At 52.7% G+C, this 115343-nt stretch carries 93 protein-coding genes and 3 tRNA genes (2 of these 96 cut by a window edge); 35 read left to right on the top strand and 61 right to left on the bottom strand.

Features of this window, described 5'->3' with window-relative positions:
- Positions 1-1157: the 5' portion of an ABC transporter permease gene (locus A3841_RS03220; protein WP_073850873.1), read on the bottom strand. 88 nt of this gene lie to the left of the window's left edge; 1157 of the gene's 1245 nt are visible here — the first part of the coding sequence; it begins with the start codon at positions 1155-1157; the stop codon falls past the left edge of the window.
- A 133-nt stretch (positions 1158-1290) separates the two neighbouring features.
- Here A3841_RS03220 and A3841_RS03215 point away from each other — a divergent pair, with 133 nt between their 5' ends.
- Positions 1291-2556, top strand: coding sequence for an asparagine synthetase B (locus tag A3841_RS03215; RefSeq protein WP_073850872.1), 1266 nt, complete (start codon positions 1291-1293; stop codon positions 2554-2556).
- Positions 2557-2629: 73 nt separating this feature from the next.
- On the opposite strand, the gene miaE is transcribed toward A3841_RS03215, so the two are convergent.
- From miaE to lpxK, 3 genes are all read right to left on the bottom strand, one after another.
- Complete coding sequence (gene miaE / locus A3841_RS03210) at positions 2630-3238, bottom strand: tRNA-(ms[2]io[6]A)-hydroxylase (RefSeq protein WP_073850871.1); 609 nt, start codon at positions 3236-3238, stop codon at positions 2630-2632.
- Between the two features lie 207 nt (positions 3239-3445).
- On the bottom strand, positions 3446-5425 hold the full coding sequence (locus tag A3841_RS03205) for a putative porin (protein WP_083610180.1): 1980 nt from the start codon (positions 5423-5425) through the stop codon (positions 3446-3448).
- Between the two features lie 45 nt (positions 5426-5470).
- Positions 5471-6517, bottom strand: a complete 1047-nt coding sequence (gene lpxK, locus A3841_RS03200; RefSeq protein WP_073850869.1) for a tetraacyldisaccharide 4'-kinase — start codon at positions 6515-6517, stop codon at positions 5471-5473.
- A 72-nt stretch (positions 6518-6589) separates the two neighbouring features.
- Between lpxK and A3841_RS03195 the strand changes: the two genes are divergently transcribed.
- The 11 genes from A3841_RS03195 (at position 6590) to groL (ending at position 18763) form a co-directional block, all read left to right on the top strand.
- The gene (locus tag A3841_RS03195) at positions 6590-7690 is read left to right on the top strand and encodes a Nif3-like dinuclear metal center hexameric protein (protein ID WP_073850868.1); all 1101 of its coding nucleotides are present in this window, start codon (positions 6590-6592) and stop codon (positions 7688-7690) included.
- Between the two features lie 3 nt (positions 7691-7693).
- The gene (locus A3841_RS03190) at positions 7694-8425 is read left to right on the top strand and encodes a zinc ribbon domain-containing protein (protein WP_073850867.1); all 732 of its coding nucleotides are present in this window, start codon (positions 7694-7696) and stop codon (positions 8423-8425) included.
- 72 nt (positions 8426-8497) lie between these two features.
- A complete protein-coding gene (locus A3841_RS03185; RefSeq protein WP_235861276.1) occupies positions 8498-9937 on the top strand; it encodes a tetratricopeptide repeat protein in 1440 nt (479 codons plus the stop codon).
- 7 nt (positions 9938-9944) lie between these two features.
- Positions 9945-11234, top strand: coding sequence for an anthranilate synthase component I family protein (locus A3841_RS03180; RefSeq protein WP_235861274.1), 1290 nt, complete (start codon positions 9945-9947; stop codon positions 11232-11234).
- A gap of 203 nt (positions 11235-11437) precedes the next feature.
- The gene (miaB, locus tag A3841_RS03175) at positions 11438-12868 is read left to right on the top strand and encodes a tRNA (N6-isopentenyl adenosine(37)-C2)-methylthiotransferase MiaB (protein ID WP_073850865.1); all 1431 of its coding nucleotides are present in this window, start codon (positions 11438-11440) and stop codon (positions 12866-12868) included.
- Positions 12869-12969: 101 nt separating this feature from the next.
- The gene (locus A3841_RS03170; protein ID WP_073850864.1) at positions 12970-14247 is read left to right on the top strand and encodes a sigma-54 interaction domain-containing protein; all 1278 of its coding nucleotides are present in this window, start codon (positions 12970-12972) and stop codon (positions 14245-14247) included.
- On the top strand, positions 14231-14758 hold the full coding sequence (gene lptE / locus A3841_RS03165) for an LPS assembly lipoprotein LptE (protein WP_073850863.1): 528 nt from the start codon (positions 14231-14233) through the stop codon (positions 14756-14758). Before A3841_RS03170 ends, lptE begins: the two co-directional genes overlap by 17 nt.
- A gap of 27 nt (positions 14759-14785) precedes the next feature.
- Complete coding sequence (locus A3841_RS03160) at positions 14786-16144, top strand: hypothetical protein (protein WP_073850862.1); 1359 nt, start codon at positions 14786-14788, stop codon at positions 16142-16144.
- Between the two features lies 1 nt (position 16145).
- Positions 16146-16526, top strand: a complete 381-nt coding sequence (gene secG / locus A3841_RS03155; protein ID WP_073850861.1) for a preprotein translocase subunit SecG — start codon at positions 16146-16148, stop codon at positions 16524-16526.
- A 264-nt stretch (positions 16527-16790) separates the two neighbouring features.
- Entirely contained in the window at positions 16791-17081 is a 291-nt protein-coding gene (gene groES, locus A3841_RS03150) for a co-chaperone GroES (RefSeq protein WP_139307869.1), read from the top strand.
- A gap of 47 nt (positions 17082-17128) precedes the next feature.
- Positions 17129-18763: a chaperonin GroEL gene (gene groL / locus A3841_RS03145; protein WP_073850860.1), complete on the top strand. Its 1635-nt coding sequence runs from the start codon at positions 17129-17131 to the stop codon at positions 18761-18763.
- A gap of 103 nt (positions 18764-18866) precedes the next feature.
- Here groL and A3841_RS03140 read toward each other — a convergent pair whose 3' ends face one another.
- Together A3841_RS03140 and A3841_RS03135 are read right to left on the bottom strand one after the other, a co-directional pair.
- Positions 18867-19463 carry a hypothetical protein gene (locus A3841_RS03140; RefSeq protein WP_073850859.1) on the bottom strand — a complete coding sequence of 199 codons (597 nt, stop codon included), beginning with the start codon at positions 19461-19463 and terminating at the stop codon, positions 18867-18869.
- A 160-nt stretch (positions 19464-19623) separates the two neighbouring features.
- A complete protein-coding gene (locus tag A3841_RS03135) occupies positions 19624-21027 on the bottom strand; it encodes a peptide MFS transporter (protein WP_073851191.1) in 1404 nt (467 codons plus the stop codon).
- 667 nt (positions 21028-21694) lie between these two features.
- Here A3841_RS03135 and pckA point away from each other — a divergent pair.
- The 3 genes from pckA (at position 21695) to A3841_RS03120 (ending at position 24857) form a co-directional block, all read left to right on the top strand.
- Positions 21695-23311, top strand: a complete 1617-nt coding sequence (gene pckA / locus A3841_RS03130) for a phosphoenolpyruvate carboxykinase (ATP) (RefSeq protein ID WP_073850858.1) — start codon at positions 21695-21697, stop codon at positions 23309-23311.
- Positions 23312-23473: 162 nt separating this feature from the next.
- The gene (locus A3841_RS03125; protein WP_073850857.1) at positions 23474-24190 is read left to right on the top strand and encodes a 16S rRNA (uracil(1498)-N(3))-methyltransferase; all 717 of its coding nucleotides are present in this window, start codon (positions 23474-23476) and stop codon (positions 24188-24190) included.
- Between the two features lie 4 nt (positions 24191-24194).
- A complete protein-coding gene (locus A3841_RS03120; RefSeq protein WP_073850856.1) occupies positions 24195-24857 on the top strand; it encodes a DUF4159 domain-containing protein in 663 nt (220 codons plus the stop codon).
- 98 nt (positions 24858-24955) lie between these two features.
- Here the strand turns inward: A3841_RS03120 and A3841_RS03115 are convergent, their stop codons facing one another.
- Complete coding sequence (locus A3841_RS03115) at positions 24956-25480, bottom strand: hypothetical protein (RefSeq protein WP_073850855.1); 525 nt, start codon at positions 25478-25480, stop codon at positions 24956-24958.
- A 646-nt stretch (positions 25481-26126) separates the two neighbouring features.
- On the opposite strand from A3841_RS03115, the gene smc reads away from it, so the two are divergent.
- Positions 26127-29663, top strand: a complete 3537-nt coding sequence (gene smc / locus A3841_RS03105) for a chromosome segregation protein SMC (protein ID WP_073850853.1) — start codon at positions 26127-26129, stop codon at positions 29661-29663.
- 106 nt (positions 29664-29769) lie between these two features.
- On the opposite strand, the gene A3841_RS03100 is transcribed toward smc, so the two are convergent.
- From A3841_RS03100 to A3841_RS03080, 5 genes are all read right to left on the bottom strand, one after another.
- Positions 29770-30321: a 1-acyl-sn-glycerol-3-phosphate acyltransferase gene (locus tag A3841_RS03100; protein WP_083610176.1), complete on the bottom strand. Its 552-nt coding sequence runs from the start codon at positions 30319-30321 to the stop codon at positions 29770-29772.
- A 96-nt stretch (positions 30322-30417) separates the two neighbouring features.
- Complete coding sequence (locus A3841_RS03095; RefSeq protein WP_139307868.1) at positions 30418-31047, bottom strand: hypothetical protein; 630 nt, start codon at positions 31045-31047, stop codon at positions 30418-30420.
- 84 nt (positions 31048-31131) lie between these two features.
- Complete coding sequence (locus A3841_RS03090) at positions 31132-31899, bottom strand: patatin-like phospholipase family protein (RefSeq protein WP_073850851.1); 768 nt, start codon at positions 31897-31899, stop codon at positions 31132-31134.
- 1 nt (position 31900) lies between these two features.
- On the bottom strand, positions 31901-32743 hold the full coding sequence (locus A3841_RS03085) for an MBL fold metallo-hydrolase (protein ID WP_073850850.1): 843 nt from the start codon (positions 32741-32743) through the stop codon (positions 31901-31903).
- Positions 32744-32867: 124 nt separating this feature from the next.
- Complete coding sequence (locus A3841_RS03080; protein WP_073851189.1) at positions 32868-33818, bottom strand: acetyl-CoA carboxylase carboxyltransferase subunit alpha; 951 nt, start codon at positions 33816-33818, stop codon at positions 32868-32870.
- A 226-nt stretch (positions 33819-34044) separates the two neighbouring features.
- On the opposite strand from A3841_RS03080, the gene A3841_RS03075 reads away from it, so the two are divergent.
- From A3841_RS03075 to A3841_RS03065, 3 genes are all read left to right on the top strand, one after another.
- A tRNA-Asp gene (locus tag A3841_RS03075) sits at positions 34045-34118 on the top strand.
- A 58-nt stretch (positions 34119-34176) separates the two neighbouring features.
- Positions 34177-34250, top strand: a tRNA-Asp gene (locus tag A3841_RS03070).
- A 59-nt stretch (positions 34251-34309) separates the two neighbouring features.
- A tRNA-Asp gene (locus A3841_RS03065) sits at positions 34310-34383 on the top strand.
- A gap of 130 nt (positions 34384-34513) precedes the next feature.
- On the opposite strand, the gene gmd is transcribed toward A3841_RS03065, so the two are convergent.
- The 5 genes from gmd to A3841_RS03040 all read right to left on the bottom strand — a co-directional run bounded on the left by gmd (position 34514) and on the right by A3841_RS03040 (position 40818).
- Positions 34514-35632, bottom strand: coding sequence for a GDP-mannose 4,6-dehydratase (gene gmd / locus A3841_RS03060; protein ID WP_073850849.1), 1119 nt, complete (start codon positions 35630-35632; stop codon positions 34514-34516).
- A gap of 56 nt (positions 35633-35688) precedes the next feature.
- Entirely contained in the window at positions 35689-36624 is a 936-nt protein-coding gene (fcl, locus tag A3841_RS03055) for a GDP-L-fucose synthase (RefSeq protein WP_073850848.1), read from the bottom strand.
- A gap of 39 nt (positions 36625-36663) precedes the next feature.
- The gene (locus A3841_RS03050) at positions 36664-39036 is read right to left on the bottom strand and encodes a GumC family protein (protein WP_073850847.1); all 2373 of its coding nucleotides are present in this window, start codon (positions 39034-39036) and stop codon (positions 36664-36666) included.
- Between the two features lie 9 nt (positions 39037-39045).
- Positions 39046-39828 (bottom strand): polysaccharide biosynthesis/export family protein, encoded by a 783-nt coding sequence (locus A3841_RS03045; protein WP_073850846.1) that lies wholly within the window; start codon positions 39826-39828, stop codon positions 39046-39048.
- A 138-nt stretch (positions 39829-39966) separates the two neighbouring features.
- Positions 39967-40818: a DUF481 domain-containing protein gene (locus A3841_RS03040; RefSeq protein ID WP_073850845.1), complete on the bottom strand. Its 852-nt coding sequence runs from the start codon at positions 40816-40818 to the stop codon at positions 39967-39969.
- A gap of 152 nt (positions 40819-40970) precedes the next feature.
- Here A3841_RS03040 and A3841_RS03035 point away from each other — a divergent pair, with 152 nt between their 5' ends.
- The 3 genes from A3841_RS03035 to A3841_RS03025 all read left to right on the top strand — a co-directional run bounded on the left by A3841_RS03035 (position 40971) and on the right by A3841_RS03025 (position 44252).
- Positions 40971-41432, top strand: coding sequence for a hypothetical protein (locus A3841_RS03035; protein ID WP_073850844.1), 462 nt, complete (start codon positions 40971-40973; stop codon positions 41430-41432).
- A gap of 72 nt (positions 41433-41504) precedes the next feature.
- Positions 41505-42158 (top strand): HD domain-containing protein, encoded by a 654-nt coding sequence (locus tag A3841_RS03030; RefSeq protein ID WP_073850843.1) that lies wholly within the window; start codon positions 41505-41507, stop codon positions 42156-42158.
- A 96-nt stretch (positions 42159-42254) separates the two neighbouring features.
- On the top strand, positions 42255-44252 hold the full coding sequence (locus A3841_RS03025) for a cation:proton antiporter domain-containing protein (protein ID WP_073850842.1): 1998 nt from the start codon (positions 42255-42257) through the stop codon (positions 44250-44252).
- A 31-nt stretch (positions 44253-44283) separates the two neighbouring features.
- On the opposite strand, the gene A3841_RS03020 is transcribed toward A3841_RS03025, so the two are convergent.
- Entirely contained in the window at positions 44284-44859 is a 576-nt protein-coding gene (locus A3841_RS03020; protein WP_073850841.1) for a DUF4136 domain-containing protein, read from the bottom strand.
- Positions 44860-45153: 294 nt separating this feature from the next.
- On the opposite strand from A3841_RS03020, the gene A3841_RS03015 reads away from it, so the two are divergent.
- From A3841_RS03015 to alr, 5 genes are all read left to right on the top strand, one after another.
- A complete protein-coding gene (locus A3841_RS03015) occupies positions 45154-45984 on the top strand; it encodes a DUF1206 domain-containing protein (RefSeq protein WP_073850840.1) in 831 nt (276 codons plus the stop codon).
- A 315-nt stretch (positions 45985-46299) separates the two neighbouring features.
- Entirely contained in the window at positions 46300-47658 is a 1359-nt protein-coding gene (locus tag A3841_RS03010; RefSeq protein WP_073850839.1) for a sigma-54-dependent transcriptional regulator, read from the top strand.
- A 183-nt stretch (positions 47659-47841) separates the two neighbouring features.
- A complete protein-coding gene (locus A3841_RS03005) occupies positions 47842-52170 on the top strand; it encodes a PAS domain S-box protein (RefSeq protein WP_073850838.1) in 4329 nt (1442 codons plus the stop codon).
- Between the two features lie 147 nt (positions 52171-52317).
- Positions 52318-53481: an amidohydrolase gene (locus tag A3841_RS03000; RefSeq protein ID WP_073850837.1), complete on the top strand. Its 1164-nt coding sequence runs from the start codon at positions 52318-52320 to the stop codon at positions 53479-53481.
- 6 nt (positions 53482-53487) lie between these two features.
- Positions 53488-54639 (top strand): alanine racemase, encoded by a 1152-nt coding sequence (alr, locus tag A3841_RS02995; protein ID WP_073850836.1) that lies wholly within the window; start codon positions 53488-53490, stop codon positions 54637-54639.
- 19 nt (positions 54640-54658) lie between these two features.
- Here the strand turns inward: alr and A3841_RS02990 are convergent, their stop codons facing one another.
- Positions 54659-56332, bottom strand: a complete 1674-nt coding sequence (locus tag A3841_RS02990) for a hypothetical protein (RefSeq protein WP_139307867.1) — start codon at positions 56330-56332, stop codon at positions 54659-54661.
- A 199-nt stretch (positions 56333-56531) separates the two neighbouring features.
- On the opposite strand from A3841_RS02990, the gene A3841_RS02985 reads away from it, so the two are divergent.
- On the top strand, positions 56532-57398 hold the full coding sequence (locus A3841_RS02985; RefSeq protein ID WP_073850834.1) for an alpha/beta fold hydrolase: 867 nt from the start codon (positions 56532-56534) through the stop codon (positions 57396-57398).
- Between the two features lie 61 nt (positions 57399-57459).
- Here the strand turns inward: A3841_RS02985 and hisIE are convergent, their stop codons facing one another.
- The 4 genes from hisIE to hisH form a co-directional block, all read right to left on the bottom strand.
- Positions 57460-58068 carry a bifunctional phosphoribosyl-AMP cyclohydrolase/phosphoribosyl-ATP diphosphatase HisIE gene (gene hisIE / locus A3841_RS02980; RefSeq protein ID WP_073850833.1) on the bottom strand — a complete coding sequence of 203 codons (609 nt, stop codon included), beginning with the start codon at positions 58066-58068 and terminating at the stop codon, positions 57460-57462.
- A gap of 71 nt (positions 58069-58139) precedes the next feature.
- Entirely contained in the window at positions 58140-58898 is a 759-nt protein-coding gene (hisF, locus tag A3841_RS02975) for an imidazole glycerol phosphate synthase subunit HisF (protein ID WP_073850832.1), read from the bottom strand.
- A complete protein-coding gene (gene hisA / locus A3841_RS02970) occupies positions 58892-59614 on the bottom strand; it encodes a 1-(5-phosphoribosyl)-5-[(5-phosphoribosylamino)methylideneamino]imidazole-4-carboxamide isomerase (protein WP_083610172.1) in 723 nt (240 codons plus the stop codon). Before hisA ends, hisF begins: the two co-directional genes overlap by 7 nt.
- Positions 59611-60192 carry an imidazole glycerol phosphate synthase subunit HisH gene (gene hisH / locus A3841_RS02965; protein WP_073850831.1) on the bottom strand — a complete coding sequence of 194 codons (582 nt, stop codon included), beginning with the start codon at positions 60190-60192 and terminating at the stop codon, positions 59611-59613. Before hisH ends, hisA begins: the two co-directional genes overlap by 4 nt.
- A 346-nt stretch (positions 60193-60538) precedes the next feature.
- On the opposite strand from hisH, the gene A3841_RS02960 reads away from it, so the two are divergent.
- Positions 60539-62587: a S9 family peptidase gene (locus A3841_RS02960; protein WP_073850830.1), complete on the top strand. Its 2049-nt coding sequence runs from the start codon at positions 60539-60541 to the stop codon at positions 62585-62587.
- A 559-nt stretch (positions 62588-63146) separates the two neighbouring features.
- On the opposite strand, the gene aroF is transcribed toward A3841_RS02960, so the two are convergent.
- From aroF to A3841_RS02915, 9 genes are all read right to left on the bottom strand, one after another.
- Positions 63147-64157, bottom strand: a complete 1011-nt coding sequence (aroF, locus tag A3841_RS02955; protein ID WP_073850829.1) for a 3-deoxy-7-phosphoheptulonate synthase — start codon at positions 64155-64157, stop codon at positions 63147-63149.
- Position 64158: 1 nt separating this feature from the next.
- Positions 64159-64935 carry a tryptophan synthase subunit alpha gene (gene trpA / locus A3841_RS02950; protein ID WP_073850828.1) on the bottom strand — a complete coding sequence of 259 codons (777 nt, stop codon included), beginning with the start codon at positions 64933-64935 and terminating at the stop codon, positions 64159-64161.
- On the bottom strand, positions 64925-66115 hold the full coding sequence (gene trpB / locus A3841_RS02945) for a tryptophan synthase subunit beta (protein ID WP_073850827.1): 1191 nt from the start codon (positions 66113-66115) through the stop codon (positions 64925-64927). The genes trpA and trpB overlap by 11 nt, the downstream gene beginning before the upstream one ends.
- Before the next feature lie 96 nt (positions 66116-66211).
- A complete protein-coding gene (locus A3841_RS02940; protein WP_073851187.1) occupies positions 66212-66832 on the bottom strand; it encodes a phosphoribosylanthranilate isomerase in 621 nt (206 codons plus the stop codon).
- Positions 66833-66857: 25 nt separating this feature from the next.
- Positions 66858-67670, bottom strand: a complete 813-nt coding sequence (gene trpC, locus A3841_RS02935; protein WP_073850826.1) for an indole-3-glycerol phosphate synthase TrpC — start codon at positions 67668-67670, stop codon at positions 66858-66860.
- 175 nt (positions 67671-67845) lie between these two features.
- Positions 67846-68853, bottom strand: a complete 1008-nt coding sequence (gene trpD, locus A3841_RS02930) for an anthranilate phosphoribosyltransferase (RefSeq protein WP_073850825.1) — start codon at positions 68851-68853, stop codon at positions 67846-67848.
- Positions 68854-68917: 64 nt separating this feature from the next.
- Positions 68918-69481, bottom strand: coding sequence for an anthranilate synthase component II (locus A3841_RS02925; RefSeq protein WP_073850824.1), 564 nt, complete (start codon positions 69479-69481; stop codon positions 68918-68920).
- Between the two features lies 1 nt (position 69482).
- On the bottom strand, positions 69483-70895 hold the full coding sequence (locus tag A3841_RS02920; protein ID WP_073850823.1) for an anthranilate synthase component I family protein: 1413 nt from the start codon (positions 70893-70895) through the stop codon (positions 69483-69485).
- 270 nt (positions 70896-71165) lie between these two features.
- Positions 71166-72563, bottom strand: coding sequence for a M20/M25/M40 family metallo-hydrolase (locus tag A3841_RS02915; protein WP_170866137.1), 1398 nt, complete (start codon positions 72561-72563; stop codon positions 71166-71168).
- A 363-nt stretch (positions 72564-72926) separates the two neighbouring features.
- Here A3841_RS02915 and A3841_RS02910 point away from each other — a divergent pair, with 363 nt between their 5' ends.
- Complete coding sequence (locus tag A3841_RS02910) at positions 72927-73337, top strand: hypothetical protein (protein WP_073850821.1); 411 nt, start codon at positions 72927-72929, stop codon at positions 73335-73337.
- Between the two features lie 95 nt (positions 73338-73432).
- On the opposite strand, the gene hisB is transcribed toward A3841_RS02910, so the two are convergent.
- The 6 genes from hisB to A3841_RS02880 form a co-directional block, all read right to left on the bottom strand.
- Positions 73433-74536: a bifunctional histidinol-phosphatase/imidazoleglycerol-phosphate dehydratase HisB gene (hisB, locus tag A3841_RS02905; protein WP_073850820.1), complete on the bottom strand. Its 1104-nt coding sequence runs from the start codon at positions 74534-74536 to the stop codon at positions 73433-73435.
- Between the two features lie 96 nt (positions 74537-74632).
- On the bottom strand, positions 74633-75679 hold the full coding sequence (hisC, locus tag A3841_RS02900) for a histidinol-phosphate transaminase (RefSeq protein ID WP_073850819.1): 1047 nt from the start codon (positions 75677-75679) through the stop codon (positions 74633-74635).
- A complete protein-coding gene (hisD, locus tag A3841_RS02895; RefSeq protein WP_073850818.1) occupies positions 75672-76961 on the bottom strand; it encodes a histidinol dehydrogenase in 1290 nt (429 codons plus the stop codon). Before hisD ends, hisC begins: the two co-directional genes overlap by 8 nt.
- 4 nt (positions 76962-76965) lie before the next feature.
- The gene (gene hisG, locus A3841_RS02890; protein WP_073850817.1) at positions 76966-77817 is read right to left on the bottom strand and encodes an ATP phosphoribosyltransferase; all 852 of its coding nucleotides are present in this window, start codon (positions 77815-77817) and stop codon (positions 76966-76968) included.
- A gap of 765 nt (positions 77818-78582) precedes the next feature.
- Entirely contained in the window at positions 78583-83007 is a 4425-nt protein-coding gene (locus A3841_RS02885; RefSeq protein WP_394332882.1) for an HYR domain-containing protein, read from the bottom strand.
- A gap of 173 nt (positions 83008-83180) precedes the next feature.
- Entirely contained in the window at positions 83181-83546 is a 366-nt protein-coding gene (locus A3841_RS02880) for a hypothetical protein (RefSeq protein WP_073850815.1), read from the bottom strand.
- A 56-nt stretch (positions 83547-83602) separates the two neighbouring features.
- On the opposite strand from A3841_RS02880, the gene A3841_RS02875 reads away from it, so the two are divergent.
- On the top strand, positions 83603-84475 hold the full coding sequence (locus tag A3841_RS02875; protein ID WP_073850814.1) for a DUF2911 domain-containing protein: 873 nt from the start codon (positions 83603-83605) through the stop codon (positions 84473-84475).
- Between the two features lie 94 nt (positions 84476-84569).
- Here the strand turns inward: A3841_RS02875 and A3841_RS02870 are convergent, their stop codons facing one another.
- From A3841_RS02870 to mnmA, 5 genes are read right to left on the bottom strand one after another with little or no spacing between them, the layout of a single operon-like run.
- Positions 84570-87002 (bottom strand): TonB-dependent receptor, encoded by a 2433-nt coding sequence (locus A3841_RS02870; RefSeq protein ID WP_083610170.1) that lies wholly within the window; start codon positions 87000-87002, stop codon positions 84570-84572.
- Positions 87003-87017: 15 nt separating this feature from the next.
- The gene (gene rpe, locus A3841_RS02865; RefSeq protein WP_073850813.1) at positions 87018-87671 is read right to left on the bottom strand and encodes a ribulose-phosphate 3-epimerase; all 654 of its coding nucleotides are present in this window, start codon (positions 87669-87671) and stop codon (positions 87018-87020) included.
- Positions 87672-87730: 59 nt separating this feature from the next.
- Positions 87731-89395: a S8 family serine peptidase gene (locus A3841_RS02860; RefSeq protein ID WP_073850812.1), complete on the bottom strand. Its 1665-nt coding sequence runs from the start codon at positions 89393-89395 to the stop codon at positions 87731-87733.
- 2 nt (positions 89396-89397) lie between these two features.
- The gene (locus A3841_RS02855) at positions 89398-90156 is read right to left on the bottom strand and encodes a hypothetical protein (RefSeq protein WP_073850811.1); all 759 of its coding nucleotides are present in this window, start codon (positions 90154-90156) and stop codon (positions 89398-89400) included.
- A complete protein-coding gene (mnmA, locus tag A3841_RS02850) occupies positions 90156-91283 on the bottom strand; it encodes a tRNA 2-thiouridine(34) synthase MnmA (protein WP_073850810.1) in 1128 nt (375 codons plus the stop codon). Before mnmA ends, A3841_RS02855 begins: the two co-directional genes overlap by 1 nt.
- Positions 91284-91513: 230 nt before the next feature.
- Between mnmA and trpF the strand changes: the two genes are divergently transcribed.
- On the top strand, positions 91514-92137 hold the full coding sequence (trpF, locus tag A3841_RS02845; protein ID WP_073850809.1) for a phosphoribosylanthranilate isomerase: 624 nt from the start codon (positions 91514-91516) through the stop codon (positions 92135-92137).
- A 244-nt stretch (positions 92138-92381) separates the two neighbouring features.
- Here trpF and trmB read toward each other — a convergent pair whose 3' ends face one another.
- The 9 genes from trmB to holA form a co-directional block, all read right to left on the bottom strand.
- Positions 92382-93038 (bottom strand): tRNA (guanosine(46)-N7)-methyltransferase TrmB, encoded by a 657-nt coding sequence (gene trmB, locus A3841_RS02840; protein ID WP_073850808.1) that lies wholly within the window; start codon positions 93036-93038, stop codon positions 92382-92384.
- A gap of 2 nt (positions 93039-93040) precedes the next feature.
- Positions 93041-94336 (bottom strand): bifunctional folylpolyglutamate synthase/dihydrofolate synthase, encoded by a 1296-nt coding sequence (locus A3841_RS02835; protein ID WP_073850807.1) that lies wholly within the window; start codon positions 94334-94336, stop codon positions 93041-93043.
- 16 nt (positions 94337-94352) lie between these two features.
- Positions 94353-95279: a hypothetical protein gene (locus A3841_RS20685; RefSeq protein ID WP_139307866.1), complete on the bottom strand. Its 927-nt coding sequence runs from the start codon at positions 95277-95279 to the stop codon at positions 94353-94355.
- A 10-nt stretch (positions 95280-95289) separates the two neighbouring features.
- Positions 95290-95691 (bottom strand): ExbD/TolR family protein, encoded by a 402-nt coding sequence (locus tag A3841_RS02825; protein WP_073850805.1) that lies wholly within the window; start codon positions 95689-95691, stop codon positions 95290-95292.
- A 2-nt stretch (positions 95692-95693) separates the two neighbouring features.
- The gene (locus tag A3841_RS02820; RefSeq protein WP_073850804.1) at positions 95694-96404 is read right to left on the bottom strand and encodes a MotA/TolQ/ExbB proton channel family protein; all 711 of its coding nucleotides are present in this window, start codon (positions 96402-96404) and stop codon (positions 95694-95696) included.
- Position 96405: 1 nt separating this feature from the next.
- Entirely contained in the window at positions 96406-97536 is a 1131-nt protein-coding gene (locus tag A3841_RS02815; RefSeq protein ID WP_073850803.1) for an HU domain-containing protein, read from the bottom strand.
- 9 nt (positions 97537-97545) lie between these two features.
- On the bottom strand, positions 97546-99234 hold the full coding sequence (locus A3841_RS02810; RefSeq protein WP_073850802.1) for a TonB-dependent receptor: 1689 nt from the start codon (positions 99232-99234) through the stop codon (positions 97546-97548).
- Between the two features lie 33 nt (positions 99235-99267).
- Positions 99268-102369, bottom strand: a complete 3102-nt coding sequence (locus A3841_RS02805) for a tetratricopeptide repeat protein (RefSeq protein ID WP_073851185.1) — start codon at positions 102367-102369, stop codon at positions 99268-99270.
- Between the two features lie 227 nt (positions 102370-102596).
- The gene (gene holA / locus A3841_RS02800) at positions 102597-103643 is read right to left on the bottom strand and encodes a DNA polymerase III subunit delta (RefSeq protein WP_073850801.1); all 1047 of its coding nucleotides are present in this window, start codon (positions 103641-103643) and stop codon (positions 102597-102599) included.
- A gap of 215 nt (positions 103644-103858) precedes the next feature.
- Between holA and A3841_RS02795 the strand changes: the two genes are divergently transcribed.
- Positions 103859-105007 carry a hypothetical protein gene (locus tag A3841_RS02795; protein WP_073850800.1) on the top strand — a complete coding sequence of 383 codons (1149 nt, stop codon included), beginning with the start codon at positions 103859-103861 and terminating at the stop codon, positions 105005-105007.
- Between the two features lie 74 nt (positions 105008-105081).
- On the opposite strand, the gene A3841_RS02790 is transcribed toward A3841_RS02795, so the two are convergent.
- The 3 genes from A3841_RS02790 to A3841_RS02780 form a co-directional block, all read right to left on the bottom strand.
- A complete protein-coding gene (locus A3841_RS02790; protein WP_073850799.1) occupies positions 105082-105600 on the bottom strand; it encodes a hypothetical protein in 519 nt (172 codons plus the stop codon).
- 43 nt (positions 105601-105643) lie between these two features.
- Positions 105644-106309, bottom strand: a complete 666-nt coding sequence (locus tag A3841_RS02785; protein WP_073850798.1) for a DUF6624 domain-containing protein — start codon at positions 106307-106309, stop codon at positions 105644-105646.
- Between the two features lie 70 nt (positions 106310-106379).
- On the bottom strand, positions 106380-106775 hold the full coding sequence (locus A3841_RS02780) for a hypothetical protein (protein WP_073850797.1): 396 nt from the start codon (positions 106773-106775) through the stop codon (positions 106380-106382).
- A gap of 223 nt (positions 106776-106998) precedes the next feature.
- Here A3841_RS02780 and tyrS point away from each other — a divergent pair, with 223 nt between their 5' ends.
- Positions 106999-108303: a tyrosine--tRNA ligase gene (tyrS, locus tag A3841_RS02775; RefSeq protein ID WP_073851184.1), complete on the top strand. Its 1305-nt coding sequence runs from the start codon at positions 106999-107001 to the stop codon at positions 108301-108303.
- 77 nt (positions 108304-108380) lie between these two features.
- Here tyrS and A3841_RS02770 read toward each other — a convergent pair whose 3' ends face one another.
- Together A3841_RS02770 and A3841_RS02765 are read right to left on the bottom strand one after the other, a co-directional pair.
- Positions 108381-108572: a histone H1 gene (locus tag A3841_RS02770; protein ID WP_073850796.1), complete on the bottom strand. Its 192-nt coding sequence runs from the start codon at positions 108570-108572 to the stop codon at positions 108381-108383.
- Between the two features lie 105 nt (positions 108573-108677).
- Positions 108678-109916: an aminotransferase class I/II-fold pyridoxal phosphate-dependent enzyme gene (locus tag A3841_RS02765; protein ID WP_073851183.1), complete on the bottom strand. Its 1239-nt coding sequence runs from the start codon at positions 109914-109916 to the stop codon at positions 108678-108680.
- Between the two features lie 211 nt (positions 109917-110127).
- On the opposite strand from A3841_RS02765, the gene accC reads away from it, so the two are divergent.
- On the top strand, positions 110128-111630 hold the full coding sequence (gene accC, locus A3841_RS02760; RefSeq protein ID WP_073850795.1) for an acetyl-CoA carboxylase biotin carboxylase subunit: 1503 nt from the start codon (positions 110128-110130) through the stop codon (positions 111628-111630).
- 783 nt (positions 111631-112413) lie between these two features.
- Here accC and rplT read toward each other — a convergent pair.
- From rplT to thrS, 4 genes are all read right to left on the bottom strand, one after another.
- A complete protein-coding gene (rplT, locus tag A3841_RS02750) occupies positions 112414-112758 on the bottom strand; it encodes a 50S ribosomal protein L20 (protein WP_073850793.1) in 345 nt (114 codons plus the stop codon).
- 100 nt (positions 112759-112858) lie between these two features.
- Positions 112859-113053 carry a 50S ribosomal protein L35 gene (gene rpmI, locus A3841_RS02745; protein ID WP_025605954.1) on the bottom strand — a complete coding sequence of 65 codons (195 nt, stop codon included), beginning with the start codon at positions 113051-113053 and terminating at the stop codon, positions 112859-112861.
- A 24-nt stretch (positions 113054-113077) separates the two neighbouring features.
- The gene (infC, locus tag A3841_RS02740) at positions 113078-113638 is read right to left on the bottom strand and encodes a translation initiation factor IF-3 (protein WP_235861296.1); all 561 of its coding nucleotides are present in this window, start codon (positions 113636-113638) and stop codon (positions 113078-113080) included.
- Positions 113639-113717: 79 nt separating this feature from the next.
- A protein-coding gene (gene thrS, locus A3841_RS02735) for a threonine--tRNA ligase (protein WP_073850791.1) crosses the window boundary here: on the bottom strand, positions 113718-115343 show its 3' portion. It continues 312 nt past the right edge of the window; only the last 1626 of its 1938 coding nucleotides appear in the window; its start codon lies beyond the right edge, outside the window — the gene reads right to left on this strand; it ends in the stop codon at positions 113718-113720.

Raw genomic sequence — 115343 nt, 5'->3', positions numbered from 1 at the left:
ATCGTCAGGCCGACAAACACCCATAACCACGGCACAAAGAACCCACTCCCTTCGGCAATGAGCGAGGCAATGCCATTGCCCATCAGGATTCCCAGAAGAATACCTGCCAGGCCACCCAGCAAGCAGATCACGATGGCCTCGATCAGGAATTGCTGGCGGATCTGGAAAGAAGTTGCCCCCATCGCCTTACGCACCCCGATCTCCCGGGTACGCTCGTTCACCGACACCATCATGATGTTCATCAGGCCGACGGAAGCGCCCAGCAAGGTGATAAAGCCTATCACGCCGCCGCCAATCTTCAGGTAGCCCGATATCTCATCCAGGCTCTGCACCAGGGAGTCCGAACGGCGGATCTCAAAGGAGTCCTCCTGCCCGAGCCCGTCCTGGCGAATGTTACGCATGGTGCCCGTGGCCTCCCCCATCACATAGTTCAGTTCATCTGCCCGGAAAATGGCTGTTTTTATATCGTAGTTCAGCTGCGCGTTGCCGGTGCGGGGAATCTGGCGGCCGGTTTCCAGGGGTATGAGGATGCGCCTGTCGCTGCCGCCGCCCATGCTGCTGCCCGCTTTCTCCATCTGGCCCACGATCTTGAACCTGCGGCCCAGGAAGGAGATGTATTCGCCGATGGCGTCTTTGTTCTTGAAGAGCGTTGTGGCCAGTTCGCTGCCGATGATGGCCACATTGGTGCCCTGCTCCTGCTCAAACGTGGAGAAATCGCGCCCCTTTGCCAGGTTCAGGTTGTTGTTGAGCATGTAGTTCTCATCCGCCCCCACCACGCTGATGTTGGGGTTGGTTTTCTCCGTCTCGCTCTTCACCACCGTGGCACCCGATACAAAGGCAGAAAGGCTGACGCGGGCCTCGTCTCGCATGTGGCTTTTATATTGCATGGCCTGCTCATAGCTAATGTTGGGGTATACTTTCTCCACGCGGCCTCCCTGGCTCCCGCGGTTGTTCATCCCTTTCCTGCGGATATCGAAGGAGTTGGCGCCCAGGTTAGAGAAAGTCTGCGTGAGGGAGTGCTTCATGCCATCCACCGCCGTAAGGATGCCTACCAGCGACATGATACCGATAGAGATGATCAGGCCCGTGAGCACGGTGCGGAGCAGGTTGCTTTGAATGGACCGGAGGCCCTCTAAAATATTTTCGACTAGGTTCATCGGCTGAAAAGACGCGCGCTTTTGGTATCTTTTACGTTTAGTATAAAAATGGCCACGCTGCTTCTAAGATAGTGGCATTTTCTGAAAAAAGAACCACTTTTATACAGTTGATTACTTTTTAAAGACAAACCAGATGTTTTTCCGCACCACCGCACTCATACTTTGTTTCCTGGCGTTTTTCGTTCCGGCCCTGGCCAGCACCATCCTGGTGCCGATGGACGAGGCGCAGAAAGACCATTTGAAGTCGTATGGCATCGCTTATTGGGTGCTGGGCCAGAACGTGCCCGTGGACTGGCTGTTGAATTACCGCGGCGGAAGCTTCGCCTTTAACCACATGCCGCAACTGGAGAACGAGCTGATCGTGCGTGGCGTGAGCTACACGGTGATCTCAGACGCACAGTACAACGGCATCCTGACGGAGATCGGCGCCCCGGAGGCGAACATGGACATCATGAAGCTGGAGAAGGTGCCCAAAGTGGCGGTATACTCCCCAAAATCCAAAATGCCCTGGGATGATGCCGTGACGCTGGTACTGACCTACGCGGAAATACCCTATGACGTGATCTACGACAAGGAGATTGTGCAGGAGCAGCTGCCAAAGTATGACTGGCTCCACCTGCACCACGAGGACTTTACCGGCCAGTATGGCAAGTTCTACGCCAGCTACCGCCACTACCCCTGGTATCAGGAGCAGCAGCGCGAGTCAGAAGAATCGGCCAAGGAGCTGGGCTTTGCGAAGGTGTCGCAGCTGAAGATGGCGGTGGTCAACAAGATCAAGGACTTCACGGCGGGCGGCGGCTTCCTGTTTGCCATGTGCTCCGCCACCGACACCTACGACATTGCCCTGGCCGCTGAAGACGTGGACATTGTGGAGGCTATGTTCGATGGGGATGCCACCGACCCGAATGCGCAGAGCAAGCTGGACTACAGCAAAACCTTCGCGTTCCAGGATTTCAGGATATCGCGCAACCCGCTGGAGTATGAGTACTCCGACATCGACATGCAGCCGCAGGAGCGCCCGGTAAGCGAGGCGAACGACTATTTCCAGCTATTTACCTTCTCCGCCAAGTGGGATCCCATTCCTACCATGCTCACTCAGAACCACGTGAAGACCATCAAGGGTTTTATGGGCCAGACCACCGCGTTTCGCAAAAGCCTGGTGAAGCCGGAGGTGGTGGTGATGGGCGAGAACAAGGAACTGGGCGAGATACGCTACATGCACGGCACCTATGCGCGCGGCACCTGGACCTTCTACGGCGGCCACGACCCGGAAGACTACCAGCACCTGGTGGGCGAAGACCCCACTGACTTAGCTCTATTCCCAAATTCCCCCGGCTACCGCCTCATCCTCAACAACATCCTCTTCCCGGCAGCCAAAAAGAAGAAGCAGAAAACGTGATGGTTAGTTAAGAGTTGAGAATTATGAGTTAAAAGTGACCTGATAACTCATAACTCTTAACTTTAAACTATACTTAGTGCATCCTGTCAGGGCGTGGCTCCAGGTTGCGGATGATGTTGGCTTCGATGGCGAGGAGCTCCTTCAGGCGGGCGTCCACCTCCTCGGCGGGCATGTACTCCTTGGCCAGCTTCACGAAGCTGACGTAGTGCCCGGCCTCTGATACCATCAGCTCGTAGTAGAACTTCTGCAGCTCCTCGTCCTGAATGTTCTTCCAAAGCAGTTTAAAGCGCTCGCAGCTGCGCGCCTCGATCAGGGCATTTACCAGCAGGTGGTCCATGAGTTGGCGCTCGCGCTTGTTTCCCTTCCGGATGTGCTTGGTCAGCTCCACCACATACTCATCCGGGCGGTTGCGGCCCAGTCCGAAGCCGCGTTTCTTCAGCTGCTCCAGCACGCGCTCAAAATGGCTCCACTCCTCAGCCACTAATTCCGTCATCTCTTCCACCAGTCGTTCTTTGTCCGGATACTTAACGATGAGCGAAATGCCGGAAGTGGCGGCTTTTTGCTCGCAATAGGCATGGTCCACCAGGATCTCCTCAATGTTCTTCTCGGCAATGTTCACCCAGCGCGGGTCGGTGGGCAGCTCCAGGCGAAGTATGGTTTTGGTAGGTTGAGTGGCAGACATAGGTGTTTAATTTTGAATGAGTGAATGAGTGGATGTGCTAACGTGCGGAAAAAAGGTGTTTCTCCACCTGCGCCGGCACCGCGATACGCTGCACCTTGCCGCAAGTATAAGTCCTCCTCAGGCAGGAAGTATAGGCTCACCTCCAGATATCTAATTTCCGCAGCCATACCGAACAATCAGCAACTAGCAATTAACAATCAGCAATTATCAATCGAAAAACCTCCAGGTGAGGCCGAACACAAAGCTGCGGCGCATGCCCGGGTAGAGAGGCGTCTGGAAGTAATAGGGATCTGACAAGCCCTGGTTGATATGGCTCATTTTCAGGAACACATTCACCGTTTTGATATCGGCGTTCAGGAAAACCTCGGCTACCGGGTAGCCCTGCACCGTATAAGCATCCTGGACAAAGAACTGCTGCGTTACCGGCATGTAGCCATAGCCATAGTAGGCAGACGCATACGTGCCCTGCACCCCAACCTGCAGGAACAAGGCATTGCGGAACAGCGGCCCCTGCAAGTATACCTTCGACTCCACCAGCCAATCCGGAATGCGTATGTAGTTGGCCTCATCGGTGTTGTGGTAGGCGACATAATTATCGAAGTGCAGCGGGCCAAAGTTTATCTTATGCGCTACACTGACACCCCAGAAGTCCTGGTCGCCGGTGGCCTGTGCCGGCAAAGCTTCTTCGTTAAAATATACCCAGCGTTCTACTTTCGTGAAATGCCCATCCAGCTTTATGTGCTGCCGCTTGCCTATTTTCTGATGCAAACCAGCCCCGATACGATTAATCACGATATTGTCACGGTCATGCAGCCAGGTATAATGATTACTCAGCATGAAGCGCTGCACCAGGGACTGCGAAAACGACATGCGCTCCAGCGAGCCATAGGCCCCTCCTATCCTGGCCATACCTTTAATGCGGTAATCACCGGCTAGTTGGTACTCCGCCACACCTGTCAACTCGGCCAGTTCCTTGTAAAACAGCCTGATGTCGCCGCCAATGAATACCTGGTCGTTATTACCGCTAGAACTAACCGTCTTAAAAACGTTTCCTGCTGCCAGCAGCGAGTCAGGAATTTGGGAGGCAGTATCAATCGAATCGATGGCGCTGTAGGTGATACCTGTGTTTCGGAGCTTTATATACGCCTTGTAAGACGAGAGCTTGTTGTTACCCGTCAGGCCAAAGGTATTTTCGAGCTCTTTATACTGCGTGGCATCGCTCGTGCGGCCCGTGCTGTACCTGAATGTGGGGTACAGATAGGTAGTTCCTTTAAAGGTGGAATCCGGTTTTTCTCCCCTAATGGGATTAGGTTGTTTATCCCCAATTAAAGTGGCAGGGATAGCGTCATCCACGAATTCATTGCGCTGGCGGTAGTAGTCCAGGGTATGGTATACTTTCAGGTTTTCCTTGGCCAGGCGGTAGATCTGCGTCAGGTGCAGGTTGTTGCGCGACTCCTCATTGGAGGCCTGTGTCAGGTACACCGGCGCCTCCTCGAAGCGCTCAAACTCGATGGCGCTGGTACTGGTGGTATCGATCCCGCCCGTTTCGATCTGCTCCACCTTCATAAAATTATAGTTGAAGAACAGGTCATACTTTTCGTTTTCGGAGCGGTAGTGCGTAAAAGCCTTTATCGCCTGGTTATCCAGTATGCCTTTGGAGCGGCCCTGCGAGCCCGGCCCTATCTGCTGGTCAGCGGAAAGGATCTGGTAGGCGAGGCCGAAGTTCCAATGGGGGTTGATGTTACGGGTATGCAGCACTTCGAACACCTGCTCGCCGTTGCCGCCTTGTACATACTTCAGGTGCGTGTAGGGAGAGCGCGTGTCGTAGTAGTTTATCTTGTGCGGATCGTAGGCGTAGCGGTCGAAGATGTTTTTACCCAGGCGCACGCCGATCTTGTCGGGCGCGCGAAAAAGCATAGGCGTCGAGGCTGTGCCAATGTTACCCAGGTGCTGGTAAAAAGCCGTGTCGTTATACCAGTAGCGCTCGTTGTGCAGGTTGTCCAGCGTGGTGTCAATGGGCACCGCCGTATAGCGCCCCTCCAGCACGTCCTGCTCGTAAAGCTTTAGAACCGTCTTGGGGCCGTAAATCGCTTTGGTCGTGTCATCTATGATCTGGGCAAAGGCATCCGTGTCTACCAGCAGCAGGCTCAGCACTAAAAGTATAAAGGCGGATAGTTTTCTTTTCACGCTTCAAAAATAGTGAATTATTAACGGAATTACGCAGTCTCAGGTCTATAGCCGGCTTTGCACGTGCTGCAGCACCAATTGGTCGAATTTCTCCCCTTCTGCTATAAACTGTACTTCAATCGGCACAAAAAAGATAGGCAATGCCAGCGTGAGCGGCAGCAGTCCGGCATCGGTCAGTTTAACGGCGTCTTTGCGGGTGGTCAGGACAGTGGCGCCCGCATAACCTGGTTGCTGCAGCAGTTCCTTCAGTTCCTTCAGGTTATCAGAAGTATAAAGGTGATGATCCGGATACGATAAATGCCGCAGCAAGGTATAGCCCTGGCTGCTGAGGTAGTTTTTCAGCGGCTCCGCATTGGCAATGCCCGTCAGCAGGACTGCGTTTTTGGTCGGTGCCGCTGCTTTCCCGATTGATACGGGATCTGCGTAGGCAAAAGTAGAGAAAAAGACAGGCGTGCCGGGAGAAGTATAGCGCTGCACCTGCCCCACCATCTGCTCCCGTTCCTTTGTACTTATACTTTGCAGACATTTACTCACGATCACGGCATCAGCCCGCTTTGCCCCACTTCTCGGCTCCCGGAGCCTTCCGGCCGGTAGCACGTAGTCTTTGTAAAACGGGCGGTTATAGTCGGTGATCAGCAGGTTGAGCGATGGCTGCACCGGGCGGTGCTGCATGGCGTCGTCCAGTACCACCACCTCCAGCTCCGGCACCAGCTGTTGCAGCTGCTCCAAGCCCTTCACCCGATCCTCGCACACAGCCACATTAACGTCTTTAAAATCAGCATGATATTGAAACGGTTCGTCCCCAAGTATGGCCGCGGTGGAAGAAGCATCAGCAAGTATAAATCCCTTACTTTGGCGCTTGTAACCGCGGCTGAGGGTGGCTACCTTGTAGGACTGCAGCAGGCGCATCAGGTACTCCACGTGGGGCGTTTTCCCCGTTCCCCCAACTGTCAGATTGCCCACGGCGATAACGGGCAGGTCAAATTGCCGCGAGGGGAGCAGCCCCTTGTCGTAACCCAGGTTGCGCAGCCGCATAATGCCCCCGTAAAGCTGCGAGAATGGCCAGAGCGGTATGTGCAGATAGTTGTGCATGGTTTTGTAACGCGTGCAAATTACGTTAATTTTAACGTGCCTTCGCAAACGACAGAACGAAAGAGAGAAACTATGGCAAAAATACACGAAGTAACCAGCCTGCTGGAGCAACTGGCCCCGCTCCGCTACCAGGAAAGCTATGATAACGCCGGCCTGCAAACCGGCGACGCCAACGCGGAAGTCACTGGCGTGCTGGTAACGCTCGACTGCACCGAGGCAGTTTTGGAAGAGGCCATTGCCAAAGGATGCAACTTAGTAGTAGCCCATCACCCGGTGATCTTTAAAGGGCTCAAGCAGCTGACCGGACGCAGCTACGTGGAGCGTACCATCATCAAAGCCATCCAAAACAACATTGCCATCTACGCAAGCCATACCAACCTGGATAACGTGCTGCATGGCGTGAACACCAAAATCGCCAATAAGTTAGGACTGCAGCAGCAGCGCATCCTGGTCAATAAGCCTTCCACCTTGATGCAGTTGGTAACCTTTGTACCGGTGGAGCACACGGAGAAGGTGCTGGCGGCGCTGCACCAGGCCGGGGCTGGCAACATCGGCGCCTACAGCGGCTGCAGCTTCAGTGTGACCGGTACTGGCCGCTTCACCCCTTCCGAGCAGGCGGCCCCCACCATTGGCAGTGCCAACCAACCGGAGCAGGTGCAGGAAAACCGCCTGGAGTTGCTGTTCCCGGCGGTGTTGCAGGGTAAGATCATGGCAGCACTGCAACAGGCGCATCCATATGAGGAGGTGGCCCATTACCTCTACAACCTCGAGAACCAGAACCAGGAAGTAGGCATTGGCATGATAGGCGAACTGGAGCAGGAACTGGCGGAAGAGCAGTTTCTAACATATTTAAAAGAGAAAATGAGCCTGCAGGGCTTGCGTTATACTTCCATCGGGAGTAAAAAAGTGAAGCGTGTGGCGGTTTGCGGCGGTGCGGGCAGCTTCTTGATCAAGGACGCGCTGCGACAGGGAGCTGACGCCCTGTTAACAGGCGATGTGAAGTACCACGAGTTCTTTGACGCCGAGGGCCGCCTGATGATCGCCGATATAGGCCATTACGAAAGCGAGGTATACACAAAGGAGATATTTTATGACGCTATTTCAAAAACTTTTCCTAATTTTGCAGTCTTAATATCGGAAGTAAACACTAACCCCGTCAGATACACTTTTTAATACATGGAAAGTACTGTAGCCAGCAAACTGGAAGCACTGTCAAAGCTTCAAAGCATCGATTCACAGCTTGATGAAATTAAAAGAGTTAGAGGAGACCTGCCTGAGGAAGTTCAGGATCTGGAAGATGAGATTGAGGGCTATGAGGTAAGGGTTCGTAAGTTTGATGATGAAGTGGCCGGCCTGAACGACTCGATCGCGCAGCGCAAGCAAGCCATCAAAGACTCCGAAAACCTGATCCGCAAGTATGAGGAGCAGCAGCAGAACGTTCGCAACAACCGCGAGTACGACGCCATCACCAAAGAAGTTGAACTGCAGAAACTGGAGATCCAGATCTCTGAGAAAAAAATAAAAGAGGCTCATTTCCAGATCGAGCAGAAGATCTCTGAAATTGAGGACACTAAGCACCGCCTCGAGGAGCGCCGCAAGGACCTGGAGAACAAGCAGAAGGAGTTAGAGCAGATCGTGGCCGAAAGCCAGGAAGAAGAGAAAAAACTGGAGGATGATCGCCAGTCTGCCGCTTCCGGTGTGGAAGATCGCCTGCTGAGCGCCTACAACCGGATCCGCAAGAACGTGCGCAACGGCCTTGCCGTGGTTTCCGTGAAGCGTGATGCCTGCGGTGGTTGCTTTAACACGGTTCCGCCACAGCGCCAGGCTGACATTGCGGCACAGAAGAAGATCATCGTTTGCGAGCACTGCGGCCGTATTCTGGCAGGTGTGGAGCTTCGTGTGTTCTAAGTTGTATCAATCTTGAGCGTATTTCGCTTGCATACAAAACGAAAGAGGATGGCTAAACCCCATCCTCTTTTTTTGTTGCTGCTATGCTGGCTGCTGAGCCATACTTTGGTGGCCGCTCCTGGCTTTTCCCCGCAACAAAAGGCTGTTTACGGGGAACTGCTGAAACTGAAAGTGAACCATGGCCGCACGCTGCTCCCTCATCTGCCCCAAAACAATGCCGGCACCCTGCTGCTCGCCAACTATGCCGACTTCCTGGAGCTATGCGTGCAACAGGACGCGGGCAAGTATGAACAGCTGTTAGCCGCGCAGGAAGAACGGCTGGAGAAGCTAACGGAGTTGCCGCAGCAGGAAGTATGGACGCGCTACGCCCAGGCAGAAGTCAGGCTTCAGGCAGCTATGTCTAAGCTCTTATTTGGCAACCGCTTATCCGCCGCCTGGGACTTCCGGAAGGCCTACCTGCAGTACACCGAAAACGCGGATAAGTATCCCGACTTCCTCCCGAATAAAAAGAATTTGGGGGTGCTACAGGTGCTGGTAGGATCGGTGCCGGACAAGTATAAATGGTTCCTGAACATCATCGGTCTGAAAGGAAGTATACCCCAGGGCATGGCCAACCTACAGCAGTCCACGGACAGGAAGAACCCCTTCTACCAGGAGGCGCGGCTGCTGCACGCCGTTATACTGCACCTGACGGAGCCCGGTAAGGAGAAACAGGCGCTGGGCCAGGTAAAGGCTTTGGCCCGAAGCCAGCAGGACAACCTGCTGTTCCAGTTTGTGGCCATGCACCTGCTCAAGAAAACGCAGGCCAGCGACGAGGCGCTGCAAGTATACCTCCGTCGTCCGCAAGGCAAATCATACCTGTCATTCCCGTACCTGCACCACATGGCCGCTGATCTATACTTGTTCCGGGCGGATTACCCCAGTTCTATACAGGAGAACCGGCAGTTCCTGAGGCTGCACCGGGGGCAGCATTACCTTAAATCGGCCAACTACAAACTATACCTCGCATACGCGCTGAGCAATCATAAATCCCAGGCACAATGGCACTTCCAGCAGATTGCGCAGGTAGGGGTTGAAGAAAGCGAGGAAGACCGTTACGCCGCCAGCTTTGCCCAAGAACAGGAGCCGCTGGTGAAACCGCTGATGCAGGCGCGGCTGCACTCCGACGGCGGCTACTACCAGGAGGCGCTGCAGGAACTGCAGCAGCTACAGGTAAGTGCTGCGACGCCCCAAGCCGTGCAGGCAGAGTACTATTACCGCAAGGCCCGTATCTACCACGGCACCGATTCGCTGCAGCAGGCGCTGCCGCTTTACCAAAAGGCCATCCGCCTGAGCGAGGGCACCGATCTATACTTTGCCCCCAGCGCCTCCCTGCAGGCCGGATATATTTACCAGGAGCTGCAGCAGCCCGCGAAGGCCAGGTCATACTTCAAACAGGCGCTCAGCTACAAGCACCACGCGTATAAAAACAGTATCGACGCCAAGGCCAAACTGGCGCTGTCGGCCATGTAAGTTTACCATGTTCAGAAAAGAGATACCGCTACAAGACTTGCCGCAAAGTATGGCGGAGTTCAGGCTGAAGGCCTTGGCCTGGGCCGACAGCCATCCGCTGGCGGCCTACTATACATCCAACGACATCCCTTACCCGCATAACGGTTTTGAGCACATGCTGGCCGTTTCGGGTGGCGAGGTGCTGCAGTTGCAGGAAGAAAATGCTTATGAGAGCCTGCACCTTCAACTGCAGCAGCACCCGCTGCTCTGCGGCTACCTGGGCTACGACCTCAAGAACCAGACCGAGCGCCTGAGCAGCCAAAACCACGACAACCTGGGCTTCCCACTGTTGACATTTTTTGAGCCGGAAGTATGCTTGTACTTTAACTTCGCAAGTATAAGTATGTATACTTCAGCTGATAACGCCGATACTATACTTGCATCCATACTTGCTATGCCCACTCCTGCCCCAGCTTCTCCGCAAGGTATAAAACTGCAGCAGCGGGTATCTAAGGAAAAACACATCCGGCAGGTGGAGCAAGTGCAGCAGCACATCCTGGAGGGCAATGTGTATGAGTTGAATTATTGCATGGAGTTTTACGCCGAGCAGGTGAAGCTGCAGCCACTGCCCCTGTACCTGGCCCTGAATGAGGCTTCTCCTACTCCCTTTTCCGGCTACCTGAAACTGCACGACAAGTACCTGCTTTGCGCCTCACCGGAGCGTTTCCTGAAAAAGGAAGGCCAAAAACTCATCTCACAGCCGATAAAAGGCACCATCCGCCGGGGACTTACACCGGAGGAGGACCTATTGCTGCTGCAGCAGCTGCGGCACGATGAAAAGGAGCTGGCCGAAAATATGATGATCGTGGACCTGGTGCGTAACGACCTGAGCCGCTCCTGCGCCACCGGAACCGTGCACGTGGAAGAAATGTTCGGGATTTACGGCTTCCGGCAGGTGTCGCAGATGATCTCGACGGTGGTGGGAGAACTGAGGCCGGATAAAGACCTGGTGGACGCGCTGATCGGCGCTTTTCCGATGGGAAGTATGACAGGCGCCCCCAAGATCAGCGCCATGCATTTGATTGAGGAGCTGGAAGACACCCGGCGTGGGCTCTACTCCGGCGCCTTCGGCTACATCAAACCTAACGGCGACGGCGATTTTAACGTCGTGATCCGGAGCATACAGTATAATGCCGGCAACGGCTACCTCAGTTTTATGGTGGGCAGCGCCATCACCTACGATTCAGATCCCAACCAAGAGTATGCCGAGTGCCTGCTGAAGGCACAGGCGATGCTGCAGGTGCTTTCTAATGAATAATCAGCAATGAATAATGTCTTGGGTGGGATTGTTAATAATATAACGGGCAGGCCTATTCAGAAAACTAAAAACAGGATTCTACTTCAAAATCAACTTATTATTCATTATTCACTCTTCATTATTAATTACTAAACACTTCTCTCTGCCATTCTGTCACGCTTTTGAGAACATTATAGTATATTTGCAGCTGTAATTGAGTAACCATGGATCCAATAATAGACTTAGATTTTATAGATAACCGCACGCCGGAGCAAGCCGCTGCCTGCGATACACAGGTAACGAAAGAAACCAACACCGGCAAAACACGGAAGCTGTACATCGAGAGCTACGGCTGCGCGATGAACTTCTCGGACAGTGAGATCGTGTCGTCGATCATGTTTGAGCAGGGATTTGACACCACGGCAGACATTGCGCAGGCTGACCTTGTTTTCCTCAACACCTGCTCCATCCGGGAGAAGGCCGAGCAGACGGTGCGCAACCGCCTGGGCCAGATCAATTACTATAAAAAGAAGAAGCCGGAGATGATGATCGGCATCCTTGGCTGTATGGCTGAGCGCCTGAAAAAATCCTTGCTGGAGGAAGAGAAGATTGTGGACATGGTGGTAGGCCCGGACGCCTACCGCGACCTGCCCAACCTGATCAACGAGGTGGACGGAGGCCAGAAAGCCGTGAACGTGCTGCTATCGCGCGAGGAGACCTATGCCGACATCAACCCGATCCGCCTGAACAGCAACGGCGTGAGTGCCTTTATCTCCATCATGCGCGGATGCGACAACATGTGCTCGTTCTGCGTGGTGCCGTTTACGCGCGGCCGTGAGCGCAGCCGCGATGCCCATTCCATTGTGCGTGAGGCGGAGGCACTGGTAGCGCAGGGCTATAAGGAAGTGACGCTGCTGGGCCAGAACGTGGACTCCTACAAATGGGAGTCAGCCGACGGCACAGAGAAAGTGAATTTCGCGCAGCTGCTGGAAATGGTGGCTTTGCTATCTCCTGATCTGCGCGTGCGCTTCTCCACCTCCCACCCTAAGGATATTACCGACGAGGTGCTGCATACCATGAAGAAGTATGACAACATCTGTAAATACATCCACCTGCCGGCGCAAAGCGGCAACTCCCGCGTGTTGGAACTTATGAACCGCACCTACGACCGGGCCTGGTACATCAACCGCGTGGATGCCATCCGAAGTATACTTGGAGAGGACTGCGGCATTTCTTCGGATATGATCGCCGGATTCTGCACCGAAACTGAGGAAGAGCACCAGGACACGCTTTCGCTGATGGACTACGTGCAATACGATTACTCCTACATGTTTTTTTACTCGGAGCGCCCGGGCACACTGGCCGCCCGAAAACTGGAAGACGATATTCCGCTGGAGGTGAAGAAAAGACGTCTGGCAGAGATCATCGAGAAGCAGCGTGAAACCTCGCTGGCGCGCAACAAGCGCGACGTGGGCAAGGTGCATAAGGTGCTGGTAGAGGGCCCGTCCAAGAAATCAGACGAGCAGCTGAGCGGCCGTAACGACCAGAACAAGGTGGTGATCTTCGACAGGAAGCATTACAGGAAAGGCGACTACGTGAACGTGCTGGTGCATGACTGCTCAGTAGGCACACTTTTCGGGGAGGCGGTGGATTAGATTTGGAGTTTTGGTGATGTGAGGATGTGAGAAATGCAGGTCACATCTTCACATCACCTCATCTTCAAATTTCCAAATCTTCTTATCTTCAAATTTAAATAATGCGCACGATCGATATACAAAGTATAAAACAGCGCTTCGGCATCATTGGTAACTCGCCCTTGCTGAACTATGCCATCCAGGTGGCGGCGCAGGTGGCCCCCACCGAGATGACCGTGCTGATTACCGGGGAGAGCGGCAGCGGAAAGGAGTCTTTTTCCAAGATCATCCACCAGCTCAGTCCGCGCAAGCACGGCCAGTTTATCGCCATCAACTGCGGCGCCATCCCGGAGGGCACGATCGATTCAGAATTATTTGGTCATGAGAAAGGCTCTTTTACAGGCGCTCAGGAAGCCCGCAAGGGATACTTTGAGGTAACGGACGGCGGCACGATCTTCCTGGATGAGATTGGTGAGATGCCCCTGGGAACGCAGGCCCGCCTGTTGCGCGTGCTGGAGAATGGTGAGTTTATCAAGGTAGGCTCCTCTAAAGTACAGAAAACCGATGTGCGTGTGGTGGCGGCCACGAACGTGAACCTGCTAAAGGCCGTGGAGAAGGGAATCTTCCGGGAGGACTTGTATTACCGCCTCAACACCGTGCCGATCTCTGTCCCGGCCCTGCGCGACCGCGGCGACGACATTCACCTGCTGTTTCGAAAATTTGCCGCCGATTTCTCGGAGAAGTATAAAGTGCAGGCCATCTACCTGACGCCCGATGCGGTAAAAGAACTGCTGGCTTACCGCTGGCCGGGTAACATCCGCCAGCTAAAAAATATCGTGGAGCAGATCTCCGTGCTGGAATACGACCGCGAGATTGGCGCCGAGAAGCTGCGCCACTACCTGCCCCGCGAAACTAGCACCTCGCTGCCGGCCGTGCTGGCCCGTGAAAATGCATCAGAGGGACCTATTTCGGAGCGTGACCTGTTGTACAAGGTACTGTTCGATATGCGCCGTGATATGTCGGAGTTGAAGAAACTGGTGTTTAACATGCTGGCGCATCAACCCAAGGACGAGGATTTGCTGCGCGAGCACAGCCAACTGTTCGAGAACATGGAGAAGCCACAGTACAACGGGCGATCCTATAAGCAGGAGCCTGTACAGGCGGAGCCTTATTACCTGCCCATCAAACAGAGCCAGCCGCAGGAGTATGAGGATGATAAAGTAGAGGACATCCCGCACGAAACCGAGGAAGAAAGTTTATCTTTAGAGGATAAAGAGCGGGAAATGATCCTGAAGGCGCTGAAGAAGCACAACAACAAGCGCAAGTATGCCGCCCAGGACCTGGGCATCTCGGAGCGCACCCTGTACCGCAAACTAAAGCAGTATGACATTGAAGACTAAAACCCGTTTGCTCAGCCATCTGCTGCTTTTGCTGCTGTTTGTAAGCGGCGGCTGCGGCATTTACTCTTTTACCGGCACCAACCTGTCGCCGGACATCCGGACCATCTCCATCCAGAACATCGAAAACAGCACCGGCGAGGGCCCTTCTAACCTGACGCAGGTGGTAACCGACAACCTGAAGGACTACTACCGCCGCAACACCAACCTGGCCATTGTGCAGGGCGAGGGCGACTTGCAAATAGCCGGTCAGATCGTTAGCTTTACCTACTCGCCGGCGGCCATTCAGCGCGAGGGGCAGCAGGACATCGCCTCCCTTAACCGACTGACGCTGGGCCTGCAGATTCGCTTTGCCAACGTGAAGCAGCCGGAGAAGGACTTCGAAAGGACATTCACCATTTCGCAGGATTTTCCGCAGAACGTGGATGTGACCCAGCTCTCAACCGCGCAGATCGAGCAGATGTCGGAGCAACTGGTGGTGGATGTGTTCAACAAAACCGTGGCAGACTGGTAATGCCGTTATTAACAGAAACAGGTCCACATGAATAAATCGGCTTTTCTACAACTCATTCAGCAAGCAGCCACCATTTCCGACCAGCAAACCGAAGAGCTGGAGAAGGTGGCGGCCACTTTTCCGTATTGCCAGACAGCACACCTGTTGTTAGCCAAATCAGCCTACGACAAAGGCAGCATGCTCTCAACCCAGCGCCTGCGCCGTGCCTCAGCCTACGCGACCAACCGCCAGCTGCTCAAGCGCATCATTTATACTTCGCCGGTAGCCGAGCCGGTGTTCGACGAAGCGTCTGTTGAAGAAAAAAATGCGACGGCACAGCCCATCGCTCCTGCCCCACTTACAGCATCACCCGAGGTAGAGCAAGATAAGACACCTGTTTTAGAGGAATTTATCGCTGAAGAAGATACTGGCCCTGTAGCAAGTATAGCCACGGCGGATGATCAAATAGAAACAGCTGAGGCAGTATCGGCAGAGCAAAATATAGCTGAGGAGCAGCAAAGTATACCTCCAGCAGATGTAGAAGAAACTACTCTTGACGAAGGAGCTGCTGAGAGGACAGTTTCCGACCTACCGGCCGGCAATATGCTGGAGCAGCCGATGGAGAAACTGAACTCTGAACTGGCCCTGCTCCTGACGATCAAAAGCCTCAGTCCCTCCTTTACCGACCTGCTGGCCCAGAAACCGGACGTTGATCCCCAGGCACCAGAAGCCCCCACTCCCCCTCTGGCCCTACCCGCCAAGCAGGAGCCGGAAGTATACCAGCCTGAGGAAGACCTTGCCAGTATTATAGCGGCAGAGGCGGCCGCAGCGGCCCACCTATACTATAGCACCGAGGAGGCAGAGGAAGCGGCTGCTCATACTTCCATAGAAGAGGCGACTGCCCCTGAGGAGACGGAGGTGAAGTATGCCTTTGATGCAATAGAGGACATGTACCGGCAGGATGTGTTGGGCTACTGGATGGCCTCGAGCCGTATGGGCGAGGCGCTGCAACTGAAAGAGGAGAATGAGCTGACGCGGCCTAAGCCTGCCGGCTTCCATCCGGAGCTGATCCTGGAGTACAGCAAAACCCATGACCTGGTACAGCAGGAAGACACGGCCGGACCTGCGCTGCATGGGCAGCAGGACATTATCGACCAGTTCCTGAAGATTAACCCGCGGCTTAAGACGCTGAACAACATCAGGCTTAAACCGGAGCCGCAGGAGGACCTGTCCCTCAAAAGTTCTAAAATAAAGCGCGGGATGGCCTCCGAGAGCCTGGCAAACATCTTCCTGCAGCAAGGCAAAGTGAAAAAAGCCATTAAAATATATGAGCAACTCATTTTGAAAAGTCCGGAAAAAAAGAGTTACTTTGCCGAACAGATTGAAAAATTACAAAACTTAAGCTAACATGTATATCGCCCTTATTAGTATCATTATCTTTATCTGCGTGCTGCTCGTATTGGTTGTACTTGCTCAGAATCCGAAGGGAGGCGGCCTATCCAGCCAGTTTGGCGGTAGCACCAGCCAGCTAATGGGCGTGAAGCGCACCGGCGACCTGCTCGAGAAACTAACCTGGGGATTTGCCATTGCGCTGGTGGTGCTTACTTTGGGTACGCACATGCTTAGCAGCACAGGTGAAGGCACCGTGCGCAGCGTGAACGAGGAGCGTGCGCGTCAGTCACAGATGCCAGCAGCCCCTGCCGGAGCGCTTCCAGGCGCTGACACGACTGCCGCTATCCCTGGCGCAGGCGAAATACCAACAATGGTAGATACTGCAACGCAAGAATAACAGACAACTCTCCCCCTGTGGGTTAAGCCGGTCCTGCTAAAGGCCGGCTTTTTTATTTTGCGCCTGCCAGCCAAAGTATGACAGATTTACAAAAAAGTTCCGGATGGTGGCAGGAAATGATCAACCTGGCAGACGTTCCAGCGTTAAAATCTGAAAAATTGGCTTAAAATGGCACCTTCTGCTTATTGGCATAGGAAATGATAAAGCTCAGGTGTTATTGTAGAATCTTAAACAATAAACATAACTTATAAATAATCAAGAACTATGTCAATCAACATCAAACCATTAGCAGACAGAGTGATTGTGGCTCCGGCTGCAGCAGAAGAAAAGACCAAATCTGGTATCATTATCCCTGACACTGCTAAAGAGAAACCTCAACGTGGTGAGGTGGTAGCCGTTGGTGAAGGCAAAGTATCGGAGCAAGGTGCCCTGATGAAGCCACAGGTAAGCGTAGGCGACACTGTGTTGTATGGCAAGTATGCCGGTACCGAGATCTCCGTGGATGGTAACGATTACCTGATCATGCGTGAGTCAGACATCCTGGCAGTTCTTTAATCTTATTTTATCCAATCAGTTAACCCAATTAGTAAAAAATTATAACTATGGCTAAAAACATCACATTTGATGCCGATGCACGCGCGAAGATTAAATCTGGCGTTGATAAACTGGCAAATGCTGTTAAAGTAACCCTGGGCCCTAAAGGCCGCAACGTAATCATCGATAAGAAATTTGGAGCACCGACCATCACCAAGGACGGTGTGTCTGTAGCGAAAGAGATCGAACTGAAAGATCCTATCGAAAATATGGGCGCACAGCTGGTAAAAGAGGTTGCCTCCAAGACAGCTGACCAGGCGGGTGACGGAACAACCACTGCCACAGTTCTGGCCCAGGCGATCTACACGGCCGGTATTAAGAACGTGGCGGCAGGCGCCAACCCAATGGACCTGAAGCGCGGTATCGACAAAGCCGTTGACGCGGTGGTGGCGAACCTGAAGTCGCAGTCCAAGACGATCGACAACTCTTCTGAAATCGCGCAGGTAGGTACCATCTCTGCCAACAACGACCCGGAAATCGGTAAAATGATCGCTGACGCGATGGACAAAGTTGGTAAAGACGGTGTGATTACGGTAGAAGAGGCAAAAGGCACGGAAACTGAAGTGAAGACGGTGGAAGGTATGCAGTTCGACCGCGGTTACCTGTCTCCATACTTCGTGACGAACGCGGAGAAAATGGAAGCTGACTTTGACAACCCGTACATCCTGATCTACGACAAGAAAGTTTCTACTATGAAGGAGCTGCTGCCAGTGCTGGAGCAGGTTGTTCAGACTGGTAAAGGCCTGGTGATCGTTGCAGAAGACGTGGACGGTGAGGCGCTTGCCACGCTGGTAGTAAACAAACTGCGCGGTTCCCTGAAAATCGCTGCTGTGAAGGCCCCTGGATTTGGTGACAGAAGAAAAGCCATGCTGGAGGATATTGCTATCCTGACAGGCGGCACGGTGATCTCTGAGGAGCGCGGTTACAAACTGGAGAACGCTACGATCGATTACCTGGGTCAGGCGGAGAAAGTGATCATCGACAAAGACAATACGACGCTGGTGAACGGTGCCGGCACGAAAGATGATATCGTAGCGCGCATCAACCAGATCAAGTCGCAGATGGAGTCCACTACATCTGACTACGACAGAGAGAAGCTGCAGGAGCGCCTGGCTAAGCTGTCTGGCGGTGTAGCTATCCTTTACATCGGTGCTTCTACGGAGGTGGAGATGAAAGAGAAGAAAGACCGCGTGGACGATGCCCTGCACGCTACGCGTGCTGCCGTTGAGGAAGGTATCGTGGCCGGTGGTGGCGTTGCCTTGATCCGTGCGCTGGATGCCCTGAACAACATCGACGTTTACAATGCCGATGAGCAGACAGGTGTAAGCATCATCAAAACTGCCCTGGAGGCTCCGCTGAGAACCATCGTTTCCAACGCTGGCGGCGAGGGCTCTGTAGTGGTACAGGCTGTGCGCGAAGGCAAGACTGATTACGGTTACAACGCCCGCGACAATAAGTATGAGAACATGTTTGCGGCCGGTATCATCGACCCAACCAAAGTTACGCGTCTTGCCCTGGAGAACGCCGCTTCTATCGCTGGCCTGCTGCTGACGACAGAGTGCGTGGTTTCTGAGGAGCCAGAGGAAGATAAGGGTGCCCCAGCTATGCCAGGTGGCATGGGTGGCATGGGCGGCATGATGTAATCAGCCCCCGCACCTAAAGTATAAAAGCCCTGCGCCTATTATGGCGCAGGGCTTTTTGCTTTTAACAGGCGCTACGGAAGTATAAAATGTATAAGGCTATACTTTACTTCAGATCTTTGATACGGATCGTGATGTCGTGGGGAGCAGTTTCGTCGCCGCCGAAGTATGGGTACAGCTGATAACCCTCTGCCGCTCCGTTACAGGCGCGCGGCATGTCCACCTCCTTCCCCAGCATTTCAAAAACATAGTTGCCCTCCTCCATGCGCAGCTCAAGCGCAACTTTCTGTCCGAGAGGAACGGATCCCAGCAGTTTGTATTCCCACTTCTTGTTTAAGTAAGTATAGGCCAGCACCTCCAGGCGGTTGTTGTACCAACGCCAGCCGAAGCGCGCGCTGTTGGTATGGTGGCTGGTGTTGCAGTCCGACAGCCCGTAAAGCTTGTTGATGTCTGCCTGGTTGTTGGGCTTCACGGAAGTATAAATGGCCGTGCTGTCGAAAGTAACCTCAAAGCGGATGCGGCTGGTGGTAAGTTTCCGAACGTTGTTCTTGTCTGAGTAATGGGCTCCCTTCTTAATGGTATAGACCGTGGCGGGCTCCTCGGCTACTTTGGGGGCAACCTCGGTTACGGTTTTGCAGGCCACAGCAGTAAAGCCCAGCAGCAGCGGCAACACGAACTGCCGCGCACGAACATGAAAAAACATTGACTAAAAGTATGAATTGGCTAAAAATATAAATCCTGGGAAGAACACAAGTATAATGTCGAAAGTTTCTCTCCTGCCGGCACAAGTATAAACTTAATCATAAAAAAGCCCCTGACGGTTTCGCGTCAGGGGCTTTTTAAGTATAGTTGTAAAGTATGGATTAGCTTACCTCAGCCTCCAGCAGCTGGCCGGTCTGGGCCTGCTGCTCATCCATCCGCTTATCCTCCATACCATGCGACAGTTTGTTGATGCGCTTGGTCAGCACCATCAGCACGATACCCAGGAAAATAGTGAAGCCGGCGATGTACATAAAAACCTCCAGTTCGCCCAGACGCACAGCCCAGATACCGATCAAGGAGGCCAGTTTATTCGCCAGGCCCGTTACGGCAAAGTATAAACCCATCATGGAAGCCACGATACGCTTGGGCGCCACCTTGGTAATGAACGAAAGCGAAACCGGAGACAGGGCCAACTCACCGATAGTATGGAACATGTAGGCAAATACCAGCCAGTGCAGCGAGGAAAGCCCGTCCGGGGAAGAAGAGCGCTGCAGCGAGGCAAACACCATGAAGATAAAGCCGATACCCAGGATAGAAGTACCCAAGCCCATTTTAAAGATGGAAGGCAGGTTTATGCCGCGCTTCGCCAAGGCCACCCAGACAGCGGCCGCAATGCCACCCAAGGTCAGAATGAAGAAGGAGTTAAGGCCCTGTAGCCAGGCAGTAGGGACTTCCCAGCCAAGTACGACGCGGTCCGTGTATTGTTTGGCAAACAGGTTCATCAAGCCTCCGGCCTGCTCAAACGAGGCCCAGAACACCAGCACAATGATAAAGGAGATCAGGATAACGAAGATTCGGTCCCACTCCTGCTTGTTGAAGCCCATAAAGCCGGTGGCAACCGGGGCGCCGTGCTGATCCTTGGTGAAAATCCGGTCCTCATCCTTTTCATTTTTCTCCAGGTTGCCTACGCCGGTCAGGTACTTGCGGCCCCAGATAAAAACGGCCTGCCCCAGCACCATACCAAAGCCGGCAAGGCTAAAGCCATAGTGCCAGCCATATACCTCGCCCACATAACCCACGATAAGGGAGGCAAGCAGGGCACCCAGGTTAATACCCATGTAGAAGATGGTGAAACCGGAGTCGCGGCGGCTATCGCCTTCCCTGTACAGGCCACCCACCATGGTAGAGATGTTAGGCTTCAGCAGGCCGGTACCCAACACAATGAGCACCAATGCCGTGTAAAAGGCCCACTCCGGCGGGTACGCCATCAGAAAGTGGCCAGCCACCAGCGTGAAACCGCCTAAAATAACGGCCTTTTTCTGCCCTAAGAACTTATCCGCCAGAATACCCCCCGGTATGGACATGAGGTAAACGAACATGGTATAGGTTCCGTAAAGCTCCAATGCCTGCTCGTCTGTCCAGCCATATCCCCCTTTTGTGTTGGACACAAGAAACAGCACCAAAATGCCCCGCATGCCATAATAGCTGAAGCGTTCCCACATTTCGGTAAAAAACAGTACCATCAGGCCTTTAGGGTGACCGAACAGTGTGCCTTGTTTATCCATGAAACTCGGCGCTCTCCCTCCGGAGATATTCTGAGGATTCGACATAAATTGGTTGTTATTTTTTAACGGTTTAGCGCAATCGTAAGATTAAAAATACGACTCAATTATGAGTTATACAAATTTAACCTTCCTCCTGTATTGCAGCAAAAGGCAGCCTAAAGCCCGGGTAGGCGCCTTCTGCGGGCGCCTTGCCCACGAGTTTCGTGAGAACCTGGCGTTACTCCGGCCTCATTATCAGGGCCAAAGCACAAACAAGCACAACAAAATCATAGTATACTATACGAAAAGCACTTAGAAATGCGCTTAAATATAAACTATACTATATACGGATACGGGGCGTTTATTTTCTGACCATCGGCTAAACTCACCTTAAGCTGACGCGTAGTAAACGGTACTATACCTCTTCTCTGCTAAAGAAGCTTACATGAACGGTGAGTATCATATAGTATGCTGATGCACAAGTAATTCCATACTTAAAGGCGTAAGTCAGCAACTGAGAATTACCTATGGCTTCTTCTTTATAGAAGTATACAGAAAAGTTTGTTGGCCGGAGGAGTGTGAGTAAACACTTAAAAAGATACTTACCCCTATTAGAATATACATTTTTTTCTATTTTTGTACCATAATTGCGACAAACCTATCATTTCAATCAAACCCATAATTTTCAATGAAAGAATCTGGAGATAAATCTAACGCAGTAGGTCTCGAGAGTATCGGCATAAAGGAGGCAAAGGAGGTGCTCTGGAACCTTTCTCCTGCTGAGTTGGTGGAGGAAGCTATTCAGAACGGCGAAGGCATGCTCACAGACAAGGGAGCCCTGATGTGCGATACCGGCAAATTCACCGGCCGCTCGCCAAAAGACCGCTTTATTGTAAAGGACGCCAAAACAGAGGACTCCGTTTGGTGGGGGGACATCAACATTCCCTTCGAAGAGGAGAAGTTCGACAGGCTTCACGCCAAGATGACGGACTTTCTCAAGGACAAGAAACTGTATGTGCGCGATGCCTATGCCGGTGCTCACCCGGACTACCGCCTGAACCTGCGCGTTGTAAATACCCAGGCCTGGCACAACCTCTTCTGCAATAACATGTTCCTGCGCTTAACCCGGGAGGAACTTCAAAGCCATACACCGGACTTCACGATCATATGCGCCCCAGAGTTTGAGGCTGACCCAGCTGTGGACGGCACACGCCAGAGCAACTTCGCCATCATCAACTTTAGCAAGAACATCATTCTGCTTGGAGGCACAGGCTATGCCGGCGAGATAAAGAAGGGCATTTTCAGTGTGCTCAACTATACCCTTCCCCACGAGAAGAACATCCTCTCCATGCACTGCTCTGCCAACGTAGGCAAAGATGGCGACACGGCTATTTTCTTCGGTTTGTCCGGAACAGGCAAAACCACGCTCTCCGCTGACCCGAACCGCGGCCTTATCGGAGACGACGAGCATGGCTGGACGGAGGACAGCGTGTTTAACTTCGAGGGCGGCTGCTACGCCAAAGTGATCGACCTGTCGCGCGAGAAGGAACCGCAGATCTGGGACGCCATCAGGTTCGGCTCCATCGTGGAGAATACCCGCTTCGTCCCCGGCACCCGCACCGTAGACTATACCAACAGCTCGGTAACCGAGAACACCCGTACCGCCTACCCTATCAACTTTATAGATAACGCTGTGGAGCCCTCCAGGGCGGGTATCCCCAGGAACATCTTTTTCCTGACGGCAGATGCCTTTGGCGTGCTGCCTCCTATCTCCCGGCTGAACGCCAGCCAGGCGATGTACCACTTCATCTCCGGCTACACGGCAAAGGTAGCGGGCACCGAGGTGGGCATAACGGAGCCGCAAACGACTTTCTCTGCCTGCTTTGGCGCTGCCTTCCTGCCACTGCACCCCACCAAGTATGCCGAGATGCTGGGCAAGAAAATGGAGGAGAACAACGTGAACGTGTGGCTGGTGAACACCGGCTGGACAGGCGGGCCCTACGGCATCGGCCACCGCATGAAGCTGCCTTACACGCGCGCCATGATCACGGCTGCACTGAACGGCGACTTGAACAACGTGCAGTACACCAAGCACCCGATTTTTGGCGTGGAGATACCGAACTCCTGCCCTAACGTGCCCGAGGAGATCCTGACCCCACGCAACACCTGGGCTAGCAAGGAAGCCTACGATGCCAAGGCAACAGAGCTCGCGTCTAAATTTGTAAAGAACTTCCAGAAGTATGCGGACTACGCCAACGACGAGATCCTGGCGGGTGCGCCTCAGGTAGAGGTGTCCATCAACTAAGTAAAAAGTATGAAGTATGAAGAGCCCCTCTGCCTAAGGTGGAGGGGCTTTTTTAATTCCGTATGCAGGTTCAGCGTAAATTTTATACTTTCGTATACTTATTTAGTGCGGAAAGCGAGAGCTCCCGCATTATCAGTACATCCTTAAAACGATTCCAGTAACGTGCACCTGTTTTACACCCCGGATATTACCCACGAAATTTATACTTTGAATGAGGAGGAGTCGAAGCATTGCACGCGCGTGCTGCGGCTAAGTCACGGCGATACGGTTTACTTGATTGATGGTGTGGGGGGCATGTATACGGCTATCATCCAGGAGGCGCACCAGAAACGCTGCCAGCTGCAGATCATAAACAAGCAGTTGGAGTATGGCAAGCTACCCTATACAGCGCACATTGCGGTGGCCCCGACCAAGAACCTGGACCGAATGGAGTGGTTTATGGAGAAGGCTGTGGAGATTGGTGTGAGTGAGATCACTTTTTTGCTGTGCGAGCACTCCGAGCGCCGCAACCTGCGCCTGGACCGGCTGGAGAAAATTGCTGTCAGCGCCATGAAGCAGTCGAAGAAAGGCTACCTTCCCCTGCTCAACGACATGACTCCCTTTCACCGTTTCATCCAAAAGGCCATACCTGAAAACACATTTATCGCTCATTTAGAAGATGATGCCACTAAAAGTATAAAGGATTACTACAGGCATGGGGAGCCGCACTGCATCCTGATCGGCCCGGAGGGAGACTTCTCTACGGGCGAGATAGCAGCGGCCTACCAGGCAGGCGTAAGGCCGGTTACGCTCGGCCGGAGCCGCCTGCGCACCGAAACCGCCGCTTTGGTGGCCTGCCATACATTAAACGTACTCCACGACATCTTTGCCCCGTTATAAAAGCATGAAACGCCCCCTGCTCCTATGCCTCTTCCTGCTGGCTGGCCTTACCACAAGTATGGCGCAAATGCACAGTTTTAAAATAGCGAAGCTGAAGTATAACGGCGGCGGCGACTGGTACGCCAATAAAACATCCCTGCCAAACCTGATCCGCTTCTGTAACCAGAACCTGAACATGAACATGGCCGCTGAGGAGGATGTGGTCGAAGTCGGGAGCCCGGAGCTGTTCTCTTACCCGTTCGTGCACATGACCGGCCACGGAAACGTGTCGTTCTCAGCGGCAGAGGCGCAGAACCTGCGCACCTACCTGCTGGCCGGCGGCTTCCTGCACATCGACGACAACTACGGGCTTGATCAGTTTATCAGAAAGGAAATGAAGAAGGTGTTTCCGGAGCTTGATTTTGTGGAGCTGCCTTTCGACCATCCTATCTACCGGCAGAAGTATAAATTTACGGACGGGTTACCCAAAATACACGAGCATGATAACAAGCCGCCGCAAGGCTTTGGGATACTGTATGAAGGGCGGCTGGTGTGTTTTTACACGTATGAAACTGACCTGGGAAATGGTTGGGAAGACCAGGAAATCTACAACGATCCCGAGCCTATCCGCCAGCAGGCCCTGCGCATGGGCGCCAACATCCTTACCTTCGCGCTGACGCAGGAGTAAAGCCTTGAAAGGAGCGCAAGTATAAACGTTAGCCTTGCCGCCACTGAATCCGCTCCATACTTTCTTAGACGATAAAATGTTCGTCCTGCTGTCATCCCTTAGGTATACCTCCTGTTAAAGATCTCCGAAAGTATAACTGCGTCGCGGGCGGTGGCGGGATTACGGAGCATCTCGGCGAAAAGATTGGCGGTTGGCTTGCGCGGCTGCTCGTAGGCCGTAAAACTAGCCTTCCTGCGCAAGCTCGACTGCTTTGCTGCCTCTATTGCCTCTGCCTTTTTCTCCCAGGACAAAACTTTCGGGGCCATCTCGTCATAGTTTCTATATTTTGGGACGGCCTCCGCAGCAGGAACCATCGCTGGCTGTGCCAATTCGCGTGTACGCTCCTTTGCCTGCTGCACTACCTCCTGCCCCTGCTGCCGTGCTTGCTCCAATTTTGGCTGCAGCTCCCGCAAAATATCCTCAAACGAGGTAGCAGGTTTAAGCGGATGGTGCGGGCGATTCCTTCGTGGCTCCGGTTCCTCCTCCTCCGCTTCCGGCCCTCCCTTAAAAGCCTTCCGCCACTGCGTTAGCACAAAGTAAGCCACGGCGGCAAGGATGTATATTACTATCTTAAAGTCGTCCATTGTTTTTGTGTGTTAATCAAATATAGTGAATTTCACTTAAAAACGCCCATCTTTGTTTTATGCCACTAACAGAACGCAAAGTTACCCAGGATGCCAAAGTAGTCCGTTACACCCTCTACTTTGTACTGGCATTAGCCATCCTGTTCTTTTTTGGCGCTCACGAAGGTGTTTACTATTCCAACAGCCTTGAATGCTATTGACCTTGCCCTGGCTATACTTCATCCTGAAAGACAAAATACTTTTTTACCAGGAACATCAGCAGGTCATCGAAATTCTACAACAGAAACCTGCATCCAAGCCATTAGTTGTGGTGGTGCCGGATTACCTCTTCCATAGCAGAAATTATTTCCTTGGATACCAGCCGACTGATTCGATCTCCTTTATACGTTACTCCGAGGCAGATAGTACAGCAGGACAAAACGTTCAGCTGCTCCTGATCAACCATAACTTAAACCATAACCCCTCCTTTCACCAACCCGGCGAGTACGAGCATATTCTCGAGGCTGCGGGCCAAAAGCAATTGCACTGGAAAAGCGGACCGCTTGCACTATATGAGCTATAACATCTCTTTAAATTTGCAAGAGGGCATTATTCAAATTATAGTCTTATTTTTGAAGATAGAACATAGAGTTTCCGCCACACGCGAATGCAAGTTTCAAAATTAGAGATTAAAGGGTTTAAGAGCTTTGGCGACCGCGTCGTCATCAACTTCGATAACGGGATTACGGGCATTGTTGGGCCGAACGGCTGCGGCAAGTCCAACATCGTGGATGCCATCCGCTGGGTGCTGGGCGAGCAGAAAACACGCAACCTCCGCTCCGACAAGATGGAAAACGTGATCTTCAACGGCTCCAAGACACGCAAGCCGGTGCAGATGGCCGAAGTCTCCATCACCTTCGACAACAACAAAGGCATCTTGCCCACCGAGTACTCCCAGGTAACCGTAACGCGCAAGTACTACCGCACCGGCGAGAGCGAGTACATGCTGAACGGCGTCACTTGCCGCCTGAAGGATATCAACGAGCTTTTCCTGGACACCGGTATCGGTTCCGACAGCTATGCGATTATTGAGCTCAAAATGGTGGATGAGATCCTGAACGACAAGGAAAACTCCCGCCGTTTGCTGTTTGAGGAGGCTGCCGGCATCTCTAAGTTCCGCGTGCGCAAAAAGCAGACGCTGAAGAAGCTGGAGGAGACCGATGCTGACCTGGAGCGCGTGGAGGATTTGCTGCACGAGATCGGCAAGAACATGAAAACGCTGGAGCGCCAGGCAAAGCAGGCCGTGAAGTACTTCAGCCTGAAGGACGACTACAAGAAGCACAGCCTGGAGTTCGCCCGCCGCAACATCTCCCAATACCAGCAAACCCTGGAGCGCCTCGAGCAGGACGTGCAGCAGGAGGCATCGCTGAAAGAAAACTACATTGCGGTAGTATCGGAAGCCGAGGAGGCCATTGCCGGGCAGAAAGAGGAACTGAAAGACACACAGGAAAGGCTCTCGGAAATGCAGCGCACCATGCAGGTGCAAACGGCCAAACTGAGGCAGCTGGAGAACGATATCAAGTTAAAGTCTGAGCGCAGCACCTACCTGAAAGAGCGCCTGCACCAGCTGCGCCAGCAGATCAGCCAGGACACCGCCAACGTGGAGCACACCCAGGAAAGTATACTGGAGCTGCGCGATGAGCTGCTGCAGGTACAGGACAATTTTGCAGAGGCCGAGGAGCAGGTAGCCGCCATGAAGGAGCAGCTGCAGGAGGCAAACGAGCAAAAGGCCACACTGCAGGAAACCTACCAGGAGCTGGTGCAGCAGCAAAAGTCCAAGCAGAACGAAGTATACCAACTGAGCAAATCGCTGGAGATTAACCAGGTACAGATACAGAACATCAACCAGGAACTGGAGCGCCTGCAACAGCAGCAACTGACTGCCGACGAAGATGGGCGTATGCTGCAGGACCAGTTGCAGGAGGCGCAGCTGGTGCTGGAGGAAAGCACCTCAGAGTTGGTGCGCCTGCAGGCCAAAGAGGAAACGCTCCAGCAAAGTATAGAAACCACAGAGGCTACCATTGTGGACCTGAAAGGGCAGCTGGTGGAGCTAAACCGCACCCTGGACTCCAGGCAGAACCAATATAACCTCACCAAATCGCTGGTGGAGAATATGGAGGGATTTCCGGAGGCGATCAAGTTTTTGAGCAAGACCGAGACCTGGAGCAAGCCCGCCCCCCTCCTCTCTGACATACTTGTATGCAAGCCTGAGTATAAAGGCCTTATCGAAAGCTACCTGGAGCAGTACATGAACTACTTTGTAGTGGACGAGCTGCAGGATGCCGTGGATGCCGTGGCGCTGTTGAAAGAAGAAAACAAGGGCCGCGCCAACTTTATTATACTTTCGGAGATAGAGGAACTGGAGCCTTCCGCTACGTTTAGCGAGAGCAACCTGGAGGCCGCGTATGAGATGGTGTCGGCGGAGAAGAAGTATAGCAGCCTGCTCAAGTACATGCTCCGCAATGTCTACATTACTGAGGATGCGGAGGAAGAACTGTACGGCAGCGAGTATAAAACCATCATTCTGAAAGACGGTAGCGCCATCCGTAAGCCGCTGAGCCTGACGGGTGGCTCCGTGGGCGTGTTTGACGGCAACCGACTAGGCCGCAAGCAGAACCTGGAGAAACTGGCCGAGGAAGTAGCTGAGCTGCAGCAGCAGGTAGAATTGCTGCAAAGCCGCATCAACACCCAGAACCAGATCCTGCAGAATTATAAAAGCGAGTCGGAGAAGGAGACAATTAAAGGGCTGGAGAAAGAGGTAAGCAAACTGCAGCAGGAACTACTCACCGTACGCATCAAACACGAGCAGCACCAGCAGAACATCCGCAACTTCGACCAGAAGCGCGACGAGCTGCACGAGCGCCTGCTGGAACTGCGCGAGCAAAGTATGGAAGTATCGCCGCAGGCCGAGGCCGACAGGAAGGAACTGCAGCGCCTGGAGGAGGAAACAGCGGTCTATACTTCTAACCTGGAGCGCCAGCAAGAGCAGATCACGGTTATCTCCGGCCGGTATAACCAGGAGAATATCCAGTTTCACCAGCTCAAGAACCGCTTCGCCAGTTTGCAGCAGGAGATCAGCTACAAGCAGAAAGCGGTGGAGACGAACCAGGAGCGCATTGAGGGGCTGAAGCAGGAACTGGTAAAATCGGAGCAGGAAATCGCGGAGGCGGAGGAATTTATACTTGACAACCAGGAAGTTTTGGAAAGCATGAATGAGGCGCGCGGGGAGTATGCTACCGAACTGGAGGAGATCGAGAAGGAGTACTTCACGCTGCGCGGCGATCTGGACGAGAAAGAGAAAAGTATACGCGAGATGCAGCGCAAGCGCCAGAACTCCGACGAGTTGCTGATGCGCATGCAGCAGGCCAAAAACGATACACAGCTAAAGCTGGTAGCCATAAAAGAGCGCCTCGCTGCGGAGTTCAATATTTCAGATGAGGATTTTGCCAGCCCTGTGCCGGAGGAGGAACTGCTGATTCCGCTTTCAAGTGAGGAACTGAGTGAGCATATCGCATCCGTGCGCTCGCAGCTGGATAAAATGGGTCCGGTAAATGCCATGGCCGCCGAGGCGTATGCCGAAATAGAGGAGCGCGAGAAGTTCATCACTGAGCAGCGCAACGACCTGGTGAACGCCAAGAACGCCCTCATCGACACCATCAACGAGATTGACACGGTGGCAAAGGAGAAGTTCATGTACTCCTTTAACCAGATCAAAGACAACTTTAAGCATGTTTTCCGCAGCCTGTTTACAGAGGAGGACAACTGCGACCTGGTGATCTCCGACCCGAAAAACCCGCTGGAGGCAAAAATCGAGATCATGGCACAGCCAAAAGGCAAGCGTCCGCTCACGATCAACCAACTATCAGGCGGCGAGAAAACGCTGACGGCCATTTCGCTGCTGTTTGCCATTTACCTACTCAAGCCGGCGCCGTTCTGTATTTTCGACGAGGTGGATGCCCCGCTGGATGATGCCAACATCGACAAGTTCAACAACATCATCCGCAAGTTCTCGAACGAGTCGCAGTTCATTGTGGTGACGCACAACAAGCGCACCATGTCCTCTACAGACGTCATGTACGGCATCACCATGATCGAGGCGGGCATCTCCCGGGTTATACCTGTGGACCTCCGGCAGATTGCCTAGCAGCACCCGCTACAAGTATAAATCAGAGAGAGCCGCTACAGCATAGCGGCTCTCTTTGTTTACAAAGTATAAATCCGGGCTAACTAAAGTCTAAAGTATAGAATGCCTATCTAACCCCCTGCTCCGGGTACTTGCCTGTTTTGGTACGGTAAAAAGCCATGATCTTCTCAATATCGGCCTCCACATCGCCTGACGGAATAATGGTTGGGCCAATGCCAGCTTCTTTCTTGGCGTAGTCCAGGTAGCCCAGCACAATGGGCACTTTCGCCCCCATGGCCACATGGTAGAATCCGCGTCGCCAGCGCGGTTGGTATTTTCTGGTGCCCTCAGGCGTTACCATCACGCACATATCTCCGGGTGTCTCCTCAAAAATACGGATCATGGCATCCACCATGCGTGTATTTCGGGAACGATCGATGGGCAGGGCCCCGATCGCTTTCAGGATCGGGCCAAAGGGGAATTTCATAAATTCTTTCTTGATAGTATACCGGATGGGCGCATCCATCATAAAAAATGCCGCGCGGGCATAAACGAAATCCCAGTTGCTGGTGTGTGGGGCTGCCACCATCACGCATCGCCTGTCCTGCGGCGCCAGCGTCCCATTTAGTTTCCAGCCTGTTGCTTTAAAAAACAGCTTGGAGATAAACTTTCCGATCATGTATAGTAAGGGGTGTAAAGTATAAAAGTAGGCAAAAGCCTGAGCTCGCCTACTTTGAAAGTATAGGGACGTATAGTTACGCACTTCCGCGCGTTTTTACAAGGCCTCTTTGATAGTTTGGGATGTTCTGCGCCACAGATAGGCCTGTATGCCTACGCCGATCATAGGGCCAAAAGATACATTGGCGTCGTTGCCCTGCCACTCCCTGGTATACCGGAAGGATAGCATGGGCTCCACGGCTATTTTCTCGTTCACGAAGATAGCATACCCTACACCTAGTGTTCCCTGCGCGATATCGGTTTTAGCGCCTGTCGAAAAGTTTAGCAAGCCGCCCTTCAATGCCAGTTCACCGAAAAGTCCGCTGTCGAGGTAGTAACGTGTAAAGGGACCTCCCAGCAGGTAGGTCCTCCTGAAAGTCTGCTTGGCACCCTCCACCGAGACCATGTGACTCTCATGGCTGATGCCCAGATCCAGACCGATGGCCAGGTCATGAATGAGGAAGTAGCCGCCTTTAAAGTTAAGGTTGGCCAGGATGTTTGTGCCCTCCTCCGGCCCGAGCGGCTGGTTCAGTTCCCGCGTCGTTTTCTGGATGGCAGCGTCCAGGTTTCCGCCGATTAAAATAGAGCCATGCTTCACTTTTGCTTTCCACATGAAGCTCTTGTTTTCCTGTGCCAGCGCGGCAACAGAAATCAAAGACAGCAATACAACAAGTCTTAATCTTTTCATGGTTTGTTCAACTCCATCCTCCACCCCTTTACGATAAAACCATAAGGAGATATACATTAAAGTATATTTATTTTATCAAATAATTTATTGCTTATTTACCAGTCTCCGAATATGCCGTTCCATGTGCATGGTGTAGCGGTATCCTACCTCAAAAATCTCATCCGCCTTCCGAAAACTCGTTAAGCGATACGACTTAAGTTCTTTGGGCTCCAGAAACAGGTCACATTGATTTAAGCGCAGCTTTACGTTGTTATAGATGGCCAGCATGACCGTGCGCTCTACCATACCTGTCAGCGATGTTACCTGCGCCTGGTGGTTGATAGGGTTTACGTGAACGGCGATTTTCACGTCGCAGTTACCGTATAACGGCTCGATGGGCAAATTATTGAGCAGACCGCCATCGTTCAGCGTTTTCCCGTTAAACAGGATGGGCTGGTAAAGTATGGGGACGGCCGAGGAAGCGAGCAGCGGCTTGATCACCTCGCCGGAAGAGAAGTAGGCCGTAACGCCTTCATTCATTTCGGTGGCACTCACGACCACCGGTATTTTCAGCTCTTCAAACGTCAGATGGGGGCCCAGGTATTTATTGTATAGCTTCTCCACCTCCTCCAGGTGCAGCAGTCCTCTTTTTCCGAAAACCGGGCGCATCACCTGAAAAACGCTGAGTTCCCTGATCAGTTTAAGGATTTCCGCAGGGGGATACCCGTAAGCATAAAACACGCCGGCGATAGCCCCGGAACTAACCCCCGAAATCATACTTACCTTCACTCCCTGCTCGTCCAGCGCCTTCAGCACGCCCAGGTGCGCAATGCCTCTGGCCCCGCCGCCAGATAAAGCCAGCCCTACACGCATCCTATAGATCCGAAAGGCTAAAAGTCTCCTTCAGGCGGACGCCCTTTTCTGTGTGCTGCACGGTGCAGCACTGGTTTACGGCATCATGCTCTAAGAAAAGCACCATGTCCTCATCAGCGGCCCGATTCAGGAAGTGAGCCTTCTCGTCCAGCGTCAGCAGGGGGCGAGTATCATAACCCATCACATAGGGCAGCGGGATATGCCCTACGGAAGGCAACAGGTCGGCCATATACGCAATTTTGCGGCCCTTATACGTCATGACCGGCACCATCATTTTGTCCGTATGCCCGTCTGCATAAAAGATTTCGAACTGCGGAATAGGCGAAGCCGCCGTGGGATTGATGAATTTAAGCTGACCACTCTCCTGCATCGGAAGTATGTTCTCCTTCAGGAAAGAGGCCTTCTCCCGTGCGTTCGGCTTGGTTGCCCACTCCCAGTGGTCGCCGTTAGACCAGTAGGTGGCATTCGGGAATACCAGTTCCAGGTCGCCATCGCCGTTTTTATACTTTACCCCGCCCCCGCAATGGTCAAAGTGCAGGTGCGTCAGGAACATATCCGTGACATCCTCCGGTGAAAAGCCTGCCGCTTTCAGCGAGCCCAGTAGCGTAGCGTCACCGTGCAGGTAATAGTGGCTGAAGAACCTGGCGTCCTGCTTGTCCCCGATCCCGTTGTCTATCAGAATCAGTCTGTCTCCATCCTCTACCAGCAGACAGCGCATGGCCCACGTGCACAAGTTGTTCTCATCAGCGGGGTTGGTGCGCTGCCAAAGCGATTTTGGCACCACGCCGAACATGGCTCCGCCGTCCAGTTTAAAAAATCCAGTGTCGATTACGTGTAGTTTCATTTCGCGGTATGTGGGTAAGGGTTTATACTTTTAAAGGAGCAGTCAGGCTTAAAATAAAAATGAATTAGGGTAAAGAACTGCTGCTCTCGCCCCTAATTCATTTCTGTTTGTTTCTGATGTCAGGTTATGCTTCCAGCACAACGCCCATGTTAGAGAACTTATCGATGCGCTCCATAATACGTTCCTCAGGATCCATGGTTCCGAGTTCATCCAGCAATCGGACGATTTCCTTCTTCAGGGTCGCCATCATCTTGTTCGGGTTAAGATGCGCCCCCCCGAGCGGTTCTTTGATGATGCCATCGATGAGCTTGTTCTGCAGCATATCGGTAGCAGTAAGCTTCAGCGCTTCTGCCGCCTGCTCCTTGTAGTTCCAGCTGCGCCAAAGTATGGAAGAGCAGGATTCCGGGGAGATAACGGAGTACCAGGTGTTCTCCAGCATCATCACGCGGTCGCCAATGGCGATGCCCAGCGCGCCGCCGGAGGCTCCCTCGCCAATGATGACACAGATAACCGGCACCTTCAGCATGAACATTTCCTTCAGGTTGCGGGCTATGGCTTCCCCTTGTCCCCGCTCCTCGGCCTCCAAGCCCGGAAACGCTCCCGGCGTATCAATGAACGTTACAACTGGCTTGTTGAATTTCTCGGCCATCTTCATCATCCGAAGGGCCTTACGGTAACCCTCTGGGTTGGCCATGCCGAAATTGCGCAACTGGCGCTGCTTGGTGTTACGGCCCTTCTGCTGCCCAATGAACATCACGCTGCGTCCGTCTACCTCACCAAAACCGCCTACCATGGCCTTATCGTCACTCACGGTGCGGTCGCCGTGCAGTTCTACAAACTTATCGGTGATGCCGTGGATGTAATCCAGGGTATAGGGCCTGTCCGGGTGGCGCGAAAGCTGCACGCGCTGCCAACGGGTAAGGTTGGCGTATGTCTCTTTTTTAAGTGTCCTGATTTTCTCCTCCAGAGCCTTAACCGCCTCCGATACATCAACCTGGCTCTCATCGGCCAGTTTTTTCATCTCCTGCAGTTTGCCCTCCAGGGCAGCAATGGGCTGTTCGAAATCTAAAAGCATAAGTTCGTAGCTTGTGTTGAGTGACACAAATTTAAGATTTTCCACCAATGCACGCAGCACAAGAGGCAATTTATACTTAACATTAAAATTAATTAAGCTGTAAATGAAGCGGTTCGCCAACAGCGCTTAAAATATAGCCCTGAAATGATGCTTTGGACTTGCAGATTTAAATCCGGAAACATACCTTTGCATCACTTTAACCCTCAAAGTTAAGGAGAAGACAAACGGTCTGGTAGTTCAGTTGGTTAGAATGCCGCCCTGTCACGGCGGAGGTCGCGGGTTCGAGTCCCGTCCAGACCGCAGCTTAAAACTGCGGTTTTAGTAAAGGAGCAGAAGGCTCTTCATTTTCAAGAATTTTGGTCTGGTAGTTCAGTTGGTTAGAATGCCGCCCTGTCACGGCGGAGGTCGCGGGTTCGAGTCCCGTCCAGACCGCAGCATTAAAACTGCGGTTTTAGTAAAGGAGCAGAAGGCTCTTCGTTTTCAAGAATTTTGGTCTGGTAGTTCAGTTGGTTAGAATGCCGCCCTGTCACGGCGGAGGTCGCGGGTTCGAGTCCCGTCCAGACCGCTCTCTTAGGGAGCTCGTGTTAGTACGCGAGCTCTTTTTTTATTGCCTATACTTTTGTGAAGTATAAACGAAAAGGCCGGCTGCAACAACGCAACCGGCCTTTCATACTTTATAAGTATATTTATACTTGCTACTGAAGCTCGTGGTAGTTGTATACTTTGTGCCCGCCTTCTACCAGGTAGCTGTCGCGCTTGAAGAGCTCGATATCGGCCTCCATCATGTCCTTTACCAGTGCAGGCAGGTCATACTTCGGCGTCCAGCCCAGTTTCTCCTTCGCCTTTGTCGCGTCGCCTATCAGCAGTTCCACCTCGGTTGGTCTGAAGTAGTTTGCATCAACGCTCACTACCTCACGGCCCAGGTCCAGTTGGTAATCCGGGTTCTTGCAGGCGGCCACGTAGCCTTTCTCCTCCACTCCTTCTCCCCTGAACTCGATCTCGATGCCCAGCTCCGCGAAAGCCATCTTCACGAAATCACGCACCGTTGTGGTCACGCCCGTGGCGATCACGTAGTCCTCCGGCTCGTCCTGCTGCAGGATGCGCCACATGGCCTCCACGTAATCCTTGGCGTGGCCCCAGTCGCGCTTGGCGTCCATGTTACCCAGGTACAGCTTGTCCTGCAGGCCCATGCCGATGCGGGCGGCGGCGCGCGTAATTTTGCGTGTCACGAAAGTCTCGCCTCTTAGCGGCGACTCGTGGTTAAACAGAATGCCGTTGCAGGCGTACATGCCGTAGGCCTCGCGGTAGTTCACCGTGATCCAGTAGCCGTAGAGTTTGGCCACGGCGTAAGGCGAGCGTGGGTAGAACGGCGTCGTCTCCGACTGCGGCACCGCCTGCACCAGGCCATACAGCTCAGAAGTGGATGCCTGGTATACTTTGGTTTTCTTGGTCAGACCCAGGATGCGGATCGCCTCCAGGATGCGCAACGTGCCCAGTCCGTCGGCATTGGCCGTGTACTCGGGCGTGTCGAAGCTCACTTTCACGTGGCTCATGGCGGCCAGGTTGTAGATCTCGTCCGGCTGTGTCTCCTGTATGATGCGGATAAGGTTGGTGGAGTCAGTCAGGTCACCGTAGTGCAGCTTGAAGTTGATGTTCTTCTCGTGCGGGTCCTGGTAGAGGTGGTCGATGCGGTCTGTATTAAAGCTGGAGCTACGGCGCTTGATGCCGTGCACCTTGTATCCTTTGCTAAGAAGTAACTCCGCCAGGTAGGCTCCATCCTGACCGGTTACACCAGTGATAAGGGCAGTTTTCATTATGTAAAGGGTTTGAAATAAGTGATGTGAAGTGTTATAGTAAACGGGTATGTATACTATACTTCCACGATTTTGTTCTTAAAATCTTCGTAGGCGAGCGAGATTCCTTCCTCTAAATCTGTAGAGTGCTTAAAGCCAATGGAATGCAATTTAGAAACGTCCATTAGCTTACGGGGCGTGCCATCCGGTTTAGAAGTATCAAACTGCATCTCTCCCTCAAACCCCACCACGTCTTTTATCAGTAACGCCAGTTCTTTTATGGTGATGTCCTCCCCTGTACCGACGTTTACCAGTTCCCTGCCATTGTAGTGCTCCATCAGGTAGAGGCAAGCCTCGGCCAGGTCGTCGGCAAAAAGGAACTCACGGCGCGGGTTGCCGGTGCCCCACACGGTCACGGTGTTGGCGCCATTCTCCTTCGCCTCATGGAACTTGCGGATAAGCGCCGGCAGCACGTGGGAGTTATTCAGGTCGTAGTTGTCGTTGTAGCCGTAGAGGTTGGTGGGCATCACGCTGATGAAGTTGCAGCCGTACTGGTCGTGGTAAGCCTCGCAGAGCTTGATGCCGGCTATCTTGGCGATGGCGTAGGGCTCGTTGGTCTGCTCCAGCGGACCTGTCAGCAGGTACTCTTCCTTCAGCGGCTGGGGCGCCAGCTTCGGGTAGATGCAGGAGGAGCCCAGGAACATGAGCTTCTCCACGCCATACTTGTGTGCCGCATGGATGATGTTGGCCTCGATCATGAGGTTGTCGTAGAGGAAATCGGCGCGGAAGGTGTTATTGGCCTGTATGCCCCCTACTTTAGCGGCGGCAAGGAATACAAATTCTGGCTGCTCCTCTTCAAAGAAGTCCTCCACCGCCTGTTGGCTTCTCAGGTCCAGTTCGCTGGATGTGCGGGTGATGATATGGGTGAAGCCCTCTTGCTCGAGCTTGCGCACGATGGCGGAGCCGACCATTCCTCTATGGCCCGCCACGTATATTTTAGAATCTTTATGCATAAAGTATTTGACGAAAGGTATAATAACGAATAAGGAGAATTACCCCCTTATTCGTTTCCACCAAGACTTTGTTTCGTTATCTTCAGCATAATAACCATAACCGTAGCCGTAACCGTAGCCATAACCATAGTTTAGCTTCTTATAATCAACGTCATTGAAAAGTATGGCTGTGTTACGAATCTTTCCCGACTCATGCTGCAACTGCACATTTTTTATGAAGTCCTTTATCGTATAGTCCTGGCGCACCATGAAGACGTTAGCGTCTGATATCTGCATCAGTTCCAGGCCGTCTGAAAGTATACCCACCGGCGGCGTATCCATGATGATGTAATCATAGCGCTTCTTCAACTCCACAATAAGATCCGACATACGGTTACTCAACAGCAGTTCTGAAGGGTTTGGCGGAATGTCGCCGGAAGGAAGCACGTGTAGGTTTTCCTGGATGGTTGTGTGAATCACCTCCTCCATGGAAATATGCCCTGCCAGGTAATTGCTCAGGCCCATGCTGCTGCTCACGCCCAGGTCAGAATTATTGTTCGGCTTCCGCATATCTGCATTAACCAGCAGCGTCCGCTCCCCGGAGATAGAGATAATGTAAGCCAGGTTCTTGGCAGAGAATGTTTTTCCCTCCCCGCTTATGGAAGAAGTAATCACGATTATCTTTCCTCCTTCCGAAGCCGTATCCGTCACGCCAGTCATATAGCGCAGGTTTGAGCGCACTGTCCGGAACGCTTCTGCCAAGGCCGATTTCGGGCTCAGGTTAGCGAGCAGGTTGTCCTCCTTTTTATTATGGCCGACAAGACCCAGCAAAGGCAGCGCCGTGTACTTAGCAATATCCTCCACCGTATGGATCTTATTGTTCATCAGTTCCTTTATAAATATAAAGGCAAACGGAAGGCCCAAGCCAATGGCAAGCGCAATCCCATAGTTGCGGAGCGGCAGCGGGGCTGTTTGCTTGCTCACAGACGCCTCTCTCAAAATCGTGATATCAGAAGTATTGGCGGCCTTAGAGATACCGGCCTCAGTGCGCTTCTCCATCAGGAAAACGTACAGGTTCTCACTTAAGCTATAGAGGCGCTGGATATTGATCAATTGCCGCTCAGAGGAAGGAAGCTTTTGCATCTCCGCCGCAGCCACGTTTATCCGCTGATCCAAGTTGCGCAAGCCGATCTGATTCGCGTCTTTCAAACTGTTCAGGTTCTCCAACAACGAGGCCCTTACCTCATTCAGTTGCTGGCGCTTGATCTTGATGCCGGGGTTCTCCTGTCCCTGACCGGTAGAGGCGACACTTAGCTCTGTTTGTAGCGTCACGAGTTGGGTCACCAGGGCGTTCAATACCGGATCGCTTACGCCCAAAGTAGCCGGCGCCTGAATCACTTCCTCTGGATTTTCCTTGCTAAGGTAGGTGGATAAGTAATCGTAGTAACGGGCAGTTAGCAGCAATTCCGCTTTCCGCTGCTCCAGAGCCTCTAACTCACCGGCCACCTTGGCGCCTGCGGCACTAAGATCCATGGCGGCGTTACGCTGCTTAAACTCCTCCAGCCTCGACTCTATGAAATACAGGGAATCCCCGATTTGCTGTAGCTGAAGATCGATGAAATTAAGGGTTCCGATAGCCTTGGCGTTCTTGATATCCAGGTTGTTCTGCCTGTAAGTCTCCATGTGAGCGTTCAGGTAATCAACATCCTTTTTAGGGGTCGTACCCGCCACCGTCATTACCAGAGCAGAGGCATCGCCCCCATAAGGTGCAACTGAAAGACTGGAAGCGTACTGCTTCGCCAAGTCATCCAGCTTGTTAATGGAAAACATGACCTCATTTCCGGAGAAAGGCTCCGGCTTCAGTAACTCTATCGTAAAAGCAAAGCCATCTATCAGGTAAGACTGCCCGAATTTATACGTCTTGTCGGCAACCTTGGCGTTCCAGCCTAAATTCTCAGAAGACAAGGTATAATTTCCTTCATCAAGCAGAGCAATCTTGAACATGACATTGTACGGAATGTCTGCCGCAGCAGAGTCAAACACCACGTGTATGGGGGCATCGCCTTTATAGGCCTCTAAGAGCAACACATTGCCTTTTATGTAATAGCTTACCTGAAAATCAAGCTTATCCAGCGTCTTGCGCGCCAGCGATTTCGTCTTCAATAAGATTGACTCATTGGTAAGGCCCTGCGTGCCCTTAAACATCTCATTTCCAAACAGGAGTGCAGCGGCAGCGCCATTGTTAGCCTCGCCCGAAAACATGACAGAAGAGGAAACCTCGTACTCGGGCACGGTGTACCGGTTGATCAGATAGGCAGCAGACAGAGCTATAACAGCGCCTAAAACGAACAGGTACCATTTGGAGATGGCCGCGTTTAAGAGCGCTTTAAAATCAATGAAGCTGTTTTCTTCGGGATTAAAAGTAGATTCCAACTTAGATAGTTATCTTGAGAGTCTGGTGAAAAGAAGAACTGCGGAGGCAATTATGCCAAAGCCCAGTGAGAAAGTCCCTAGTACATTTTCGCGGATGAACTTGGCCGGAAGCGGGTCAACCACAATCATATCATCCGGCTGCAGGTAAAAATTGTTCATGGCCAGCATATCCTCATCCAGCAGGCTGAAAGCATACATCTTAGCCTTCCCTTCCTCGTAGCGAATAAGCTTAATCTCGCCCCGGTTAGCATAAGGATTCAATCCGCCTGCCGTGGCAATGGCCTCCATCATGTTGATATTATCCTGGTAAGTCGTGAACTGGCCCTGGCGACCCACCTCTCCTACGATGGTGTAGCGGAAGGTGAGCAGGCGGAGGTTTACGGTTGGGTTCGCCAGGTAAGGCTTCAGTGCATCGGTAACGGCTATGCGGGCATCCGGCATAGAGAGCCCCCCAAGACGGACTTTGCCCACTACCGGAAGCAGGATATCTCCTGCCTCATCAATCGTATAACCATCTAACACAGGGTCTGTGGCACCGAAAGTGGTGGTACCGGCACTCAGGAAGTCATACTCCTGCGGGGTGGTGGTCTGTACCCGTAGCGACAGCACATCGCCTGCTCTGAGGGTATAAACTGGTTTTTTGAGGTCAAAAGTCTTTAAAAGCTCGTCTGCCTCGCCCTGGTCCTTCACCTCGGGGTTCTCCTGCAACAGGAGGAGCTTTTTCTGTGGAACGCAGGAGGCAAACATTGCCATGCCAAGTACGAACCACCATGCGATAAGGGTTTTGCGCATCAGTTATGTTATTCCTTGCTAATTAAAATGAACCCACTGGTTATTTTATTTTATGAGTTCTATCGACTCAAATGGTAAAATTATGAAAATATTGCGGGAGTAAGCAGAATTAACTACAATTAAATTTAGTTTCCGCGCTTAAAACTGCACCTGTATGCCGTTCGAAATAGCATACACAAACCTGGTAACTGGAACAATCGGCTCATCTTCGTAAACACAGCTGAAGTTGGTCTTAAAGGAGAACTTGTTAGTGAGCCGTACCTGCAGCGTCACATCCCCGCTTACCCGGTTGCGGAGCCTGCTGATGGCATCATCATACCCGAACTGGTAGTACACGATGCCCTCTGTGCTTACCTGCTCGTTAAGCTTTACCTTGCCGCTTACGTAGTTTGTGGATTTGAGCAAGTTGGCCGCAATCAGCCGCTGTTCCAGTTCGGGATTCTCCCACTCCTCGTGCTCGTGCATAAAGCCTGTTCCAACGTATAGACTGCTATTTTGGCTCCGGAGCACACGGTACCGGACTCCTCCCCCGGCCAACGTGCGGAACTCGAGCCCCCGCGCCTTATCGGCCTGCGTCTGGGCGAAAAGCTCGTAAGACAGTCGCTTCTTGCGCATGAAATTCACACGGAAGTGCGAGTAGCCCGTGCTGGCTACAGTGTTACGGAGTTCCTCAGAGTCGTAGTTGACGAGCAGGTAATTGTAGTAATTGAGCAGCAGGTAACTGTGTTTCTCAGAGATATAAGCCAAATCGCCGTTAAAAGTGAGCTGCAGGTAGTTGTTGGGGTTGTCCTTGCCAGCATTCCGGTTAAACATAGAAAAGCTAAGTCCTCCTGTGCCCGTGAAGTACCCCGCCGAATCAGGATCCACGCGGGAACGCTCAATGTTGAGGATCTGGCCCTGTGCGGCGTGTGGGGCAAAGTATAAAAGAAGCAGCACCGCGAAAGTATAAATTGTGTAAAGGGCGTGCTCAGAAAGGGATTTAAGCAACATCAATCTTAAAAGAAACCTGAACATTTGACCATTTCTAACGGATATACTACAAAGGAACAAATTGATGATGGGTATTAAAAGGGAGGCCTGGCTTAATTCCTCCCTGCCCCATCCGGCACCTATACTTTATTCACCATTATGGCATCCAAACCATGGCAAGAAGTTCTATAGTGCTGCTAGAGGCTCTGCGCGAAACCGCCGGAAGGCTGCGCGGGGGCGCAAGGTATGAATGGGGGCACATGGGCAGCTGCAACTGCGGCCACCTGGCCCAAACCATCACCCGGAATTCTAAGGGCCAGATACATGGCGCGGCCATGTGGCGCTACGGCGATTGGCGCGAGCAGCTGCGCGACTACTGCCCGCAGAGTGGCCTGCCGCTGGATGAAATCATCGACCAGATGCGGGACATGGGCATTACCCGGGAGGACCTGGCGCACCTGGAAACGCTCTCTGATCCGTCTGTAACAGCCCGGTTGCCGCAGCACTGCCGGCACCTGAAACATAACCTGCGCGACGACGTGGTGCTATACTTAGAGACCTGGGCCGACCTGCTGGAAGGACAGCTGAAGGTTCATAGTTTAGAGACAAAACCAAGGGAAGAGGTGGAAGTATAAAGCCCCTTATTCCATACTTCGTCAGGTTTAAGATTTTCATTAGCTTTAAGCTGATAAAGTATAAAGGTAGCCATGTGTAACAGAGAAACTATAAGCGCAGCAGAAAAGTATGTGCGGGAGCTCATGTCCGGCGAGGGAACGGGGCATGACTGGTGGCATGTGCTGCGGGTGTGGAATAACGCCAAGAACATTGCCGCATCAGAGAAAGCCAATGTATACGTGGTGGAGTTGGCCGCGCTGCTGCATGATGTGGGCGACCATAAATTCCATGACGGGGATGAGACCGTGGGTCCGCGCATAGCAAGGGAATGGCTCGAGCAACAACAGGTGCCGGAAGAGGTGATTTGCCATGTCTGCAGCATCATTCGGGACCTTTCCTTTAAAGGGGCCGGCACCTCCTCGGCCATGCCCACACTGGAGGGAAAGATAGTGCAGGACGCTGACCGTCTCGATGCCATTGGCGCCATTGGTGTTGCCCGCACCTTTGCCTATGGCGGGCACCGGAACCGCGAAATGTATAACCCAGGCATAAAACCCGAGCTGCACGAATCATTCGAGGCGTACAAGGGCAGCAGCGCCCCCACCATCAACCACTTCTACGAAAAGCTTTTGCTCCTGAAAGAACGCATGCACACTGCCTCTGCCCGAGAAATAGCGCAGCAGCGCCACCAGTACATGGAAGGATTCCTGGAGCAATTCTACGCCGAGTGGGAAGGTCGTAGGTAGACCAGGACATTAGCTGAAACAAGACGATATACTTTCTGAAAGCATCATAGGCCAGTACCTGCTTTAGTACACCAACATCACGAAGCAACGCTTGATATGGAGACACCTTTACTTTCAGATACAGTCATTATCCTTGGCCTATCGGTAATTGTCATTCTGCTTTTCCAGCGCTTTAAACTGCCCACGCTACTTGGCTTTCTGGCTACCGGAGTAATTGCCGGCCCACATGGGCTTAGCCTTGTCGCCAATTCCAACAATATTGAGATCCTGGCTGAGATAGGTGTGATTCTGCTGCTCTTTATCATCGGTATGGAGTTCTCGTTGAAGCAGTTGGCCATCATAAAGCGCACGGTGCTGCTTGGCGGCACCACACAGGTGCTGGCCACGATAGGATTGGTGGCGCTGGTAATGGTAATCCTTCGGTATAGCTGGGGAGAGGCCGTTTTTATGGGCTTCCTGATTGCGCTGAGCAGTACGGCCATCGTATTAAGGCTACTCCAGGACAGCGGCGAGCTAAATAGTCCGCAGGGGCGCGTGGTGCTTGGCATTCTGATTTTCCAGGATATTGTCGTCGTTCCTATGATGTTGCTGACCCCGCTGATGGCTGGAGGCTCAGAGAACATAGCCACGGCGCTGCTTCTAATGGCCTTGAAGGGCGCCTTCGTGATTGTGTTTGTACTGATAAGCGCGCGCTACCTGGTGCCGCGCCTGCTGTACCAGGTGGCAAAAACCAAAAGCAAGGAGCTCTTTATACTAAGTATCGTGGTCATCTGCTTTGCCGTAACCTGGCTTACCTCCAGCCTTGGCCTCTCTCTGGCCTTGGGTGCCTTTATGGCGGGTATCATTATTTCAGAGTCAGAGTATAGCCACCAGGCCACCAGCAACATCCTGCCCTTTCGCGAGATTTTCACAAGCTTCTTCTTCGTATCGATCGGTATGCTGCTCGACTTTAACTTTCTGCTGCAGCACCTGCCCATAGTCCTGCTGTTCACCTTGCTCACATTTCTGCTGAAGGGCATGGTGGCTACCCTGGCTGCCCGCATTCTGCAGTATCCGCTGCGGGTGTCGCTATTGGTGGGACTTTCGCTTTTTCAGGTGGGGGAGTTTGCGTTCATACTTTCTAAAACGGGCATAAGCACGGGCCTACTGTCGCCGGAAACGTACCAGTACTTTCTGTCCGTGTCGCTGCTGACCATGGCCCTTACCCCCTTTGTGGTGGGCGCCTCCCCAAAACTGGCGGATAGGATCGCCTCCCCTTTTGCAACGAAGCAGGAGCCGATGCCCTTCGCTACGCAACCCAAGGCCGCACACGGCGACCTGCGCGCTGATCTGGATGACCACATCATTATTATCGGCTTCGGTATAAACGGACGGAACGTAGCCAAAGCCGCCAGGTATGCCAGGATTCCCTATGTGATAGTGGAGCTGAACGCCGCAACAGTTAAGCACGAGGGGAAAAAAGGAGAACCCATTGTCTACGGAGACGCCGTTCACCCCATGATCCTGACGCACATCAATATACATAAAGCCAGAGTGGTGGTGATAGCCATCTCAGACCCTGAGGCCACCAAGCGCATCATCACCACTATCCGGGAGATTTCTGGTAAAGCACACATCATCGTGCGCACCCGCTTTCTGCAGGAAATGGAGGAGAACTACAGGCTTGGGGCAGATGAGGTGATACCGGAGGAGTTTGAGACAAGTATAGAGATCTTTACCCGCACCCTGAATAAATACCTGATGCCGCGTGACGAGATTGAGGCTTTCACGCAGAACATCCGGGCCGATAACTACGAAATGCTCCGGAGCCTGAACACTAACCGCAACCTGGGCATGGCAACGCTCAGCGTGGACCTGCCTGACATCGAGGTGGCCTCCCTGCGTATCTTCACCAAAGAACCAGACATAGTCGGCAAGCCACTGCTTGAGTCGAATATTCGGAACAGGTTTGCCATCACGGTGGTAGCGATCAAAAGAATGGAGCAGACTATACTTGACATCAATGCAGACACACAGCTTCAGCGGGGCGACCTGGTGTATGTGGTCGGCAAGCCGTCGGACGTGTTACGCTTCAGTAACTATATCAAAGAATAAAAGAATTGCGTGCCTCGGAAGAAAGTATAAACTACAGCTGCTCCAGCACCTCTTCTACCTTTTTCTGCACCGCGCCTGAACCGGCGTTGTGATTGATGGCCCCCTCGGCCCAGCCGCGCCAGAGCAGCATCTTCGATCGCGGGTTAATCAGGTCGATGATCAGGGTGCCCTCCTTGAACAGGTCCACGCTGCGGTAACCGGGCATGTCGGCATGGCCATAGTCGTAGCGGTAGCCGCTCATGTAGCCGTAGCTGTAGCCAAAGCCTTCCGCAAAATTCTCGGGCTTATCCTTCTCCACCGGCACCGACACACTCACATCGTAGGCCACCAGCACATCCGGGTTCTGCTCAACCTTGGTATAACCCCGCTCCTGCATTTCCCGCTCCACAGCCTTTACCATGCTTTGGTGCAGGGATGCCTTATATCCTTTCAGGTACTCAGCCTCGGCGGGCGGAGAGGGCTGATACCAGGCATAGGTCTTTGCCTGCCGAAGGCTGGCAGCATAAGGAGCCTTGATAGATTTTGCACCCAACGATGCGGAGGTGGTAACACAGGAAGGCAGGGACATAATGCCTAGCAGCAAACTGGCAAAAAGCAATCTTTTCATAGTTCAGAAGTATGATTCGGACCGATTAAGCTGTGCAGCGAAAGTATAGAAACAAGCTGCCCAACCAGACAAATATAGTAAAAAGTATAACTGCGCAGTGGCAGCCGGGTACATTCTGGTTACCCCCAGGCTCTCCATACCCCAAAATCAGCCTATTAGTTTAGATCATCCTAAACCCGGACAAAAGAAATAATGGGTTCCAATAGTTGCGGCTGGCAAGTATGGCAACAACAAAGTTTGCGCTTTATCCGTGTATGGGAAAGAAAAAAGCAGTTAAACCTAACAACTCATACAATGGCAGATGTATCATCTTACGTTCCGAGCCCGCCCCCGAAGTGGGTCGAGACCTTTGCCCGATTCGGGCTTTCCGCTAAGGGCGTTGTTTATTGCCTGCTGGGGATCCTGGCATTCATGGCCGCCTTTGAAATTGGCGGGCAGTCGACCGAAAACACCGAACGCTCCGGGATCTTCAGAACCATACAGGATATGCCCGCCGGAAACATCCTGCTGGGCCTAATCGCACTCGGGCTGCTCTGCTATGCCATCTGGCGCTTTATCCAGGCCGTCAGAGACACCGAGGACAAGGGCTCCGATGCCAAGGGTGTCGCCAAGCGGCTGCGGTATATCTTCAGTGGCCTGGTATATGGCAGCTTTGCCGTACTAGCCGCGCGCATGGTGCTCGGCAACAGTAGCGGCAGTGGCGGCGACTCCCGCCAGACGCTGGCCGCCAAGTTGCTGGAGCAGCCCTTCGGCCAATGGCTGGTGGGCCTGCTGGCCGTTGGCACGCTCATAGCTGGAATTTACCAGATCTATTACGGGTACTCGGAAAAGTATAAAAAAGAGGTGCAGTCCGGTGGCTTAAAGCATGAAGTGGAGCACCAGATGATTCGCGCCGGAAAGCTGGGTTACATGGCCCGTGGCATCGTTTGGCTGATAATTGGCTACCTTTTCCTGCAGGCGGCCCTTAAATCCAGTTCATCGGAGGCCGGTGGCAACAAGGCGGCATTTCAGTTCCTGGAGAACGCTTCGTACGGTTCTTTTATACTTGGGGCGGTGGCGCTTGGACTCATCTGTTACGGCATCTTCATGTTCATGCGCGCCAAATACCAACCCATCCACACCTAAAGTATAGCACCTAAAGTATGAGCCTCTTTTCCTGTATGCTACTCCAGGGGAAGAGGCTTTTTATACTTTGCCCCGTCCTCTGAAAACGATAAAACAGCACCCGATCAAAAGGGCTGAGAAAGTATGAGTTTTTTTCGGAGCGGCAGCGCCCAAACCACTACATGAAAATTCGGCCATAGTTGTAAAAGAATGTAGAATTCAATTACTTAGAGCCCAAATTGCCTTACCAGGAGAGAAGCCTCGTCGGTTATAAATTTTAACTAATACGAACATGCTATCTTTATACGGAATGGCCTGCTACTACCCGCGAGGAAGATGAAGAACGCCCCTTTTAAGATTTTTATACTTGATGACGATGTGTGGTATAGCGAGCTGCTGGAGTATCATCTGTCCCTCAACCCCGACTATGAGCTAAGGAAGTTCCACGCTGCCAAAGACTGCCTCAGCAACCTGCACGAGCGCCCCAACGTGATCACCCTCGATTATTCTCTGCCCGATAAAAACGGCGCGGAGGTGCTTAACAAGATAAAAGAGCAGAGCCCCGACACTCAGATTGTCATTATCTCCGGACAGAAAGACGTGGCTACGGCGGTAGACCTGCTCAAAAAGGGCGCCTACGATTACATTGTGAAGGACGAGGACACGCCGGAACGCCTCTGGAACACGGTGAACAAGATCCGCGAGAATGTGTCGCTCCGCAAGGAGATTGACCAGCTGCGGGAAGAGATTGTCCTGAAGTATGACTTCAGCAACTTCATCATCGGCAACAGCGACGCCATGAAGCGGGTGTTCACCATGATGGGAAAGGCTGCCAAAACCAACATCACCGTCTCCATCAGCGGGGAAACGGGCACGGGCAAAGAACTTGTGGCCAAAGCCATCCATTACAACAGTGCCAAAAAGAAAATGCCATACGTCACGGTGAATGTGGCCGCCATACCCCGCGAGTTGATAGAAAGCGAGCTTTTCGGGCATGAGAAGGGCGCTTTTACCGGAGCCGTGGCCCGCAGGCTGGGCAAGTTTGAGGAGGCCAACAAAGGCACTATCTTCCTCGATGAGATCGGGGAGCTGGATATCAGCCTGCAAGCCAAGCTGCTCCGTGTGCTGCAGGAGAAAGAGATAACGCGCGTAGGCGGTAACGCCGTTGTGCCCGTGGATGCCCGCATTATAGTGGCCACCCACAAAGACCTGGCCGAGGAAGTGAAGAAGGGGAATTTCCGGGAGGACCTGTACTACCGCCTGCTGGGCCTGCCCATTCAGCTGCCGCCCCTGCGCAACCGGGGAGCCGACATCCTGGTGCTGGCCAAGTACTTTATAGACGCCTTCGCCAAAGAGAACGGCCTGGGCCGGAAAACGCTCACGGCGGAGGCGCAGGAGAAGCTCCTCTCCCACGCCTTTCCCGGTAACGTGCGCGAGCTAAGGGCTGTGGTGGAACTGGCCGTGGTGATGGCAGATGAAAGTATGATAGAGGCCCACGACATAAACCTGGCTGCCAATAATAGCGAAAGGGACTTCCTGTCAAAAGAACGCCCGCTGCGCGAGTATACCACCGAAATCATCCAGCGCTTCCTCGACAAGTACGAAGGCAATGTGCTGCTGGTAGCCGATAAGCTGGATATCGGCAAGTCCACCATCTACCGCATGATCCAGAACAATGAACTGGTGACGAGGTAGCATCGCGGGTATGTCCTTCACTGCAGCAGCTAAGTTTCATACTTTCCAGAAAGCTGCCTTACTGATTCCACAAAGTATAAACGCTCTCTGGCACAAGACACTGAGCTCAATTTTATAAAGCAGAACATAAAGTATGGCTGGCGTTTTCAAACGGGCTTTCGGTATGGCAACAATTCATTTTATATGCTAAGTAAAGCAGAGCTGCTCCAGCAGCTAGAGGAGGAAAGAAACGCCCGTAGAGCCGCTGAGGATTTGGCCCAGTCCCGGCTGCATGCGCTGGAACAGTTGCAGAGGCAGCACGCTTACTTGCAGGAACCCCAGACCCCTTTTCCGGTTGCGGCACCTGAGCCAGACTGGCAAAAGATGCAGGCCGAGGTACAGGACGAGTACCCAAGTCCTGTATTCCGGCTAAGCTTCTCGGGAGAGATTCTTTCGGCTAACCTGGCTGCGCAGGACTTCATGTTTAGCGTGATCAGGCTGCGAGAGCAGGGCCTCCGACGGTTGCTACTGATGCACATCCGGCGCATTGAAAGGAAGCGCGGGAACAGGCCAGCCTCTTTCGATGTCTGCATCTCCGGCCGCTACTACCATGTGCTTTTCTACCCGGTGCCCAGAAGAGGGTACTTTAACCTGTACATGACCGATTTTACGGAACGGCGGAAGGCGGAAACGGCGCTGTCCGAAAGTCAGAGCCTGCTGCGGAACATTGCGCACACCATCCCCAATATTGTATATATCTATCATTTAGAAGAAGATAGGTGCATCTACATTAACGAACAGATCATGACTGTGCTGGGCTATAGCGTAATGGATATAGCCGAGATGGAGGGGCAGATATTCACTAACATCGTCGTACCCGAGCACCAGTACAGAATAGAGGAGCATACACAGCGGATGCGGGGCGCACGTGACGGCGAGGTGCTGGAAGTAGAGTACCTGGTCCGGACCAAGGGCAGAAGCGTAAAGAATATTTTCTGCCGCGAGAGCGTGTACAGGCGCAAAGACGATGGGCAGGTTCAGCTGGTCATCGGGTCGGCCGAGGACGTAACGCAGCTACGCCAGCAGAGCTACGAGTTGCGTCACCAGAAGGAGTTCTATGAGTCCATCCTCAACCATATCCCCTCGGATGTGGCCGTATATAACAACAAGCTGCAGTACCTCTTCGTGAATCCTGCTGCCGTAGGCGATAGTGAATTGCGCCGCTGGATAATCGGGAAGACGAATGAGGATTACAGCATCCTACGCAACATCCCGCCGGCACGCATGAAGCAACGTAGCCAGCACCTCCAGCGGGTGCTGGACACCAAAAGCAGCGTGGAGTTCGAGGAGCAGCTCACCCACAGCGGGGGCAAGAAATCCTATTTCCTGCGCAGGTTAAACCCAGTGTTAAGCCCCCAGGAAGAAGTGGAGCTGATCATTAGCCACGGATTGAACATTACGGACCTGCGCCGCGCTCAGGAAGAGATCGTAGCCAGTGAGGCGAAGAACCGCGCCATACTTGCCGCCATACCCGACCTGATGTTCATCATTGATGCGCAGGGTGATTACCTCGACATGAAAAATGAGGCGCAGAAGCACCTGCTCGTGCCCAAAGAGCAGGTGATCGGCAACAACATTTACCAGCTGCTGCCGGCTGAGCTCGCCTCAAGGTTTATGGATTTGATAGCCAAGGTGATCAGCACCGGGTGGTACGAGCGGGTAGATTACGAGCTTGATCTGCCGGACGGGCTCCGCCACTACGAGGGACGCATCCTCAAGTATAACGACACAGAGGTACTGACCATAATCCGGGATATAACTGATGAAAGAAAGGCGGCGCAGGAAGTAAGGGAGAAGAACGAGTTCATCCGGCAGGTGCTCGACGCAAGCCCCAGCCTGATTTACGTGAAGGATGCGGAAGGCAACATCGTGCTGGCAAACCAGGAGTTTGCCAGGCTATTTGATAAACCGTTGCATGAAGTGCTGGGGTATAACAACGCTGATATCCATCACAATAAAATTGAATCCGACTCATACTTTGAAACTGATCGCCAGGTAATTGCCGAGCACCGCGAAATAAGGGTGGAGGAGCGCCACACAAGTATAACCGGAGAAACCATGTGGTTCGATACGGTGAAAAAGCCGCTCATTACCAGCGATGGGAAGGTGAACGTGTTGGGGATTTCTACCAACGTTACGGAGCAGCGCCTGGCCGACAGCCGCCTGAAGGCAAGCGAAGAACAGCACCGCCTGCTGTCGGAAAACTCCAAGGACATCGTGAGCCTGCACAACCTGGACGGCAGCATTATCTACGTCTCCAAGGCCGTGGAGGAAATGCTGGGGTATACCCAGGAAGAAGTGCTGCAGCGGCACCCCAGTGAGTTCATTCCCCCGGAGGATGTAGCGGCAGTAGGTGCGCAAGTTGTGCAAGATGCCTTTGAGCAGAAGCAGAACACCACGCTGCAGTACCGCCTGATCCGCCGGGACGGCTCGAAAATTTGGGTAGAGGCCAACATACGCCCCATCCTGAACGAGCAGGGAGAGCCGGTGAAGCTTCAGTCAGCGCTCCACGATATCACCCATCGGCGCGAATCGGAAGTGGCCCTGCGGCATAGCGAGAAAAGGTACCGCGACCTGATCAACTACAGTCCGGCCTTCATCTGCACCCACGATCTGAGCGGCGTGATCCAATCGGTGAACCCGTACCTGCTCAACATGCTGGGCTACACGGCCGAAGAAATGGTTGGCCACAGCCTACTGGAGTTCTTCCCCAGGCAGAGCGAGGAAGGGTTTATACTTTACCTGCAGCAGTTCGGCACCCGGAGCCTGGTGGATGGCGTCCTGACGATCCTGAACAAGGAGAAAGAGGTGCGCTACCTGTATTATAAAAACTATAAGGTGGAGGAACCGAACCTGGCACCGTACATCATCGCCATTGCCCAGGACATTACCGACCGCATGCGGACAGAGCAGGAACTGTTGCGGGCCAAGGAGGCGGCAGAGGAGTCGGCACGTGTAAAGGAGAACTTTATGGCCAACATGAGCCATGAGATACGAACGCCGATGAACGGTATTCTGGGCATGGCTACCCTCCTGCGGAAAACAGAGTTGGATGAGGGCCAGCAGAATTACCTGAATATTATCCGCCAGTCCGCAGAGAATCTCCTTGTCATCATCAACGACATCCTGGACATCGCTAAGATTGAGGCAGGCAAACTGGAACTGGAGGAAATCCCCTTCAACCTGAGCGAAACCGTGCAGCACGCCTTCCAGACCTTCATCTATAAGGCGGAGGAGAAGGAAATTGCCTATACCCTCAGGGCAGCCCAACAGAGTTACCCGACCGTGGTGGGCGACCCGTACCGGCTGAACCAGGTGCTGCTCAACCTCCTGAGCAACGCGATCAAGTTTACCGAGGAAGGCGGCGTTACACTGAGCTGCCAGGTGCTGGAGGAGCAGCAGGACCAGCTGACCGTGGAGTTTGCGGTAACAGACACAGGCATCGGCATCCCGCCATCCAAACTCGACTACATATTCGAGGGCTTTAGCCAGGCCTACTCCAGCACCACGCGCAAGTACGGCGGCACGGGCCTTGGCCTCAGCATCTGCAAAACTCTGATTGAAATGCAGCACGGGCACCTTTGGGTGGAGAGCAAGGAAAATGAGGGCAGCACGTTCCGGTTTATACTTTCCTTCCCGATATCGGCAGTGGAGCAGCCGGAGTTGCAGGAGGAAGAGCCCGACTTCAGCAGCATGGGCGAGATAAAGGTACTGTTGGCAGAAGACAACGAGATCAACATTTTCCTGGCGCAGGCGATTCTGGAAAGTTGGAGCGCGCAGGTGGAGGTGGCACGCAACGGCAGGGAGGCGGTGGAGATGGCCACACAGCGCCTCTATGACGTGATCCTGATGGATATACAGATGCCGGAAATGAGCGGCATAGATGCCACGCAGGAAATCAGGAAACTATCTGAGGAGCAACACGCAGCCGTTCCGATCATTGCCCTGACGGCCAATGCCCTGAAGGGGGACGCGGAGAAGTACCTGGCCGCAGGGATGAACGACTATATTTCCAAGCCCTTTGAGGAGGATAAGCTGTTCCGGAAGATCGAGGCGCTCCTACCCCACCGCAAGCAGCAGGACTCACAGCCGGGAGCAACAGCGGTAGGCACAGCAAGTATAGCCAATGAGCCCCTCTACGACCTGGCGATGCTGGAGAAGATTGCCCGCGGCAACGAGGAGTTCATGCGGCGCAGCAAGCGGCTGATCGTGGAGACGGTGCCGGCCACGCTCGCAGACATGCAGCAAAAGCGCGATGCACAGGATTGGAATGGGGTAAGTGCAGCGGCCCATAAACTGAAGTCCACCATAGACACCCTGCGTGTTTTACAGGTGAAAGAAGCAGTGCTCCGGATAGAGGGCGATGCGAAAAACCTGGAATTCCGGCCGCAGGTGAAAGCTGATATTGCTTTGGTTATACAGGTGATGGAGCAGGTGATAGACCTGCTGAAGGGCGATCTGCAACGGAAGTAAACCGTACTTGCCGCTGCTTTTTGAAGAGAAAGGCTGCTAGTATGGTTTATACTTATGGAGCCTATAAGACTGGCGGCAACTGCTAAAAGTATAAACCTCAGCCATGGATTTCGTATCTTACCCTACTTAAGGTAAAAGCGAACTGCCATGCAGCACCCACAACTCCAAGACCTGCCCGACCTCATTCAACTGCGCCAGACCCTGCACCGGTACCCCGAGTTATCCGGAGCCGAAACCGCTACAGCCAGGCGCATTGTGTCCTTTCTGGAAAAGTATAAACCCAGCTCCATACTGACGCAGGTGGGCGGCACAGGCGTAGTGGCCGTGTTTGAGGGTGCTGATCCAACAACGGGCCCTACCATACTTTTCCGTAGTGAGCTGGACGCCCTGCCCATTCCGGAGGAAAACCCGGATTTAAAGTATACTTCAGAAGTAGCGGGAAAAGCTCACCTGTGCGGCCACGACGGGCACATGGCCATTTTAGCCGGGCTGGCCAGCCTGCTGCACGCCAATAAACCGGCCAAAGGCCGAGTGGTCCTGCTTTTCCAGCCGGCGGAGGAAACGGGTGCGGGCGCCCGTGAGATGCTTCAGGACGAACGGCTCCAGCAGCTGCAGCCCGATTACGTGTTTGCGCTGCACAATTTGCCGGGCTACCCGCTGCACCAGGTGGTCGTGAGGGAAAACGCCTTTGCCGCCGCCTCCACCGGTATGGTTGTAGAACTGCAGGGGCACCCCTCGCATGCCGCCGAGCCAGAAAACGGACTGAACCCCGGCGAGGCGATGGCCGAAATCATACTTGCCTTCCACCAGATCATCCGCCAGAAAACACTTTTCCAGGACCTCACGCTGCTGACAGTGATACATGCCCGGCTAGGCGAAGTGGCCTTTGGCACGAACCCCAGTTTCGGCACCGTGATGTCCACCCTCCGGGCCTTCCAAACCCGTGACCTGCAAAAACTGAAGGAAATGGCGGCACAGCAGGTACAAGCAGCTGCCGAAAAGTATTGCCTCAAGTATAAAATCAATTTTGTGGAAGAATTTGCGGCAACGGTAAATGATAAGGATGCGGTGCAGCTGGTGCGGCAGGCGGCGGAAAAGTTGCAACTGGAGATGCAGGAGAGCGTACAGCCGTTCAGGTGGTCCGAGGACTTCGGGCATTTTACGGCAAAGTATAAAGGGGCGATTTTCGGGCTTGGTGCCGGCACCGCGCACCCGCAGCTGCACCACGCCAACTATGATTTTCCCGATGCGCTCATCCCCACAGGGTCCGCCTTGTTTTACGAAATCATGCAGCAGATCCTCCAGCCATAAGAACTTATGCTTCACAGCTCTTACATCGAGATAAGTAAATCAGCACTTCAAAACAACATCGATTTCATCCGACGCGAAATTGGCCCTGACGTTCAGTTTTCATCGGTGGTAAAAGGGAATGCCTATGGCCATGGCATCGAGCAGTTTGCCCCGCTGGCGCAGGCCTGTGGCATCAACCATTTCTCCGTCTTCAGTGCCGATGAGGCTGACCGCCTGCTCAAAAACATCCCTCAGCCCGCCACTATCCTGATCATGGGCTACCTGGACAACCCGGAGCTGGAGTGGGCCATTCGGCACGACATGGAGTTTTTCGTGTTCGAGCTGGATAGGCTGCAGGAAGCCTCGGCCATGGCCAGAAAGCTGGGGAAAAGCGCCAAAATACACCTGGAACTGGAGACGGGCATGAACCGCACCGGTTTCGACAAAGCCGCGCTGGCCCGCGCGGAGGCATTTCTCGCCAGCCACCGATCCGAGGTAGAACTGCAGGGCATCTGCACCCATTTTGCGGGCGCAGAGAGCATGCAGAACCATGAGCGGGTGCTGCGCCAGCTGCAAAAGTATTACCGGCAGGTAGCGCGTTTGCAGCAGGCCGGGCACCTGCCCAGGCAACGCCACACGGCTTGCTCTGCCGCCATGATCTCCTACCCCGAGACCCGCATGGACATGGTGCGCGTGGGCATCATGCAGTATGGCCTCTGGCCCAGCCCCGAGACGTATAGCCGGTACATCAGCCGGCAGCAGGAGAAAAAAGACCCGCTGCAGCGCCTGATTAACTGGAAGAGCCGCATCATGAGCCTCAAAAGCGTGCCGCAGGGCGAGTATATTGGCTACGGCACCTCGTTTCAGGCGCCGCGCGATATGGTACTGGCCATTGTGCCCGTGGGCTACGCCTGGGGCTACAGCCGTTCCCTCAGTAACCAGGGGCAGGTATTGATAAAGGGCACGCGCGCGGCCGTGGTTGGTAATGTGAATATGAACGTGATGATGGTGGACGTAACGGACATTCCGGATGTAGAAAAAGACGACGAGGTGGTGCTGCTGGGCAGGCAGGGCAAGGAAAGTATAACCGTGGCCTCGTTTGGGGAGCTAAGCACGCAGCTGAACTATGAGCTGCTCACGCGCCTTCCACTGAACATACCCCGCTACATAATAGACTGATACGCCTTTATACTTCAAGCTATTGCTCAGCCATCCCCTCCAATCCCATACTTGACATAAATCCGCTGCTCAGGCAATCTTTCCAGTAGCTGAAAACAGACTTCCCCGGGTCCCTGGTAACGGTGATCGTGCCTTGCCGCGGCTTCTCGCCCTTGCTGGGATTGCTGTCTTTTATCGCTACCTTGTCGGCCACTTTCGAGAGCACCTTTTTACCGAAACTCTGTTCCCCGCCCGTGCCCTTGGTGAGCAGATCCAGCTTCAGGTTGTTGTAATGCAGGTGCATGCTGCCGTTTGCCTGCGCCTTATTTAGCTCCACCCTGAACTTTCCGCGGGTTACATGGCCGCTCTCCACCCTGACAAACCCGGTTGGCATGAGGATAGGGTTCAGCATCTGCAGGTTCGTTTCCCCAATCGTTCCCTCCAACGTATGAAAGCCGTTTTCATCGAGCAGCGGCAGGCGTATGGTTACCTCCAGCAGTGCCCTGTCCATCACCTTCGTGCTTGCTTTAACGATAGTGGGCTTCTCCCTTGTCACCTGCCCCTTTATGTTGGATATATTGCTGAAGCCGGCGTTAAGGTGATGAAAGGTGATATGCCCCCGCTCCGCAGCCTCCGGCACCAGCTCCGCGTAACGGATATAGCCGCTCTTCAACTCCAGCGAGTCGATCAGAAAAGGCGTTTTTATACTTTGCACCAGTTCGTGCGGCAGCTTCTTCCTTCCTTTATCCTGAAAGTTCTGCTTATCCTTGAAAGCCGTGAGCGTAGGGCTTTGCAGCAGGGCGTACTTCACCCGGACGGTGTTGTGGCGGGAATGCTCCCCGAAGTCTATCCCCTTTAGCCATACCTGCGCGGCCTCCGCCTCCTGGTGCGTGACGGCCTCTCCTTTGGCACGCGCCATCGCGGCCGGTTCAGCCAGGGGCACTATTTTTATACTTTGCAGCAACAGCTCACCTGCCTGTGTATCCACGTTGATGGAATCGGTGCTGAGTTTGTAGAACTCATCCGGGAAGAGGACATGAGCGTTTGCGCCAGCCAGCTTATACTTCTTCCCGTAATAGGCCCTTCCTTTTGCCAGGAAAGATGCGCTATCGAGCCTGAAGTCATCTACGGCAAGCTGGAAGCTCCTAAGGGAGAAGAGCGTATCGGGAGCAGTGCCATCGCGGTAGTAGAGGTTTGCCTGCCGCACGTTAATCTTCCCGATAGCCAGCCCCTGAAGAAACCCTTCGGCTGTTTCGTGCAGTGGCTGGTGCGCTGGCGTGGTATCCGCCTGCATCACCGACAGCAGCAATGTTGGCTGCTGCACCACCAGCTCGTCGAGCCGCACCTCCTGTTTTAAAAAGGCCCTGGTATAGCTCAGCTTCCGCAGGTTTATCGTTCCGGTGCGAAGCTCCAGCAAGGTGCGCGGCACCTTTTGCCCCTGCTTGCTCAGTTGCTGCCACCTTTCGTGGTCCGGCTTCAGAATTAAACTGTCCACGGAGAGGCTGCCGAGAAAGGGCGAGGTTTCCAGGCCGTGCAGGTGCAGGCGGTACACGCCCTTAGACTGCGCTGCCACCATGCGTTCCAGCCTGTGCTGCATCCAGATCGTGAAGAAGAAAAGCCCTACGAAGAGAAAGACGGCCACGCCCACCACCCAGGCTGCTGCCTTTAGCCATCTTCTTGCCTTTATAGAACTTTTATCGGGGTTGTCTCGCATGTATACACAGTTTTTGCATACCATACGCATAATTTAAGGTGCAGCCGACGCGTGGCGCGTAAATATTCGATCTTAACTTACAAAGAGGAAGATTTTTATACTTTCGGCCATGAAAAAAGTATAGTAATAAGTCGATGCGGCCGTACCTTAGCCCTACTTTCGCACGGCAGGATTAACAAACCACTCAATCAAGGAAACTATGAACTCCCCGAAATGGATCGACCGTATCCTGTACCCGTTTGCACACCATACGTTGGATCTGCCGGCAGGGAAAATGCATTACGTGGACGAAGGCGCCGGCGATCCGATTGTGTTTGTGCATGGCACCCCCACCTGGTCATTTGTGTGGCGGCAGCAAATAAAATCCCTTAGCCGTGCCTACCGCTGCATCGCCCCGGATCATCTGGGTTTTGGCTTGTCTGAGAAGCCTGCTGCTCTTGCCTATACGCCGGAAGCACACGCCGATAACCTGGAACAGCTCATCAACCACCTGCAGCTAAAGAACATCACACTGGTGGTGCATGACTTTGGAGGGCCGGTAGGACTGCGGTATGCGTTGCGGCACCCTGAGAACGTAAAAAACCTCGTGATCCTGAACACCTGGATGTGGGGCCTGGCAGCAGAAAGCAGCATGATGAAGATCAGCCGCTTTATGGCCGGTGGCGTAGGCAGGTTTCTATACTTGCAGCTAGGCTTTTCGGCTAAGGTGCTCCTGCCACAGGGCTACCACGAAGGCAAGCACCTGACAAAGGACATCAAACGACACTACCAGAAGCCCCTCTCCACCGCCGCCAGCCGCCAGGGAACCTGGCAATTTGCCAAAGCCCTGCACGACTCCGGGCCATACTTTGCGGAGCTGTGGCAGCAACGCGAGAGGCTACGAAGTATAAACAAGCTTATACTTTGGGGCGAGAAGGATAAGCTGCTGCCGCTGCACTTGCTGGCTACCTGGGAGCAGGAGTTTCCGGAGGCAAAAGTAATAAAGTATAAAGCCGGCCATTTTGTGCAGGAAGAGCGCGGCGGTGAAGTGGCGGACGCGATCCGTAGTTTTATCGAAAGCCACTGAAAGCAAAAGCAGCATAGGTGTAAACGTATACCTATGGCTGCTTTCATAACTTTGCTTCCGGTTACTTTTTCTGATGGCGCTCCTGCAGCACCGCCACCACATCTTTGAGCTCCAAACCTGTGGCAGCCAAAAGCACCAGCAGGTGATACAGCAGATCAGCCGCTTCGCCTTTCATGGTGTCCAGCTTGCCGGCTACGGCATCGATAACAGTTTCAACGGCTTCCTCCCCCACTTTCTGGGCGATCTTGTTCACGCCTTTGTCAAGCAGGAAATTGGTATAAGAGCCTTCCACCGGATGGGCTTTGCGCTCCTGAATTACCTGCTCCAGCTGCGCGATAAACTGAAAGGCTTTCACTCTTTCAGCCGTCTCTTCCTCGCCAAAGCAACTGGTGCTGCCGGTGTGGCAGGTGGGCCCGTTCGGCTTTACCTTGATCAGCAGGGAATCATTATCACAGTCTTCGGCAATACTGACCACTTCTAAGGTATGGCCGGAGGTTTCGCCTTTGGTCCAGAGGCGGTTTTTGGAGCGCGAGAAGAAAGTGACGAGTCCCTGCTGCCGCGTTTTGTCCAGCGCCGCCTGGTTCATGTAGCCCAGCATCAGCACCTGGCCGGTTTGGTTATCCTGTATCACGGCAGGCACTAGGCCGCCGGCTTTATCGAAATCTAACATAGTTAGAAGGTTAGAAGGTTAGAGAGTTGAGGAGTTACTCATTCGCTCAATAAGTCATCCACGCATTAAAATTAAATCCGCACCGCCACGCCCTGCTGCTTCAGGTACTGCTTCAGGTCCGGAATGGCCAGTTCTCTAAAGTGAAATAAACTGGCGGCCAGGGCTGCATCCGCATTTGCCTTCAGAAAGGCATCAGCAAAGTGCGCCATACTTCCGGCACCGCCCGAGGCAATCACCGGCACGGTAACAGCATGGGCCACCTCACTAGTAATATCCAGCGCGAAACCTGCTTTAGTCCCGTCGTTGTTCATACTTGTCAGCAGGATCTCCCCGGCACCTAAGTCCACCACTTGCTTGGCCCAGTCAACGGTTTGGTGTTCGGTTTCTATCGTTCCGGCACGGGTGTATACTTTCCAGCCAGTGGCTTCTTTATACTTGGTATCGATGGCCACGGTCACGCATTGGCTGCCAAAGTACCTGGCCAGTTCCGCAACCAGTTGTGGGTTTTTGATGGCGGATGAATTCACAGATACTTTATCGGCCCCGTTTTGCAGCAGCACCTCCACATCGGCGACGGAGCTGATGCCACCACCCACGGTAAAGGGTATGTCGATGTGGCGGGCAATGTCGCGCACTAACTCTGCAAATGTCTTGCGGCCTTCGTTGGTGGCAGTGATGTCCAGAAACACCAACTCATCGGCGCCTTGCCGGGCGTACCATTTTGCCAGCTCCACAGGGTCTCCGGCATCGCGGATGTTCTCGAACTGCACTCCTTTTACGGTGCGGCCGTCTTTAATATCCAGGCAGGGAATAATGCGCTTGGTTAGCATATAAATCGTTCTAAGTCTTTTAAACTGATAGTGCCTTCGTAAATGGCTTTCCCAATGATGGCTCCTGCAACGCCGATCTCCTGCAATTGCTCCAGGTCATCCACGGTGGTTACGCCGCCACTGGCAATAATGCCGGCTGCCGGTTGCGTCAGTTTCAGGTGGCGGTAGGTGTTGAGGGATGGCCCTTGCAGTTTGCCGTCTTTGCTCACGTCAGTGCAGATAAACAGCTGGGCCCCTGTCTGCACATAGCCCGAGATGAAATCCTGCAGCGGGAATTTGCTTTCTTCGGTCCAGGCGGAGATGGCGATGTTGGTGCCCTTGAAATCGGCTCCGATGATGATCTTATCCGCCCCATACTTTAAAAGCCAACTTTTCACTGTTTCCGGCTCGCGAACGGCGATGCTTCCAGCTGTGATTTGCGTTGCGCCTGCGTCAAACGCCTGTTTCACTGCTTCATCCGACTGCAAGCCGCCGCCAAAGTCGATGGTGAGGTTGGTGTTCGAGGCTATACTTTCCAGCACGCCCAGATTCACCGGCTTGCGGGCACGGGCTCCGTCCAGGTCTACCAGGTGCAGGCGCTTGATGCCACTGGCCTCAAAGCGCTTGGCTACCTCCAGCGGATTGCTGTCGTAGGTGGTTTGCCGTGCGAAATCGCCTTCAGTCAGGCGCACGCACTGGCCGCCGATTATGTCTATGGCAGGGATAATTTCCATCATAAGGCAAGGAAGTTTTTAAGTATCTGTGAACCGGCAGCGCCGCTTTTTTCGGGGTGAAACTGCGCGGCGTAGAAGTTTTTATACTGCAGAGCTGCTGAAAAGGGCTCCGGGTAAGAGGTCTGGGCGATGGTATACGCACTTACCGGCACGTAATAGCTGTGCACATAGTAGACATACTCTTGTTCCTGCAGCCCCTCAAATAATGGTGTCTGTAAGTTTTCCAATTGATTCCAACCCATGTGCGGCACCTTTAAATCGGTTTCAAAGTGCTTTACCGGCAGCGGAATGATGTTGAGCAGGTCAGTGTTGCCTTCTTCGGAGTGCTGGCAGAGCAATTGCATGCCCAGGCAAACACCAAAGAAAGGCTGCTCCAGCGTGGGCAGCAGTTTGTCCAGGTTGCGGGCTTTTAGCTGCGTCATCGCCGAGGCCGCCTGCCCCACCCCCGGAAAAATCACCTTGTCCGCCGCCTTGATCGTCTCGGCATCCGCGCTTAAGGTGGCCTGCACGCCCAGCCGCTCCAGCGCAAACTGCACCGACTGCACGTTTCCGGCTTTGTAATCAACTATAACCAGGTTCATCTTTTAAAATTACGAATGAATAATGATGAATTATGAATCAGTGCTAAAGTATAAATCCTGCCAATCTTATAATCCTGCAAATCCTGATCTAAAACAAAAAAGCCTGACTCGTCTCGGAGTCAGGCTTTTGAAAATGTATAGCAATTAAACTACTGTCAAATTCATAGGCGTACGGCTCCGAAACTGTTGCTTCGTGCATGGTGATGGTGCATATGAGCCATGGTGCCTTTCATTGCTGCAAATATACGGCGGGCAAAGTATAAAACCATAACACAATCACTATTTCTTCGCGGACTATACGTTATACTTCATTTCAGAATATCAGCAATTGGCTTAAATTTGAAGTATGAAAAAGATACTTATACTTGCTGGGGTGTTTGCCGTGACAATGGCGCAGGCACAACAGCGCATGACCCCGGAACTGCTCTGGAAACTGGGCCGTGTTTCTGCCGAGACGGTAACACCAGACGGTAAGTCGGTGCTATATGGCGTGACCTACATCAACATGGATGAGAACAGCGGGGAGCGCAACCTCTACGCCATTCCTGTAACAGGTGGCCAGCCAACGCAAATCACTTCTACCAAGGGCGGCGAGAGCGTGGTGCATATAGATAAGACGACCGGCAACATCGTGTACCTGCACAAGGGCCAGCTATGGCAGCTAACCGGCGGCAAAGGCGAGCCCAAGCAGCTCACCAACGTGCAAGGCGGCCTGAGCAACGTGCGCTTCTCACCGGACGGCAAGCACCTGCTCTTCTCCCGCGAAGTGGAAGTAAAGGAGGTACACAGCACTGACAAGTATCCGGAACTCAAAAAATCAGATGCCTACGTGTACGACGACCTGAACTACCGCCACTGGGACACCTGGGAGGACGGTAAATTTCAGCACGTTTTCTTTGCTCCTTACGCTGATGGTAAAGTAGGCACGCCGGTAGACATTATGCCAGGCGAGCCTTATGATACGCCACAGATGCCTTTTGGCGGTAAGGAAGACATGATATGGACGCCGGACAGCAAGGCTATACTTTATGTGAGCAAGAAAAAGTATGGCAAGGAGTACGCCGTGAGCACCAACACCGACATTTACCGCTTCGACATCGCCAGCCGCAAGACCACAAACCTGACCGAGGACAACAAGGGCTACGACACGCAACCACTTTACAGTGCCGACGGTTCTAAATTGGCCTGGTTGCAGATGGATGAAGACGGCAACGAAGCCGATCAGAATGAGCTGATCATACTTGACACCAATTCCGGTAAAAAGTATAACCTGACCAAAGACTGGGACGAGACAATCAACTCCTTTGAGTGGAGCCACGACGGCAAAAAGATCTGGTTTGTAGCCCCTACCAAAGGCACGATCCAAGTTTTCGACGTTTCGCTTCCCAAAAACCTGGACAAGTTCGCGGCTAAAAGTATAAAGCAGGTGACCAAAGGACAGTTCGACGTGAACGGCATCGTGGGGCAAGCCGGCAACAACCTGATCGTGTCGCGCAACGACATGAACCACGCGCCGGAGCTTTACCGTTTGGAGCCAAAATCGGGTAAGCTGACGCAGCTCACGAAGGTAAATGACGAAGTATACTCGAAGCTTGCCATGAGCAAAGTAGAGCCGCGCATTACCAAAGCCAGTGATGGCAAAGACCTTTTTTCGTGGGTAGTGTATCCGCCTAATTTCGACCCAAACAAGAAATACCCTACCCTCTTGTACTGCCAGGGTGGACCGCAATCGGCTTTAACGCAGTTTTACTCTTACCGTTGGAACCTGCAACTCATCGCGGCACAGGGTTATATTGTGGTGGCGCCAAACCGTCGCGGCATGCCGGGCCACGGCGAAGAGTGGAACCGCCAGATCAGCGGCGACTGGGGCGGCCAGCCTATCCGCGATTACCTGTCTGCCATTGACGATGTAGCCAAAGAAGCTTATGTAGATAAGGATAATTTAGGTGCCATTGGTGCCAGCTACGGTGGTTATTCGGTGTTCATGCTGGCTGGTTTGCACGAGGGCCGCTTTAAAACCTTTATCGCCCACGACGGCTTGTTTGACATGCGCAGCTGGTATGGTACTACCGAAGAAATGTTCTTTGCCAACAACGAGCTGAAAGGCCCCTACTGGGATACTAAGTCGCCGCAGAGCTACAAGGAGTTCAACCCAAGCGAGTACGCCAGCAAATGGGACACGCCGATCCTGATCGTACAGGGCGGGCAGGATTTCCGCGTTGGCATAGAGCAGGGCTTGCAGGCTTTCCAACTGGCACAGCTCAAAGGCATCAAGAGCCGCCTGTTATACTTGCCGGATGAGAACCACTGGGTGCTACAGCCGCAAAATGCGATTGTGTGGCAGAGTGAGTTCTTCAAATGGCTCGACGAAACACTGAACAAAGAAGTAAACTAACGAATAAAAGCCCGGTGCAGTGTTGCACCGGGCTTTTTGTTTCTTGTCAAGTAAGGAATTGTCCCCTTGAGGACAAGTGAGAACGAGAGTTCGAAACTTGCGACCATAGGTCAAGAGGGGTGTTTACTCCTGCATGATAAACATCCCCCTCCCCCTTCAAAGGGGGACTTCTTCTAAATTTGTAGCCGTTGTTGGTGTTATCACCAACAACCACACGTTAGCAATGAGGCAAATTCAAATACCAACAGTACCAAGCCTCTAAATTGAATGAGTTTCCTTGTTGAAGTTAAACAAACCGGCTTGGTTGTCGGTGATAACACCAACAACGGCACGAAACTAAAGTATAAAAGCCCGGAACAATGGAGTACCGGGCTTTTTCTTTATTGTCAGAAAAGGAAATTTCTTTTGCTGGCGCGGATTTGCAATCCGTGGCTTACTATAAAAGTGGATCTGCGATCTACTGGGCCAGAGGCGCAAACTATAGCCAAACACAAGCGAGGACGCTCGCGCCATGGGAATAGTATTCGAGCAACGAATAACGATCAACCAATAACGAATTCTAGAAACTCTCCCTTAACGCATAAGCCTGGCGCATCTGCTTAATCAACCGCTCAGATTCCTGGAAATTCAGCGTCTGCTGCCCATCGGAGAAAGCCTTTTCCGGCGTATAATGCGTTTCGAAGATCACGCCGTCCGCTCCGGCCATCACCGATGCTAAAGCCATACTGGCTACATAATCGCGCAGGCCGATGCCATGCGACGGGTCCACGATCACCGGCAGGTGGGTTTTCTCTTTCAGCACCGGCACTGCATTCAGGTCGAGGATGTTGCGGTAGGCTTTTTCGTAGCCACGGATACCGCGCTCGCAGAGCATGATCTTTTCGTTGCCGTTCGAGAAGATGTACTCGGCTGCCTGCAGTAATTCTTCCAGGGTGCCGGAAATGCCCCGTTTCAGGAGCACCGGTTTCTGCGCCTCGCCTAAGGCATCCAACAGGTTAAAGTTCTGGCTGTTGCGGGCTCCCACCTGGAATACATCCACGTAATCGATCATCTCCTCTATCTGCGACACCTGCATTACCTCGGTAATAATTTTGATGCCGTTCTCGCGGCAGATGCGGTGGAACGTCTTCAGGCCATCTATCCCCAGGCCGCGGAAGGCATAAGGCGAGCTACGCGGTTTGAACACGCCGCCGCGCATGATCTTCACGTTATTCTCCACCAGATGCGCCACTACTTTTTCAATCTGCTCCTCGCCCTCGATCGAGCACGGACCAGCCATGATGCTGAAATTGCCTTCGCCAACCGTCACCCCGTCACCTAGATCAATAACGGTAGGATTCACGCGCCACCTGCGCGAAATCAGCTTATACTCTTCCGACACGCGATGAATGTCGGCCACGCCTGGCAGTTGCCCGATCTGGCGTATGTCGAACTCCTTTTTGCCGATGGCCACCAGGTAGTGCGCCTGCTGCGTAACCACTTCGTTGGCTTTGTAGCCGATTTCCTGCACCTGCTTCAGAATGTTTTCTTTCAGCTCCGCCGGAATTCCTTGCTGCAGTTGTATAATCATATTAGTTTTTGATGCTTTCGATGAATGATTTAATATTTTCCGAGAGGCTTCCCTCCCGCTGCAGCGCCTTCACGAAAGCACTGCCGATGATGGCTCCGCTGGCATGTTTACAAGCTGCCTCGAACGTGCCTTTATCATGGATGCCGAAACCAATCACGCCCGGGTGCTGCAGCTGCATGCCTGCCACGCGCTGAAAGTATACCTGGCTTTGCTCGGCCAGCCCCACCGTTTTACCCGTAGTGGACGCTGACGATACCATGTAAATAAAGCCATTGCTGTGGCTGTCAATCTCGCGGATGCGCGCCTCCGGGGTTTGTGGCGTGATGAGGAATACCTTGCTCAGGTTATACTTCTCGAACAGCTCCTTGAACTCCTCCACATACTGGTGCAGGGGCAGGTCCGGAAGGATGATGCCATCCACACCCACCTCAGCGGCTTTCTGGCAAAATCGTTCCACCCCGTATTGCATCACCGGGTTCAGGTAGCCCATCAGCACCAGCGGAATCTGTGTTTTCTGGCGGATGTCCTGCAATTGCTCAAACAGCTTTGAAATGGTCATACCGTTCTTTAGGGCCACAGTGCTGCTGGCTTGTATGGTAGGCCCATCGGCCAACGGATCGGAAAAAGGCATACCGATCTCCAGCAGGTCTACGCCATTTTTCTCCAGCTCAAGTATAACCGATTCGGTATCGTTCAGGTTGGGAAAGCCTGCTGTGAAGTATACCGAAAGTATACCCTTCGGCTTCTGTGCAAACAGGCTTTTGATTCTATTTTTCATCGAAGTGAAAATGCTTTAGGTAGGTAGATAAATCTTTGTCGCCGCGGCCGGACAGGTTGATCACCACGATATCGTCCGGTTTGGCCTTTAGCCGCTCCAGCACTGCCAGCGCGTGCGCACTCTCCAGGGCCGGAATAATGCCTTCTAACCGGGTTAGCTCCAGCACGGCTTGCAGGGCCTCTTCGTCGGTGGCGTTCTCGAAGTGGGCACGGCCGCTCTCAAACAAGTGTGCGTGCAGCGGACCAACACCCGGGTAATCTAATCCTGCCGAGATAGAGTAGGGTTCTGTGATCTGTCCGTCCTCGGTCTGCATGAGCAAGGTACGGCTGCCATGGATGATACCGTCCTTACCAAGTATAGAAGTAGCCGCCGACTCACCGGAATGAACTCCTTTGCCCGCTGCCTCTACGGCCACCAACTGTACTTCCGGCTCATCGAGGTAGTGGTAAAAAGCACCCGCCGCGTTGCTGCCGCCGCCCACGCAGGCTACTACAAAAGTTGGCAACTCAGTACCTTCCTTCTCCCGCAACTGCGCCCGAATCTCCTCGGATATCACCGCCTGGAAACGGGCCACCATGTCCGGGTACGGGTGCGGCCCCACTACTGAGCCAATGATGTAGTAGGTATCTTCCGGGTTGTTAATCCAGTCACGGATAGCCTCGTTGGTAGCGTCCTTTAATGTTTTACTTCCGCTGATGGCTGCCACGACCTGCGCACCCAGCATCTTCATGCGGGCTACGTTCGGTGCCTGGCGCTCGATGTCGATCTCGCCCATGTACACGATGCACTCCAGCCCCATTAGCGCACACACCGTAGCCGTGGCCACGCCATGCTGGCCGGCACCCGTCTCGGCAATAATACGCTTTTTGCCCAGTCGCTTGGCCAGCAAAACCTGTCCGATGGTGTTGTTGATCTTGTGGGCGCCGGTATGGTTCAGGTCCTCACGCTTGAGGTATACTTTGGTATTATACTTCTGGGAAAGGCGCGGTGCAAAGTATAAAGGCGATGGGCGTCCTACATAATCCTTTAACAGCGCCTGCAGCTCCTGCTGAAAGTCCGGTTCCTGGATGATGCGCAGGTAGTTTTGCCGCAGCTCCTCCACATTGGGGTACAGCATCTCGGGGACGTAAGCCCCGCCGAACTTGCCGTAAAATCCTTTTTCGTTAACGTGATAGCTCATGTAGTTTGAGTCTTTTTATTCTATATCATAGCGCAAGCGTCCGCTTGTGCTGCCATTTTTCAGTATCGTCGGCACAAGCGGACGCTTGCGCCATTATTAACTTCGGATCAGCTCAAAAAGCTTCTTCAATTCCTCGACCTTCTTCAGTCCCGGCTCTTGTTCAAAGCCGCTGTTTACATCGATGCCGAAGGGCTGTGGACGTACTTCATCCAGGTGTTTGATGTTCTCCAGGTTCAGGCCGCCGCTCAGGAAGTATGGCTTTGGGGAGAGATAGCCTTTGAGCAGTTCCCAATCGAAGGGGATGCCGTTGCCGCCGTACTCCTGCCCTTTGGTGTCAAAAAGAAAGTAATCGGCACAGGACTCGTAGAGCAGTGTGTTCTCAAAAAGGAACTTACCGTCCATTGAAAACACCTTGATCACCTCCACGCCCAGCGCCTTAACCTCAGCGCATTGTCTGGGCGACTCCTTTCCGTGCAGCTGTACCGCGTCGAGTTTATACTTCTGCACAGTGGTTTTTATACTTTCCGGAGTAGCGTTCACAAACACACCGGTCTTTTTTATACTTGCTGGCAGCTCGGCCAGAAGTTCCGGGGTGATGTGCCCTTCCGCAAAGCGCTTAGAGCCTTCGTAGAAGATGAAGCCCATGTAATCGGGCCGGAGAGCCGCCACCTGCCGGATGTTCTCCGGATCGCGCATGCCACATACTTTAATTTTCACCACTCTTATCTTTTAACTCTTAACTCTAAACTATAGCAGGTTGCGCCAGAAGTTGCTTAAACTCTTTGATGAAAGCGGCGGCAGACTGGCCCGGGCGGCTGTTCTGCATAAAGGTCTCCCCAATCAGAAAGCCGTTATAACCCGCCTCTCGAAGCGTAACCAGGGTTTCGGGTTTGCTGATGCCGCTTTCCGAAATTTTGGTAATGCCGCTCGGAATGTGGTTGGCCAGCTCCAGCGAGGTGTTCACGTCCGTCACGAAGTCCTTCAGGTTACGGTTATTCACGCCCACCACCGTTACCTCGTCGCAGAGGGTTTGCTGCAGTTCTTCCAGGTTGTGCACTTCCAGCAGCACTTCCAGCCCCAACGAGCGGGCAAAACCTGCCAGCTGCTTCAGGCGCGCAGGCTCCAGCGCGGCGGCAATCAAAAGGATAACATCTGCCCCAATCGACTTCGCCTCCACGATCTGGTATTCATCCACCGTAAAATCCTTGCGCAGAATCGGACAGTAATTATACTTGCGCGCCGTCAGCAGGTCTTCGTTCTTGCCGCCAAAGTATGGCCCGTCCGTCAGCACCGACAGCGCCGAGGCGCCCGCCTGCATGTAGCTAACAGAGGTGCGCTCCACCGACACATAAGGGTTGATATCGCCTTTGGAAGGTGACTTGCGCTTGATTTCGGCAATGATACCGCTCTTGTCAGCGCGCAGCAGGTACCGCTCCAGGGAGATGCAAGGCGTTTCAAAGTATAAACTCTTCTCCAGCAGCTTCACCGGATAGAGCTCTTTACGTTCGGCTACTTCCTTATACTTGGTGGCGATGATTTGTTCGAGTATGTTCATGTTTTCTTTATTTAACCTCCCCCCTTACCCCCTCCTAAAAACAGGAGGGGGTGTTGAGAAAGCGACTTGTCTAATTTATTTGATAGGGCCAGCACTACTCAAATACAACAATAAGTATAAGAGTGATAACTCTTATTTACCCCCTCCTGTTTTTAGGAGGGGGCAGGGGGAGGTCTTACGCCTCCACCATTTTCTGATCGTTTACCAGGCTGTTAAACAATTGATAAGCCTTTCCGGATTCAAGTGTTTCTTTGGCTATACTTACCGCTTCCTGCAGCGCCAGCTCCGGACGCGCACATTGCAAGGCCATAGCAGCATTAGCTGATACTACGGCCGTCTGGGCCTCCGTGCCCTCTCCTTTCAGCACCTTCAGGAAGATCTCGGCAGCTGATGCGATACTTCCGCCCCCTTTAATTTGCTCTTGTGTCAGGGTAGGCAAACCGAGCGCCTTGGCATCCAGCAATACCTCCTGCCTGTCCGAAATTACTTTAAACGGACTTGTCAGCGATATCTCGTCGTAGCCATCCAAAGTATGGAGTATGGTATAGCGGGTGTCGGTCTGTTGGTACAGATAGCCGTACATACGCGCCAGTTCCAAGCTAAATACCCCCACGAGTTGGCGCTTTGGAAAAGCCGGGTTCACCATAGGCCCCAGCATATTGAAGAAGGTTTTCACGCCCAAATCTTTCCGTATCGGCCCCACGCTTTTCATCGCCGGGTGGAAGAGCGGCGCGTGCAGAAAGCAGATGTTATACTTCTCAATGCTGCGCTCCAAGGCATCTGTATCAGTCGTAAACTTAATGCCCAGCGCCTCAAGCACATTCGAAGAGCCGCAGGACGAGGACACGCCATAGTTGCCGTGCTTGGCCACGGCCACGCCATTAGCTGCAACTACAAAGGACGATAGCGTAGAGATATTAAAGGTATCCTTTCCGTCGCCGCCCGTGCCACAGAGGTCAATCGGGTTGTAAGCCTCCAGGTCCACGCGGTGGCAAAGCTCCAGCAGCGCGTCGCGGAAGCCTTCGAGCTCCTCCACCGTGATGCTGCGCATCATAAACACAGTCAGAAAGCAGGATACCTGGCTCTGGTTATACTTGCCTTTGGTGATATCGGCCAGCACCTCCCGCGCCTGCTCCTTGGTCAGGGTTTTATGTTCGAATAAGTGGTTTAGTATTTCTTTCATTTCATTTCTTAGTAACAGGTATCACGACACACGTAACACGACTCTTAACTTTAACTATCAGCCCTTAACTAAGTAACCAGTTCTTAATCATCTCGCGGCCATACTTTGTCAGCACTGACTCGGGGTGAAACTGCACGCCGCGCACCTTGTGGGCCTTGTGGCGTAGTGCCATGATGCGGCCCTGCTCGTCCACGGCCGTGGCGACCAGGCATTCGGGCAAATCCTCTCCTACCAGCCAGGAGTGATAGCGGCCGATTTCAAACTCCTTTGGCAACCCGTCAAAAAGTGGCTCTTCCTCACATATCACCTGTACCGGCGTGGCTACGCCATGCCATACTTCACTGCTATTGAAAAGCTTACCGCCATACACTTCCCCTATGGCTTGATGGCCGAGGCACACGCCAAACAGGTCTTTGCTGGAGCCATACGTGCGGATAATTTCTTTCAGCAGTCCCGCTTCGTCCGGAATGCCCGGGCCTGGCGAGAGCATAATCTTTTCATACTGCCCTACCTCTTCGAGCGTGGTTTTGTCGTTGCGGCGCACCGTGACGGTAGCCCCCATTTCCTGCAGCAGGTGCACCAGGTTATAGGTAAAGGAGTCGTAGTTGTCGATTACGAGTACGTTCATATCAGTTGATGTTTTGGGCCAGATCCAGGGCGCGGCGCAGCGCCATCAGTTTATTGTCTACTTCCTGCAGTTCGCTCTCCGGGTCAGAGGCCGCCACAATGCCGGCACCTGCCTGGAAGTAGAGTTTATAGTCTTTGCTCAGAAACGAGCGGATCATAATGGCGCTGTTGAAGTTGCCGTTGAAGTCGAGGAAGCCGATGCAGCCGCCGTAGAAGTTGCGGTTGGTAGTTTCATACCTATCGATGAGCTGCATGGCCTTGTACTTGGGCGCCCCGGAGAGTGTACCGGCCGGAAAGGTGCTGGCCACCATTTTCAGGGCATCCTCCTGGTTGTGCAGCGTGCCCGTTACTTTGGATACCAGGTGAATCACATGGGAGTAGAACTGAATTTCGCGGAAAGTCTCCACCTCCACGCTGTGGCCGTTGCGGCTCAGATCGTTGCGGGCCAGGTCCACCAGCATTACGTGCTCTGCATTTTCCTTCGGGTCGGCCAGCAGTTTCTCCGCCAGCGCGGCGTCTGCAGCATCGTCGCCCGTTCTGCGGAACGTGCCCGCAATCGGAAAGATGCTCGCCTTCTGGTCTTTGATCACCAGCTGCGCCTCCGGCGAGGAACCGAAGATCTTAAAGCTGCCGTAGTCGAAGTAGAACAGGTATGGCGAAGGGTTGATGGAGCGCAGGGCGCGGTAGACGTTAAACTCATCTCCCTGGAAGCCCTGTGCAAAGCGACGCGATAACACCAGTTGGAACACATCACCCCGGAAACAGTGTTCTTTGGCCTTGGCAATATTCTTCAGGAATTCCTGCCCTGAAATATTATGCTCCTCCAGGCCGGTGGTTTTGAAAGTAAAGCTAGGAATGTTGCGGCTGTTCAGGATCGCCTCCAGCTGGGCTATGCCATCATCCTCGCCCTGGTTATAGTTGTGCGCAAAAATATAGGCCTGGTTGGTGAAGTGGTTGATGGCGATGATGTGGCGGTACACGGCATAGTATAAATCCGGAATGCTGGCGCGGCCTTCTTTCCTGGTAATGGCAATGTCCTCATAGTAGCGCACGGCATCATAACTCATATAGCCAAACAAGCCGTTGTGGATGAAGTTAAACTGCTTGTTCTCCTCCACTTCAAAGCTTTTCGAGAAGCTGGCCAGCAGGCCCGGCACGTCTGTTTCTTTCGTGATGGCTGTTGTTCTGACTGATCCGTCTGGGAAGGTTTCGGTCAGCACCTCATCCTCAGCTTTTATACTTGCCATCGGGTTGCAGCAGATGTAGGAGAAGCTGTTCTCAGCGCCGTGGTAGTCGGAGCTTTCGAGCAGGATGCTGTTGGGGAACTTGTCGCGCAGCTTCAGGTACACGCTCACCGGCGTCAGCGTGTCGGCCAGGAGTTGCTTGTACGTGGTGCGGAGTTTATACTTTGTCATAGTTATTTAAGATGCTGAAAACAAAAAGGCCTGCCATTCTCGTGAACAGCAGGCCTTTTATACCTTTGGATTTAATGCTTTATATGTTACTTCATACTTGGCACAGAATAGCTGTTCACGATACTTCCTGTAACGTGCCACCACCATGCTGTATGAATATTTTGAATCACTGTATGTTTTATCTTTTTAGAGAAAAGGGAAATTCCCGTTCCCTGTGTTGCAAATGTAAAGGCTGAAGGAACAAAAGCAAACTATATCCCGAATTAATTTTTACTCGGCACCAAGTATGGATTCGTCATTATCCGCCAACTGCTCCAACGCCGTGCTGCCGCAGGTGTTCCGTATCAGGGTGCCATAGAAGCTGATGCTCTGCTCCAGTACTTCCACCGACAACCGCTCATTTACATTATGAATCAGCTGGGCACTCTCGCGTGTAACGGTCTGCGGCGCGAACCTGAAGATATTGGACGTGAGGTTGGTGTAGTGCTTCGCGTCGGTGCCTCCCGGAAAAAGTGCCGGCACCACGAGCACATCCGGAAACGTTTCCAGTATGGTAGCTTTGAGGGCCACGAAAATCCAGGTGTCCGTGGCTGTAACCGGCGAAGGGGGTGTGTATTCGCCCTGCCGCTCTATCTGCACACGCTCATCCTGTATGGCTTGGCGCACATGCCGCAGCACGGTTTGCTCGTCCTCCCCACTCAGGATACGCACGTTGAGCAAGGCCGTGGCCTGGCGCGGCAATACATTGGACTTTTCTCCTCCCGAGATTACGGTTGGCACCAGCTTGGTCCGGATCAATACATCTGTGGCGCGATCTTCAGACAGCTTTTTCAGAATCCTACCCTTGAACAAACCATAGTGCCGCATGGCAAATCTATACTTGCCGCCCATCCGCTCCGTCAAGATCTCCAGCGAGGCGCGGGTAGTGGCTGTCAGCCGAGGCCTAAAAGGGTTCTCGTGCAGCCGCTGTATCGCGCTGCTCAGAATCCCGATGGTTGTTTCAGCGGGAGGCGCGGAGGAGTGGCCCCCGCCGCCGTTTACCGTCAAAAGCAGGTTCAGACTGCCCTTGGCGGCGGTACCCACCAGCGCCAGCGGCTCCTGTATACCAGGCACCACGCCCTCCGCAATGGCCAGTCCCTCATCAAAAACCGCCTCCAGTTGCACGCCCTGCTGCTCCAGGTGCTGGGCAATCTTGCCGGCTCCCTCCTCGCCCCCGATTTCCTCATCATGGCCGAAGGCAAGGTACAAAGTGCGCTCAGGCTCATGCCCCTGCTTCAGCAACCGCTCCACCGCCTCCAGCATAGCGATCACCCTATACTTGTCATCCATGGTGCCGCGGCCCCACACGTAGCCCTCCTTTACTTTACCTGCAAACGGCTGCTCCTGCCACGCCGCGGCAGAGGCAGCCTCCACAGGCACCACATCGGTGTGGGCACTAAAGAGGATAGGTTTCAGGTGCTTATCCTGCCCCGCCCAGGTATATAGCAAGCTGTAGCTGTTGATCACCTCCACCTGCAGCCGCTCATGCACCAGCGGAAATGCCTTCGCTAAATACGCGTGCAGCTTCTCAAACTCAGCATACTTGAATTGTGCAGGATCAGTAGCGGAGACAGTCTCGTAGCGTACCAATGCGGCCAGCTTCTCGGCTGCACCAGCGCGCGCGTCCACCGTTGTGCTGTCTGGGGTAGAAAATGCAGTAATAGGTGATCCAAAAAAGGAAAGGCAGAAAAACAGCGAAAGGAAATACTTCATAACTACGGATACCCCAACCAGGAATTAAGCCTGCAAGGGCATCTTTAAACAATGCAATAAATAGCCCCATACCGCAGGGGTAAAGACTAAGCTATTGATTTTCTGCAACATTCACAATTGATTCCTGTTATCTATACCTGGTGGGGCCGGATACCGGAGAATTGCTGCCGCCTTATACTGTAGGTGTGGCAGAAGAAAAGGAAAAGCAGGTTTAATTTGAATTCTTCCCTTTATGGTGCTTCCTTTGTAGCCCTTCCGCCAAAACGCTTATAAATCCTTATGAGAAGAACGCGCACTGAACTGTTGTACAGAGATGCTTCCATTGCCATAGAATTTAACCCGGTAGAAGAGTGGATCTACGCCAACTGGCGTGGTTACCAGAACTATGAGTCGGTGGTAGCAGGATGCGAGAAACTGCTGGTACTGATGAAGGAAAAGGCCTGCTTCCGGATTCTGAACGATAACACGCACGTGGAGGGGCAGTGGTCTACGGCAGCCGGATGGGTGGCTTCAGACTGGTTCCCGAGGATGCGCGAGAACGGGCTGCAGGTTTTCGCCTGGGTATACTCACCAAGCGTTTTCAGCAGACTCTCAGTCGATAAAAGTATAAAACTTGCGGAATTCCCGGACTACATCAAGGTTTTTGATGACATCGCCCCGGCCAAGGACTGGCTGAGATCGCATGCTTAACCTGCTGAAAGTATAAACAAAGTATAAAACCCGGAAAGTATAAACAAAGAGAGGCGCTACAGTTATGTTGGCGCCTCTCTTCGTTTCAGGCATTTTTAAAGTACGCCCTTCGTGCTAGGGATGGAGGTATCGTGCAGGTTCCGCTCCACGGCCATACGTATGGCACGCGCAAAGCCTTTAAAGATCGCCTCTATCTTATGGTGCTCGTTCTCGCCCTCCACTTTGATATTCAGATTAGCCCTGGCCGCGTCTGAAAAGGATTTGAAGAAGTGGAAGAACATTTCGGTGGGCATATCCCCTACTTTTTCGCGCTTGAACTCACCCTTCCAAACCGCCCAGGGGCGACCGCTGAAGTCGATGGCGACCTGCGCCAGCGTTTCATCCATCGGAAGTATAAAAAAGCCGTAGCGGCTGATGCCGCGCTTATCCCCTAATGCCTGCGCAAAAGCCTCGCCCAGGGCCAGACCAGTGTCCTCTATGGTATGGTGCTCATCGATGTGCAGATCGCCTTTTACTTTTATACTTAGGTCGATCCTGGCGTGCCGGGCTACCTGCTCCAGCATGTGGTCGAAAAAGCCGAGGCCGGTACTGATGTTCATTTTGCCCGATCCGTCCAGGTTCAGGTCTACCTGCACATCGGTTTCGGAGGTGCTACGGCAAACGTTGGCTGTCCGGCCGGTGCGCTGCTGCTTCAGGAAAGTATAAATGTCATCCCAGTCGGTAGTGCTGAGGGCTGCGCCAGCTGCTGTTGAATCCCCGATAAAAATGGCTTTTGCCCCCAGGTTCTGCGCCAGTTTCACGTCCGTCTGCCTGTCACCGATCACGTAGCTGCTGGCCAGGTCATACTCTCCGGCAAGGTAATTCTGCATCATGCCGATGCCCGGCTTGCGTGTCTCCAGCCCCTCGTGCTCAAAGCTCCTGTCTATCAGAATCTCGGCAAACGTGATGCCTTCGCTCTCCAGTATCTCCAGCATCTTGTTCTGGTAGGGCCAGAAGGTATGCTCTGGGTAGGAGTCGGTGCCCAATCCATCCTGGTTCGTCACCATCACGAACTCATAGTCCATTTCCCGGTAAATGCGGGCCAGGTTGGTGATGGACTTGGGTAGGAAGGCAAACTTCTCAAAAGAGTCTACCTGGAAATCAGTTGGCGGCTCTACCAGTATGGTACCGTCGCGGTCTATAAAAAGTGCTTTTTTCATCTTTTACGTATCATGTAGCACGTATCAGGTATCACGACTTAGGGAAATCAACTTTACTTGAGTCTTGCTATGTGATACGAGATACGTGCTACGCATTTAGTTATATTCTGCTATCGCTTGTAGCAGCTGCTGGTTCTCCTCCAGGGTGCCAACGGAGATGCGCAGGCAGCCTTCGCAGCCCGGTAAGGAGGAACGGTTGCGTACCACAATCCCTTTATCCAGCAGGTATTTATACATGCCGTTTGGATCTGTTACTTTAACAAGTATAAAGTTGGCATCAGATGGGTACACATGCTCTACGGAAGGCATATCCGGCAGCGCTTCCAGCAGTAGTTCGCGCTCCTGCACGATCTCCTCGATCATGTCTTTCAGCGCCTCCTCCCGCTCCAGCGCCTGAAGCGCCAGCTCCTGCGTGGCTTCGTTGATGTTGTAAGGTGGCTTTATTTTATCCAAAACAGCGATGATTTCCGGAGAGGCGAAAGCCAAGCCCAGCCGTAGACCGGCCATTCCCCAGGCCTTGGAGAAAGTCTGCAGCACCACCAGGTTGGGAAACTCCTGCAGGCGGGAAGTCCAGCTGCGGGCATCGGCAAAATCAATGTAAGCCTCATCCACGACCACCAAACCCTTAAAGGCGCGCAGCAGCTCACTTATACTTTCAGGCTCAATTAAATTGCCCGTTGGGTTGTTGGGCGAGCAAATGAAGATGATCTTCGTGGTAGGTTTTAGGTTGATGAGCACCTCCTCCACCGGAATCTGGAAATCCTCCGTCAGTTGCACCGCCTGCAGGGCCACCTCGTTCAGGTTGGCCGATACCTCATACATGCCATAGGTGGGCGGCAGGTGCAGCATGCTGTCCTGGCCAGGGCGGCACACCATCCGGAACAGCAGGTCGATGGCCTCGTCCGAGCCGTTGCCCAGGAAAATCTGCTCCGGCTGCACACTTTTGATCTCCGCGATGCGGGCCTTCAGTTTTCGTTGATGCGGATCAGGGTAGCGGTTATACTTGTCGCCGGCCAGGCTGCCGAGGCTATTTTCGTTGGCATCCAGAAACACGCTGGCGCTGCCTTTAAATTCGTCGCGGGCCGATGAGTAGGCCTTCATCTTCAGCACGTTCGGGCGAATGATATCGTTCAGGTTAAACACGGTTTAGTTCTTTAAGGCGTATACTTACGGCATTTTTGTGGGCCTCCAGCCCTTCGGCCTCAGCCATGGTTTCGATGGTCTTGCCGATGTTTTGCAGCCCCTCGCGGGTAATGTACTGGAAGGTGATTTTCTTCACAAAGCTGTCGAGCGACACGCCGCTGTAGGCACGGGCGTTGCCATTGGTGGGCAAGGTATGATTGGTGCCGGAAGCGTAGTCGCCGGCAGACTCCGGGCTGTAGTGGCCCAGGAAGACAGAGCCCGCATTGGTAATGCCATCCAGCAGCACTTCGAAATCAGAAATAGAAAGTATAAGGTGTTCCGGTGCGTAGAGGTTCGAGAATTCCAGCATCTCCTGTCGGCTGCCAAGAATAATGCCCAGACTGTTTTTCAGCGCCTGGGCGGCAAACTCCCTGCGCGGCAGCACGCTTAGCTGCGCCTCCAGCTCCTGCTCCACCTGCTGCAGCACCTCTTCCGAAGTGGTTAGCAGCACTACCTGCGAGTCGGCCCCATGCTCAGCCTGCGAGAGCAGATCGGCAGCCACGAAAGCCGGGTTGGCACTTTCATCAGCCATCACCAGCACCTCCGAAGGCCCGGCAGGCAGGTCGATCGCCACGCCAGTCTTACTTACAAGCTGCTTGGCCACGGTGACATACTGATTCCCTGGACCAAAGATTTTATACACTGCCGGCACACTCTCCGTGCCAAAGGCCATGGCGGCAATGGCTTGCGCGCCACCGGCTTTCACGATGTGGGTGATGCCCAGTAAGGAGGCGGTGTAAAGTATGGCCGGGTGGATGCTGCCGTCTTTGGCAGGCGGCGTGCAAAGTATGACTTCCCGGCAGCCTGCAATTCGGGCCGGTACGCCCAGCATCAGCAAGGTGGAAAACAGAGGTGCCGTGCCTCCGGGAATGTATAACCCTACTTTCTCAATGGCCACGCTCTTGCGCCAGCAGCTCACCCCACTCATGGTTTCTACCTGCCTTACCGGCTCGGCCTGCTGCGTATGAAAAAGCTGTATATTGCTGTAAGCCTGCAATATGGCCTCTTTCAACTCCTGCGACACTTTAGCCTCGGCCGCCTCGATTTCCACACCGGTAGCCAGCAGACTTTGGAGTTGTACCCCATCATACTTCTGGGCCAGCTGCAGCAAGGCCGCGTCGCCCTGCTCCTCCACCAGCCGGAGCGTTTCCAGAATGCCCGGCTCCAGCTCCGTCAGGTTCTTGGTCGGGCGCTTTACCAGCGCTGCCCACGTGTCGGGTGCCGGGTTTATGATCTTGCGCATATGCTTAGATAATCATTTTTTCGATTGGAACCACCAGAATGCCCTGCGCCCCGGCGGCCTTTATTTTCTCGATGATCTCCCAGAAGTCATCCTCGTTCACCACCGAATGTAGCGAGCTCCAGCCTTCCTCGGCCAGCGGCAGCACCGTCGGCGCTTTTATACTTGGCAACAGCCGGCTGATCTCCTCAATCTTATCGTCCGGGGAGTTTAATAATATGTATTTGGCCTTGCGCGCCCGCTGCACGGCCTGGATGCGGAACAGCAGTTTCTCCAGCACCCCGCGCTTCTCCGGGCTCAACTCCGGGCTTGCGATTAGCACGGCCTCCGACTTGAACACGCGCTCTACCTCCTTCAGCCCGTTGCTGATCAGCGTACTGCCCGAGCTCACGATGTCGCAGATGGCCTCGGCCAATCCTATACTTGGTGCTATCTCCACGGAGCCGCTGATGGTATGGATTTGGGCCTGCACACCCTGAGCATCCAGAAAGGCCTTTAGCAGGTTAGGGTATGAGGTGGCAATGTTCTTGCCGTTGAGGTCGTGGATGGAAGTATACTCGTCGCTCTTGGGCACAGCCAGCGACAGGCGGCATTTCGAGAAGCCCAGTTTCTCCACCGTCAGCTCCTCTTTGCCTTCCTCCACCAGCACGTTCTGGCCCACAATGCCGATATCGGCCACGCCGTCGGCCACGTAACCGGGTATGTCATCGTCGCGGAGAAAGAGGATCTCGAGCGGAAAGTTTGTGCACTCTGTCTTGAGTTTGAGGGAGCTATTGACAAAAGAAATGCCGCACTCGCGGATCAGGTTAAGCGACTCTTCGCTCAGCCTCCCCGATTTCTGGATGGCTATTCGTAGCATTCTGTAAGGTATCGTGAAAGTATAATATGGAAAACAAGCTTATATACCCTGCCTGGGGCAAAGTATAATACGGGGCAAAGCCCGTCGGGGGCAATATGGTTATAGGGTTCCTCTTACGAGGAATGGTGGATGTGATGGAAATGTACATGCGCAGCCGGGGCAACAGGCGTTGTCCGGCTAATAAGAGGGGCGCTATAGGAATAGACGATGCTCATGTACCTGGCACAAAGTAAAGGTGTTTTGTGCTCAAATAAAAATAAAGGAGAACCTAAAATCTGAATTAAGGGTGAAAGCCATGCTACAAGTATAAAACTCAGTAGCCATTAAACTGATAACCTGCTTACTCTGCTATAAGCCTGATCAGCTTCTGTAAAATAAATCTGCAAACAATCATAATTAGTAAGTCGCTATACTATGGTTTAGAAATGATACCAAGCCACAGTAACACATGGTATTTTGGTTACTATACCCCCGCTAAAATAAAATGTTGCCGTTTTTTAGTGAACGAAAATAGCGCAAATCTAATGTATTGTTGATGTATAGCTGCATGCATACTGCTTAGAAGTATCATATACAGCCACATAAGAAGTTGGTTAAAGCAATACTACAGGGTCTGGAATCTGGTTAAATTTTTTTAAAGAATTTTTACCCTCCAGGCACCTGCTCCGCCATCCGTCATGCCCAAAGTACCCAAACCCGAAAAAGCAATAGCCGGTAACGTGGTTGCTACCGGCTATTGCCTCATAAAAAACTGTATGTGCAGACTTACTTCTTCAGCACCATCTTAATCGTCTTCACGCCTGATGAGCTTACCAGGCGAGCAAAGTATACGCCTTCCGGCAGATTCCCTCCAGAGAACTCGACCTCATAAAGCTTACCTGCCTCGGCAACACCGGCCTGCACCTTCTTTACAATGGCTCCACGCACATCGTATACTTCCAGCGCAAAACGCTCCTCCTGCTCGAAGGAGAAGGCGATGGTGATTCTGTCGGTGTACGGGTTCGGGTAGTTCAGGAAGCGGCCAGGTTTCACTGGCAGTACAGCCGCATCGGCTACGAGTTTCTTGGTAGTCGAGACTGTAGCCATAGTTTTCTCCTTGTGGATGACTATCGAGCCACCACCGAGAGCCGTAGCCAGATCTGAGCTCTCTGCAATACCACGTTGGTTATCATAGATAACATCGGCATCGCTGTTAGAGCCATTACCCCAGATCTTAATCCTGAATTCATCGGGCCCGTTGTCACCATTGGCGCTACCGTCGATCGCAATGACCCTGAACCTATGTATTCCGGAGCCATTAACAGTTCCGTAGCCGGTGTAGGTGGCTTTCTTACCAGCTATCACCAAAGACATGTCTTCGTGCTCGAAGCTTGAGAAGTGAAGGTCTCCGGCCGTGAACTGGAAGTTAGTGTGGCCCTCTACCTCCGTAGTACTGTTCTTGCCATTCTTATACTTCGCATTGAATCCGAAATTGGCTCTTCCTGTCACACCATACTTTTCATCTTTCATTGCACCTACAGGAGAATCAATCCATCCTCCCCCGGTAACAAAGCCACCGTTAGGATCATAGACTACAACATAATTATAGGGAGTAGAAATACGCTCGCCACAATAATCTGTAACTGTCAGCATGACAGAGTATACACCAGGTTGCGGATACTTGTACGTAGCTGAAATTGGGGAACCGCTAATGGCCTGCGTAGTTGTACTTCCATTGCCCCAATCCCAGGCGGCTGTTGCAATGTTCTCATCGTCAAAAGTTGCCGTTAAGGTTACCTCAGAGCCAAGTTGAATAGGAGAAACCGGGCCGGTTACCACTAAGTTCGATGGTGCCTCGTTCTCAACCGTTACCGTGAAGCTTTGGATAGACGTGTTTCCAGCCTCATCAGTGGCTTTGTAAGTAACAGTGGTCGTTCCCACAGGGAAGGTAGCACCTGAGGCAAAGCCCGCAGTCATTTCCGGGCTAAGAGAAGAGCAGTTGTCAGAAGCTGTTACTTCGTAATTCACTGCAGCGCCACACTTATCGGGCTGTGTTTGAACTACCATGTTAGCCGGAACAGTAAGCACTGGCGCATCATCGTCTGTTACAGTTACCAGCAATTGGTCCGTAGCTGTATTACCTGCTGCGTCCGTGGCAGTATATGTAATGGTGGTCACGCCTTTGTTGAAAGTATAAGTTCCTACCTGCCCCTGGCCATTGCCTGTTGTTGCACCAGACATCTCCCAGTTTAGCTGGCTACCAGCGCAGTTGTCACTGAAAGCAGCATCAGGTATAGCCATGGTAGCCGTACAGGTTCCATTGTCTGTGCCAGCTGCCTGGTTGGCTGCCGCAGTAACAACAGGAGCCGTCTCGTCCTGAGCTGTCAGCACCACTTCATGAGTGGCCGTATTGCCGGCTGCATCGGTAGCCGTTACCAGAACGGTGATGGTCTCACCGTCGGTTGCTGCTACGGCTGTACCTGCGGCGGGAGATTGGGTTATAGTCGCAGCAGAACAATTATCGGTGGCGGTGCCTCTTACATCAGGTATGATGATAGTACACGCTGCTCCCAAAGCCACCTCCTGATCAGCTGCTGCAGTAAGTATAGGGGCAGATTCGTCCACTACTTTTACTAGCTGCATAGCAGTAGCCGTCAAGCCTGCTGCGTCCCTCACCGTCCATATTACTTCTGTCTCTCCCAGCGGGAATGTTGCAGGGGCATTGTTGGTCACGGAAGCCACTGAGCAGTTGTCTGCTGTAGTTGGTGTGCCAAGCTCCACATTGGCTGCCTGACAGGAAGCGTCTGCTGCTACTTCAACATCAGCCTGAGCCGTTATAGTGGGCGCCTGCGTATCGGAAACAGTTACTGTTTGTGTCACGGCAGCGGCTTGGTTGCCATTGGGATCTGTAGCATTCCAGGTAATCGTAGTGGTACCTACCGGATATGGCGCGTCTAAAGCCGCACCGTCATGACGTGTTCCGGTGGCAGGTCCTGCTTCGCAGTTGTCTGTAACTCCCGGGGCAGTAATGGAGAGTGTAGCCCCACATTGGCCGGGATCTGCCGGGGCAGTTACAGGCTCAGCAACTGCGATTACGGGCGCTGTCTCGTCATCCACAATTACCCGCTGTGTAGCTGTAGTAATGTTGTCATTACCATCATCAAAGGTCCAGGTGATCGTATAGGTTCCCTGCTCTTCGTAGGTTGTAGGGTCTACAGTCGTGCCAGTGACGGTGCCCGCACAGTTATCAGTAGTAGTTGGGGCTGCTACGGTTACAGAACATTCGCCGGTTGCGTCAGCCAAGGTTGGCTGTACTGGCGCCGTTACGTCCGCTACAATCACCTCTTGAACAGCAGTTGAGACGTTACCGTTTCCGTCGTTGAAGGACCAGGTAATTTCATACTTACCCTGCTGCGAATAAGTCAGCGGATCATCCGTAGTGCCGGTAATAGTGCCGCCACAATTATCTTCAACGGTAGGAATTTCAGTAACAGTTACAGCGCATTCACCAGTGGCTGCAGCTATGGTAGCAGGTGCTAACGGTGCGGTACTGTCCTGTGCCGTCAGCACCACTTCCTCCACATCAGTGTTACCGGCGGCATCAGTGGCAGTAACAGTAACCTGGATCTGCTGACCATCGGTAGCCGTAACAACGCTACCTGCCATAGGGCTTTGTGTGATAGTTACGCTTCTACAGTTATCGGTGGCTGTGCCTGTTACATCTGGTATAGTTACGGAACACGCGGCGCCCAGCTCTACCTCCTGAGCTGCAGCAGCTGTCAGTATCGGAGCTGTCACATCTCTTACGATCACGCGCTGGGTGGCCGTAGACGTATTGCCATTGCCATCGCTGAAGCTCCAGGTAATGGTATAAGTACCCTGTTCAGTATAGGTGGTTGGATCAGAAGTGGTGCCGGTAATGGTGCCAGTGCAATTGTCAGTTGTGGTTGGCGCTGCTACGCTTACCGAGCACTCGCCAGTTGCGTCAGCCAAAGTTGGTACGTCCGGAGCTGTCTTGTCCTCTACCGTTACTATAACTGCCTCAGATGCAGCAGAAGAACATCCATTTGAAGTCTCCATAACAGTATAGGAACCACTCTCACTTGCTGTAAAGGACTGATTTGTTGCCCCACTGATCGCTACATTATCTTTATACCATTGATTTCCATTAGCAGAGGAAGATGTTAGGATTACAGTATTACCCGGGCACACTGTGGTGCCAGACTCAACACTTACTGTAGGTGTGGCTGGAGCTGTTTTAGGAGCTGCAGTGCCTGAACCAGCCGCGCTTGTACAGCCGTTCACCGTTGTTGTTATAGTGTAAGTGCCAGCAGTGGATACTGTGATAGAAGACGTGCTTTCGCCGGTGCTCCAAGCTAGCGTGCCTGCAGCATCAGTAGAAAGTGTCGAAGTGCCGTCGCAATTGTCAATTACTATAACTACCGGAGCAACTGGAGCAGACTTAGGAGCTGCAGTGCCTGAGCCAGCCGCGCTTGTACAGCCACCTGTTACGGTTGTCGTTACGGTGTAAGTTCCAGCAGCTGATACTGTAATGGAAGAGGCCGTATCGCCTGTACTCCACAAAAGTGAGCCGGCAGCTGTTGTAGATAAGGTTGAAGTGCCATCGCAATTATTTACAACCGTTACTTCAGGTGTAACAGGTGTTGTACAAGGAGCTACATATGTAAAAGCATCTTCTAATGTAGCAGTACCAGAATTATTCCCACCTGGTGCAACAACAGTTATCGAAATGTCTACCGTTCCTGCTGATTGAGTAGGTGCAATAGCACTAACTGTAGTGTTGTTAACACGTGTTCCTGGAACGGCTACATTACCAAATTTAACAGTAATAGAAGAAGCCGAGGCAATATAACCTGTTCCTGTAAGTGTTACTGCTGTGCCCCCAGTTGTTGGGCCTGTAGATGGAGAAATAGAGGTCAATGTCGGAGCATCCGTAAAATATGTAAAGGCCTGATAACCTGTCTGTTTGCCATCTACGATTACTTTGAAAGCAACCCCCAAATGCCGATCCTCAATCGGATACTCAATACTCCAGGAGCCATCAGGATTTACTCTGGTGTCATGATACCCATGATGATGGTCGTGTGCTGGGGTTTCCTCGAGGTGCACATCCACTAAGCTGTCCTGCGTCCAACCATACCCTGTTATGATGGCTACTTCCCCTGGAACGTAGTCGTCCTTATCAGACATGACGGTAGGCGCATAGTTATCAAAGGCTTTAGCGCCTACAAAGGAGAATGCGGCTAAAATAGCTATCATGTATAGCATACGCCATTTAGCCATCTGTTTTAGTAAAAGTGTTACATTCATATAGGTTAAGGGTTAAAAATGAATATTCCCGTGAAAGGGAGGAACAATAGGTGCTAATGTCCTTCACCAGGAAGCATAGTTACTTGAAAAGGACATTGCTCAATGCCCATCCAGGTTATTACTGCTTGCAAGCTGCCGCTGCCAGCATCAAATAGTTTAAAAGTTAAGTCGGAAAGTATAATTAGACGTAAACTTATACAGAAATTGATTAGATATGTTGTATTAAAATAATATTTATTTTTTATATACATATTTTTAGTGATTAACTCACTGGGAGTCAATGAGTTGCTCAATGCGAAATTGTCTGAAATCCTGACCTGTTGCGTTGCCATCTGCATAGCCTGAAATAAATAATGAACTATACTTAATTTTCTTAGCTTTGCACGCTGTTTCTGAAGATGCATTTGTAGCATTGGCATAGTTTTTTCGGTATAAAGATCAGCTCGGAGAAGCTCCTTATAATAACCTGACTACCATGAGAAGAAGCCTACTAAGTCTTTTTATACTATCTATCCTGCTTCTGCTGGAGGCAAGCAGCACTCTGGCGCAGGTACGACTGCCACAGGCCAGCCCGCCAGCCTTGCTGCGCCAGACCATAGGCCTGACTGACGTGACCGTAAACTACCATGCACCAAGTGTTAGGGGGCGTAAGGTTTTCGGTGATCTGGTGCCCTATGGGCAAATGTGGCGCGCGGGTGCAAACGAGGCCACACTGGTTACATTTCAGGATGAGTTATTTTTAAACAACGAGCGGGTGCCCGCCGGGACTTACTCTTTCTTCATTTTCCCGCAGAGTGACTCCCTGTGGCAGGTAGTACTCAACAAGGATACCACCCTTTGGGGTTTGGAGGGATATAATGAGCTGGATGACGTCGCCTACCTGGAGGTAAAGCCCTCCCAGACAAGCGAGTTTGTGGAGACAATGCAGTTCTCCTTCTCCGACATCAGCACCAACAAAGCTAATCTGAACCTGGCATGGGAAAACACTAAAATATCGCTGAGCATCGAGACGGATATAGAGAAGAAGGCGCTGGAGAACATTAACTACGCGCTGGCCAACGCCGCCAGCGACGATTGGTATACCTGGGCGCAGTGTGCCGAATACATGCTGCCGCGCAAGGAGCACCATGAAAAAGCCCTGCAGTGGATCAACAAGTCTATCGCCATTAAGGAGAACTTCTACAACAATTGGATCAAGGCTAAGCTTTACGCTTATAATAAAGAGTATCAGATGGCCGCCTCGCTGTCGGCAAAGGCGATGGAGCTGGGCACCTCGGAGCCGGAGAGCTATAAAACGTATGCCAGCCAGATAGAAACGGCCTACAGCGAGTGGAAGAAGCGCCGCTAAAAGTATAAACTTGCGTGAAAGTATAAGGGAAGCTGTGAACCGGCTTCCCTTATTTTATAGTCATCGATATACTTTGCCAAAAGTAGGACGGGTGTCAGAACTTGGCCACGAACCTCACATTCAGCCGCCTGCCCGTCAGGTAGTTCGGTACGGCGTAGGTCACACTGTTCACGTCGCGCACATAGTTGTAGGACACCCAGTTCCTGGCATCTATCAGGTTTAGCACTTCCAGGCCCACCCACAGGCTCTCCAGTCCCAGTTTCCGGCGCTTCACCACATCGCTCTCCACCACAATTACCTTCGAGAAACCAATATCGATGCGTTTGTAGGAGCGACCCTCGAATGCATTGCGGTACTCAGGCTGGCGCGGCGGACCGAATGGCAGGCCGCTGCCATACACCAGGTTCAGGTACATGCGCACCGTCGGGTTATCGGGCAGGTGGTCCTGGAAGAAGACGCCCACGTTCAGCAGTTGGTCCGTTGGTCGACGTATAAAGCCCTGCTCCTCCATATTTATCCGCTCGCCCTGCGCATTGAAAACCGATACAGAGTCGCCTTCCACATTCTCCTTGGTTGATAACAGGCCCAGGCTCAGCCACGACTCTGCCCCAGGTATAAATTCCCCGTTCACGCGCACATCGAAACCGGCGGCGTAGGCTTTTGCATTGTTTTTGGCGTAATAGCGTAGGCGCACGTTGTCCAGGTCGTAGGGCACCACGTTGGTCATCCATTTATAATAGGCCTCGGCAGTTAACTTGAAGTCGCGCCCCCAGGCCTGGAACAGGTAATCGCTGCCCAAAATGGCGTGTATGGCCCGCTGTGCCTTCAGTTCCGGGTTCAGCACGCCGTTAAAATCGCGGAGCTCGCGGTAGAATGGAGGCTGAAAGTATAAACCGAGGGCCGTCTTGAAGGAAAGGTTCGGGTTATGGCGCGTGATGAACGAATACTGAACGCGCGGCGAAATGTTCAGTTCCCCATTGTAGTCCCAGTACGTGGCGCGCAGGCCGTAGGTAATTGTCTTAAGGGAATCCAGCTCGAAAGTATGCTGCAGGTAGCCGCTGTAGCGCAAGGTGTTCAGGTTGAGCTGGGAGCTGAGGTAGAAATCCTGCGTTACGTAGTCGGCGGAATCGGAAAAGCCATACTCCTGCAGCTGGTCCTCAATATTCTCGGACCCGACCTTTGCCCCGAACTGCAGGTTGCTGCGCTGGCTGATGCGCCAGGTGTTGCGCAGTTCCGCGGCCAACATACGCGCCAGCAGGGCATTGCGCGCGTGGCTGAAGGTACTGCCAACGCCCCGCTCCTGCTGGCAGTCGCCGATGCCGTCACCGTTAGTGTCCACATCGCACAGGCGGTAGCCGGCCTCCACATCCCGGAACTCCCGCTCCCTGGAGTGCACGCCCGAAAGTATAAACTCCGACGTATAAAACGCGCTGAACCGATGGGTAAGATTGAGACCTGCCTGGTAAGTGGCATATTCCATCCGCTCCTGCCCATCAAACCCAATGAAGAGGCGAAGCGGCGTGTTGCTTGTTCCAAAAGTCGTCACCTGAGATTCCGGCTCTACCCTGAAATCGTTATTGGCGTAGCTGGCAAGTATACCCAGCGTGGTGCGGCCGCGGTCAAGCGAGTCTTTTGTCAGGTCGACATGCACATAGGCCTGTGCATCGGTGAAGATGGGGTTATACTTGCCATCGGTCTGCAAACCGCGCAAAATGTACTGGCCGTTTTTGTGGCGCGCGCCAAACAGGTAGGATATCTTCTTGCTCTTCGAGGCTGACTCCAGGTGCAATGTGCCACCCGTGAGCCCGCCACTCACAGAGGCGGCGAATTCGGTGGGTTGTTTATACTTTATATTCAGTACTGATGAAAGCTTATCGCCATACTTGGGCTGCCAGCCTCCCGAGGAGAACTGGATGTCTCCCACCAGATCTGGATTGACAAAAGAAAGCCCCTCCTGCTGTGCCGAGGATATCAGGAAAGGCCGGTAAATCTCGATGTTGTTGACGTAGACCAGGTTCTCGTCGTAGTTGCCGCCGCGCACAGAGTACGTGCTGGAAAGCTCGTTATTGCTCGATACGCCGGGAAGCGTCACCAGCACCTTGTTGAAATCCCCGAAGGCAGAAGGCAGGTTACTGGCATCGCGTGGGTCCAGCGTGGTGACGCTTACCTGCTCCCGCGCGTCATCCTGCTTGCCGCGTACATCCACCGTCTGCAGCTTTTGGGGGTCCGGCTCAAGTATAAATTGCAGCGTTTTTGTCTCGCCAGGCAGCAGCTGCAGCGTCTGCTCCTGCTCTTTGTAGCCCAGGTAGCGCACCAGGAGCACCACCTCGCTCTGCGCCGGAACAGCAAGTATAAACTCGCCGGCCGCATTGGTTCGCGTGCCTACTGAAGTGCCTTTTACCGCCACCGTAGCCAGTTCCAGCGGCTCCTGCTGCCGGTTCAGCACCTTGCCAGTTAATTTCGCCTGCTGTGCAGCAACACCGAGGGGCATTAGCATCAGGAACCACACCGATAGGTATCTCAGCATCAGGGGCGCAGGATTTTATTTGGATGATTTCAGGTCAACGATCGTCTGCATGGGATCTGCGGAAGAGAACACAAAGCTGCCCGCCACCAGCACGTCGGCCCCTTTCTCCAGGAGCAGCGGCGCGTTGTCCAGGTTCACGCCCCCATCAATCTCGATCAGCGCCTGCGAGTTACGCTGGATGATCAGGTTCTTCATCGCCTCGATCTTGCGGTAGGTGTTCTCGATAAACTTCTGCCCGCCGAAGCCCGGGTTCACCGACATCAGGCATATCAGGTCCGCGTCCGCCACCACATCCTCCAGCAACTGCACCGAAGTATGCGGGTTTAGGGCGATACCCGCCTTGGCTCCGGTTGCCTTTATCTGCTGCACCGTGCGGTGCAGGTGGCGGCAGGCCTCCAGGTGCACCGAAATGGTATCGGCGCCTGCCTCCCTGAAACGCTCAATGTACAGCTCCGGCTCCACGATCATCAGGTGCACGTCCAGCGGCTTCTGGGCGTGGTGCCCGATAGCCTCTAACACCGGAAAACCAAAGGAAATGTTCGGCACAAAACGGCCGTCCATGATGTCGATGTGCAGCCAGTCGGCCTGGCTGTTGTTGAGCATCTCCACCTCCGACTGCAGATTGGCAAAATCAGAGGCTAATACAGATGGGGCAATGATTGGTCTCATACCTGCAAAGGTAAATTTAATTATAAGACAAAATGGGGATTTATATGCTGAAAGCCAAACTACAGCTTCACGAACCGAAGCGTGGCTACTTTACTGCCAGACCGGATGCGGCACAGGTATAAACCGCTACGCATTGTTTGTGGCTCTAGTTGTAGCGGCTGCTCCGCCTGCGCCTGCGCTATACTTTGGCGATACACCTGCTTGCCCGTCGCGTCCAGCACCTGCACCTCCACCTGTTGCTTTAGCCACTCCTGCCCCAGGTAAAGTATAATAGGATCGCGGCTAACCGGGTTTGTGATGTACAACGTTTCGTCATTAGCCAGGCCCGGTACCGCTGTAAGGGTGCGGCTGTAACCAGGGATGCCGTAGCCGATGTTGTTGTCAGGATTTTCGGCGTTGCTGCCGCTGCTGCGGAGCATCTCGATCAACTCTAAATTGGTTTTAAACGGATTTGCCTGCCACAGACTGGCAGCAAAACCGGCCATGATCGGTCCGGCAAAGGAGGTGCCGTTTCCCTGCGCCAAATTACCGTTCGGAAGTATAAAGTATGCCCCCTGCCCCAGCGCCACCACATCCGGCTTTACGCGTCCATCGGCAGTCGGGCCAAAAGAACTGAATATTGCCTTCATGCCCAGCGAATCTACGGCGCCCACTGCCAGTACCGAATCGGCATCGGCAGGGGCAGACACGAAGCGCCATTTTTTATTGCCTTCGTTTCCGGCGCTTACCACCACCAGCATACCGGTGGCAGCAGCCAGGTCGGCTGCCCTGGTCACCAGCGAGGTGTTGCCGTCCATGTCCTGGTAGGTATAGCTTTGGGAAGGCGCATCGAACAAGGTATAGCCTAGGGAGGAATTAATAACATCGGCACCGGCGCTGTCGGCATACTCGGCGGCAAGCAGCCAGTTAACCTCTTCGATGTTGTGCTCAGAGGAAGCATCTTCAGTGCGCAGCAGCAGGTAATTAGCGCCGTAGGCTGTTCCAATCATACTACCGGGCGCGTAGGCAGCCATGGTGGACAGCACCGCCGTGCCATGTGCATCCGCCACCAACGCATTGGCCTGCTTCTGCACAAAGTCAAAGGAGCCTTTCAAGTGGTTGTTCTCGAAGAGATGAGCAAAAGCGGGCAGCTTATCGACCTCCGGGAACCCCGCATCGAACACAGCAATGGTCATGCCCGCGCCGTTGTAACCGTCCTGGTGCAGTTCATCAGCTCCCAGCATATCCGCCTGGTGGTGTGCCAATCCGTAATCCTCTGCTTCAGGGGTAGGAAAGTACGCGGCAGCCGCAACAGACACTGGTTTTATACTTTGTACCGCACGTTGCTGCAGCGTTCCGGTTTGTGAAATTCTATTTAAGGTTTGAGTGCTTTTTACAAATGGCAGTTCCTCCACTTGCTGCAGCTCCTCTTCGGAGCATTGCACCACCGCCGCATTAAACCAGCGCGAAGTATACCAGACGGTTACGCCTGTCGCTTTCAGGCTGGCTACATAGGCTGGGTTTACGGGAAGGTCGCGGGAAATTAGGGGGATGCTCTGCCGCTTGCGCCGCTGCAGGGCTTGGGGGGACAAGTATTCCAACGGCTCGGAAAGGGAAAAAGGGGTGCCGTTTTTATCGGTAAAGTATACTAAACGCTTCTGCTCCTCTCCCTCTGTGTTACCAGGCTCCTGCGCCAGAACAGGCAGGAACAGCAGCAGGCAGGCAAAGAGGAGCAGCGGGCGCATAGTTATTCTTTTCCGTGGGAGATCAGTTTTTCGTGACGTTCGTGGCCATATAACTTGTAACGGTCGCCATATGGACAACTTTCAGACTTTGATTCATTGCAATACACGATTCGAATATGCTGTTTATAAACCATACCCACATTCTTAGCATATATCTCCTTACGATCATCCAAACCAATCCAAGTTTCAATAGGTAAGCCTTGTATAACAGTTAACGTATTTTCATACTTCTTACCATTAAGTGTTAGAGGGTCACCAACATTAGTATAGCTATAAGTGTCTTTACTATTATAATATTCAGAGCGCTTCATTGAATCCGGATCAAAGCTGCGTCCAATATTATTTTGGTTAAAAGCATCTCCTAACCAATTCTTTCCATTATTAATAGGAAATACAAGTTTGACATGCTTAATGTTATGCTGTGTGAGCATCAGGCTAGTGGTAGACTTGATAACAGTCATCACCGAGTCATCCACCCACGGGGTATTCTCGTTGGCGCGCACCGAACGGATGATCTTATAATTGAGCGTGTTGGTTTGGTCGTAGAAAGTTGTATCCACACGCTCTCTCAGCTGGAAACGGGTGGTATCGCCTACATCGCTCATATAACGGATGTCCATTATATCATAAATGCGCCAGTCGCCCACTTCCAGCGGGTAGTAGTCGTAGCCCATCACTTTTGGGTCCGGGTCCTTGTACTTGTCCTCACAGGCGGCAACAAGGCCAGCCAGAACCACCAAAAGCAACAGGGCTCTTCTCATTATTGCAACACGTTCAGGTTAAACTCAGAGTTATAGTTCGACTCGATCCAGCCGCCGCCCACCACGTCGTTTCCTTCGTAGAAAACAGCCGCCTGGCCCGGGGCAATGGCATGCACGCCACTCAGGAAATGCACCTTCATTTTATCCCCCACCTGCTCAACAATGGCCTCCGTGCCCGGATCGTTGTAGCGCACTTTGGTAACCGTCGGGATCGGCTGCCCGATCAGGTGCTCATACTTGGACATGTTCAGCTTGCCCACCGTCATGGCGTTTTTGGCCAGATCGTCGTAGTTGCCCAATATTACGCGGTTGCTATCCTTCTCAATGCGCGTGACATAAGCCGGGAATCCCAAGGCAATGCCCAGGCCTTTGCGCTGTCCAATAGTATAGAATGGGTACCCCTCATGCTTTCCAACCACGGTGCCGTCCTCCAGCACAAACTCGCCGCCGGCGACACGCTCCTCCAGCCCCTCTACACGGCGCTTCAGAAAACCACGGTAATCATTATCCGGGATAAAGCAGATCTCGTAAGACTCCGGCTTGTTCACCAGCTCGGTAAAGCCACGTTCCCGCGCCATCTCGCGTATCTCAGTCTTGTGCAGGTTGCCCAGCGGGAACATGGTGCGGCTCAGACTCTCCTGCGAGATTCCCCAAAGCGCATACGACTGGTCCTTGCTCTCGTCCAACCCTTTTGATATCACGTAACGGCCGTTTTCCTGGCGCAGGTTGGCATAGTGACCCGTAGCAATAAACTCGCAGCCCAGCTGGTCGGCGCGGCGCAGCAGGGCATCCCATTTAATGTGCGTATTGCAAAGTACGCATGGGTTTGGCGTACGACCCGCCAGGTACTCATCCGTGAAATGGTTGATCACAAAGTCACCAAACTCTTCTCTGATGTCTATGATATAATGTGGGAAACCCAGTTGAACGGCGATGCTACGGGCATCGTTGATGGAATCGAGCGAGCAGCAGCCTGTCTCCTTCTTGCTGGCGCCGCTGGAGGCGTAATCCCAGGTTTTCATGGTCATCCCCACTACCTCGTAGCCTTGCTCGTGCAGCATCACGGCCGCCACCGAACTATCGATGCCGCCGCTCATTGCCACCAGTACCCTTGCTTTTGTACTCATCTATATAAAAAATGTATATCGATTTAAAAAATTAACTATTTGATACAAATATAGCAACAACAACACAGTTATAAAGATTCAGGTTCTAATTTCTGCCGGGGCTGCGGTACCAAAGTATAAATAGCGCCCGAAAAAAACGAAAAAGGTTGGCGGTGATGAAAAATCGCGTTTACTTTGAACAACAGAAAAATATGTTTAAAACGAGTAAAAATCATAAAGCATAACTTACTATGGGCTTACGTACCTCAGTGATAGTAAACGGAATAAACAACCTGAGCGATGCCCGCTACTGCGCTGGCATGGGAGTGGATGTGATCGGCTTTAACCTGAAACTGGACGACCCGGGGCGTGTGCAAGCCCAAACGCTAAAGGAAATCATGGGATGGGTGTCCGGCGTGCAAACTGCGGGCGAGTTTCTGCGCGCAAGGCCAGACCTGATCAATGAAATGGCAGACGAGTTCAACCTGGACCTCATTCAGCTCGACGTGCCCTACCTGATCGATGAGATCGAGGAGATCAGCCGCCCCGTCATCCAGAAAGTATTCATTAACAAAGACACCGTCCAGAGTGAGCTGTTGGAGATGATGGAGCTCTACTCTCCTTTCGTGCACTCCTTTATTATCTTTTCCGACGACTTCGAGACGATCGACGAGACCAACTCCCGTTTCCTGGCTGACCTTTCGGAGAAATTTAATGTATACATCGGCTTCGGAGTCGACAAAGGAAATATCAACGAGGTGCTGAAAACGATCAAACCCATGGGAATCGGACTGACCGGGGGCCACGAAATTAAGCCCGGCCTTAAGGACTTCGACGAGTTGGCCGACATTTTCGAGGAAATCGAGGAAAGCTAGGGAGTTAAAGAGTTGGGGAGTTAGAGAGTTTAGTAGTTAAATGTTTCACTATACTTTTCTCTCCTGGAAAAAAGCACATAAACGAATCGGCCTAACGAATTTATACTTCGTTAGGCCGATTCTTTTATGCAAAAAAAAGTTTAGGGCTATACTTTATACTTAGTCCGCCCCATACTATCCAAAACCCTTTAACTCTCTAACTCCCTAACTCCCCAACTCCTAAACTCTCTAACTCCACAACTCTCTAACTCACCTTGTACTGCAGGTACTTTATTTTGACTCCCTCGGCCAGGTAGCGCTTTTCATAGGTCGTGTGGATGCCCATGGTGTGCTCCTGCAGGTCAGAATTGTAGAGATCCGAAGTATGGATAAGGCTCTTTACCTGGCGCTCCTGCAGCACTTCTAAAGTATAGTCGTATAGTGGTCCGTTATCAGTTTTCAAATGGATGATGCCACCGGGCTTCACGATGTGCTCATATAGGTCCAGGAAGCGCGGCGATGTGAGGCGCCGCTTGATGTCGCGGTCGCGGGGGCGCGGGTCCGGGAACGTGATCCAGATCTCATCCACCTCGTTCTCGGCAAAGTTCTCGGTGATGTTCTCAATGAAGGTTCTCAGGAAGGTGACGTTCTCCAGTTCCTCCTCCTCTGCCAGGGTGCTTCCCTTCCACAGGCGGGCTCCCTTTATGTCAGAGCCGATGAAGTTCTTCTCCGGGAACAGGCGCGCCATTCCCACCGTGTACTCCCCACGGCCGCAGCCTACCTCCAAAACGATCGGGTTATCATTCTCGAAATGCAGCTCCCGCCATTTATCAACTAATTGGCCGTACAGCTCATTCCCTGGTTCAATTACATTCTCACGCTCCGCGATGGCGGCAAATTTTGCTAGTTTAGATCTTCCCATTCCTATAGTTCTTCAATCTCTGCGACCACAAAGGTACTACCTCCGATAAAAATAACCTCATCCGGGGCCGCATTTGCCCTGGCCGCCGCAATGGCTTCCGACACGGTAGTATAAGCCGCTCCCCGTAGCCCCACCGCCTCAGCCTGTTGCAGCAGTTCCTTAACCGGCAGCGCCCTGGGGATGTGGGCCTGGCAGAAGTAATACTTATACTTCGGGGGCAGCAGCTGCAGTATCTTCGTTACATCCTTATCATTCACGGCCCCAAAGACCATGTGCACCTGCTTTGGCATCAACTGCTCCAGCCCCTGCAGTATCTGCCGGATGCCGTCCTCGTTGTGGCCGGTATCACAGATGGTGAGTGGCTTCTGCTGCAGCACCTGCCAGCGTCCCTTCAGGCCGGTTATACTTTTGGCGTTAGCAAGTCCCCTCCGCACAGCCGCTTCAGGTATAATAAAGCCTTTCAGATCCTGCAGCACCGCCAAGGTTTGTAGCACGCCCGGCAGGTTATACTTCTGGTAGGTGCCCGCCAGGTCCAGTTCCAGGTCCCGCAAGTATAAACGGCCATCCCGGAAAACCTGGAACACCTGCCGCTCAAGGCTGCTTTCGGTTAACTCCAATGTATAATAGTCCTGCGCAAAGTATAAAGGCGCGCCCACCTCAGCCGCTTTTGCTACAAACACCTCCGCCGCCTCGGGTTGTCGCATACTGATCACGGCGGGCACCTTTGCTTTGATGATGCCGGCTTTCTCCCCTGCAATGGCAGGAATCGTATCGCCCAGCATACTTTGGTGGTCAAGGCTGATATTGGTGATGAGCGACACTTCCGGCGTGATGATGTTGGTAGAGTCCAGGCGGCCACCCAGTCCCACCTCTATCACCGCCACGTCCACCTGCTCCTCGGCAAAGTATGAAAATGCCAGCGCCACCGTCATCTCAAAGAAGGATGGCTTTATACTTTCGAACAGCTGCCTGTGCTGCTCTACAAAACCGATAAGGTATTCCTGCGGCAGCTCCTGACCGTTTACGCGTACGCGCTCTGTGAAAGATTTAAGATGAGGAGAAGTATAGAGTCCGGTTTTGTAGCCCGCCTCCTGCAGCACCGCTGCCAGCATATGCGAGCTGCTGCCCTTTCCGTTGGTGCCCGCCACGTGTATGCTCTTAAACTGGTGCTGTGGCTGCCCCATGGCTTCGCAGAGGGCTATGATATTATCCAGGCTCTTCTTAAAAGCAGCATTGCCGATGCGTTGGTACATCGGCAATTGCTGGTATAGGTAATCAAGACACTCCTGATAGGTCATCTATAGAAAGTAAGAGTTAGCGGGACGTGATTCTGAACGTCACCTCACCGGTGAAACTAACGGTAGTGGCGCCCGAGCCCGTGCGGCTAAACGTTGTCTTATACAACTGGTCACGGTACCACTTCTCTACCTGCGGCGAAACCGTACTTTCGATACGCTCCACGTTTACAAGGTTTCCGTCAGAATCGATCTTGATCCTGAAACGGATAATTCCGGTTTCATTCGTGTAAGGGTCGCGCCTCGGCTCAATATCGTAACGCCAGCCCGGCATGTTGAGTGAGCCTCCGGCTCCGCCGCCCGCCTTGCCGTAAAGGGCTTTGGCGTTCACATCTCCCGCAGGGTCTCCTTTATCGCCTACTTTACCAGTGTCGTCGCCGTTGTTGTTGCCCGTGGCAGCATCGGACGTGCCGTTCTTACCGGTACCGGTGCTGTTGGTGGGCTGGCCCGGGTAAAGTGACTTGGGTTTCTCCGGCTCCTTCTTCACCACTTCCTCTTTCGGCGGCTCGGGTTTAGGCTCCGGCTTTTTCACCTCTTCCTTCTTAGGCTGCGGTTTTGGAACAGGCTTCACCTCCTCTTTCACCGAAACGGGCTCTGGCGCGGTGGTAGTGGTTACTTTAGGTGTTTCCACGGGTTGCGCCGGAGGTGTAGGCTGCGGGGTTGGCTCAGGCTGTGGTTCGGGCTCAGGGTCTGGCTGCGTAGGCGCAGGCTTGCTGTCCTCCACGTTCTTCGACTCGTTCGGGGTGGCTTTTGTCTGCACATCGCCGCTGCCTACGTTATCCATGCCGAAGTTAAGCTCAATACCCATTTCCGGCGCGGGTGGGTCTGGCGCACGCCATGCCAGCATGTAAATCAGGAAAAGAAGTATAAGCAAATGCACCGCAACGCTGACACCAGCGGCGACACGTTTATTTTTCTCTTCTTCCTTTGTAAGGGCGATCGACATAGTTACGTTCTTATTCAGATGGCACAGTGGCCAGCGTCACACTTGCATTCAGGTTCTTGGCTATGCCCGCCACCTTTACCAGGTGCTCCACCGGCACGCTCTTGTCCACATGTAACACCACGGCCCCCTTCTCTGTTCCCCCCTGCTGCAGCAGCGCGGTCAGTTGCGGCTCGATGTCATCCAGGGCGATTGGCTTCTCGTTCAGGTAATACTCCAGGTCCTCGGTGATAGTCACACTGATCTTTTGCATCACAATGTCAGAAGACTGGCTGGAAGGCAAGCTGACTGGCAGCCCTGAAGGCGTAACAAAGCTTGACGTCAGCATGAAGAAAATCAGCAACAGGAAGATGATGTCCGTCATCGACGACATGCTGAACTCTGCGTTTATCCTGTTTTTAGAGCGAAAATTCATTCTTAAAGCTGTGGTTCTTGTAAAAGATCAAGGAACTCGATTGAGGAGTACTCCATGCTGTGCACGATGCTGTCGATTTTTGACACCAGGTAATTGTAACCCACGTAAGCCGGAAGACCAATGATCAAGCCAGTTGCCGTCGTTACCATGGCCTCATAGATACCGCTTGACAGCAGTTTGGGGCTAACGGATCCCTCCGCCTGTGCGATGGCAATAAAGGCGCCGATCATACCTGTTACCGTACCCAGGAAGCCCAGCATCGGGGCGGCACCGGCTACAGTGGCAAGGCCGGCAAGGTTTTTCTCCAGCTTGCTGATCTCGATCTTACCCTGGTTCTCAATTGATGTCTCGATGTTCTTAAGCGGGTGCCCAATACGGGTAATACCCTTGGAGATCATTCTGGAAACAGGGGTGTTCGCTTGGGCACACATCATTTTTGCGCCGTTGATATCTCCGGCCAGTACCATGCTTTTGATGCGGTCGTTGAAGCCCTCCGGGTTCTTGGCTGCTTTCTTAAGCGTCAGGTAGCGCTCCACAAAGATATAGATGCCCACAAGCGATAAAAGGGCGAGCGGAATCATGGCCCACCCGCCATTCATGGCCAAATCTAAAAGCGAAACAGATGTTTCTGCTGCAGCTTCAGTCCCCTCTGCCAGTGCTGCGGTCGTGTCGGCTGTAGCCGTAGTCGTGATTTGTAATAAGAGTGATGTCATGTTAATTATTAAGTACCCAAAGTGTTTCTCCGAATTTCTGTTTGTAATTGTTCAGGGCCTCCTGCGCCTCCTCCGGCGTTTCAAAATCAGCCAGTGCTACGCGGAACAGCCTGCTGCCGGGCTGCGGCAGCAGAATATTCACCTCTTCGTGCCCTGCCTCCAATAATGTCTCGCGATAATGCTCAGCGTTCTCCAGGCGGGCATAGCCGCCCGATATAAGGTAAGAACGCCCGTCTTTCGTATAAATTATATGGGCAGGGGCTGCTTCCTCCACCACCTCAGCAGGAGCCGTTGCTTCCTGCACAACTTCCTCTGATTCAAAACCATCCACCACAACACCTGAAGCTATACTTGTTCCAGCAGGATCGAACTCGTTTCCTTCCTGGGCCTCTATGGCAGTTGGTAGCAGCTGCGCGTAATAGCCGGTGCGCTCCTCCTCGGTAAAGGGCACATAATCGGCTGTGTAGCGGTTGGGCTCTGCCACCGCCGGGTTAGAAAATCCTGTAGAGGTGAAGGCAGCCACCGGACTGAGGCTGCTCAGGTTATAATTGTCCTGCAGTGAGAGGAAGTAGAAGGCGGAAACCGACAAGCCGGCCAGCGCCAATCCGGCGGCCAGGTTGTAAGCCCGCTTTATGCGGCGGCGCAGCGGCTGCTTCTCCTCTACCAACTCCTGCTGGCGCTCTCTTATAAGTGTTCGTAGCACGGCCGGCTCCTGCACCTTCACAGGTCTGGCAGAGAGCTCGGGCAGTCCAAAGCTTTCCTCCAGCATGTTATCTGCCTCGGTATGCTCAAACACCAGGCGGCGCTCGGCATTATACCGGAAGATGCCGATATCGCTCAGCTCGAAGCGCTTCTCCTGCTGCAGATCAGATTTTGCTTTATGCACAAACTCCGCCACGCGCTGCTGCGCCTCGTCTTTTGTGATGCGGTTGTAGTGCGCGATGGTGCTGATCAGCAGCCCATCGTTGAGCACCAGTTTCTCGTTAAAGGCGATCTTCTTGGATGGCGGCGAGAGCGTGTGCTTTACCGGATTGATACAGGCAGGCACATACCGAGCTATCAACCCGCCAAATTCCGGGATGATGACACAGTCGTGATCATACAGCAGTGACTTGATGTGCTTCTCAACCATAAGCAATGTTTAGAATGAGTAAGTGACGCCTCCTATAAGGTTTATACTTTTGTTCGGGTAATTTACGAAACGCTCATACTTTTTCCCAAACAGGTTATTGGCCATCAGGAACACCGTAAAATTGTTGGTGAACTTGTAGTCCGCCTTCAGGTTCAGGTCCACGATAGAATCGGCTTGTCGCAACTCAGTGGTTCCGTCCGCAAGGGTGATACGGCCAAATGAATCCCCAATATAATAAAGTTCTGAATTAAAGAGAATCTTGTCATAGAAGTTGTAGGTGGCATAAACACTTGCCATCAGCTCCGGACGGTGGAAGGGCTGCTCTAAGCTGGCCGTGTTATAGCTATTATAATCAGCCTTTAATCCAAGGCGCACTTCATCCGAATAGTTGAAGGAGGCTTCACCAAAAATATTAAAAACATTCGTCACTCCATCATCATACAGCAGCTCAAACTTGGAGGGGTCTGCCGCAGAGTTGTTGTAGAAGTATAGATTGCGGAAATTCTGGTAAGCCACGCGGCCGTTCAGGTGCACGTAGTTCGCGATATTCGCCTGGAAGCCACCGTAAATCTCCAGTCCCTTGTTCACGTCAGCCACCTGCACATTCGGGGCCAGGTAAGGATTCTCCTGCGTCAGCTCGTATAAAGTGGTTCTTTCAAGGTCACCCCCTATCCCGCCGTAGATCAACAGGTTACCTTTGATCGGCTCCAGCCCCACGCGCACCATCGGGTACACGTTCATCTGGCGGGCATCGTTCACCTCGTCTCCGGTATAGGCCACGCGCGCGCCAATGGTCAGGCGCACGACCTCGAACTGGCGCTCGTAGGCAGCGGTAAGCTTAAACAGGCCGCGGCTCACATCAGCAGAGTCCTTGTGCGACAATACCGACAGGTCGGCATCCACCTTGAAAGCAGAAACATCGTCAATGCCGTACTCGCTGCGGAAGTCCACGGCAAAGTTGCTTTCGTTCATATCATAGTTGTCGTTGATATACCGGAAGCGGGCGTTGGTTCTGTACAGGAAGGGCGAATTAGAGTTCTGGTTATGGAAGAAGCCCTGCGCGTGAATTCTGTTAAAGACTTGCTTGATGCTATCGCGCTCCACGTCCACTCCCTCCACTGGCTCATAACCGTAGAAGTAACGCTTCTCCCGGCCATACTTCAGGTCTCCTCCAATTGTCAGGCCCTGTAGGTAACGTTCCCCGTGCAGGCCAATGTCAGACTGCGAGACAGCCGAGTTAGCCTTATCCACCGGGCCGCGCGAAGAGGAAACATGGCTCACGTTGGCGCCAATGCTGGCGTCCTTGCTCCGCTTGTTATGGAAGTAGCCTTTTAAGTATAAAGAGCCATAGTTGCCCAGCCCAGCCTTCAGGTAATTCCCGTACAGCTTGTTCAGTTCGTCCTGCTTTATGGTCAGTACCTTCAGTTGCAGGTCCACGTCCTGGTCAGGCAGGCGATAATCCGAGAAACGGTAGCGCACGTTACGGTCAGCTATCTCGGGCGGGTTAATGCGGAATTTCTCATAGTTACGGGCAGCCTGCGGCAACTCGATCACGCGGTTCTTTTCCACCACAACCTCAGCATCCTCCAGCTTTCCGCCTTCGGACCATCCCTGGGTCTGCGCCTGCGCCGTGTTCAGGTAGCTATACCCTACGCTCAGCACAATGGCAAGTGATGCTAATCTTACTTTATTTTTCATGGTGATGCTTCTCTTCTAAATCCCAAATTCTGATTAGTTCTGCTGGCCGGTCGTATCTACCGGTTCGAGGATAAGCGTGGTATCGGCCTTCTGCTGTTGCAGGTTCTGCGGCTGCGCCTGCTGCGCTTTGCCCCCGTCCAGTTTCGTCAGTTTCTGCTTCGCCTCCGCCACGATCTCCTGGTTTGGCGCATTCTCGATGATGGAGTTCAGCGTGGCACGCGCCTGGAACATCTCGTTCTGAGCTACATACAAATCGGAGATCAACAGGAAGGTTTTACCCAGCCAGAAATCGTAGTTGCCATACTTGTTGCTGAACTCAAAGGCATGGTCGAGCGCCTCCTGGTTTTTCTTCTGCTTATAAAGCGTCTCGGAGATCAGGTAGTGCGCCTCCGCCCCATGAACGTCGCTGGCTGAAGCAGTTGTTTCACGCAGCTCCGTTAAAGCCTGCGCCATATTGCCCTGGGCCAGAGTAGCCTTCGCCTTAAATAAAAGTGCAGAGTTGTACGCGTTCAGAGAGGCGTTGCCCTGGCTGATGAGCTCGCCGGCCACGCGCTTGGTAGCGGCGTAGTCGTTGGTGCGGTAATAACTCTGCATCAGGCCCAGCAAGGCGGTCTGCTGCTCCTTGCGGTTGGTGGCCAGGTCACGCAGGCGGCTATAGTATTTGATGGCCTCCGGATAGTTCTGTACCTCAAACTCCAGGTCGGCCACGCGCTGGATGGCGCGGTTCACGAACTCAGAGCGGTTCTCCTGCACCACTTGCTTCATCACCTTCACGCCCTCCTGCTTTCTGTCGCTGCGCAGGTAGGAATCGGCCAGGTAGTAGCGGGCATCCGGCAGGAAGCTGCTCTTCGGATAGGACTTGATGTAGTTCTCCAGTTTCGCAGCTGCTTCCTTATAGTTTTGGTTAAAGTACAGGGTCTTAGCAGCCTCAAATTCTATACTTTCCAACGCATCGCTCTCCGGGTTGGCAGACTTGTAACGGTCTACATACTTGTCGAACTCGCTGCTGCGGTTCTCCTGGCCCAGCACTTCCTGCAGGCTGTAAAGGGCCCCGCTGGCAACTTTCGATTCCGGGAACTCGTCGAGCACGCGCTGCTGGTCTGCAATGGCCAGGTCGTTGCGGCGCAGGTTGGAGTAAGCCAGACCACGCTTCTGCAGCGCGTTCGGCACCAGGCGGCTGTCCGGCATTCCGTCGATCAGCCTGGTAAAGCCCTGCACTGCCGCCTGGTAGTTACCCGACTCGAAATCGATCACGGCATACTGGTACATGGCATCGTCGCGGAAGCGGGAGGTCTTGAAGTTGTTGAGCAGATCAAGCAGTGCATCTTTGGCCCGCTCATTCTGACTCAGAATACTCAGCACCACCCCCTTCTGGAACATGGCATAGTCACGGTCCGGGGAACTGCTGCCGATAACGCGCTCATATAAGCGCAGCGCCTCGTTGTAGTTCTTGCTCACATAGTAAGTGTCGGCCAGTCGAACCGTGGCGTCGTTGTAGTTCGGATTGCTCGGCTGCACGTTGTCCAGGTAAGCCTTAAAGTGCGTCAGGGCTTTCTCATACTCCTTTGTGTTGAAGTAGGCGTAACCAATGCCGTAGCGCGACTTGATGTAATAATCAGCCTTGGTGTTGGGCGCGGTGCGAAACACGGCGGCATAGCTGTTGATCGCATCGTTGTAGCGCTGCCCGATGGAGTAGGCCTCCCCTTTCACAAAATGGCTGGCGGAAGTCACCTCCTTGTCGTACGGGTACTGCAGCGATTTATCGAGCATGGCCACGGCCTGTGGAAACTTGCTGTCGTTGAACAGGTTTACGCCGTGGAAGTACGTTACGCGCTGGTAGGTTTGCAAAATGCGCCAGCTTTTCTTCTCCATGGCCTCTATGTGGCGGATGGCGGCGGCATAGTCGTTAGAGCCAAAGTATGACTCGCTCAGCAGGCGGTCGGCCTCCTCCGCCTCGGCCGACTTCGGATACTTGGTGGTGAAATCGGAAAGCGAGTTGATCACTTCGCGGAAGTTGCCCAGGTCAAAGTTCACCTGCGCATACTTTAGCGTGGCCGCCTCGGTTACGGACTTGTCATGGTCGTTTTTGCGCGCCTGGTCGAAGGCGGTGAGGGCGAACTGCTTGTTGTTTTCCTTCAGATAACTCAGGCCCAGGTAGTAGGCCGCATTCTGGCCCAGCGAGTCCTTCTTGAGCGCCACCGGCTTAAAGTTGGCAATGGCGTTCTTGTAGTTGTTGTTCTTGTAATCGGTGAAAGCGATTTTGTACTGCACCACCGGCTCCAGGGAACGTTTGCCCTTGGCGTACTGGCTGAAGTATTTCTCGGCGGTTTCGTACTCGGCGCGCTGGTAATAGGCATCGCCCACCAACAAGGCTATCTCATCGCGCTGCTGCACCTCCGGCTTTTTGGCCAGGGCCGCCTCGCCATACCGGATCACCTCGAAGATATCCTTCTCCTTGTAGAGGATCTCGGTTACCATGTAGGGCACGATCCGGGCGTAGGCCTCATTCTTTTCGGCGATCTTCAGGTCCTCCTTGGCAGCGGCGTAATCGCCCTTGCGGTACGAGATGTAGCCGGCGTAGTAGTTAGAGGCATAGGCAAAGCGGTGGTCATCCTCCCGGAAACCGGTTGTTTTGTTCTTGTCGAACCAGATCTTGGCGTTGTCGAAGTCTTTGGTTGCGAAGTACGAGTAACCCAGCTTGAACTCCAGCTCCTTGTTCTGCTTTATACTTAGCAGGTGCGTGGGCGCATCCTTCAGCAGTTCCACGGCCTTCTTGTAATCCTTCTGCTCGAAGTAGTAGATGCCCAGTTCATAGTTAGCCAGCGCCGTCTTGGGGTGCGTCGGGTATTTGCGGGCGAAGTTCAGCACCAGCTGCTCGGCATCCGGGTGCAACAGGTACAGGCCACTCAGGGCATAATAATACTGCGCGTCGGCTGTCCTGGCGTCGTTGCCGATCAGGTCGATGTACTTTTTAAAGGCCTCCTGCGCCGAGCCATACTTGGCACGGTCAAAAAGCTCCACGCCTTCATGAAAGTATCGCTCCTCGGAGGTGAAAGCCTGCGTGTGCTGCGCCACCACCACATGGGAGCCGCCTGTCAGTACCGATGCCAGTGCTATTTTGTAAGCTATCTTCATATTTGCCTGTTCGCCCCAGCGGGGCACGTCGTTTTATGCTGATTAAAGGAGCAAGTATAACAACACGGTGGAATGCCGCTGCCCATACTGCCTCACTCAAAGTTAGTAATTTTTAGAAAGCCACCACGGCCTTTGCTCATTTTATAAGTATGGCCCCGCAAAGTATAGCAAAACCTCTATAACAATGGCCGGAGCGCCAATTTATTGTGCCTGTGGAAAAATAAAGCCTAAGAAGCCAGCGCACGCGGCACCGGGTGCAGCACCTTAAAAACCAGCTCGCGCAGTATATCGGCCTCGCTCCTATCGCCGCCGGTTATCCCTTTCACCTGCAGGTCGGCCACCCGGATGTAGTGGATGATATCAACGCAGCGCGGCAAGGGGTACACGCGCATGGCCTGCACGTAATCCTTCACCTTCCAGGCTTGGTTGCCCAGGCTCTTCCTTAGCCCCGCCTCCGACTTATCGGCCTGCGCGTGCAGCGTCAGGATTTTAGTAAAAAAGGTGAAGAGCATCGTCAGGTTGGGAATGAGTGGGTTGTTCTTAGGGTTGGCCTCGAAGTAATAAATGATGCGGTTGGCCTTCAACGCATCGCGGGCGATGAGGGCCGCCTGCAGCTCGAAGATGTTGTATTCCTTGCTGATACCCACGTTCTCCTGCACCAGCCCCTCATCCACGGTAGCGCCCGGCTTCAGGTTGATCAGCAGCTTGTCGATCTCGTTGGCCAGCCGGGAGAGGTCGGAGCCGATATACTCCGCCAGCAGCTGCACTGCCTGCTGCGTCGCCTTCATGCCCTTACTCTTGAGATAACCGGTTACCCAGGTAGGCACCTGGTTGTCGTAGAGCTTTTTGGTGGTGAGCAGCACCGCATGCTGCTGCACCGCCTTGGCCAGCGCCTTGCGCCCGTCCAGCGATTTGTGCTTGTAGCAGAAAACAAGGATGGTAGACTGGAGCGGATGCTGCAGGTACCCCTCCAGTTGCTTCATCCCCTCCTCTTTCTCAATATCAAGTATACTTTGTGCCTCCTTCACGATCACCACCGACCGCTCCGACATCATCGGGAAGCGCTTGGCCTGCAGCAGCACCTGCGACATATCCACATCCTTGCCATACAGCACCACCTGGTTAAAGCCTTTCTCGTGCTCCTGAAGCGCGTGCTCCTCGATATAACCGGCAATGGTATCGATGTAGTAGGGCTCCTCGCCCTGCAGGAAGTATACCGGGGCAAACTGCCTTTGCTTTAGTTGCTCTAAAATACCTTCGGGTGTGTGGGCCATGGGGATGTGGGTGTAGCGGATACGAAGCAGGGCAATTTATACTTGTAGCCCCGCTACTACAAATTTAAGGCATCCCCCCGAAACACAAAGTATAAACCAAGGAATATTGGCGCAGGCAATCAGAGAACTCAAAAGCGGGCAGGCGTGTTTTATACCACACAGCCATACACACCCGTTTAAACAAGTATGGTGCAGGCTGGCTTATCTATACTTCCATGATATTTTCAGATAAAAATGGCCGCGCTGCCGAGCGTAGCAGAAGGTTTGCGAAACAGGTAGCCCTTTGGTCGCTGCTGGTGTTGCTGCTGGTAAGTATGCTGTCGGCTGTCAGGCCCGACGCAGGTGTGGCACCGATCGTGCTTAAATACGAGTCGCTACCCTTTTCGGCTAAGGAATTTTACGTAGCCGGCGTGGTGGATGCGCGTGCCGACAAAAAGGCTGTGGCCCATATCATTCCTGCGCCTGCCCCAGGCAAAGCTCTCGTTACAACCACAGTACCTACAGACCTGCAAGGAGGTGGCTTACAGGCCGTGCAGCAGTATATTAGCAAAGGCATTCCTGCTAATAAAAAGCTGCGCCCTATCATCATCACGTTAAGGGAGTTTGAAGTGAAGGAAAAGCCTGGCGAAAATGGGCGCGTACAGGGCCAGGCCGTAACCGCCATGAAATTTGAACTGCAGGGAGATGGCGAGATTATACCTCTGACAGAGTATAAAGGCGGCATCCGTTACAACAGGCCGGCCAGCCAGGTAGAGGCCGTGGAGCCGGCGCTGCGCCAGTCGCTTACAGGTGCATTGGCCTACTTTAACAAGTGGATGGAGGAGAACGCAAACACCAACCCGCGCCTGGCCAAAAGTATAAAAGTTATCTTTACAGACTACAGCGTACCCGCCGCTGCGGATACGGTTTTCTACTCGCCCAAACGCCCGCTTAACTGGAACGACTTTACCGGCGGTCCCTCCAAGCCCAGCAAGTTTGCCGCGGCCGTTTTCCCGGGCTTTGCCTATGAGGGCCGCAGCGAGGTGGTGAACGGCGAACTGCACCTCTACCTCGACATGAAAGTATACGTGCTGCAAAGCTCCTCCTGGGTAAAGCCCGACTCGCGCAACGACTACAGCCTGAACCACGAGCAGAAGCATTTTGACCTGGTGAAGCTGGTGGCCGAGCGATTTAAAAAGAAGATCACACCGGAGATCCTGTCGGTGGAGGACTACAACAGCATCATCCAGTACCACTACATCGAATCGTTCCGGGAGATGAACCAACTACAGGACCAATATGACACCGAAACGCAGCACGGGCTGAACAAGGTGGTGCAGGAGCAGTGGAACAGGAAGATTGCGGAGGAGTTGGGGAGGTTGTAGCAGGTGGTATAGACGATGTGCGAGCCGAAGCCAAGCATGGAGCCTATGCAGGGTTAGCCGAAGAATTTCTTCTTTTAATTGCAAGTAGTATAAGGGTTAGCACATTGCATTTCTGGCGATAGCCAACCCTGCTTAACCTGCCCCTTGCAAAGCACATTCACATAAGCCCACTTTTTATCAAAAGCAGTAACCTGATAAAACTGATTGGTCCACGCTGGAACAATTGCATTAACCTTTGAATCTACACTTGCACTAGACATAAGCTTTAAAGGCTTTCCTGGTTCGTAATTTCTTGCGTATGTCCCAATGTGCTTACCTTTTTTTACCCATCCCTTCAATTTCTTACCAGATATAGAGTATTCTAATGTGCCATAAAAGAAATCAGAGGTTTGGTTTGAAGCACTAAATGTCAGATAGTCTTCTTCTTCAAAATCATGCTTGACAGAAGCTACAATTTTACCATTTGGCTTATTATACAAAGTAACAGCACTTTTATACTCTGGTTTGATGATCAACTCGAGAGTTCCTTCAACTGCAAACGCAATCGAAACTGTCGAAATCAAGAAGAATGCAATGATTATAGCTTGTTTCATAATTACATTTTATGGCTAACGGTTGTGCTAAAAAGCGTTTTAGCTAATGTTGAGCATTGTTGTTCTTTTTCGGCAATTTTTCATTTGGATCATATGCAGCCCTAAGTCTTTTAGCGTTCTCTTCAACTGTTGTTGTAAAACCAACCTCTTTCCTGCGTTTATTTACATTTTCCGCATCTTCTATGGGCCAAATAACAATGCTCCCGTCACCGCGAACCATGTTGTTCGCTTGGGTGCCGTAAATCTGCTTTTTGCCTTGGAAACTCAGTAATCTATCCCGCATCATTGCCGCATCCAAAGCATCTGCCTCTCCTTCCCGTACTAACGCTTCCATCTGAGGAAGATACTTCTCTATCGTTCTAAGGTTGGAATGCTGCACTACTAAAAATATGCCGTCGGCGGCTTTTTCACCAATATTGCTTTTCGGCAGCCACCCATACTGCTCAATTATAGGTAAGATCCTAGTCTGGTTAACTGAATCAATAGCCATCATTTTCATAGAATAAGCTATACTTGCTTCAGGGCTGCTTAAGGTATCCCAATCTATGTTTCTGATATTTTGGTCTATATCATAAATTTCTTCAAGTTCTGTTCTCAACAATGCATAATCTGGTTGCTTTTCTTCTGTAATTAAGACTGGAGTTGTATTAACCGTGGTATTGCATCCAGTTAGTAGAAGTAGGATGATGATTGTTTTGATTAATTTCATTTTTTATCAATTTACTCATCGTGTTGGGCTATGGTGCGTTTATGCACTATAGCTTTTGTTGTATAAAGGCTTAATTCTTAATTATCAGCTCCATTTCGTTTTTCTGAATCAAGCTAACAACTTCTTCATAATTCATTCTCGCTAGATCAATTTTGCTGTCAGGCCTAAACACTTCAATCTTTGATTCTTGAAAGTCATCGTAGATATAGACCCAATTATAAAGGTCAACCTTTTCGTTTCTAGTATCAACTATGCGGATTCTTCTTGTGTCTTTCTCAATAATTCCAAACTTCTTATTGTCGTGATTGAGAATTATGTCTTCATCCTTTGATTGATAGTAGAATTGCTGAAGATCTCCGTAATGATCTTCTATTTCCATGGTATGGAATGAGAGATAAATAAAGCCGCAGAACAAGAGGACCAAGCCTACCGATAATGATAAAATAATCTTGGTGCGCTTTTTCATACTTTAGCTTTTATACAACTATAGTATAAACGGAAGCCTATTCCTTTTATCTGCAATATGTCTGGAGTATTCCGTAGATACTTATAACTCCGGTAGTTTTTTATCCTCTAATATAGTAAAATCTAAATAACCCTCCTCCAATCCTTCACCCTTTCTATACTTCCCCGCCCCAATCTGCCAACTCTTTTTTATCTTTGCCCCGAACAGATGAATGAAGGTACAGATGAATCTTATTGAAGAACTGCGTTGGAGAGGCATGCTCCATGATTTCATGCCGGGTACAGAAGAGCAATTAGCATCAGGCATGACGTCCGGCTACATCGGCTTCGACCCAACAGCCAAATCGCTGCACATTGGCAACCTGGCCACCATTATGCTGCTGGTGCACCTGCAGCGCGCTGGCCATAAACCGTTGGCCCTGGTTGGCGGTGCCACCGGTATGATCGGTGACCCTTCCGGCAAATCGGCAGAACGTAACCTACTGGATGAGACCACGCTGCGTGAGAACCAGGAAGGCATCAAAAAGCAACTCGAGAAATTCCTGGACTTTAACTGCGGTGCTAACTCAGCCGAGATCGTGAACAACTACGACTGGTTCAAGGACTTCAACTTCCTGGGCTTCCTGCGCGATGTGGGCAAGCATATCACCGTGAACTACATGATGAGCAAAGACTCTGTGAAGAAGCGCATCAATGCCGACGAGGATGGCGACCGCGCCGAGGGCCTCTCCTACACCGAGTTCGCTTACCAGCTCATCCAGGGCTACGACTACTACCACCTCTATAAAAACAAAGGGGTTAAAATACAGATGGGCGCCTCCGACCAGTGGGGCAACATCACCACCGGCACTGAGCTGATCCGACGCATGGATGGCGGCAAAGCCTATGCGCTGGTGGGCAAGCTGGTGACAAAAGCAGATGGCACCAAATTTGGCAAGTCTGAGGGCGGCAACGTATGGCTCGACCCGAACCTGACCTCTCCCTACAAGTTCTACCAGTTCTGGCTGAACCTTTCGGATGAGGAGGCGGAGAAGCTGATAAAGGTTTATACTTTGCTGCCGCAGGACGAGATCGAAAAGATAACAGAAGAGCACAAACAGGCCCCCCACCTGCGTTTACTGCAGAAAGCCCTTGCTAAAGATGTTACAATTCGCGTGCATTCCGAGGATGACTTCCTGGCGGCTGTAGATGCCTCCGAAATTTTATTTGGAAAAGGCGATTTTGCGACCTTAAAAGGCCTGAAAGAGGATATGCTGCTCTCTGTGTTCGAGGGCGTGCCCCAGATAGCGGTAAGCCAAGCAGACTATGCCAGCGCCGAAACGGTTACGGATTTGCTTTCTGAGTTAACCGGAGGCCAGGTCTTCGAATCGAAGGGAGAGGCGCGCCGCATGATTAAGAACGGTGGCGTTAGCGTGAACCGCCAGAAGGTGCAGAACGCCGATGAGGCTGTTAACTTTGAATTGCTGCAGGGCAAGTACCTGGTGGTGCAGAAAGGAAAGAAGAACTATTACCTCGTATCAGTCAACTAACTGACTACCAATTACTTAAAACAGAAAAGGAGACCGAAATCGGTCTCCTTTTCTGTTTTATTCAGTCTGTCTGAAGCTTACTTCTTGTCAGCAGTGCTGTTTTTTGTGTCCTGAACTTCCTTACGGATGTCCTGAGCCATGTTCTTCAGATCCTGCATGCCCTTACGTACGCGCGTACCAGCAGCTGCATTGCCTTTTTCGTAGAACTTTTCGAAGTCGCCTTCCAGTGACATAACTAAGTCCTTCAGTTTGCTAAAGTTGTTGTTCATTAGAGCAATTGTTATAGTGAAACATTTAAATTTATAGCTCTAATATACACATTTGTTACAAACAAGCAAAGATTAGGGAATTTTAATATAAGCCCCTATGAGCTGTTAAGCCGTAACTGCCGGTGTGGAGTACAGACCCTTGTCTAGCTTTTGTGCAATTTTCTCAAAGGCATTGATTGTCTCTTCCACATCTGCCAGCGTGTGAGCTGCCGTTGGGATAAGGCGCAACATGATCACATCCTTAGGCACTACCGGGTAAACCACGATAGAGCAGAAAATGCTGAAATTCTCGCGCAGGTCCAGCGTCAGCTGTGTCGCGTCCGGGATTTGGCCGTTCAGGAACACCGGCGTTACCGGCGACTCGGTTGTACCGATGTTGAACCCTTTCTCGCGCAGGCCGCTCTGCAGGGCGTGTACCACCTCCCACAGCTTGTCCTTCAGCTCTGGCTTGGTGCGCAGCAGCTCCAGGCGCTTAATGGCACCCACTACCAGCGGCATCGGCAAAGACTTAGCGAAGATCTGTGAACGCATGTTGTAGCGAAGGTACTCCACCACCTGCTCATTGGAGGCCACGAAGGCACCAATGCTGGCCATCGACTTGGCGAATGTAGAGAAATATACGTCGATACCATCCTGTATACCCAAGTGTTCTCCTGTACCGGCGCCAGTAGCTCCCATCGTACCGAAGCCGTGGGCATCATCCACCAGCAGGCGGAAGCTGAATTTCTCCTTCAGGGCCACAACCTCACGCAGCTTGCCCAGGTTACCGGACATACCAAAAACACCCTCTGTGATCACCAGAATGGCACCACCGGTGTTCTCAGCCCAACGTGTTGCACGCTCCAGCTGCTTCTCCAGGCTCTCCATATCGTTGTGGCCATACACAAAGCGCTTGCCCTGGTGCAGGCGCACGCCATCTATAATACAGGCATGAGACTCGGCATCGTATACAATCACATCGTGGCGGTCAACCATCGCATCTATAATAGAAAGTACGCCCTGGTAACCGAAGTTCAGCAGCATTGCGTCTTCTTTCTTCACAAAGTCGGCCAGCTCAGACTCCAGCTGCTCGTGCAGGTTGGTGTTGCCAGACATGATGCGCGCGCCCATCGGCGTCGCCATTCCCCACTCTGCGGCAGCTTCAGCATCAGCCTTGCGTACCTCAGGATGGTTCGCCAGCCCCAGGTAGTTGTTAAGGCTCCACGTTAGCACATCCTTTCCTCTGAACTTCATACGCGGCCCTATTTCACCCTCCAGTTTAGGGAATGTGAAATAGCCATGCGCGTAGTGTGAGTGGCTGCCTAACGGACCTCTGTTGGTCAACAACTTTTCGAATAAATCCACTTGAGTAATAATTAGGTTATCGGGATAATTTCTGATGTAATTGCCAAAATTCCTTATCAGTTGCAATAAGGTTTAATGCAGCGCAAAGTTATGGTTTATTCATCTCATATACAATTGTTGGCCTATACTGTAATTCTCATTTTTAAACAAGGCATTTTTAACTTTGCCCTCAAAAGCTTTTCTTTGATGTAAAATAAACCATAGCTCCTGCATGAGAAAAATCAATAAGATTCTGGTGGCCAACCGTGGCGAGATTGCCCTGCGCGTGATGCGAACAGCTAAAGAGATGGGTATCAGAACCGTAGCCGTATACAGCGAAGCCGACCGTAATGCCCTTCACGTGCGTTTTGCAGATGAGGCGGTTTGCGTGGGCGGGCCTAAGTCGAGCGAGTCATACCTGCGCGGCGATGTGATTATCCAGGTTTGCAGGGATTTAGGTGTAGATGCTATCCACCCGGGCTATGGTTTTTTATCTGAGAACGCTGGTTTCGCTAAGGCTGTTCAGGAGGCGGGGCTGATCTTTATCGGCCCCTCGCCGGAGGCGATTGAGTTGATGGGCAGCAAGCTGGCAGCCAAGGCTGCTGTTGCAAAGTATAACATTCCGATGGTGCCCGGCACCGAGGAGGCCATCACCGATGTGGAGGAGGCAAAACAGATCGCCCGGCAGGTGGGCTTTCCCATCCTTATAAAAGCAAGTGCCGGCGGCGGCGGGAAAGGGATGCGCGTGGTGGAGAGCGCCGAGGTTTTTGAGGAACAGATGCAGCTGGCGGTTAGCGAGGCTACCTCCGCCTTCGGCGATGGCTCCGTATTTATCGAGAAGTATATCGGCTCGCCGCGCCACATCGAGATTCAGGTGCTGGGCGATACCCACGGTAACATCGTGCATTTGTTTGAGCGGGAATGCTCCATACAACGCCGCCACCAGAAAGTGATTGAGGAAGCACCTTCTGCTATCCTTACCCCTGCCCTGCGCGAGGAAATGGGCCGCAACGCCGTGAACGTGGCAAAGGCTTGTAACTATGTTGGCGCCGGCACGGTGGAATTCCTGCTGGATGAGCACCAGAACTTCTACTTCCTGGAAATGAACACCCGCCTGCAGGTAGAGCACCCGGTAACAGAGCAGATAACCGGCCTGGACCTGGTGAAGGAGCAGATCCTGATTGCAGAAGGAAATCCCCTGGGCTTTAAGCAGGAAGACCTGAAGATAAACGGCCATTCCCTGGAGCTACGTGTTTACGCCGAAGACCCGGCCAATAATTTCCTGCCGGATATTGGCAAGCTGGAAACCTATAGAAGGCCACAGGGCCTGGGCGTGCGCGTGGACGATGGCTTTGAGCAGGGCATGGAAATCCCGATCTACTATGACCCGATGATTGCCAAGCTGGTGACATTTGGGAAGGACAGGCAGGAGGCTATTGCCAAGATGCTGCGCGCCATTTCCGAATACCAGATCACAGGTATCGAAACCACCCTCCCCTTCGGTGCTTACGTGCTACAGCACGAGGCCTTTGTAAGCGGTAACTTCGACACGAAGTTTATCGACCGCTACTTCAGCCCGGAAGTGCTGGAAAGAAAGCCAGACGAGGGAGCCGACGAAGTGGCTGCAGCCCTGGCAGCCATGTTGATGAACAAGAAAAAGCCAGCCGCCGCAGACGCCGCTGCCCCTACAGCGGAAAAGAACAACTCAAACTGGCGCAGAAACAGGACAAGATAAGTATGAAGCGAGTTGAAGTATAAGTATAAATCCCCTGGAGCTAAAGTATAAACTTATGCTCCAGGGGATTTATACTTTTGCTGTTCCGGACTTCCCCGTCCTGAATCCCTCTGCTGCGGATCTCCATATCCGTGAAGGCTAGGCTTACAAAACTGTTTATACTTATATAACTACTGCTGGCGCAAGCATCCGCTTGTGCCTTTTTATACTTGATTTATACTTACTGCTATACTTTATACTTGCCAGCTTATACTTTCTTAGCCGCTGCTTCCCGCTGTTAGACACAAGCTATACTTGCTAGCTTGCGATGATCCTATAGACTTACAAGCCTATCGTTGCACTTCCGGCTTTGGTGCTCTCAAGCCCGAGAGGGCTCGTCCTCGGGCATCGCGCTGTGTACATTTCCTTTGCTTGACCTGCGGTCTCCGCAATTTCGCTAAAGCGAAACCGTAAATCTACAAGGCGCTCAACCCAAGGAGGGGCAGGGGTGGTTGGATTCAGTACTGCAAAAGCATTCTTCCTATCTGAAGAGGCGGGAATTTATACTTGCAGCAATAAGCGCCTATGAGAAAGAGTGTTAAAACACACAAGCCGAAGCTTGCCTCGAAGTATAAAGCAAAAACCAAGGCCGTAGGCATCATTGATTTTCAAATTGTGCGGGCGCAATATTTATGGCGATATGTGCGCTATGTCTATACTTGTGCTATGCGATTATACAAGAGTATAAAAACAAAAAGGGCTTAGCATTACGCTAAGCCCTTCTGTCTTATATCTAAAGGTAAATTACTTTACTTTGTCAACGATACTCTTGAAAGCCTCAGGGTGGTTCATCGCCAGGTCAGCAAGTACTTTGCGGTTCAGGTCGATGTTTGCCTTCTTCAGGCCGCCCATCAGAGCAGAGTAAGACAAGCCATGCTCGCGTGCACCGGCGTTGATACGCTGAATCCACAACGCTCTGAAGTCTCTCTTCTTCGCTTTTCTATCGCGGTAAGCATACTGCAGACCTTTTTCTACCGCGTTTTTCGCAACTGTCCAAACATTCTTGCGACGGCCAAAGTAACCTTTGGCCATTTTCATTACTTTTTTTCTTCTGTGTCGTGCTGCTACGACATTGACCGATCTTGGCATTTTGTGTAAAGTTTTGGCAACTGGTGATTCTGAAGAATCTTTGTTAAACCAGGTACCGGGTTCGTACTAATAATTAACCTAAACTAATTCTGCGGGAGAATTAGATTTTCAGCATGAATTTAACGTTTGCTTCGTCGGCTTTGCTAACAAGGCCGATGTGCGTCAAATTACGCTTCTGCTTTGTCGTCTTCTTCGTCAGGATGTGGCTCTTGTAAGCGTGCTTACGCTTAATCTTGCCAGTACCTGTCAAAGAAAAACGCTTCTTTGCACCAGATTTGGTTTTTACTTTTGGCATGAGTATATAATTAATTGAAAAAAATTACTTCTTCACCGGAGCAGCCTTCGGAGCCAGTATCAGGAACATGCGTTTCCCCTCCAGCTTCGGCAGTTGCTCAACTTTAGCCAGATCCTCCAGCGCCTGCGCAAACTTCAGCAACAGGATCTCGCCGCGTTCCTTAAACACGATGGATCTGCCCACGAAGTGCACGTACGACTTGATCTTGTAGCCGCTCTCCAGGAAACCTTTGGCATGCTTCAGCTTAAACTCGAAGTCGTGGTCATCTGTGTTAGGGCCGAAACGGATCTCCTTGATCACCACCTTCTGCTGTTTTGCCTTCAACTCCCTCGTCTTTTTCTTCTGTTCGTACTTGAACTTGGAATAGTCGATGACGCGGCATACGGGGGGGGTGGCTGTTGGCGAAATCTCAACCAGGTCAAGATTTTGCTCATTAGCCATCTTTTGAGCATCTCGGGTTGAGTATACTCCTTGCTCAACATTGTCACCAACTAGCCTGACCTCTCTGGCAGTTATTTTATCATTGACTTTGTATGGCTCCTCCACCTTTCCGCGTGGGATGTAGCGCCTGTTTTGCGTAGCTATAGTTGTACCTCCTTAGTTTTAATTCTACAATTAGGTTGCGAATATCGCAACTTATCTATCAAAAAAGAAATTTATCTCCTTAATTGTTCAGCATTTCGGCGATTTTGCCCTGAAAGAACGTACTGAACTCCTCGATCGCCATGGAGCCGAGGTCACCTTCGCCGTGCCTTCTCACTGATACCGCACCGTTCTCCTGCTCCTTCTCCCCTACGATCAGCATGTATGGCACCTTGCGCACCTCCGCGTCTCGAATCTTGCGGCCGATCTTCTCATCACGGTTGTCTACAGAACCTCTGATGTCGTCGAGCTGCAGGCGCTCGTATACTTGCTGGGCATAGTCGTGGTACTTCTCCGAGATGGGAAGTATGGCTATCTGCTCCGGGCTCAGCCACAGCGGGAAGTTGCCGCCGCAATGCTCGATGAGCACGGCCACAAAACGCTCCAGGGAGCCGAAAGGCGCGCGGTGGATCATCACCGGACGGTGCTTCTGGTTATCAGCACCGATATACTCCAACTGGAACCTCTCTGGTAAGTTATAATCCACCTGAATAGTTCCCAGCTGCCACTTACGGCCAAGGGCATCCTTCACCATAAAGTCGAGCTTAGGTCCGTAAAACGCAGCCTCGCCCAGTTCGGTTACAGTGCGCAGTCCTTTCTCCGCGGCAGCCTCTATAATGGCACTTTCCGCTTTCTCCCATACTTCGTCGGTGCCGATGTACTTGGACTTGTTCTCCGGGTCGCGCAGGGAGATCTGGGCAGTATAGTCATCAAAGCCCAAAGCCTTGAACACGTACAACACCAGGTCGATCACCTTGATGAACTCTTCCTTCACCTGGTCCGGGCGGCAGAAGATGTGGGCGTCGTCCTGCGTAAAGCCGCGTACGCGGGTCAGGCCGTGCAATTCCCCGCTCTGCTCGTAACGGTAAACAGTACCGAACTCGGCAAAGCGCACCGGAAGCTCTTTGTAGGAACGTGGGCGTGTTTTGTAGATCTCGCAATGGTGCGGGCAGTTCATGGGCTTAAGCAGGAACTCCTCGTTCTCGTTCGGCGTCTTGATGGGCTGGAATGAGTCGGCGCCATACTTCTCGTAGTGGCCCGAGGTAACGTAAAGCTCTTTGCTGCCAATGTGCGGCGTTACCACCGGCTGGTAGCCGGCCTTTATCTGCGCCTTGCGCATGAACTGCTCCAGTCGCTCGCGCAGCAGCGTGCCTTTGGGCAGCCACAGCGGCAGGCCCATCCCTACCTTCTCAGAGAAGGCAAACAGCTCCAGTTCCTTGCCCAGCTTGCGGTGGTCGCGTTTCTTGGCCTCCTCCAGGCGCTCCAGGTACTCGGTCAGCTCCTTCTGCTTCGGGAACGTCACGCCATAGATACGGGTCAGCTGCTTGTTCTTCTCATCGCCGCGCCAGTAGGCCCCTGCGATGTTCATGATCTTGGCCGCCTTGATGAAGCCCGTATTCGGAATGTGCGGCCCACGGCAAAGGTCCACGAAGGAACCCTGCTCGTAGAAGGTGATGCTTCCGTCCTCCAGGTCCTTGATCAGGTCCAGCTTGTACTCGTCGCCTTTCTTTGTAAAGTAATCAATGGCATCGGCCTTGGAGACTTCGCTGCGCTTGTACTCGTTCTTCTGGCGCGCCAGCTCCAGCATCTTCTGCTCCAGCTCCGCGATATCTTCCTGAGACAAGTGGTGCTCGCCCAGGTCCACGTC

Source organism: Pontibacter flavimaris (assembly GCF_001907195.1).
In the GTDB taxonomy this organism is placed as follows: domain Bacteria; phylum Bacteroidota; class Bacteroidia; order Cytophagales; family Hymenobacteraceae; genus Pontibacter; species Pontibacter flavimaris.
The sequence above is the reverse complement of the archived record's forward strand: the minus strand, read 5'-3'. Positions and strand labels throughout refer to the sequence as shown.

What these genes read in the sequence shown, in the direction of transcription:
- A3841_RS03215 (WP_073850872.1), top strand. Translation starts at nt 1,291, where the DNA reads ATGTTTTTCCGCACCACCGCACTCATACTTTGTTTCCTGGCGTTTTTC.
- miaE (WP_073850871.1), bottom strand. Translation starts at nt 3,238, where the DNA reads ATGTCTGCCACTCAACCTACCAAAACCATACTTCGCCTGGAGCTGCCC.
- lpxK (WP_073850869.1), bottom strand. Translation starts at nt 6,517, where the DNA reads ATGCACAACTATCTGCACATACCGCTCTGGCCATTCTCGCAGCTTTAC.
- A3841_RS03195 (WP_073850868.1), top strand. Translation starts at nt 6,590, where the DNA reads ATGGCAAAAATACACGAAGTAACCAGCCTGCTGGAGCAACTGGCCCCG.
- A3841_RS03190 (WP_073850867.1), top strand. Translation starts at nt 7,694, where the DNA reads ATGGAAAGTACTGTAGCCAGCAAACTGGAAGCACTGTCAAAGCTTCAA.
- A3841_RS03180 (WP_235861274.1), top strand. Translation starts at nt 9,945, where the DNA reads ATGTTCAGAAAAGAGATACCGCTACAAGACTTGCCGCAAAGTATGGCG.
- miaB (WP_073850865.1), top strand. Translation starts at nt 11,438, where the DNA reads ATGGATCCAATAATAGACTTAGATTTTATAGATAACCGCACGCCGGAG.
- A3841_RS03170 (WP_073850864.1), top strand. Translation starts at nt 12,970, where the DNA reads ATGCGCACGATCGATATACAAAGTATAAAACAGCGCTTCGGCATCATT.
- lptE (WP_073850863.1), top strand. Translation starts at nt 14,231, where the DNA reads ATGACATTGAAGACTAAAACCCGTTTGCTCAGCCATCTGCTGCTTTTG.
- A3841_RS03160 (WP_073850862.1), top strand. Translation starts at nt 14,786, where the DNA reads ATGAATAAATCGGCTTTTCTACAACTCATTCAGCAAGCAGCCACCATT.
- secG (WP_073850861.1), top strand. Translation starts at nt 16,146, where the DNA reads ATGTATATCGCCCTTATTAGTATCATTATCTTTATCTGCGTGCTGCTC.
- groES (WP_139307869.1), top strand. Translation starts at nt 16,791, where the DNA reads ATGTCAATCAACATCAAACCATTAGCAGACAGAGTGATTGTGGCTCCG.
- groL (WP_073850860.1), top strand. Translation starts at nt 17,129, where the DNA reads ATGGCTAAAAACATCACATTTGATGCCGATGCACGCGCGAAGATTAAA.
- A3841_RS03140 (WP_073850859.1), bottom strand. Translation starts at nt 19,463, where the DNA reads ATGTTTTTTCATGTTCGTGCGCGGCAGTTCGTGTTGCCGCTGCTGCTG.
- A3841_RS03135 (WP_073851191.1), bottom strand. Translation starts at nt 21,027, where the DNA reads ATGGATAAACAAGGCACACTGTTCGGTCACCCTAAAGGCCTGATGGTA.
- pckA (WP_073850858.1), top strand. Translation starts at nt 21,695, where the DNA reads ATGAAAGAATCTGGAGATAAATCTAACGCAGTAGGTCTCGAGAGTATC.
- A3841_RS03120 (WP_073850856.1), top strand. Translation starts at nt 24,195, where the DNA reads ATGAAACGCCCCCTGCTCCTATGCCTCTTCCTGCTGGCTGGCCTTACC.
- A3841_RS03115 (WP_073850855.1), bottom strand. Translation starts at nt 25,480, where the DNA reads ATGGACGACTTTAAGATAGTAATATACATCCTTGCCGCCGTGGCTTAC.
- smc (WP_073850853.1), top strand. Translation starts at nt 26,127, where the DNA reads ATGCAAGTTTCAAAATTAGAGATTAAAGGGTTTAAGAGCTTTGGCGAC.
- A3841_RS03100 (WP_083610176.1), bottom strand. Translation starts at nt 30,321, where the DNA reads ATGATCGGAAAGTTTATCTCCAAGCTGTTTTTTAAAGCAACAGGCTGG.
- A3841_RS03095 (WP_139307868.1), bottom strand. Translation starts at nt 31,047, where the DNA reads ATGAAAAGATTAAGACTTGTTGTATTGCTGTCTTTGATTTCTGTTGCC.
- A3841_RS03090 (WP_073850851.1), bottom strand. Translation starts at nt 31,899, where the DNA reads ATGCGTGTAGGGCTGGCTTTATCTGGCGGCGGGGCCAGAGGCATTGCG.
- A3841_RS03085 (WP_073850850.1), bottom strand. Translation starts at nt 32,743, where the DNA reads ATGAAACTACACGTAATCGACACTGGATTTTTTAAACTGGACGGCGGA.
- A3841_RS03080 (WP_073851189.1), bottom strand. Translation starts at nt 33,818, where the DNA reads ATGCTTTTAGATTTCGAACAGCCCATTGCTGCCCTGGAGGGCAAACTG.
- gmd (WP_073850849.1), bottom strand. Translation starts at nt 35,632, where the DNA reads ATGAAAACTGCCCTTATCACTGGTGTAACCGGTCAGGATGGAGCCTAC.
- fcl (WP_073850848.1), bottom strand. Translation starts at nt 36,624, where the DNA reads ATGCATAAAGATTCTAAAATATACGTGGCGGGCCATAGAGGAATGGTC.
- A3841_RS03045 (WP_073850846.1), bottom strand. Translation starts at nt 39,828, where the DNA reads ATGCGCAAAACCCTTATCGCATGGTGGTTCGTACTTGGCATGGCAATG.
- A3841_RS03040 (WP_073850845.1), bottom strand. Translation starts at nt 40,818, where the DNA reads ATGTTGCTTAAATCCCTTTCTGAGCACGCCCTTTACACAATTTATACT.
- A3841_RS03035 (WP_073850844.1), top strand. Translation starts at nt 40,971, where the DNA reads ATGGCAAGAAGTTCTATAGTGCTGCTAGAGGCTCTGCGCGAAACCGCC.
- A3841_RS03030 (WP_073850843.1), top strand. Translation starts at nt 41,505, where the DNA reads ATGTGTAACAGAGAAACTATAAGCGCAGCAGAAAAGTATGTGCGGGAG.
- A3841_RS03025 (WP_073850842.1), top strand. Translation starts at nt 42,255, where the DNA reads ATGGAGACACCTTTACTTTCAGATACAGTCATTATCCTTGGCCTATCG.
- A3841_RS03020 (WP_073850841.1), bottom strand. Translation starts at nt 44,859, where the DNA reads ATGAAAAGATTGCTTTTTGCCAGTTTGCTGCTAGGCATTATGTCCCTG.
- A3841_RS03015 (WP_073850840.1), top strand. Translation starts at nt 45,154, where the DNA reads ATGGCAGATGTATCATCTTACGTTCCGAGCCCGCCCCCGAAGTGGGTC.
- A3841_RS03010 (WP_073850839.1), top strand. Translation starts at nt 46,300, where the DNA reads ATGAAGAACGCCCCTTTTAAGATTTTTATACTTGATGACGATGTGTGG.
- A3841_RS03005 (WP_073850838.1), top strand. Translation starts at nt 47,842, where the DNA reads ATGCTAAGTAAAGCAGAGCTGCTCCAGCAGCTAGAGGAGGAAAGAAAC.
- A3841_RS03000 (WP_073850837.1), top strand. Translation starts at nt 52,318, where the DNA reads ATGCAGCACCCACAACTCCAAGACCTGCCCGACCTCATTCAACTGCGC.
- alr (WP_073850836.1), top strand. Translation starts at nt 53,488, where the DNA reads ATGCTTCACAGCTCTTACATCGAGATAAGTAAATCAGCACTTCAAAAC.
- A3841_RS02990 (WP_139307867.1), bottom strand. Translation starts at nt 56,332, where the DNA reads ATGCGAGACAACCCCGATAAAAGTTCTATAAAGGCAAGAAGATGGCTA.
- A3841_RS02985 (WP_073850834.1), top strand. Translation starts at nt 56,532, where the DNA reads ATGAACTCCCCGAAATGGATCGACCGTATCCTGTACCCGTTTGCACAC.
- hisIE (WP_073850833.1), bottom strand. Translation starts at nt 58,068, where the DNA reads ATGTTAGATTTCGATAAAGCCGGCGGCCTAGTGCCTGCCGTGATACAG.
- hisF (WP_073850832.1), bottom strand. Translation starts at nt 58,898, where the DNA reads ATGCTAACCAAGCGCATTATTCCCTGCCTGGATATTAAAGACGGCCGC.
- hisA (WP_083610172.1), bottom strand. Translation starts at nt 59,614, where the DNA reads ATGATGGAAATTATCCCTGCCATAGACATAATCGGCGGCCAGTGCGTG.
- hisH (WP_073850831.1), bottom strand. Translation starts at nt 60,192, where the DNA reads ATGAACCTGGTTATAGTTGATTACAAAGCCGGAAACGTGCAGTCGGTG.
- A3841_RS02960 (WP_073850830.1), top strand. Translation starts at nt 60,539, where the DNA reads ATGAAAAAGATACTTATACTTGCTGGGGTGTTTGCCGTGACAATGGCG.
- aroF (WP_073850829.1), bottom strand. Translation starts at nt 64,157, where the DNA reads ATGATTATACAACTGCAGCAAGGAATTCCGGCGGAGCTGAAAGAAAAC.
- trpA (WP_073850828.1), bottom strand. Translation starts at nt 64,935, where the DNA reads ATGAAAAATAGAATCAAAAGCCTGTTTGCACAGAAGCCGAAGGGTATA.
- trpB (WP_073850827.1), bottom strand. Translation starts at nt 66,115, where the DNA reads ATGAGCTATCACGTTAACGAAAAAGGATTTTACGGCAAGTTCGGCGGG.
- trpC (WP_073850826.1), bottom strand. Translation starts at nt 67,670, where the DNA reads ATGAACATACTCGAACAAATCATCGCCACCAAGTATAAGGAAGTAGCC.
- trpD (WP_073850825.1), bottom strand. Translation starts at nt 68,853, where the DNA reads ATGAAAGAAATACTAAACCACTTATTCGAACATAAAACCCTGACCAAG.
- A3841_RS02925 (WP_073850824.1), bottom strand. Translation starts at nt 69,481, where the DNA reads ATGAACGTACTCGTAATCGACAACTACGACTCCTTTACCTATAACCTG.
- A3841_RS02920 (WP_073850823.1), bottom strand. Translation starts at nt 70,895, where the DNA reads ATGACAAAGTATAAACTCCGCACCACGTACAAGCAACTCCTGGCCGAC.
- A3841_RS02910 (WP_073850821.1), top strand. Translation starts at nt 72,927, where the DNA reads ATGAGAAGAACGCGCACTGAACTGTTGTACAGAGATGCTTCCATTGCC.
- hisB (WP_073850820.1), bottom strand. Translation starts at nt 74,536, where the DNA reads ATGAAAAAAGCACTTTTTATAGACCGCGACGGTACCATACTGGTAGAG.
- hisD (WP_073850818.1), bottom strand. Translation starts at nt 76,961, where the DNA reads ATGCGCAAGATCATAAACCCGGCACCCGACACGTGGGCAGCGCTGGTA.
- hisG (WP_073850817.1), bottom strand. Translation starts at nt 77,817, where the DNA reads ATGCTACGAATAGCCATCCAGAAATCGGGGAGGCTGAGCGAAGAGTCG.
- A3841_RS02885 (WP_394332882.1), bottom strand. Translation starts at nt 83,007, where the DNA reads ATGTCTGATAAGGACGACTACGTTCCAGGGGAAGTAGCCATCATAACA.
- A3841_RS02880 (WP_073850815.1), bottom strand. Translation starts at nt 83,546, where the DNA reads ATGCCAATGCTACAAATGCATCTTCAGAAACAGCGTGCAAAGCTAAGA.
- A3841_RS02875 (WP_073850814.1), top strand. Translation starts at nt 83,603, where the DNA reads ATGAGAAGAAGCCTACTAAGTCTTTTTATACTATCTATCCTGCTTCTG.
- A3841_RS02870 (WP_083610170.1), bottom strand. Translation starts at nt 87,002, where the DNA reads ATGCTGAGATACCTATCGGTGTGGTTCCTGATGCTAATGCCCCTCGGT.
- rpe (WP_073850813.1), bottom strand. Translation starts at nt 87,671, where the DNA reads ATGAGACCAATCATTGCCCCATCTGTATTAGCCTCTGATTTTGCCAAT.
- A3841_RS02860 (WP_073850812.1), bottom strand. Translation starts at nt 89,395, where the DNA reads ATGCGCCCGCTGCTCCTCTTTGCCTGCCTGCTGCTGTTCCTGCCTGTT.
- A3841_RS02855 (WP_073850811.1), bottom strand. Translation starts at nt 90,156, where the DNA reads ATGAGAAGAGCCCTGTTGCTTTTGGTGGTTCTGGCTGGCCTTGTTGCC.
- mnmA (WP_073850810.1), bottom strand. Translation starts at nt 91,283, where the DNA reads ATGAGTACAAAAGCAAGGGTACTGGTGGCAATGAGCGGCGGCATCGAT.
- trpF (WP_073850809.1), top strand. Translation starts at nt 91,514, where the DNA reads ATGGGCTTACGTACCTCAGTGATAGTAAACGGAATAAACAACCTGAGC.
- trmB (WP_073850808.1), bottom strand. Translation starts at nt 93,038, where the DNA reads ATGGGAAGATCTAAACTAGCAAAATTTGCCGCCATCGCGGAGCGTGAG.
- A3841_RS02835 (WP_073850807.1), bottom strand. Translation starts at nt 94,336, where the DNA reads ATGACCTATCAGGAGTGTCTTGATTACCTATACCAGCAATTGCCGATG.
- A3841_RS20685 (WP_139307866.1), bottom strand. Translation starts at nt 95,279, where the DNA reads ATGTCGATCGCCCTTACAAAGGAAGAAGAGAAAAATAAACGTGTCGCC.
- A3841_RS02825 (WP_073850805.1), bottom strand. Translation starts at nt 95,691, where the DNA reads ATGAATTTTCGCTCTAAAAACAGGATAAACGCAGAGTTCAGCATGTCG.
- A3841_RS02820 (WP_073850804.1), bottom strand. Translation starts at nt 96,404, where the DNA reads ATGACATCACTCTTATTACAAATCACGACTACGGCTACAGCCGACACG.
- A3841_RS02815 (WP_073850803.1), bottom strand. Translation starts at nt 97,536, where the DNA reads ATGGTTGAGAAGCACATCAAGTCACTGCTGTATGATCACGACTGTGTC.
- A3841_RS02810 (WP_073850802.1), bottom strand. Translation starts at nt 99,234, where the DNA reads ATGAAAAATAAAGTAAGATTAGCATCACTTGCCATTGTGCTGAGCGTA.
- A3841_RS02805 (WP_073851185.1), bottom strand. Translation starts at nt 102,369, where the DNA reads ATGAAGATAGCTTACAAAATAGCACTGGCATCGGTACTGACAGGCGGC.
- holA (WP_073850801.1), bottom strand. Translation starts at nt 103,643, where the DNA reads ATGGCCCACACACCCGAAGGTATTTTAGAGCAACTAAAGCAAAGGCAG.
- A3841_RS02795 (WP_073850800.1), top strand. Translation starts at nt 103,859, where the DNA reads ATGATATTTTCAGATAAAAATGGCCGCGCTGCCGAGCGTAGCAGAAGG.
- A3841_RS02790 (WP_073850799.1), bottom strand. Translation starts at nt 105,600, where the DNA reads ATGAAACAAGCTATAATCATTGCATTCTTCTTGATTTCGACAGTTTCG.
- A3841_RS02785 (WP_073850798.1), bottom strand. Translation starts at nt 106,309, where the DNA reads ATGAAATTAATCAAAACAATCATCATCCTACTTCTACTAACTGGATGC.
- A3841_RS02780 (WP_073850797.1), bottom strand. Translation starts at nt 106,775, where the DNA reads ATGAAAAAGCGCACCAAGATTATTTTATCATTATCGGTAGGCTTGGTC.
- tyrS (WP_073851184.1), top strand. Translation starts at nt 106,999, where the DNA reads ATGAATCTTATTGAAGAACTGCGTTGGAGAGGCATGCTCCATGATTTC.
- A3841_RS02770 (WP_073850796.1), bottom strand. Translation starts at nt 108,572, where the DNA reads ATGAACAACAACTTTAGCAAACTGAAGGACTTAGTTATGTCACTGGAA.
- accC (WP_073850795.1), top strand. Translation starts at nt 110,128, where the DNA reads ATGAGAAAAATCAATAAGATTCTGGTGGCCAACCGTGGCGAGATTGCC.
- rplT (WP_073850793.1), bottom strand. Translation starts at nt 112,758, where the DNA reads ATGCCAAGATCGGTCAATGTCGTAGCAGCACGACACAGAAGAAAAAAA.
- rpmI (WP_025605954.1), bottom strand. Translation starts at nt 113,053, where the DNA reads ATGCCAAAAGTAAAAACCAAATCTGGTGCAAAGAAGCGTTTTTCTTTG.